The organism is Streptosporangium sp. NPDC049248, assembly GCF_040678965.1.
GTDB classification, from domain to species: Bacteria; Actinomycetota; Actinomycetes; order Streptosporangiales; family Streptosporangiaceae; genus Streptosporangium; species Streptosporangium fukuiense.
Genome location: NZ_JBFAQY010000016.1, coordinates 112417 through 201735 on the forward strand (window position 1 = coordinate 112417; position 89319 = coordinate 201735).

An 89319-nucleotide genomic window follows, 5' to 3' on the forward strand; every position below is an offset into this window, starting at 1 on the left:
ACACTCTTCGGACTCCTCGTCGTAGGCGTCGTGGATGCCGAAGTCGGTGACCTTGTCGATGAGCGTCGGCTGCCCGCCCGAGCCGAGCGGCAGCCGCAGCCGCCACAGGCCGACATCCTCCTGCGCGGCATAGAGAACGCCCGACTTCTGGTCCACCGCGACACCCTCGAACTGCGGCAGTACGCCCGGCTCCGCACACGGGGACCAGGTCGAACCGTCCGGCAGCTTGAAGGTGCTCGGCATCGTCAGCTTCTTGACGCTCGTGTAGCCGAGCCTGCCGTCGACCTCGACGACGCGCGCGGTCGCGAGGGTCGTGGCACCTTCCTGGGTGACGACGGCATACGTCTCACCGCGCTTCGGCTGCCAGACGGCGAGTCCGTACGCCGTGTGCTCCTCGTCGACGGCTTTACGGTCAGGGTTGAACAGGAACCGCTGATCAGCCGCGGTGACCTCGGTCAGCGGCGTACGCGCCGCGGCGCCGGCCGGGTCGATGACGAAGAACCGGAGTTGGTCGTTGTAGCGGTCCGAGACGACCGCGACGTCGACCACGCGGCCGGCGAGCGTGATGTCGTAGGCGATGTCGACGTTGTTGTACCGGCCTTTGGCCGTGTCGGCCCGCGGGGCCTCGGTCGCGGCCAGTGACTGGAGTTCCCGGGATCTCATGTCGTAGACGCGCAGGCCCCCCTCCTTGGCGGTCACGATCACGATCGACCTGTGGGAGTCCTTCGGGTGGACCCAGATGGCGGGGTCGTCACCGGAGGCGTTGCCTCCCTCTTCGTCGTCATAAAGGGCGGGCGTCTCGTTGTCCGTCGTCACGACCGCGGGATCGCCCCGATGCCCAACGGCGGGAAAGGCCGTCGCGGGGGAGGCGGCGAGCAGGGCGGCGGCGACTGTGCCAACCGACAGTGCGGCTTTCAGGATGTGGGTCACGTGTTCGAGCGTGCCCGACGAAGATTGCCGTGGATCTGACCGGCGGATAGCCGCCGGTTGAACTCTGGAACTCGTCATGCGGGGAGGACATCGTCGGCTGCGACCGTGCCGCGGTGCGAGGCGTCGGGGCGGGAGGCTGCCGCTCAGGCTCGCATGGCGAGCAACGCCTTCCGGGCTGCGACGAGTGCTTCCTCCTCGGAGGCCCCGGTGTGCAGAGCGACCAGCGAATCACCCCTGCCGTGCTTGCCGACTTCGGGCACGCGCGCCGCTCGGCCGGCCGACGTTCGGGAGAAGGTTCCGAACGTCGTCAAGATCTCGCTCCTCATCGTCGCTCGTATGCCCGGGACCAGTGCCTGTCGCGTCGCGTCAGGCGCGGAACCCAGGAACGAGGTCAGGATCCGATCCTGAAGAACGGCTTGTCGATCACTGGGATGCCCTCGCCCGCGGGAGTGATCGCTACCGGTCGGGCTCCCGGCTTCCGCCGAGGATCATCGCGGATGGCCGGTCAAAAAGCCTGGTACGCCGGATGGGCGGGCAACTCGAACCAGACGGTCTTTCCGGGCCTCCCCGTGCGCGTGCGGCCGGTGCCCCAGGAACGGGACAGCGTGTCGACGAGGAGCAGCCCGCGGCCGTTCTCGTCGGTGCCGGGTGCCTCGCGTACCTGGAGCGGAGCCGGACTCTCGTCCTCGACCTCGCAGCGCAGCGTGCCTTCCCGGAGGGAAAGGGTGATGATCGGTGCTCCCCGCCCGTGACGCAGGGCATTGGTGAACAGTTCGCTGATGAGCAGTTCGGCGATGTCGCTCTCTCCGTCGTATCCCCAGTCGGTGAGCTGGGCGCGGACGAGACGCCGGGCCATGGGAGTCGACGAGACGTGGGGCGACAGCGTCCACGAGGCCCGCCGGACGCGCGCCGCGCGGACGGCTCGGGCCGCGGGCTCGCCGAGTCCGTGGAGGAGCCGCCGTAGCCGGACCGTGGTGACCGGCCGGCCGGGCCTCACATACTCAGCTGCGGGGCCCCGGCGGCACGCGAGTTCAGGCCGCCTGCGCATAGGACCACCTCTGGGCGGGGACGCTGCGCCCATCGGGCAGCAGCTCGCCGGTGTCGTCGAACAGCACCACGCCGTTGCAGAGCAATCCCCATCCCTGTTCCGGGTGGAACGACACGAGGCGGGCCGCATCGTGATCAAGGGCGTTTGCGGGCGGGCACGGAGGCTGGTGCTGGCACATGACCATTACCTCGATCCTTGACGATCGCAGGAGAGTCTTCGAGGGCCACCGGCTCCGATGTTCCGGTCCGGTGAGCTGCTTTCGCCCTCTACGATGCCGCGTCCGCCGCCCGTTGTCTGCGCTGGCAGCACCCATTCGGGCCCCATGCCAACGACAGTCCCGGCATACCTGCTAACCGCAATGGGGGTAGCCCGGGTACGCCGGAAAGGGGCCTTTCAGTAGGGGAGGAAGATCTGGCGTTCCGTCGCGCTGTCGTCGAAGGACTCCAGCCGGGTCTGTCCTTCGGTGGCCAGGGTGTCCAGCATGGTGTGGAGCAGCGCGGTGCACAGAACCGTGGGACCGGCGTGGGAGTCGAAGGCGAAATCAGAGCTCACCGGCGCGAGCAGGACCTCGTCCGCGAGCTCGGTGAGCCGGCCCACCGGCTGGTCGGTGATGAGGGCGATCTTCAGCCCGACCCGACGCGCCCAGGTGAGTCCCTGTTCCAGCTCGCGCGGGTAGCGCGGCAGCCCGATGGCGAGTACCCATTCGGCTCCGGATTCCGCCGCCCGGCTCAGCCGGTCCTCCGCGATCGAGCCCGCGATGTCCAGTACCCGTACGTCTGGGAGCACCTTCTCCGCGAGATGGCCGAACAGGTGCGCCAGCGGTGCGGAGATCCGCAGTCCCATCACGAGGAGAGGACGCGACCTGGCCAGTTGACCCGCCACCTCGCGAAGCTGACGCAGGTCCCGGAGGTTGTCCCGCAGCCGCTCAAGGTCGCGGATCTCGGAGTTGACCAGTTCCTGGATCTCGTTGAGGTCCTCCGCGGGCGGCGCCGGCTGTACGCCGCCGAACACCGATGAGCGAAGCGCGTCCCGGAACTCGGGGAACCCCCTGAATCCGAGTGCGGCGGCGAAGCGGGTGACCGACGGCTGGCTGACGCCCACCCGCTCGGCGATGTCGGCACTGGTGAAGAAGACGGCCTCCTGCGCGTGTTCAAGCAGGTAGCGCGCGATCCGGCGCTGTGAGGGGGAGAGCCGGTGATCGTCGAAGAGCCCGCGCAGGTTCGCGGCGATCCGCGACGCGTCCGGCACGGCGAGCGGCTGGCCGGTCTCCCTGGCGTGCCCCATTCCTGAACTTCCCTTCCCCGTGGAGTGACGGACCCAGCGATGATTCTCACCGCCCGGCGGGCAAGGTGATCGGGTTTTGGCCGCATGACTTCAAGAGTGTGGGGCGAAAGCGGTACCGGGCGGCCCCCCACAGGGGACCGCCCGGCTTATCGGGGCACGCTCAGTGCTTCGGGCCGTTGCCGTTGAAGCGGGTCTTGCACTCCTGCAGCCGCACATCGACCTGCTCGCCCCTGTCGACGGTGACCTTCACCGTCTCAAGGACCTCACCGTTCGGGCGGGCACAGGTGAGCGTCCAGCTCTCCTGGAGGAAGTTGCCCGGGCCGGTGGCGACGACACCGTTCTCGGTGTAGGCCGGGACCGGCCGCACCGACGGGTTGACGTGCCAGGTGAACTTGCCGTTGGTCGGGGCGATCAGGCTGGACTCCAGGTGGGTGGGGACCGCCTGGGGCGGGTCGAGGACGGTGCTGGACTGCCGGATCGGCGCGGTCCACAGGTCGAAGTCCTTCGTGATCGTCAGCACCGCGCCCTTCGGCGCCTTGCCAGTGATCACGGAGTGTCCCGCCGGGTCCGCCGCGTACTCCAGGGCCACCATGAACGCCTCACGGTTCGACTTGCCCTCGTAGCGACCGGTGCCGAGGTAGTCCTCGATCACCTCGGGGTAGGTGTTGTTGGTCGACTGGGTCTTCATGATCTCGTACGTGAACCCGAGGCCGCGGGTGGCGTAGTACGACCAGTCCGGGGTCTCGCCGGTCGTCTCGTAGTCGAAGCCCGACTTCATGCCCGTGTAGCCGTTCTTGGCCGCCATCGCGTCGGTCAGGGCGGCGTAGACGGCCTCGTCCGGGGTGTCGCCCGCGCGCTTCTCCAGCGGCGGACGGAGGAGGGTGTGCCCGGAGGTGTGGTTCGTGATCAGGACGGTGACCTGGTTGTTCGTGGTCAGGTCCATGATGTTCCGGATCTCGGGCTCGGAGGCCGGCGCCGGGCCGCGGTTCGTCACGTTGGAACCCGCGTTGCTGCCCCAGCCGAAGGGGTAGTTGCGGTTGAGGTCGACTCCGCCGCTGCTGGCGCACGTCGGCGAGATGCCGCAGCTGGTGCGCCGGTTGATGACGAACCCGTCCACGTTGACGACCGGGACGAAGATGACCCGCGCCTGGTCGAGCAGGCGCTTGACCTTCGGGTCCTTTTCGGAGTTGTTCACCAGGTCGTAGGCGAATTCCAGGGTGTGCTCACCCGAGGGCCATTCGTTCCCGTGGTGTATTCCCATCATGAACAGAACGGGCTTGCCATCGGAGGCGTTGACGTCGCGGGTCACCTCGATGCCGTAAACCTCGCGGCCCTGGCGGGTCTTGTGCGGCAGCGTGATGTGCTTGACGAGGTCGGGGTGCTGATTGCTCAGCGCGAGCATCTCGTCGTTGTAGTCGGTGATCGTCCGGTAGGTGGTCCGGCCGCTGGGCAGCGTCGTTGACTGCGCTGCCAGCAACTGGGCGGTTGCTGCGATGTCGGTGGACTCGGCGAAGGTGGTGGTGGCCGCCGGAATGCTGAGACTTCCCAGAAGTCCGACGCTCAACGCGAGCGTCAAAACGCGTTTCTTGGCGCTCCAGGCCGTGGGGGACTGCGAGTCTCTTGAGGACATGCTGAAAAGAACCTTTCTAACCACGGACGAATTGGCATCAGAAACGCATGCTGCTTCCCGCTCTGTTCTTTCGGGAGCGCTCTTGGATAACCGGCCATCGACCGTTGATTGCAAACTTTCAGTTAGTCTTGGTCATGAATGTATGGTTGTCAACCAGTTGTGCCCACGGTATTTCCGCACATGTGTGGGATGTCGGGGGTGAGAGAGGTCCTCGAAACGCGGCCGGAGCGGGCGGGTGAGCCTCGACCCGGATCGGGTGGGGGTGTCGTGCGGATGCTCAGGTGCGGTGGTGGGTCGCCGACTGCCAAGTCAATCGGGACATGGGCCATATGGTGGTTAAGGGTCTGTTACAAAATGGGGCCGACCGGTTCCCCGGGAGGTCGCGGGCAGCGGCTCGACCGGTACGACGGTCAGCGAGAACGCCTGGTCATGACGTCTTACGGGCGAGCACTTCCAGGGGGCTGGCCAGTATCTCGGAGAAGGCGAGTTCGGCCGCGCCGATCAGGGTGACGTCGTTCCCGAGAGCCGAGGTGCGGAGCTGTACCTTCTCCCGGGAGATCAGCAGCCCGTTGGCCGCCACCCGGCGATGGACCTGGGCCGCCGAGCCCCGGTAGATGTCACGCAGCATTCCGCCGAAGATCACCAATCCGGGGTTGAAGAGGTTGATCAGGTTCGCCACCCCGATGCCGAGCCAGTCGCCGATCCGGTCCAGCGCGTTCTGAGCCGCGAGGTCGCCGTGGTCGGCGGCGTCCACCACGGCCCGTATGCCGTCGTGGCCGACCAGCTCGGAGGCCCGGCCGGCGGCGTCGAGCAGGGCCTGCTCGCCGACCTCCGCCTCAAGGCAGCCCCGCGAGCCGCATCCGCAGGGCCGCCCGTTGTACGGGTTCACGATCATGTGTCCGAGCTCGCAGCCGTACCCGCCGTCGCCGTCCAGCAGCTTGCCGCCGACGATGATCCCGCCGCCCACGCCGACATCCCCGTGCAGGTAGACCAGGTTCGCGAAGCCGATGCCCACCCCGCGTTCGTGCTCGGCCAGCGCGCCCAGGTGGGCCTCGTTGCCCACCGAGACCGGCAGTCCGAGCCCCAGCCTGAGGCCGAGCTCGGCACCGAAGGCCTGATCCACCCAGCCCATGTTCGGCCCGAAACGCACCATCCCGTCACCGGGCCGGATCATGCCGCAGTAGGCCGCGCCGACTCCGACACAGACCGAGTCCGGAGCCGCCTCGCGGTGTATCCGGCGGGCCAGCCCGGCGAGCACCTCGACCACGTCGTCGAGGTCGGCCCCGGCGCGGGTCCGGACCGCCTCCCTGCGGTCCAGGATCTTTCCGCCCAGCCCGACCCTGGCGGCGACCAGCCGGTCCACGGCGACGTCGAACGCCAGCACGTACACCCGGTCGGACTCCGGCCGGACCACCAGCGACGGCCGGCCCGCCCGGCGGGTGTCGGTGGGGAGTTCCTCGCGGACCAGGCCCGCCGAGGTGAGCTCCGCGGTCAGCGCCATGATCGTGCTGCGGTTCAGGCCCATCCGGTCGGCCAGCACCGTGCGGGAGATCGGGCCGCCCAGGTGAACATGCCGGAGCAGGGTGCCCAGATTGTGCCGGCGGATCTCCTCCTGGGACGGACCGGCTTTCAGCATCGTGGGGATCCTGACGACTCGGGGCTGTCGCCGTTGTGCCTGACGACAATGGTGATTCTAGATTCTTAGCGCACTCCGCGGAATCGTCAGGCCGTCCAGGAATGCGGTGGCGGGGCACCGTACCGGCGAGCCGGCAACAAAAGGCCGCGGACCTGTCCCGTCGGCTGGACGGGGCAGGTCCGCGACACTCAGGTCAGAAGACCGTCCACTTCTGGTTCGCGCCGCCGACGCAGTCCCACAGCTGGAGGCGGGTGCCGTCGGCGCTGGTGTTACCGGTGACGTCCACGCGCCTGCTCGTCGCTGAGCTTCCCCCCACGGGAGGAATGCCGCAGCTCTTGTGAAAACGACGACCGGATAACGACCGTCTGGCAGACCTGCCGCTCTTCGGGTCTGCGAGCCGACGTGCTGTCCTTCTACCGAGACATCGCGTTCAAGGATGGGGGGACGCCCTCTCCGGAAGATGACGGCGAAGGGGTGTACTGCTTCACCAAGTCCGCCGACGCAAAGGACGTTGAGCTCTCGGTGGGGTTCCTGGACGCGGCGGGAGAGAAGCACGGCGATGACTACGACATGGACGTGAACTCTTCTACGGACGGTGGGGCTGGTGTTGACCTTTTAGAGTTTTGCATGGGTGTATTAGGATTTTCTGACATAGTTGCCCCTGTGTTCCGCGTACTTCTCGTTTTTGTAGCGATGACAGCTCTCCTGCTCGGCACCTCGGCTGCCGAGGCAGACCGGTTCCCGAAAATCCTCGCGGCCCCGGTCGGTCCTTGGCCGGAAGGTGGCCAGTTCTTCGTTCATCTGTGCATCAAGGGCGGCATTTCGGACGCCTGCGGAGGCAAGGAAACGACTCCGGTGCAGAGACGCGCGATCGAAAAGAGACTACGGCAGATGCCGCAGATTTTAGATCTCCGCTATAAGAGTAAACAAGAGGCGCTGGCCAAGATGTTGGCGGACGCTCCCGGTCTGACGGGGGTCATAGAAGAAAACGATGTGCCAGAGGCATTCACTGGAAGACTACATCGGTGGAGTGACGCACCTGCCTTCGACTCGGCGATCAAGGCACTGCCCGGTATCTACATTGCCCGTGTCATACCCACCCCTTTCTGGGAGGGTAAGGCCGATATAGCCGTCATCCTGTGTGACAACAGCAGAAGACCGGGATATTGCGAGGGGCGAGCCAGGGCGACGGCCGGCGAGAGAGAGATGATCGAGGATCTACTGAAGAGAATAAAAGGCGTCAAGCGCATCTATTTCGCGGGTCAGGCGCATAACATGTGGATGTCCAAGAAGTTCGACACCCTGTTGTCGCGCGTGGTGAATCCCGATTCTCGGGGCAAGGACGACGATGCCAAGCCCAAGCCGTTGGATGAGTACTACGAGAGCTACTATGTCAAACTTGACGACCAGGCGCTCGTCCCATCGATCGTGGACAAGGTGAACAGCCTGCCCGGAGTGGCAGGAGGGGGCAAGGTATCTGTTTTTTACGGTTTAGGTTTTTGACCCGCCCGATCGAGAAGTCAGCTCGGGCAGCTTGGATACAAGTCACAGCGATCGTCTGGTGCGGTGACCACGAACCTTTTCCGGGCGTCCGGGACGGTCCTGGCCGAAGTCATCTCTGAGACGGTGTGCTGTCGAACCCGGCGAACGTACGTGGACACCACACCAGGTGCTCGATGAGGGCTCGTGTTGCCGCACGACCGGATGGCGCCGATCATGTGGCGCTCGGTGTCCGGTCAGATGTCTCCGTTACGGATGCCGGTCAGGAAGTTGCTCCAGGCGGCCGGGGTGAAGGTCAGCATGGGGCTGGAGGGGTTCTTGCTGTCGCGTACGGCGATGATGCCGGGAAGGTTGGTCGCCACCTCGACGCAATCATTGTTGGGTCCACTGAGGGTGGACTTGCGGAATGTGGCGCTGGACAGGTCAGGGGAGATCATGTTTGCTCCTCGTCGCGGCGATGAATGCCGCGGACTCTTCGGGGGACAGGCACGCGTCGGTAAGACGCTTGAATGTCAGCACAAGTCGCCGGATCTGCTCGTTGTCCTCAACGTATACCTCGCCCGCTGGGCATTCGGCATAGCCCAGATCTGGATCGTCGTCGCCGAAGGACAGCACCGAGAAGGCTCCCTCCGTGCCGCCATGAACGCCGGCCTTCAATGGGAGGAGCTGGATGGTGATGTTCGGCTGGTCCATAGCGTGCAGGATTTCGCCAAGCTGATGGGCCATGACGTTGGCTGAGCCCACCGGGTAGTAGAGGACACCTTCGCCGATGAGGACGTGCAACATCGGGGCATGGGTGCCGAGCAAGGTGGTCTTGCGCTGCATGCGGGCATCGACGCGGCGCGTCAGTTCGATGTCAGGCCGATCCGGGTGCCCTGCTCTGATGATCTCTCGGGCGTAGTTCTCGGTCTGGAGCAGGCCGGGGATTACCAGTGGTGCCCAGTGGCAGATCGTCTTGGCTGCTGCTTCGAACTCGACGTACGACCCGGTGAACACATCGGAGTAAGCCGTCCACCAGCCGCGTCGGGCGACTTCGCGGGTGAGTTGCACCATGGCTTCGGTGGTTGCCGCTTCCGCGCAGTACAGGTGGCAGATCGCTGTCACATCGGCAGGTGTTGGTGCGCCTTTTCCTGTTTCGAACCGATTTAGCTTGCTCCGCGACCAGCCGAGCTGTTCGGCGGCGGCTTCTGTCGTCATTCCTGTGGTCGCGCGCAATATGCGTAGCTCGCGTGACAGGCGGCGCAGCCGAACGGTGGAGTGCTTCATGCGGATAGTTTTCCGCATTGATCTTCCCGGCGCATGGACTTATCGGTCATTTATTAAATGTGATTGTCTTCGTGGGATTCCCGCGCCATCATAGGAGGCCCAGAGGGCGCAGCCCTGAAAGGGGGGTTGCACATGGCACGTCACGAGATCTCGATCTCTGTCTCATATGCTGCCAGGACATGTGTCTCTCCGTCGTCCACGACCAGGACGGGCACTCCCTCTGCCAGTCGCAGACGTTTCCGCTCGGCCAGAGTCGGGAGGCGCACCCGGATTCGCGCCGGACCCTCGACGTGGACCACGGCCGGCTCTGTCTGCTCACGGACGTAGGAACCCTCGCGGCTCACTGTCCGGATGAGGCCTTCACTTCGGAGTACCGCGAGAGCATCACGCAGCGCGTCAACTCCCACGCCGTACTCATGTGCCAGATCAGGCTCCGACCGGAGCCTCTGGCCAGGGGGCAGGGCACCGCTGGTGATCCGCCAGCGTAGATCGCCGGCGACCTGACGGTACAGGGGTTCATAGGAATCAGGGTCGATGGGCATCACACCATGCCACTAGGCCTGCACCCCAGTTCGCCTGCTGGCCAACAGGCAAGTAGGCCAGCAAAATTATCAACAGAAATCGGGCCCGCCATCGGTATTGCCCACCGACAACGGGCCCTTGAGCAGGAAGTGAGTCCTGATCCGTGAACAACCCTAGTGCTCCGGTTCTCGACCGGGCCACGGCGAGTGGCTGCGGCTGCTTTCTGGATGCGCCGCCGATGCCTATGGGGTGTGCCGCCTGCGGACACGCCCCCTACGCGCACGGCTGCCCCGACCAGCCCGCCGATCACGAGTACGCACAGCCCTCCGGAGATCTGATGGCTACGCGCTTGGAGGCCCGCCGTACTGGGGACCGCTCCCTGCCCTGCTTCGAGTCGCCCGCTTCAGTGGCCCCGGCCAAGGTGGTTCCGCCGGTACCCGTCCAGCGTTGTTCCGAGCAGGCCACGGTTGTCGTGCCCGCCGTATCGGCGCCGTCGCCCAGACAGGAGCTCTGCCGCCTTCGCCCTGCGCGCGTCCACCTCAGAGCGTCCCGGTTCGGCGCCGTACGTCGCCTTGCGCCCCGTCCCCGGCGACCGGCCGTCTGTGTCCTGCACCGTGTAGCGATCACCCCGTCTCCGTACCGGCCACCTGGCCCGTACGGCACACCCCTCCACGCCTTTCCCCACCACATGAAGCGGGCCCGTCCTCCGCTACCAACGAACAGACGGGCCCTTGATCGGATGGAGATCCAATCAATGGACGATGGTAGGTCCGCCACCCCGGAATCCACCACCATTCCCGGCTGGCGGCTGATTCTCAGCGATGCCGGACGGTTGTGGGCCAGTCGGGAGAAGCCCTTCTCCCCGGCCGCGTTCCATGCCGGAGCCGAGCGCACGGTCGACGCCGACAGTCTGGAGGCGCTGCGGGCCGAGACCGACCGGCAGGAGGCCATCGCCCAGCAGGCGCAGGAGCAGGCCAGGCAGGTGATCTCGTGATCCGGCGACGACCCGTTCGCCCTCGCGGACGCCACCGCGACGGCCTGGCCGCCGCTCCCGTACCCCACTACACCTGGGACCACGAGGCCCGTGCCGAGGCCGCGATGCTGGAGATCGCCTGGCCCGGCTGGTCCGTCCTGTACGGCACCGGCAGCCGCCTCTTCCACGCCATCGCCACCTGGACGACCCCCGAGCCGGTGCTCCTGTGTGACCGGACGATCGAAGGGTTGAAGGCGCAGATGCGGGAGGTGGAGACGGCCCTGCCGCACCGCTGGGCGCTGACCTCCAGTTCGGCCGGCATCGGCCACTTCTGAGCGGGCACGGTAGCCCCGGTCCGGGGCCGCCGTGCTGTCGAAGACGTGCCGCACGGGGTGAGGAAACACTCCGTGCGGGTACGTGACGCGGCATGCCCGCGTTTTTCAGGCAGGAGCCCTCAGAGCGGCAAAAGCACGGCGACCCTGGTCCGCCTCGCCGGCCGCGCGATGCCCGGGGCATGACGCCTTAGTCTGATGCGCGAAGGGTGAGGTGAAGAGGAGGGTTGGCTCTCTGTCGTGGAGGCGTCTGTCGAGCAGTTGGTGTACGTCCGGGAGGACGAGTACACGATCGCGCGGATGAGCGCCGAGGGCATGCCCGGCTTCGTCGCCTCCGGCCGGGCGCTGGGCGGGGTCCAGCCGGGGGAGACGCTCCGGCTCATCGGCGGCTGGGGCGAGCATCCGCGTCACGGCAGGCGTTTCGAGGTCACGGCGTGCGAGCGGCTGGTCCCGGCCACGGTCAGGGCCATCCGGATCTATCTGGGCTCCGGTCTGATCCGGGGTATCGGGCCGCGACTCGCCCACGCCATCGTCAGCCATTTCGGCGAGACGACGCTGACCGTGATCGACACCGAGCCCGAACGGCTCACCGAGGTCGTCAACATCGGCCCCGCGCGGCAGGCCCAGATCGCCGACGCGTGGCAGGAGCAGAAGGCGATCGCCGAGCTGATGGTGACCCTGCAGGGGTTCGGGATCAGCCCGCTGCTCGCGGCCAGGATCTACCAGGTGTTCGGCGCCGAGTCGGGCGACATCCTCACCTGTGACCCGTATCGGCTCATCGGCAAGGTCAGGGGCATCGCGTTCGCCACGGCCGACAGGATCGCCCTGCGCTCCGGGGTCTCCGAGAGCAGCCCGCAGCGGATCAAGGCGGCGATCCTGGACAGGCTGGAGACGGCGGCCGGCCGCGACGGGCACTGCTACGTACGGCTGATCGCGCTGGTCACCCAGTCCGCCGAACTGGTCGAGCAGGACCACGACCTCGTCCGCCGGGCGCTCGACGCCCTCGTCGCCGACCGCAGGGTGGTCGTCGAGGTGTCGCCCGACGACCGGGGGCAGGCCGTGGTGTACCTGAAGGAGACGCACAGCCGCGAACTCACCCTGACCGCCCAGCTGACCAGGCTCATCCAGGCCACTTCGACGCTGCCCATGCGCGCCTTCCAAGAGGATCCCGGGCTGGACGAGGATCAGCGAGCGGCGGTGAACATGGCGCTGACCAGCACCGTGTCCATCATCACCGGCGGTCCGGGCTGCGGGAAGAGCCATACCGTCAGGACCATCGCGGCGACCGCGAAGGCGATGGGCGGCTCGGTGACCCTTACCGCGCCGACCGGCAAGGCGGCCAAGCGCCTGTCGGAGCTCACCGGCATGCCCGCGATGACCGTGCACCGGATGCTGGCCCACCAGCCGGACCCCGACAGCGGCGCGCTGTTCGAGCAGACGCCCGCACAGGCCGACCTGATCGTGGTCGACGAGGCCTCCATGCTGGACCTGCACCTGGCCACCCGGCTCACCGCGGTCATCCCGGTGGGCAGCCACCTGCTGATCGTGGGCGACAGTGATCAGCTACCCAGCATCGCCCCCGGCAGCGTGCTGGCCGACCTGCTGCGTGTCGAGGAGATCGCGCGGATCCGGCTGACCCGTGTCTTCCGCCAGGCCGAGGGGAGCGGGATCATCAGGGCCGCTCACCGGATCCGGGCCGGAGAGGTGCCTCCGACCCCCGGGGGCGGGGGCTTCTGGTTCGAGGAGGTCGACGACCCCGAGCAGGTCGCCGAGCGGGTGATGCACCTGGCGACGGTGGCGATCCCGCGCAAGCAGGGGGTGAGTCCGGACCAGGTCCAGGTGCTGTGCCCGATGCGCAGGGGCCTGACCGGGACCGCCGAGATCGGCCGGATGATCCAGGAGCGGCTCAACCCGGCTCGCGAGGGGGTCGCGGAGCACTGGTCGGGCGCCTCGGTCTTCCGGGTCGGCGACCGGGTCATGCCGATCCGCAACAACTACGACAAGGGTGTCTTCAACGGGGACACCGGCACGGTCACCGCCATCACCCCCGAGGAGCGGCTCGTCGAGATCCGCACCGACGACGGGCAGATCGTGAAGTACGGCTTCGGCGAGCTCGACGAGCTGACCCACACGTACGCCATCAGCGTCCACCGCTCCCAGGGCAGCGAGTATCCCTTCGTGGTCGCGCCGCTGGTCACCGAGTCCGGCGGCGTCATGCTCCGCCGCAAGCTGCTCTACACCCTGATCACCCGGGCGCGGTCCTGGGTGGTCGTCGTCGGTGAGCGCAAGGCTCTGGAAACGGCCGTCCAGCGGCTCGGCCACCGCCGCAACACCGGGCTCGCCCGCCGGCTCGCGCTGAGCCTCGGAACCGTTCTGACCGGTGACTGACGAGGGCCTCCGAAGCGGCCCGTCCGCTCCCGCCGAGCGTTTCGGCCCCCCGGAAGCATGCGGGGAATCGCCGAACACGACGACGGGTGAGCGGGAGGGCTCGACCGGCTTCCGTGGAGGGCGAGGATGAGGTGCTAGATCATGGGCACCCACCCCGGGGCAGGCGCCTGCCATGAGATATGGGGATAAAGGCCCGCATATGCAAAGGTATGGTGATTGGTGTGACGACGTTTCGGATCAGTGAGGCCGCCGCGCTGCTGGGGGTGAGCCCCGACACCGTCCGCCGATGGGTGGACGCCGGGCGGCTCGCGGCCCGGCGGGACGAGCACGGTCACCGGATGGTGGCGGGCGCGGATCTGGCGGCGTTCGCGCGTGCCCGGATCGAGTCGGAGAACGGCTCCGGGCTCTCCTCGGCGCGGAACCGTTTCCGCGGGATCGTGACCGAGGTGATCAAGGACGCGGTGATGGCCCAGGTGGAGATCGCCGCGGGCCCCTACCGGGTGGTGTCGCTGATGAGCCGCCAGGCCGCCGACGAGCTGGGCCTGGAGGTGGGGGTGATGGCGGTCGCCGTGATCAAGTCCACCAACGTCGTGGTGGAGATCCCCGACCACGCCCGTACGGCGAGCTGACAGCCAGGTGAGCGGCAGGGCACGTGACGTGACGGGCGCCTCTTCCGGTGGGGTGGCGGGTCGCCTGCCCTGGGTGCTGGTGCTGCCCGCGATGGCCGGCATGGTCTTCCTGACACTGCCGCTGGCCGGGCTGCTGGTACGCGCCCCCTGGTCCACGCTGGTCGAGAGGCTGGGCGAGCCCCACGTGCTGGAGGCGCTGCGCCTGTCGCTGGTGACCGCGACCCTGGCCACGCTGGTGTGCCTGCTGCTCGGCGTGCCACTGGCCTGGCTGCTGGCCCGTGTCGACTTCCCCGGCCGCCGCCTGGTGCGGGCGCTGATCACGGTTCCCCTCGTGCTGCCCCCGGTGGTCGGCGGCGTCGCCCTGCTGCTCGTGCTGGGGCGGCGCGGCCTGATCGGCCAGTGGCTGGACGCCACCTTCGGCGTCACCTTGCCGTTCACCACGGCGGGAGTCGTCGTCGCCGAGGCGTTCGTCGCCATGCCGTTCCTGGTCATCAGCGTCGAGGGCGCGCTGCGCGCGGCCGACCTGCGCTTCGAGGAGGCCGCCGCGACACTGGGAGCGTCCCGCTGGATCATCTTCCGCCGGGTCACCCTGCCCCTGATCGCCCCCGGAATCGTCGCCGGAGCCGTGCTGTGCTGGGCCCGCGCGCTCGGTGAGTTCGGCGCCACCATCACCTTCGCCGGCAACTTCCCCGGCCGGACCCAGACCATGCCGCTGGCCGTCTATCTGGCCCTGGAGACCGAACCCGAGGCCGCGATCGTGCTCAGCCTCGTCCTGCTCGCCGTCTCGGTGATCATCTTGGCCGGTCTGCGCGAGCGGTGGGTGAGTGCCCCGTGACCCTGAGCGCGCATCTGGTCGTCACCAGGTCACACTTCCACCTGGACATCGAGCTGGAGGTCGCCGCGGGACAGGTCGTCGCCCTGCTCGGCCCCAACGGCGCGGGCAAGACCACGGCGCTGCGCGCGCTGGCCGGGCTCACCGCCCTGTCCGGCGGGCGGATCAGCCTGGACGGCGAGGCGCTGCACACCATGGCGGCCGAACGACGCCCGATCGGCGTGGTCTTCCAGGACTACCTGCTCTTCCCGCACCTGTCCGCGCTGGACAACGTCGCCTTCGGGCCCCGCTGCCGTGGCGCCTCCAGGACGGAGGCGCGGCGCGGTGCCGCGGCCTGGCTGGAGCGCGTCGGACTGGCCGGGCACGCCACGATGAGACCCCGGCAGCTCTCCGGCGGTCAGGCCCAGCGCGTCGCCCTGGCCCGCGCCCTGGCCGTGCAGCCTCGCCTGCTGCTGATGGACGAGCCGCTGGCGGCCCTGGACGCCCACACCCGCCTGGAGATCCGCTCCCAGCTCCGCCGCCACCTGGCCGACTTCGGCGGCGCGACGGTCCTGGTCACCCACGATCCGCTGGACGCCATGGTGCTCGCCGACCGCCTGGTCGTCATCGAGAACGGCGCCGTCGTGCAGCACGGCACCCCCGCCGAGGTCGCCCGGCGCCCACGCACCGACTATGTCGCCCGCCTGGTCGGCCTCAACCTCTACCGGGGCACCGCCGCCGGACAGCAGGTCTCCGTCGGAGAGGTGCTCTTCAGCGTCGCCGAGCATCTGGAGGGCCCCGCGTTCGTCGCCTTCCCGCCCAGCGCGGTCGCGCTGTACCGGACCCGCCCCGACGGCAGCCCGCGCAACCTCTGGCAGGCCACGATCGAGGGCGTCGAACGGCACGGCGACAGCGTCCGCATCCACCTGGCCGGGCCGATCGCCGCCGCGGCCGACATCACCCCCGCCGCCGTCGCCGACCTCGACCTCACCCCCGGGCAGCGGATCTGGGCGTCGGTCAAGGCCACCGAGACCCACGTCTACCCGTTCTGAGGCCACCGCCGGTGGAGTGGCCGGCGGTCCGCGTGGCGGCACGGCCGCCGGAACCCCGGTGAGCATAATGACGTGGAGGGGGGATGACCTATGCGCGTTGCCGTGCTCGGGATGGGCATGATGGGGCGGGCGCTGGCCCGGCGGCTGCTGGGGCTCGGTTTCCAGGTCACGGTGTGGAACCGCACGCCAGGCCGGGCGGACGAGCCGGTCAGCCTCGGCGCCGTCGAGGCGGCCTCGCTCGGCCAGGCGGCGCGGGCGGCCGAGGCGGTGCTGCTGTCACTCGCCGACGGCCGGGCGGTCCGCGAGGTGATGGCCCAGCTCGTCCAGGCCGGTCCGATCGAGTCGACCAGGCCGGTCGTGGCCGACCTGAGCACCGTCGCCCCGGCCACGGCCCGCGAGATACGAGACCTGGTGCCGGGAGGCCGATTCGTGGCGGCCCCCGTGCTCGGCGGTCCCTCGGCCGTCGCCGAGGGGAAGGCCACGGTCCTGGTGGGCGGCGAGCGCGACCTCGTCGACGTGCTGAAACCGGTGTGGACGGAGGCCTTCGCCTCCTACTCCTACTGCGGCGCCGACCCCGGTGCCGCGCTCGCTTTCAAGCTGCTGAACAACTACCTGCTCATGTCCGGGATCGCGGTGCTCGCCGAGGTGACGGCCACGAGCCAGGCAGCCGGCCTCGACAACATGCTGCTGCACGACTTCCTCTTCCAGTGGCCCACCGTCGCGCCCGCCCTGCACAACCGGATCGACGACGTCCTGGCCGGCGACCACCGGGGGTGGTTCACGACGAGGCTCGCCGCCAAGGACGTGCGGCTCGCCGCCGAGCTGGCCGAGTCGAGCGGCCTTGAGCTGCCCATCGCCCGGCTGGTCGAGCGGCGTTACGAGGAGGCGGCCGAGCGCGGCTGGGAGGGCGCCGACATCGGCGCGATCGTCGAGCTGCTGCGCGGCGGATCACACTAGGGGTGTCGGCACCTCGGCGGCCACGGCGCGGAACGCGGTCGTCGAGGGTCAGGTGCGGCGTGCGGCCCAGACGGTGCGTTCGGTGCGTACCGAGAGGTCGTCGCGGCGCAGGACGCTGTGGGGGCCGTCCGTGTCGAGCAGCCGGTCGAGCGCGGCGAGGTCTTCGGCCGGGAGCGCTTCGGTGGCGGCGCCGCGGATGCGCCGAAGGGCGTTCAGGGCGTAGTGGCCGATGGCCTCGCTGTGGGCACTGTCGATGTTCACGGTGATGGTGTGCTCGTCGTCGAGGGTGAACCCGGCGGCGGTGAGCATCGGTCCCCAGTCGGCGCCGCGGTAGGGCACGTGTTCGGCGTGGAAGTGGTCGGTCGCGGCGTGGCAGCGCTCTTCCAGGCCGGGCCGGTCCTCGGGGGCGCCTTCCGGCAGGAAACGGGGGAACCCGGCCAGCTCGACGACGGCGAACAGGCCGCCGGACGGGAGCATGTCGTGGACGTTGCGCAGGGCGCGGCCGGGGTCGGCCATGTGGTGCATCGAGGCCGAGGCCCACACCAGGTCCGGCGTGCCGAGATCGGGCCAGTCGGCGGCGTCGAGGTCGGCCTGCACGGTGCGCACCCGGTCGTCCACATCCTGGGCGCATGCCTTCTTCCGCAGGCGGTGCAGGTGTCCGGGTGAGGCGTCGACGGCGATGACGTGGGCCTCGGGGAAACGGTTCAGCAGGGCGAAGGTGCCCGCTCCCGTGCCGCAGCCCAGGTCGACGATCCGGCGCGGGCTGGTTTTCAGGGGCAGCCACGCGGTGATGGCGGCGATGTGCTCGGCGAGGATCTCCGCGTCCAGGTCGAGGATCTCCGCCTGGTCGGCGTCGTCCTGCCAGTGGTGATCGTGCTGCGTGCTGTGCTGCGCGCCGTGGTGGCTGGTGTGCGGGTGTCCATGGGTCATGTCGTCACCGTAAGCCGGGTTTGCTTACCCGGCAGGACGGCTCCCGGAATACGCAAGATGTCAGCGTGTGGCGGTGCCCGACGCGCAAGACGCACCCGTGCCGAGGGCGCGCGTCGCCGTCATTCGCGGATGTCAGGGGTGTCGCGCTGGTGTCCGCGGCGGGCATCGCGGTCGAAGATGCCCAGAACCTCACACGGCCCGCCTTCGGCGCCGATGGCGTGCGGCATCATGGTGGGGAACTCGGCGGCCTGGTTGGTCTCGAGGCGGAAGCGCCGGTGGCCCAGCATGAGGATCGCGGTGCCGGAGAGTACGACCAGCCATTCCCGGCCGGGGTGGGCGCGCATGCGGGCGGGGTTGTCGGGCGGTGGCTCGGTCATGCGCTGGCGTACCACGCTCATGCCGGGGTCGGCCTTCACCGGCCAGCGCATCAGGCCGTGGGCGCCGTCGATCATCGGGCTGGTGACGACGTCGTCGGTGGCGGTCTCGACGAGCTGGTCGAGGGTGGTGTCCAGGGCTCGGGCGAGGGTGACGAGCTGGTCCAGGGCGAGGCGGCGCTGACCGTTCTCGATGCGGCTCAGTGAGGACTGGCTGAGGTTGGCGCGGGTGGCCAGTTCTTCCAGGGACCAGCCCTGCGCGACCCGCAGGGCGCGGATGCGTTTGCGTACGAGGCCGTCCAGCTCTCCATTTTCTTGCGTCATACGCAATATCATATGCCTTTTCCGCAAAGCGCGTTTAACGTCGTGTGCGGAAGGCCCGGAACGGCCGGGGCCACGCACGAGGAGAGGGTGCGACATGTCTGTGCGGACTTCCCGCTACGCGAGCGACGTACTGCCCGGTGAGACCATGGACGTTGTGGTGATCGGCGGCGGCGCCACGGGCTCGAACGGTGCGTCTGTCACGAGCCGCCCGGCGGCCCGATGCGCCCGTACAGCACGAGGGCCCAGGTGAGGCAGCCGAAGGCGGCGACGCACGCCACGGTGCGGGCGAGGTTCCAGCGAACCCACACCGCCTCGAACCGCTCGCGCACCGCCGCGAGGTCGGCGACGCCGTCGGGCTCCCCGGCGGCGTCGAGCGCGTTGTTGAGCGGCACGTTGACCCGCATGGTGATGACGAGCACCACCGCGTACAGGACGAGCGCGGCCACGATCCAGGGCAGCATGGGGCGTCCCTCCCGGTGCAGGTGGAGCAGCGCGGCCAGGACGGTCAGCACCAGCGCGCCGCCGAAGCAGACGGCGAACCAGCCGTTGAGGATCGCCACGTTGATCCGCTGCATGGCGCCGACGAAGGTCCGGTCGTCCGTCCGGCCCAGGCCGGGCATGACGGAGCAGGTGTAGGCGTAGAAGAGGCCCGCCATGAGCCCCACGGTGATCGTCGCCGCGACCAGCGCGACGCCCCGGAACAGCATCAACATCACATCCTCCATGACCGTCGTCGAAATTCCAGCGGGATCGGACACGCTCGCCCCCGCCGGGGGCGGGAACCCGAGCGGGGCGGCGCCCGTGCGCCCCGCCGGCCGCCCCAGACGCCGGTGTCGGTGGCCTCGTGCGTGTAGCCGGTGAAATCCCGGGCTCCCTCATACCGTCAGTGAACCGGGTAACGGTGAGACGGTCCATGGCTGAGAAGCTCGATTCCATGTTTCAGCGTCTAGGGTGAATCCGTGGACGCACTCACCGACCTCCTGGACGGGCCGAGAGCCCGGGGAGCGTTCCTGCTCCGCTCGATCCTGAGCCCGCCCTGGTCCCTCCGCATCCGGGATCGGGCGCCGCTCGCCCTGGCGGCCATGGTGCGGGGCGAGGCGTGGGTGGTCCCCGACGGCGGCGAAGCGGTGCGCCTGGGGCCCGGGGACGTCGCGATCATCCGTGGTCCCGATCCCTACACCGTCGCCGACGACCCGGCCACGCCTCCCCAGGTGGTGATCCACCCCGGGCAGCACTGCACCACCCTCGACGGGCGGGACCTGGCCCAGGCGATGGACCTGGGCGTCCGCACCTGGGGCAACAGCCCCGACGGGTCGGCGGTGATCCTCACCGGCGCCTACCAGATGCGCGGGGAGATCAGCCGGCGTCTGCTGGAGGCGCTGCCCACGCTGCTGGTCCTGCCGGAAGGCGCCTGGAGCTGCCCCATCATCCCGCTGCTCGCCGACGAGATCGTCAAGGACGAGCCGGGTCAGGAGGCCGTTCTGGACCGGCTGCTCGACCTGCTGCTCATCGCCGTCCTGCGGGCCTGGTTCTCCCGTCCCGAGGCCGGGGCCCCCGCCTGGTACCGCGCCCACAGCGATCCCGTGGTGGGCAAGGCCCTGCGCATGCTGCACAACAACCCCGCCCACCCCTGGACCGTGGCCGCCCTGGCAGCCGGGGCCGGCGTCTCCCGCGCGGCCCTGGCCCGTCGCTTCACCGAGCTGGTCGGCGAGTCACCGATGGCCTTCCTCACCGGCTGGCGGCTGGCCATGGCCGCCGACCTGCTGCGCGAGACCGACGCCACGGTCGGCGCGGTGGCCGCTCAGGTCGGGTACGGCAGTTCGTTCGCGCTCAGCACGGCCTTCAAACGGGTACGCGGGGTCAGCCCGCAGGAGTACCGCGCCGGGGCGAGGTAGACGGCTCCCCCGGGAAGTGGACACAGGTCGTGACCTGGGCGTTCATTCTCGCACCGACCGGGAAGGCTAGCCGGTCGAGGGGGACGACATGGAATACAGGGACTTCGTTCACACCGTGGCGGGGTGTGGGGTTTTCCACCATGTTCTGGCACAGCTTCCCGGGGAATTCCAGGAGATGGTGGAGACCACCACCTGACCCGGGGGGCCGGCGGGCGGGGGGCCTGGCGAAGCGGACAGCCCGGTTCCCCGCCGCGGGCCGGAAATCTCGGAACCGGTGGGCGTGACGAGCGGATATGTCCGGCAGGTGACAGCCGTTCCCAGCAGGGCGGCCGAGGAGAGGAAAGGGCTTATGACCGCGAATCCATCGATGAGCGCGCCGCACGGCCCCTCCCCTTTCCCGCCCATCGCCGAGTACGCGTTCCTGTCCGACTGCGAGGTCACCGCGCTGGTCGCGCCGAGCGGGAACGTCGAGTGGCTCTGCCTGCCCAGGATGGACTCCCCCAGCGTCTTCGCCGCCATCCTGGACCGGGGCGCGGGAGGCTTCCGGTTCGGTCCCGCGGACATGAGGGTGCCCGCCGCGCGCCGCTACCTGCCCGGCACCATGATCCTGGAGACGAGCTGGGGCACGCCCACCGGCTGGATCATCGTGCGCGACCTGCTCCTGGTCGGACCCTGGCACCACCACGAGGAGCTCTCCCACACGCATCGGAGGGCGCCGACCGACTACGACGCCTCCCATGTGCTGCTCCGCACGGTGCGCTGCGTCAGCGGGGAGGCACAGGTCACGCTCGGCTGCGAGCCGATGTTCGACTACGGCCGCATCCCCGCCCGCTGGTCGTACACCGACAGGGGCTACCACCAGGGTGTCGCGAGGGCGGCGGGGCAGAGTCTGGAGCTCAAACTCACCACGGACCTGCGGCTGGGGTTCGAGGCCGGGCGGGCGACGGCGCGCACCCTCCTCAAGGAGGGGGACACGCGCTTCTGCGCGCTGTCGTGGACGATGCACGAGCCGCCGTACACCTTCACGGAGGCCTACGAGCGGCTGGTGTGGACCGCCCACCACTGGCAGCACTGGCTCGCCAGGGGAAACTTTCCCGACCACCACTGGCGGAGCTACCTGGAGCGCAGTGCACTCACCCTCAAGGGCCTGACCTTCGCCCCGACGGGCGCGCTCATCGCGGCGGCGACCACCTCCCTGCCCGAGACCCCGGGGGGCAGCCGCAACTGGGACTACCGCTACTCCTGGATCAGGGACTCGACCCTCGCCCTCTGGGGCCTCTACACGCTGGGCTTCGACTGGGAGGCAGACGACTTCTTCTGGTTCATCGCCGACGTCGCGGAACGGGACGAGGAGCTCCAGGTCATGTACGGCGTCGACGGCGAGCGCGAGCTGGAGGAGCACATCCTCGACCATCTTCACGGGTACGAGGGCGCCAGGCCCGTCCGGATCGGCAACGACGCCTACCAGCACCGCCAGAACGACGTCTGGGGCGCCGTCCTCGACTCCTTCTACATCCACACCCGGTCGCGGGACCGCCTGGACGAGCGGATCTGGCCCGTCCTGAAGCGGCAGGTCGAGTCGGCCATCAGACACTGGCAGGAGCCCGACCGGGGCATCTGGGAGGTGCGCGGAGAGCCGCGGCACTTCACCTCCTCGAAGATCATGTGCTGGGTGGCGATCGACAGGGGCACCCGGCTCGCCCTGCTCAGGGAGGAGTTCGAGCTGGCCACGCGCTGGCAGGCGATCGCCGACGAGATCCACGTCGACGTGTGCGCCAACGGCGTCAGCGAGCGAGGCGTGTTCAAGCAGCACTACGACACCGACGCTCTCGACGCGTCACTCCTGCTCGTCTCGCTGGTGCACTTCCTGCCGCCCAGCGACCCCCGGGTCCGCGCCACCGTTCTGGCCATCGCCGACGAGCTGACCGCCGACGACCTGGTCCTGCGCTACAGGACGGAGCACACGGACGACGGCATGTCGGGCGAGGAGGGCACCTTCACGATCTGCTCGTTCTGGCTCGTCTCGGCGCTGGTCGACATCGGGGAGTACACCCGGGCCCGCAGGCTCTGCGAACGGGTCCTCTCCTTCGCCAGTGCCCTCGGACTCTACGCCGAGGAGATCGATCCGGTGACCGGGCGCCACCTCGGCAACTTTCCCCAGGCGTTCACCCACCTGGCACTCATCAACGCGGTGATCCACATCATCCGCGCGGAGCGAGAGCAGTTCATCCCGACCGCCTGGCCGACGTAGCGGCGGTCATGACCGCACGCGGACGTACGAGAGCACCCGAACGGCCTGGCTAGGCTTTCGGGTATGAACCGTCGGGTGATTGCGATAGTCGTGCTCGTCGGCCTGCTCGCGACGAGCGGTCTGTCGGTGGTGCTGGCCTGGGGACTCAGCGGCTGAACACACGGGGCCGCTGAGTGGCCGAGCCGTCGCGCACGCCCCCCGACGCCGCGACCGCTCCCTCCGGGGATGTCGCTAGGCGACCACCATCGAGTTCTGGCCTGCGGGCTGCGCGTTCTGCTGAGGGGTGTACACGGGCTGTTCCGCGACGGGCTGGGGCTGCTGCTCGGCGACCTGCTCGGCAGGGGCCTGCGTGGCAGGGCAACCGCAGTAGCCGTTGGTCAGGATCAGGCGACCCCGCTGCGCCGTGTAGGTGCGAGAGTCGGTGGCGAGGAGAACGCCCGTACATTTGGCGCAGACGACGGATTGATGATCCATGGACCGGCTTCCTTCCTTGAGGGTAGCCGTCGAACGTCTCTCTGTCCGGCCGGCTGGCTGTTCGTGCCCCGCCGGAGAGAGGTGAATCTCCCTATTGGGGTTTCTATCTTACTTCGTAGCGCAGGGCGATCATTGAGCGACCCCAAGTGACAGGTGTGAGACTTGGTGACGCTGCTTCATAACGGTCTCATGTGAAGCGACCCCGTGGGTGGGGAATGTCTCTCTCACCCCCCGGCTGATTCCCGGTACGACCGGGCGGCTCCCGATGGCCTCGGGGCCTTCTCCCTCTCCCGCACCACCGGGCGGAACAGCAGCGCGTTGGCCGCCACCGCGATGCAGACCAGGCCGAGCAGGAAGCCCCAGCTCACGTCGCTCAGGTGGTGCATGCCGCGGTACATGCGCGAGTAGCCGATGCCGAGGGGGACGCCCAGGCCGACCAGCCACCACAGCACGTTCAGGATCTTGTAGCGGTGGGTGTGGACGGTCAGCACCAGGGCGACGCCGCAGTAGAAGGCGACAGCGGCGCTGGTGTGGCCCGAGGGGAAGCTGGAGGTGGGCGGGGCGGGGTCGAGATGCTCGACGGCGGGCCGCTTGCGCTGGGCGAAGACGGTGGCCAGCAGGAAGATCGCCGACTGGGAGAAGACCGCCAGCGCGAGGAAGATCGATTCGTTCCAGCGCCTGAAGACCAGCCGGAAGCCGATGACGAGCAACGCGGTCGCAGTGATGATCACCGGGGTGTCGGACAGGCCCGACATCACATCGGTGATCGAACTCCAGTAGGCGGTGCGGCCCTGGGCCAGCTGCTCGTTGACCCCCTGATCGTTCGCCACGAGGGTCGTCGTCTGCAGGACCTTGGTGATGAGGAGTCCGACACCGATCGTCAGGACGGCCATGATGGCCAGCGGTACCAGGATGAGGCGCGTCACGCCTTTGAAGTCCACCGACATTTTCGACATGGCGCGCCAGCTACCCCGAATGGCCTCACCGGAACGCCTCGGGTTCGATGCCTTCCATGGGCGGTTCGACGGGTTTGCGGCCCTCTCCCCGGCGCCAGGCCTCGAAGCCCACGGCCGTTCCCACCACGACCACCACGCCCAGCGCGACCCCGGCGACGACGTCACTGGTCCAGTGGACGCCGAGCGCCACCCGGCTGTAGGCGACGAACACCACGATGACCGCCGCGACGATCCAGGCGGCGATCCGGGAGGCCGGAGTCCGCAGGAAGGGCAGCAGGATGAGCACGAGGATGCACGCACCCAGCGCGGCGCCCATCGCGTGGCCGGAGGGGAAGGAGGCGCCGGGCGCCGAGGCCACCGGATCGGGCAGGTCGGGCCGGGCGCGGTCGACGATCCCCTTGACCGCGAGGTTCAGCAGGCCGCCGAAGGTGATCGTGGCGACCGCCCAGACGGCCAGCCGCGGCGCGCCCCGGTACCAGAGCCAGGCGGCGGTCAGCAGCACCAGCCCACGCCATGTCCAGGGGCCGAACACCTCGGTCGCCACGTTGAGGAAGGCCGTGTAGCCGGGGTGCTCCAGTGCCTGGGCGTGCAGCTGGAGGGCGATGCCCTCGTCGAAGCTCCTGAGCGGTGAGGAGGAGGTCTTCACAAGTACGAGCAGGACCACGAACGGCACCGTGAAGATCGCCACTGCCACCACCGCCAGCGTCAGGCGTATGCCCAGGCGCAGGTCGGCGGAGTGATCATCGGGATTTCCGTGCGGTGGTGACTCACCTTGGACAGATCGAACCATCGTTCATGGCTACCCGATTTCCGGTGAATATTCTTTTCACCCCGGGTAAAGCCTCAGGCCGCGGGCTTGGATTCGCGCCGGGTGGTCCAGCGCAGGACGTCGCAGTGCCGTCGCTCGGCCTCGGCGAGCGACGCCTCGTCCGTGTAGGCGTCGAGGACGGCCCGCAGCCGCGGCATCTGTGCCGCGACGTCGTCCCACGCCTGGGAGGGGTCGTCGACGCCGAGCTCGATCAGCGCGTCCAGGTGTGCGGCGTAGGCGGTCCACCACTGCCGGCTCAGCTCGGCCAGAAACCCGCCGAGCCCGCCGAACTCCCGCTGGATCTCCTCCTCCCACCAGACAGGGACCGTGACGTCACCGGTTTCCGTGAGGTCGCGGAGCACGGTGTGCGCCAGGGTGCGCCGCCGCCGGGCGATGGCCGAACGTGACAGGGTGTTCATGCGGTCCACCCTGCCGATCTCTGTTTGCCGAACGCTTGACGATGTGTTGACGGCGATATGCGGCCGGGGAAAGGAACCGCTTGGCCGGAGTCATCGGGCAGCACTAGGCTCTGATCCGCAGATCATTCCGCCCTGTGTCCGCGGAGCTACCTCGACGTGGAGGAAGCCCGCCCATGACACAGGTCCTCGAATTCTCCCGGCTCATCGATCGCACCCTCGGTGCGCTGGCCGACGTTCTCGGCGCCGACGGCGCGGCGCTCATGCTGATTGACGACCACGACCGGTTGCGGGCGATCGGCGGTTCCGACGACCACGGCCGGCGCCTGGAGCTGATCCAGGAGCAGATCGGCTCCGGGCCGGCCATCGAGAGCCTGGCCCGGGGGGAGGACGTCACGGTCGACGACCTGAGGGCGGCCAGGCCCCTCGGGTTCCCCGGCGTGGCCGCGCGGGTCTCGGAGGTCCGCGCGGTGCTCTCGGTGCCGTTGCGAACCGAGGAACGGCTGATCGGCACCCTGAATTTCTACGACCGGATGAGCCATGAATGGCAACCCGCGAAAGTCCGGGCCGGGGAACGCCTCGGCGAGCTCATGGTGATGGTTCTCCAGGCGCTGGCCAATAGATCTCCTATTTCTGGGCAGTCGTAGTGTGCATGTCAAGTAACCAGGTCGACGCTGAAAGGCGCCCCGCATATGACTCACATTGATCCGGAAGCGCTGGTCGCGAGCTTGAGAAAGCTCAGGACGACCTCGCCCGCCATAGGCATAGTCCATCAGCTGGAGCGTGCCGTGGACGTGGTGAACTCGCTGTTCGGATATTCGGGTGCGGGGCTGATGTTCGCGGAGGAGGGCAAGGATCTTCGCTATTTGGTCGCCACCGACGACCCGGGGCGGAGTCTTGAGGGCGCGCAGCTCCATCTTGGTCAGGGACCGTGCATTTCCGCGTTTGAAGAGAATTGTGCGGTGACCTCGAGCGACGTGCGTGTCGACCCGCGCTGGCCGAAGCTCGCCGACCGGCTCCACCTGGAGGTGCGGGCGGTGGCAGGGGTGCCCGTCCGGCTCGGCAGCGAGCCGGTGGGTACGTTGAACGTCTACCAGGCCACGGTTTACCAGTGGGATGAGTCGGACATTCAAGCCCTCTACGGCTATGCGGACGTGATCGAGCAACTGCTCGCCGCCGCGATGGCCGCCGAGGAGAAGAGCGCGCTGGCCGAGCAGCTCCAGTACGCCCTCGACTACCGCGTGGTCATCGAGCGGGCGATCGGCTACCTGATGGGAAAGCACGACCTGACCGCCACCCAGGCCTTCACCGGGCTGCGCAAGCAGGCCAGGGACAGCCGTCGCCGGGTCGCCGACCTCGCGGCCGAACTGCTCGGTGAGGGAGCCGGAGAGATGCGGTGATCCTGCTCACGTCTTGGGGCTGAACCCGGCGAATGCCCGCTGATCAGGCACACCGGTGACCTGGTCGGCGCGAGTCGGCACTAACCTGATCGGTGATGTACAGATTCGTCTTCTCGCAGGTCCTCAGCCGCCTCGACGCGGAGGACGCGCACCATCTGACGGTGCGCGCGCTCCGCGCCCTCTCGGTCATGCCCGTGGTCAAGAGGCTGCTCCACCGCAGCCTCGCGCCGCGCGATCCCGCACTGCGCGTGCAGGCCTTCGGCGTGCACTTCCCCGGCCCGTTCGGGCTGGCGGCCGGCTTCGACAAGGACGCCGGCTGTGTGGAGGCCGTGTCCGCGCTCGGCTTCGGCCACGTCGAGGTCGGCACGATCACCGCCCACGCGCAGCCGGGCAACGCCCGGCCCCGGCTGTTCCGCCTTGTGGGAAACCGGGCGATCATCAACAGGATGGGTTTCAACAACGCCGGAGCCTCCGCGGCGGCCCGGCTGCTGAGCAGGCCCAGGGGCGTTCCGGCGATCGTCGGCGTCAACATCGGCAAGACCAAGGTGGTGCCCGAGTCGGGGGCCGTCGACGACTACGTGACCAGCGCCAGAAAGCTCGCTCCGCTGGCCGACTACCTGGTCGTCAACGTCAGCTCGCCCAACACCCCCGGGCTGCGCGACCTCCAGGCCGTGGAACTGCTCGGCCCGCTGCTGCGGGCGGTGAAGGAGGTCGCCGACGCCACCCCCAAGCGCACCCCGCTGCTGGTCAAGATAGCGCCCGACCTGGCGGACGACGATGTGGACGCGGTCGCCGACCTGGCCCTGGAGCTCGGTCTCGACGGCATCATCGCCACCAACACCACGATCGGCAGGCAGGCGCTGACCGGCGCGGAGCGTGACCTGGCCCAGCAGAGCGGCGGCCTGTCCGGCAGGCCGCTGAAGGCCAGGTCCCTGGAAGTGCTGCGCAGGCTGCGCGCGAGGGTGGGCGACCGCCTGGTGCTCGTCTCCGTAGGCGGCGTGGAGGACGTGGACGACGTCTGGGAACGCCTGCTCGCCGGGGCCACGCTCGTTCAGGGCTACAGTGCGCTGATCTACGAGGGGCCCCTCTGGGCGCATCGCGTCAACCGCGAACTCGCCCGCAGGCTCCGCCGTCACGGCGTGGTGGACCTCCGGCAGATAATCGGCCGCACCGCGGCCTGATCCACCCGCCCCGGGAGGCGATATACCCTGGGTAGGTAATCCTGGGGCATTGGAGGCACGATGAGCGTGATCACATATACCGTCACCGGCATGACCTGTGGCCACTGCGTGAGCTCGGTCAAGGAGGAGGTCGGCGAGGTCTCCGGCGTCACCGGTGTCGACGTCGACCTCGCGACCGGCAGGGTCGACGTCTCCGGCGACTCTCCCGACGACGCGGCCATCCGCGCCGCCATCAAGGAGGCTGGCTACCAGGTGGCGGGCTGATCCGCCGCCGGTCCCATCCGGCAGACCAGGGCGGTCGGTGCTCCTCCGCCCCGGTCGGCCGGGGTCAGAGGCTCGGCCGGGTCGAGTCGGCGTCGTGGGTCTTCTCCTCCAGATGCCTCATGGCCTCGTCCGCCCTGACGACCCCCGGCCGGTGCCGCCGATGGCCGGTACCGCCCAGCTGCCAGGGACGCGGGCCGGTCGGCGGCCGGTACTCGACGCCGAGCGCGTCGAGGCGGCCCAGATGCGTCTCCAGCCGGGCGTCGAACCCGGCCCCGGCCGAGCCCGACCAGGTGACCTCGGCCAGCGCGCACCCCCGGGGCCAGGCCCGGTAGTCCACCGCGCGCCCGTCGGGCAGCCGCTCGCTCCACAGCTGGAACTGCGCCCCGAGCACACGCTCCCGCTCCCCGGCCGTCCACTCCTGCGGCGCCGGGGCGAAGGCCGCGACGTCGGAGACGGTGATCGTGTCGCCGATCGCCACCGGCTCCAGCTCGGACGCGGCCTCGGCGTAGTCGAAGTACAGCGGGAAGACCGGAGTCTGTACCACGTCGTGCCCGGCCGCGGCGGCGCGCCTGGCCACCCCGGGGCCGCGCCAGGGCATCACGATCGTGTCGGGCCTGAGCATGCCGCTGACGAACGCCTCGTCCCACACCAAGGCCCGGCTGCCACGCGTCGCCAGCACGTCCGCCAGCCGGCGCAGGAACCAGGCGTGCAGGTCGGTGAGGTTCCCCAGCCCCAGCTCCGCCTGGAAGGCGACGATCTCGGGGGAGGCGGCCCAGTCGTCGAGCACACATTCGTCCCCGCCGATATGGACGTACGGGGTCTCGCCCAGCGCCTCCAGGATCTCGTCGAACACGTCGGTCAGGAAGTCGACGGTGCCGGGCAGCGGGGACAGGATCGCGGGGGAGATGCCCCAGCGCTCCAGCACCCGGAAGGGCTCGGGGCGCCGGCCCCCGGTGGCGCGGGCGTCCAGCTCGGGATGGGCGGCGAGGATCGCCGACGCGTGTCCCGGCACGTCGATCTCCGGCACGACGGTCACGGCGCGGGCCCGCGCGTAGGCGCCGATCTCGGCGAGGTCGTCCAGCGTGTAGTAGCCGCCGTGCGGCACCTCGTCGAAGGTCAGGTCCTCCCGGTAGTAGCTGGTGACCGTGCGCGGGCGGTGCGAGCCCACCTCGTGCAGCCGCGGGTGCCTGTGGCTCTCGACCCGCCAGCCCTGGTCGTCCACCAGGTGCAGGTGGAGGCGGTTCAGCTTGTGCGCCGCCATGAGGTCGACCATCCTGAGCACCTCGCGCTTGGGCATGAAGTGCCGTGCCACGTCCAGGTGCGCCCCGCGCCAGGAGAACCGGGGTGCGTCCCGCACCCGGCCGAGGGGGACGCTCCAGCCCGTCCTCGCCACCGTGCGGAACGCCGCGGCGGGGAGCAGCTGCCTGAGCGTCTGGCCCGCGTAGAAGGCCCCGGCGCGGTCTCCGGCCGCGATCCGCACGCCCTGGGCCGTCACGTCCAGGGTGTACGACTCGGCGCCGAGCGACGCGTCGGGTTCCACCCTGATCACACCCGCCTCGTCCGGACGCGGGTCGAGTACGGCGAGTGCGAGCCGTACCGCGTCGACCAGCTCGGCGGGGCCCCGGACGCCGACTCCGGGGGAGAGCCCGAGGGAGCCGTCCACAGGCGTGTACGCGGCAGGAAGCGGCAGGAGGTCAGTCATGGTTCGCATCATGCCAAACCCATCGGCGGATAAGCCTTTTACTTTGCCGACCCGGATCATGAGCTCAAGAACCACCCAAGTCCGGCGAGGGAGAACCGCGGGGGACCGCCCGGCTGGACATGCTGCTGCTCATGTTCCAGACGTCCCGGCATTCGGCCCGTAAACCGCTGATGACCCTGATGGCGATACTGCTGGTCGCCGGATGCAGCGCCACCGTCGAGCGGCCCGCGGAGCCGCCCTCGCCCACTCCCTCGGCGTCGGCGTCCGCGGTACGGAGCGCCACCGTGATCGAGAACGCCAGGCCGGGCACCCCGGACTGGCGAGTGCGCCACCGCGGTGCCGAGCACGAGATCGAGGGCTTCGCCGACCGGGTGAGCGTGCCGCCGGGAGAGAGCTTCCGGCTGTACGTCTCGACCACCGCCGACCGCTACACCGCCAGGGCCTTCCGGATGGGCTGGTACGGCGGAGCCGGGGCCAGGCAGGTCTGGCGGGCGAGCGGGCTGCCCGGCATGAGGCAGGCCCCGGCCAGGACGATCGCCGCCACCCGCACGGTGACCGCCGCCCACTGGAGGCCGGGCCCCGAGGTGGACACCTCCGGCTGGCCGGAGGGCTCCTACCTGATCAGGCTGGACGCCGCCACCGGAGGCAGTCGCTACGTGCCCCTCACCGTCAGGTCCACCTCCACCAGGGCACGCCTGGTCGTCGTCAACGCGGTCACCACCTGGCAGGCGTACAACGACTGGGGTGGCCGCAGCCTCTACCGCGGGCCCGGCGGTTTCACCGACAGGTCCCGCGCGGTCAGCTTCGACCGCCCCTACGACACATCGGGCGCGCGGCTCTTCCTGGACATGGAACGCGACGCCATCGAGGTCGCCGAGCGCAGCGGTGTCCCGCTCGCCTACGTCACGAGCGCGGATCTCGACCGCGACCCGCACCTCCTCGACGGGGCGAGGGGCCTGGTCTCCCTGGGCCACGACGAGTACTGGTCGGCGCGCATGCGCCGCACCGTCGAGGCGGCCCGCGACCACGGCACCAACCTCGCCTTCCTCGGAGCCAACGCCGTGTACTGGCGGATCCGCTTCGCCGCGACGCCTCTGGGCCACCGCCGCCTGGTCGTCTGCCACAAGGACGCCGCCGAGGACGCCCACACGGTCCTGTGGCGCGCGACCGGCAGGCCGGAGAGCTCGCTGACCGGCCCGATGTACGACTGCTTCCCCTCCGAGTCCGCCTACGTGGTCTGGCGTCCCGGTAACTGGATCTTCAAGGGGACCGGGGTGCGGCGCGGCACCACCTTCCCCGGCATGGTGGGGGTGGAGACCGACCGGGTCGGCGCGGGCGTGCCCCGCCCGATGGAGGTCCTGTCCGTCTCCCCGGTCGACTGCGGCGGACGCTCCACGGTCGCGCACAGCGCCTACTACACGGTGCCGAGCGGCGCCGCCGTGTTCTCCTCGGGCACGATGCGCTGGGTGTGCGCGATGCGGGGGGCCCGCTGCGGCCACGGCGTCACGGAACGGGCCGCCGCCTTCGTCCGCAGGGCCACCGGGAACATCCTGCGGGCCTTCGCGGCCGGTCCGGCCGCGCGCCGCCACCCGGCCGAGGACAACCTCGGGTCCCTGGGCCTGGCCGGTCCGGCGGGAGGCTGAGCGGGCCTCAGTGGGTCAGGTACTGCTGCAGCCCGTTGGCCAGGGAGAGCGCGATCTTCTGCCGGAACGCCGCCTGCTGGAACTTGGCCGCCTCGGTCGGGTTCTTCATGTTGCCGCACTCGACGAAGATCTTGGGAACCGTGGAGAGGTTCAGCCCGCCGAGGTCGCTGCGGTAGTCCAGGGCGGCCTTGCCGATGTAGGTGGAGTACGACAGGTCGGTGCCGCGCTTCAGGGCGTTGCGCACATCGATGCCGAGCTTCTCGGAGTCCTTGACCACCGGGTCGACCGGGCCGCCGATCTTCTTCGGGATGATCACGTGGAAGCCGTGGTTGGCGGGGCCCGACCCGTCGGCGTGAACCGAGATCGCCGCGTTCGCCTTGGCCTTGTTGCCGATCGCGGCCCGCTGGGTGATGCACGGCCCCCAGCCGTTGTTGTTCGCGCGGGTCAGCACCACCTTCGCGCCCCGGCTCTTGAGGATCTTGTCCAGGCGCTGGGAGACGTCCCAGGTGAAGGCGGCCTCGCTGTAGCCGTTCGCGGTGGCGGTGCCGGTGGTGTCGCAGGCCTTCCGCTGGGTCAGCACGTCGACCTGCTTGTTGATCTCCGCGGGGTGACGGTAGTTCTGCCCGTTGTGACCCGGGTCGATGACCACGATCTTGCCGCTCAACGGCTTGCGGGCCGCGGTGGGAGTGGGTGCGGACCCGCTCGCCGCGCCCGCTGCCAGGCCGGTCGCCTCGCCGGTCGTGGGCTGGGCGGCGGTGGCGGCCGCCGCGGGGGCTGGGACGCGATCTCGCCCGGGGTCCGCGCCGCCGGTGGTGCCACCGCAGGCGGCGGCGCTCAGGCCGCACAGGACAAGGGTCGTCGCGAGTGCTCTGCCGGTCACGCTCATCGCCCCCTGGTAGGTCGTCGACCACCCAACCTACGCGGCGCGACGACATGGCTAGCCCATTGTCGCGATATATACCCGGCTGTCACCTTCTGTTACCAGGCGTGCTCGCCGACCTCCTGCTTCTGCAGGAGCGAGGCGAGTTCCCTGGCGTCCTCGGCGTCCAGTCCGAGGACCACGCGCGGACGCCCCCACGGATGGTCGATCGAATGGGCCACGTAACTGGCCACGGACTCGGCTCCGGCATCCCCGCCGCGGCCCCGGGCGGCCCGCCAGTGCGCCCACGCCCGTTCAAGCTCGGCGGCGGCCCGCTGGGCGCATGACACCAGTTCCGGATCACGCATTGTTACCCCCCTCGTCTCGGCCAGAGTCAACACCGGCGGCACACCGGCGTTCGCGATGTTGACCTGATTTTGGGGAGTCGATGAAGCCTGCCTGGGCGTCCTGTCACGCTCCAGGCAGGCGCTTCAGCGCTCGGTGGCACTCGTGCTGTTCCGTACGACCAGCTGCGGCGCGACCTGGCGCAGGCGTGAGGCCTTGCCGGGGTCGCCGATCCGGTCGTTCAGCAGCGCGGCCGCGGAACGGCCCATGGCGCGGCGGGGCTGGTCCACGGTGGTCAGCGAGATCGGCTGGGTCCCGGCACGGTGGATGTTGTCGTATCCGACCACCGACAGGTCCTCGGGAACCCGCAGGCCCAGTTCGGCGGCGGCGGAGAGCACGCCCATGGCCACCAGATCGTTGGCGGCGAAGATCGCTGTGGGCCGGGGGTCGCGGGTGAGCAGGCTGTGCGCGGCACGCGCGCCGCCCTCCTCGCTGGAGGCCCCCTCCTCGACCATGATGTACGGGGCCAGGGAGTGCCTGCGCATCGCGACCAGGTAACCCTCGCACCGGAAGCGCCCGGAGGAGATGCCCGAGGCCTCTATGTGGGCGATTCGGCGGTGGCCGAGCTCCACGAGGTGGTCGACGGCCAGACGGGCGCCGAGTTGGTCGTCGTCGACGACGATGTCCACGCCGCCGAGGTCGATGTCGCGCTCGCCCACCACGACCGTGGGCGTGTAGCCGGTGGCCTCGATGAGCGTCCCGCTGGTGGGCGCGATGCCGAGCAGGACGAGCCCGTCGACGCGCAGTTCGAGGAACGCCTCGACCGCCTCGTCCTCGAAGGCCGGGTCCCACTGGCTGTTGCCGATGAGGAGCCTCAGCCCGTCGCCGTGCAGGCTCTCCTGCAGGCCGTCCAGGAACTCGGCGTAGAACGGGTTGTGCAGGTCGGCGACGAGCGCCCCGACCAGGTGGGTACGGCCCTCGACCAGGCTGCGCGCGACCGCGTTGGGCCGGTAGCCGAGGTCTCTGGCCGCCTGGAGCACGGCCTGCCTGCGATGCTCGCTGACGTGTGGCGATCCGCGCAGGACGAGCGATACCAGTGATTTGGAGACACCGGCGCGTTCGGCCACATTGCGGATCGTGGGTCTCGGGCGTGGTCCGCAGCCGTCGGATAAGACGGGCTCGGCGAACCCGCGGGCTCGGGTGACGGTGGTGTTGACCGGCGGTCCTGACATGGCTCTCCCCCGCGATGGTGGATGGGCACCTGTCACTCAAAACGATCGAGTTCCGAATGGGGTACGGCCTCCGGGGTAGGGAACTCCGATCTTGACCTCAACGCCGTGCGTACCGACTCCGATAGTCTTCACGGTGTGGGTTCGACATCCGGAGCCGCCGAACAGGCCAAACCTGCGGCGGGTGACGCGCGGCCGGCGCGGCGCAGGCTCAGCGTGGACCGGCGTCGTGAGGAGCTCATGGCGGCGGCCCTGGAGTTGTTCAGCAGGCGGGACGCGGAAGACGTGTCGATCGACGACGTGGCCTCCGCGGCCGGCGCGTCGCGGGCTCTGGTCTACCACTACTTCGGCGGCAAGCAGGAGCTCTACGTCGCCGCGCTGAAAAGCGCCGCGGCCCAGTTGGAGGCAAGGCTCAAGCCCCATGAGAACGGCCGTCCGCTGGACGAGCTGGCCGGCGGCCTCACCCGGTACTTCGACTTCGTGGAGGAGCACGCGGCGGGTTTCGCCGCGCTGCTCAGGGGTGGTCCCGCCAACCGCAGCGGTGACATCGGGGAGATCGTCGACTCGGTCAGGAACCGGCTGTTCATACTGATCATGAAGCAGATGCGGGTCGAGGAGCCCGGCCCCGCGCTCCGCATCACGCTGCGTTCCTGGATCGCCTCCGTCGAGACCGCGGGCCTCGACTGGCTGGAGCACCGCGACATCGAGCGGCCGGCCCTGGAGCGCATGCTGGTCGACCACATGGTGGCGCTGCTCGGCGTGGCGGCCAGGCACGATCCGCGGGTCGGCGAGTTGCTGGACAACCTGCTCCGGGACCAGACGAGCTGATCCACGCTCCGGGAAAGCCATCGGGCGTAAGGACATCGGGCATGTGGTTGGGGCGGCGCCGGGCGGGCGACGCCGCTCCCCATAAACCTGTGTGGCCTACGCGCTCACAGGGTGAGCGCGCACCAATCCCCCTAGGTCAGTGACGGCCCCCGTCTTACTCTGAGCGCTGCTGCGGAATCCCCGCGAGCAGCGCGCGAACCTCGGTCTCCCGGTACCGGCGGTGTCCACCCAGGGTGCGGATGGACGTCAACTTGCCCGCCTTCGCCCACCGGGTCACGGTCTTGGGATCGACGCGGAACATGGTTGCGACCTCCGCCGGGGTGAGCAGCGGCTCTGCCTCGGGTGTACGAGCTGACATTTGTGCGGCCTCTCCTCCATGTGGACCGGCGACAGCGATCCTGCGACTTGACGCTTGTCACGGATGTCCGCCTATGGCCATTGCGTGCGGCAGTTTGGGCCATATACGGCATCACCCGATGTGACCATACAGCCACGTAGAGCGATTGGCGAGTCTTTGAGTGACTCATCTCTCTTGTGCACGTGTTGTTGTCACGCTCGGTGATTCTAGCGACACGTTTCGTGGTATCGCAGTGAAAACGGCAAACTACTCAGTTCGTAGGTGCATCCCCGGTCATCGACGGACCTACTTACGCAGGTCGAAGGGATGATTTGCGAGTCAGTTTGCTGATTCGAGAAGTTGTATTGATCGCCAGCGGAGGATGACGCGCTGGTACATGGCGAACGCCAGTTCTTCCTCGCCTTTTTCCAGACCCGTCAGCGCCGCCGCGAGCTCCGCCACGGACTCGTCGGCCTGGAGCGTCTCGTCGTCCATGAGGTTGACGATGCCGCCGTAGTCGAGCTCGACCAGCGAATGCGGGTGGAACTCCTCCAGCCAGCGCGCCACGTCCTCGACCTCGGCGGTGATCGAGACCTCGCCGACCTGTCTCCTGATGATCTGCAGGGCGCGGGCGCTGCGGCGCCTGGCATGGGCCATGGAGGTGACGTAGATCAGATTGCGCGTGGTGGTCGTGCCCCCCTGGCTCCCGTCGCCGTCGATGACCAGCCAGCGCTCGTTGCCGTCGAAGGGGACGAACCACGAGGTCGGAACGTGCCAGGTGGAGCCGCGGATGTGCGTGCGCAGCGCGGCCGAGTCGGTACGGCGCTTGAACCGGTCGAAGTCGTCGGCGGTCTGCGCCGCGACGGCGGGCGGGACGAACCGCTCCATCAGCTTGGGCGGGGTCGTCCCGCGGAAGCGTGAGAAGGCCAGCCACGACCTCAGCCTGCTCTGCCATGGGCAGACGTACAGGACCTCCTCCACGCGCCTCAGATAGGCGTTGGGGCTCTCCTGGGCGGGTGCCGGGGCCGGTGGGATCCCCAGGAGGCGCCGCACCGCCTCGCCGTGCTCGGCGTGCAGGGCACCGGCGCGGCGCGGTCGGTCGGCCGCCTCGGCGTAGGCGGCCCACGAGACGCGCTCCGCGGGGGTGAACGCGACCAGTGGCTCGTAGACGCGGAGGTACGCGGCGTAGGGCAACACGTCCGCATCGTGTCACGAACGGCGGGCCGCTGTCCGTACCGGACCGGCTTTCGTGGCCGCGGCCCCGGCGGCCGGGTGACTCCTCCGCCCCCCGGGGGGGCCGATCGTCTCGAACGCGGGAGCCGCGGCGACCACGGCGAGGCGGCGCGTCCGCCCGGTCGAACGTGATGAGACCTTCGCGTGAGTCGTCCCGCCGCGGGCTTGTGGCTACGCTGAAGGCGATCTCCGCCGCGACGGAGCGGCGGGAACGGACGACTGGGAGTCACCACAGTGACCGACGTCTTCGGGCTGTCCCACAAGGACGCGGGCCCGGTAACCGGCCAGAACAGGCACGAGCAGGTCGTTTTCTGCTCCGATGAGCGCAGTGGCCTGCGGGCCATCATCGCCATCCACAACACGGCCCTGGGCCCAGGCCTGGGCGGCACCAGGTTCTATCCCTACGAGAGCGAGCAGGCCGCGCTGGCGGACGTGCTCAATCTCTCACGGGCGATGGCCTACAAGAACGCCCTGGCGGGACTCGACCTCGGTGGCGGCAAGGCCGTCATCATCGGCGACCCGGCGAAGGACAAGAGCGAGGCGCTGCTGCGCGCCTACGGCCGGTTCGTCCAGTCGCTCGGGGGCCGCTACTACACCGCGTGTGACGTCGGCACCTACAGCGAGGACATGGACGTCGTGGCCCGCGAGAGCTCCTACGTGACCGGCCGTACGCCGGCCAACGGCGGAGCCGGGGACTCGTCGATCCTGACCGCCTACGGCGTTTTCCAGGGCATGCGCGCCGCCGCCGAGTACGCCTACGGCACGCCGACGCTGCGCGGCAGGCGCGTCGGTGTCGAGGGCGTGGGCAAGGTCGGCCACCGCCTGGTCGGCCACCTGGTCGAGGAGGGCGCCGAGGTCGTGATCTGCGACGTGAGCGAGGCGGCCGTGGAGCGGCTGCTGCGGCGCCACCCGCGGGTGGAGGTGGTCGCCGACCGGCTGGAGCTCACCGGGTCCGACATCGACGTCTACGCGCCGTGCTCCCTCGGCGGGGCGCTGGACGACGAGACGGTGGCCCGCCTGCGCGCCACGATCGTCTGCGGCGGGGCCAACAACCAGCTGGCCCACCCCGGCGTGGAGAAGCAGCTCGCCGACCGGGGAATCCTCTACGCGCCCGACTACCTGGTCAACTCCGGCGGGGTGATCCAGGTCGCGGACGAGATCGCCGGATTCAACATGGACCGGGCGCGGGCAAAGGCCACCCAGATCTACGACACGACTCTTAAGATCTTCTCCACCGCGGCGGAGGACGGCATCCCTCCGGCTGTCGCAGCCGATAGGCTGGCTGAGCGAAGAATGTCGGAAGTCGGGCGAATTAGGGGCATTTGGCTGGGCCACTAGCCCCACACGCCCATACGGCGTACCGAGCCGGGCGTAAAACGGGTACGGTTGTAGGCGAACGAGAGCTGGCGCCTCAAGTCAGGTGGCGTCAGTGCGTGGTGCGTTAGCGACGAGGGGTCGGGCACGACCCCACACGAGGGGGTCGAGCCAATGGGGCGCGGCCGAGCAAAGGCCAAGCAGGTCAAGGTTGCTCGCCAGCTGAAGTACAACAGCGGTGGCACTGATCTTGAGCGTCTTCGCGACGAGCTCGGAGTCAGAGACGACTCCAACCACAACGACGACTCCAACGACGCCTACGACGAGCTGGCGGATCGGTACGCCGATTACGCCGATGACTTCGGCTCCAAGGATGACCGCGACGACGGGACATCCGGGCGCCGCTAGGCGGGTTTCGGTTTGACGGTGAGCGGGGCACCCTGCGGTGAGCACAGAGCCGCCGGGTGTCCCTCTCGCTGGGAGTCGACAATATGCGGCGCTCCGGTGGTCCGGGGCGCTTTTCGTGGTACTCGACTCACCCGGGACTTTCCTCGCCCCGGGCCGGGGCGAGGAAAGTCCATCGGGTCATCGGAAGCGTGCCTGGCCGGAGCCCTCGACGATCTCGCCGAGCACCCAGGCCGGAAGGTCGCGCTCGCCGAGCAGCGCCAGGGCGGGCCGCACGGCCTCCGCGGCGACGATCGCGGTCATGCCCACGCCCAGGTTGAACGTGCGGTCCATGTCGGCCTGAGCCACCCGGCCGTGTCCGGCGAGCACCTCGAAGACGGCGGGCGGGGTCCATGACGAGCGGTCGAGCAGCGCGTCCAGCCCGTCGGGCAGCGAACGGGCCAGATTGCTCGCCAGGCCGCCACCCGTGATGTGCGCGTACGCGTGGACGTCGACCGTGCGGGCCAGCTCCAGGCAGTCGAGCGAGTAGATCCTGGTCGGCTCCAGCAACTCCTCGCCCAGCGTCCGGCCCAGCTCGGGAAGCTCGGCCTCCAGCGACAGTCCGGCCCGGTCGATGATGTGCCGGACCAGCGAGTAGCCGTTGGAGTGCACGCCGGAGGAGGCCAGCGCGAGGACCACGTCGCCCTCGCGGACCCTGTCCCGGCCGAGCATCCGGTCGGCCTCCACCACGCCGGTGGCGGCGCCCGCGAGGTCGTACTCGTCGGCGCCCATGGCTCCGGGGTGCTCGGCGGTCTCCCCGCCGATGAGGGCGCAGCCCGCCAGGCGGCAGCCCTCGGCGATGCCGCCCACGATCTCGGCGATCCGTTCGGGAACGACCTTGCCGCAGGCGATGTAGTCGGTCATGAACAGCGGCTCGGCGCCGCAGACCACCAGGTCGTCCACGACCATGCCGACCAGGTCGAGGCCGATCGTGTCGTGCTTGCCCAGTCGCTGGGCCAGCATGACCTTGGTGCCGACGCCGTCGGTCGACGTGGTGAGCAGCGGCCGCCGGTACGACAGCAGGGCCGAGGCGTCGAAGAGGCCGGCGAAGCCGCTGGCGTCGTCCACGACCTCGGGCCGCCGGGACCGCGCGACCTTCGATCTCATCAGCTCGACGGCGCGCTCACCCGCGTCGATGTCCACTCCTGCGGCCGCGTAGCTGGTCATGGGGCCTCTCTCGTCGGCCGGGCGGTCTGACTGCCTGACCTGCTCAATGCTTGGCCTCCAGCACGTATTTGCCCACGTTGTCCTGGTCGATCGGGATCGGGTAGTCACCGTCGAAGCAGGCGCGGCAGAGCCGGTCGGCAGGGATCGTGGTGGCCTTGGTCAGGCCCTCCAGCGAGATGTATCCGAGCGAGTCGGCGCCGAGCGAGGCGCGGATCTCCTCCACGCTGAGCGAACCGGCGATCAGCTCGGCCCGGGTGGCGAAGTCGATGCCGTAGAAGCACGGCCAGCTGACCGGCGGGGAGGAGATCCGGACGTGCACCTCCCTGGCGCCCGCCTCGCGCAGCATCTTGACGATCGCCCGCTGGGTGTTGCCCCGGACGATCGAGTCGTCCACGACGACCAGGCGCTTGCCGGCGACGACCTCCTTCAGCGGGTTGAGCTTCAGGCGGATGCCCAGCTGGCGGATCGTCTGGGACGGCTGGATGAAGGTCCGGCCCACGTAGGAGTTCTTGACCAGGCCCTGGCCGTACGGGATCCCGCTCTCCTCGGCGTAGCCGACGGCGGCGGGGGTGCCCGACTCGGGCGTGGGGATGACCAGGTCGGCCTCGACCGGGTGCTCGCGGGCCAGCATGCGGCCGATCTCGACGCGCGTGGTCTGCACGCCGCGCCCGGCGATCGTGGTGTCCGGACGGGCCAGGTAGACGTACTCGAACAGGCAGCCCTTGGGTTCGGCGAGCGCGAACTTCCGCGAGCGCACGCCGCGCTCGTCGATGGTGATCAGCTCACCCGGTTCGATCTCGCGGACGAACGTGGCGCCCACGATGTCCAGGGCCGCGGTCTCGGAGGCGACCACCCAGCCGCGCTCCAGGCGTCCCAGGACCAGCGGGCGGACGCCCTGGGGGTCACGGGCCGCGTAAAGTGTCCGCTCGTCCATGAAGACGAGCGAGTAGGCGCCCCTGACCTGCGGAAGAAGCTCGGCGGCCGCGTCGTCGATGGACTGGGTGCGATCCTGGGCCAGCAGCGAGGTCAGCACTTCGGTGTCGGTGGTCGCCCGGGTGGAACCCGGGGCCAGACGCCTGGCCAGCACCGGGGTGTTGATCAGGTTTCCGTTGTGGGCGAGCGCGAGCCCGCCGCCCTCGGTCGAGCTCAGCGTCGGCTGCGCGTTCTCCCAGACGCTCGACCCGGTCGTCGAGTAGCGGCAGTGACCGATCGCCAGGTGGCCGCGGAGGGTGCCGAGCACGGACTCGTCGAAGACCTGGGAGACCAGTCCCATGTCCTTGTAGACGAGGATCCTGCTGCCCTCGCTGACCGCGATGCCCGCGGACTCCTGACCGCGGTGCTGTAACGCGTACAGTCCGTAGTAGGTGAGTTTGGAGACTTCCTCCCCAGGAGCCCAGACCCCGAAGACGCCACATGCGTCCTTCGGAGGCCGGTCGTGGGGGTCAAGGTCATGGCTCAGATGGCCGTCGCCCTTCAACACATGCTTCATTCTAGGTCGGCTTCTTCCCTGCTCGCACCTAGGGTCCGTTCCGTGGCATGTCGCACCCTGACCGAACGATCATCGGTGTTTTACCGTGTCAGCCTGTTTCGTCGGCAGGTGACAGGGGAGTGTGAGATATCCGGCATGCCCAAGCGTCGGGAGAATAGACGTGACAACACCTGTGGACCCGAACCAGCCCGATCCGCGGCGGGAGCCGTGGCAGGAGCCGGATCCCGAGTCGCCCGTACCCGGCCCCGGCGAGGCGCCGTCCCCTGTTCCCGAGGAGCCGAGGGTGCCGCCGCATCCGGACACGCCGGTCGCGCCGGAGATCCCCCCGCCTGACCAGGCCGGCGATCCGGACGCTCCGCAGGGGGACGAGACACCGGAGTCCGGTGGGCGGGAGCGGGAAGTGCCCTCGCCGGAGGAACGGCCGCCGCACCCCGTGCCCGGTACCACGCCCGCCGCGTATCCCGGCTGGGAGAGCACCTCGGAGGCCCAGGGCGGTCCTGACCAGCCCGGCCCCGCCCAGCCTTCGCGCTACGAACCGCCTGAGCCCGCCGAGGAGCCCGCGGCCCAGCCCCGCCCCCCCGAGTCCACGGAGCCCGCCCCCGGCACCCCCCAGCCGGGCTATTCGGGCCGGCCCGGCTACGGGGAGCAGCCGAGATACGGGGAGGCTCAGCAGGCCGGGCAGCCCTACGGAGGTCCCGGTCCGCAGCCGCCGTCCGGGGAAGGTCCCTATCAGCCGCCGTCCGGGGAAGGTCCCTATCAGCCGCCGTCCGCGGAAGGTCCCTATCAGCCGCCGTCCGCGGCGGGTCCCTACCAACCCTCTCAGGGCGCGGCGGGCCCCTACCAGCCGCCGTACCCACCGCCTGGCGCGCCCGCCTATCCGGGCGCCGCGCCCTACCCGGGGTATCCGGGTGAGGGCCGCAGGCAGGGCGAGGGGCTCGGCACCGCCGCGCTCGTGCTCGGGATCGTGGCCATCGTGTCGCTCGTCATCTGCGGCTTCGGCGTGCTGGTGGCGATCGTCGGTCTGATCGTCGGGATCGTCGCGCTCGTCAAGAAGTCCGCCCCGGGCAGGGCGTGGGTGGGCATAGTGCTGAGCGCCCTCACTCTGATCATCGCCGCGGTGTTCCTGAGCTGGCTCTACAGCAAGATCGGTGACTGCGCCAACCTGCCACCGGAGCTGCAGCAGCGCTGCATCGAGGACAGGTTCGGCGTTCGGCTCCGCCCCACCCCCTGAGGGGCGGCGAGCCCCCCGGGGAGGCCGGCGCCGGGGAACGGCGAGGGCTATCGCAGCGGCAGGTGCTCCGACAGGTCGGCGCGGGCTCCGCTCGCCGCGACCTTACCGGCGGCCATCGCCGCGGGCCAGGTCAGACGGCCGGTGGCCAGGTCCAGCCAGGTGCGCGCGTCGGTCTCCACCACGTTGGGCGGGGTGCCTCGGGTGTGCCGGGGACCTGCCACGCACTGCACCGCCGCGTAGGGCGGGACCCGGACCTCGACGGTCCGGCCGGGAGCGGCCGTCGCCAGCCTGTCCAGCAGATGCCGTACGGCGAAGCGGGTGATCTCCCGTTCCGGGCGGATCTCGCGCTCGAAGGCTCGCAGCACCACGCTCACGCAGGCGTCCAGCAGCGCCGCGACCCCGGTGGGACCGTCGTAGGGCGGCTCGTCGAGGGAGCTCAGCTGGGTGTCGAGGGCGGCGTGAACCTTGGCGGGGTCGGGCTTGTAAGGCGGCACGCCCTCCATGATGCCCGCCGGAGCGGGCTGTTCCGACGACAGGACGCCGCCGAACCGCCCGCTTCCGGTGACGGCCGGAGAACGGTTCACCGTCCCGGCAAATGTCGTTCACCTCGGGTTCGGCCGGCGCACGTAGCGTCCGGGCGGTAAGACTCCACCCCTTTTTGGAGGCCCCTGTGGCGAACATGTCGCCGCGCCGCCTGCTGCCCCTGCTCACGAGCCCTCACAAGGGTGGCCGCAGTGCGCTCACCTGCCGGTTCCGTTGCGGTGACCAGTGCGCCCACGATGTGACGAACACCAGTGACAACACCTACTTCGGCGACGTGGTCGCCGAGGCGATGACCCGGCGCGGGGTGCTGCGCGCGGGCGCCCTGGGCGCCGTCGTCGCCGGGGTGGGGGTCGGTACGGCGCTCCCGGCCGTCGCCGATCCGGGCCGGGGGGCGAAGGCCCCCGGCCGGAAGGACGGCCCGCGCTTCACCGCCATCGCGCCGAACACCGACGACAGGGTGACGGTCCCCGCGGGCTACCTGTCGGCGGTCGTGGTGGGCTGGGGTGACCCGGTGCTGCCCGGCGCTCCGGCGTTCGACTTCGAGAACCAGACGGCCGCCGCGCAGGCCAAGCAGTTCGGCTACAACTGCGACTACGTGACGCTCTTCCAGCTGGGGCAGCACCGTGGCCTGCTCTGGGTCAACCACGAGTACACCGACGAGAACCTGATGTTCCGCGGTTACACGGACGGCACCGCCGCGACGGAGGAGCAGATCAGGATCGCGATGGCCGCGCACGGCGGCTCGGTGGTCGAGGTCGAGCGGGTGCGTGCCTCCGGCCAGTGGAGGCTGGTCACCAAGGGCTCCCGCCGCTACAACCGTCGCATCACCGTGCAGACCCAGATGAGGTTCACCGGCCCGGCGGCCGGCAGCGACCTGCTGAAGACCGCGGCCGACCCGAAGGGCACCACGCCGGTCGGCATGCTGAACAACTGCGCGGGCGGCACCACGCCGTGGGGCACGGTGCTCAGCGGCGAGGAGAACTTCAACCAGTACTTCGTCAACGGCAACGGCGTGCCCGAGGCGCAGAAGCCCTACCTCACCCGGTACGGGGTGAGCGCCACGACGGGCATCCCGAATGGAAACCGCAGGTTCGACCGGGTCGAGGAACGGTTCGACCTGGCGAAACACCCGAACGAGATCAACCGTACCGGCTGGATCGTGGAGATCGACCCGTTCGATCCGGACTCCACCCCGATCAAGCGCACCGCCCTGGGCAGGCTGGCCCACGAGGGTGCCACCACCTCCCTGGCCGCCGACGGCCGGGTGGTGGCCTACATGGGGGACGACTCCCGGTTCGAGTACGTCTACAAGTTCGTCTCCAGGAAGCGCTACATTCCCGGCTTCGACCGGAACAACCGGGACCTGCTGGACGACGGCACGCTGTACGTGGCCAGATTCACCGGAGACAGCCCCGCCACCGAGATCGACGGCACCGGCGGGCTCCCGGCCGACGGGCAGTTCGACGGCTCGGGCGAGTGGATCCCGCTGGTCACCGGTGACGTCTCGCACGTACCGGGGATGACGGCCGCGGAGGTGCTCGTCCACACCCGGGTGGCGGCCGACAAGGTCGGGGCGACCAAGATGGACCGCCCCGAGGACGTGGAGCGCAACCCTGTCACCGGTGGCGTCTACGTGGCGCTGACCAACAACACCAACCGGACTCCGGCTCAGGTGGACGAGGCCAACCCGCGCCCGGCGAACAAGCACGGCCACATCCTGGAGATCGTCGAGCGGCGGAACGACGCCGGGGCCACGACCTTCGCCTGGTCCCTGCCGCTGGTCTGCGGTGATCCGAACGACCCCGCGACCTACTTCGCCGGGTTCGACAAGACCAAGGTCTCGGCGATCTCCTGCCCGGACAACGTGGCCTTCGACGCCGACGGCAACCTCTGGATCTCCACGGACGGCAGCCAACTGGGTGCCAACGACGGCCTGTTCGTCATGCCGGTCCGCGGTTCCGAGCGCGGCCACCTCAAGCAGTTCCTGAGCGTGCCGGTCGGCGCGGAGACCTGCGGCCCGCTGGTCAGCGCGGACCAGCGCAGCGTCTTCGTGGCCGTGCAACACCCCGGCGAGACCAACGGTGCCACCCCCGAGGCTCCCAGCAGCCACTGGCCGGACGGCGGCACCGCACAGCCCCGCCCGTCCGTCGTGGTCGCCTGGCACGCGAAGGGCGGCAAGATCGGCTCTTGACCCCCGTTCCCGCTTTCCGGTGGCTCAGGTGAGAGCCACCGGGGGCGGCACCCGGTCAGCGGTGGATCGTCAGTCGAAGAACTGCCAGATGCTGAACCTCCGTACGTAGAGCGGCGCGAAGGCCCGGCCGGTCACCCGGATCCGCCTGATCCGGGTCTGCTTGTTCATCGTGACCTTCACGCACTTCAGGCAGGCCCCGTGGGGTCCGGGCAGGGCGAAGTAGGAGATGGACGCGCTGTGGTGGGCCAGCCCCCTGTTGGACACTCCCATCCCCACCTCCCGGTAGCGACGTGTGGATCCCTTCTGAGGGAACGCGGTGGAGCCGACGAGTGCGTGGTTCGACGAGGGAGGGCAGTGCACGAATATCCGGACGTGGCTGGCCTGCCGGGGCCACGGGGGCAGGACGCGGAGCGACGGGACGTTCTTCAGCGCCTTGGGGATACTGTTTCTCCCCCCTATGGGGGGAATTGACACCTTCTGGTGGTTTTTGGTGGTGACGGTGGCAGTGGTGTTGGCTGTGGCGCTGGACGTCATGGTGGCGCTGGGTGTGGGCGTGGGTGTGGCGCTCGGGGTGGGGGTGGGCGTCGCCGTGGCGCTGGGCGTGGGCGTGGGTTTGGGGACGGCATCCGGTTCGATCGGAACGCCCGGACTCATCATGAGAGCGGTGGCCATCCCGATCCGTGTGACGGAACGCATGTGCTCCTCCTGTCGGACACCCGGGTGGCGAGGTGACGCGGGTTTCTGGGGAGGAGACGGGTGTGGGAGGGCGCCCGACGTCCATCCTGACCGGCGGGCCATCCCCATTATGTCGGCCATGTCGTACGAGGGAGGGAGACGCGCTGGTAGGGGGGCATGTCCGAGTATCGAAGCCCGTCGCCGAGCCGCCGATCAGTCGTTCCCGGCCGCCTGAAGGGGGCGGCGAGGATAGGCCAGTGCCGCGGCGACGGCCCCGCACAGGGCGACGGAGAACAGCACCGCGTAGGTCCGCTGGAAGCCGGCCATCAGGTGTTCCACGGCGACGGGGGAGAGGCGCGACAGTGTGCCCGCGTACACCTGTCCGCGCAGCTCGGCGCTGACCGAGCCGGTCAGCACGCTGAGCGCGAGGGCGACCCCCAGCACGATCCCGACATTCATGATCATAAGCCGGAAGCCGTTCACCACCCCCAGGCTTCCCGCCGGCAGGGCGGCCATGACCTGGGTGGTGTTGCCGGTCAGAAAGGTGCCGCTGCCGCAGCCGCACAGGAACAGGCCGACCCCGATGATCCAGTACGGCGTGGCGGGGGCGGTGTTCAGGAGCAGGACGCCCAGCCCGGCCGCGCTCATCAGGGCGCCCCCCACCGACAGCGCGTACGGCCTGACCCGGCGGCCGAGGGCGCCGGTGACCGGGGAGGCCAGGGCCATGCCGATCGGGACGGGGAGCACGCCCAGGGCCGCGGTGACGGCGTCGATGCCCCTGGCGGCCTGGAAGTAGAGGGCGACCAGCAGGATCAGCGCCGAACGCGCCAGCGCGTTGCAGAAGGAGGCGAGATTGGCGGAGGCCAGCATGCGCTCGCCGAACAGGCGCACGTTGAGTACGGGGTGCGACGCCCGGCGCTCCACCAGCAGCAGCACCGGGACCAGTGCCACCGCGATCGCCATGCCGACGGTCACCACGGGGCTGGACAGGCCTCGGGACCCCGCCTCGGACAGTGCGATCAGGGCCGCGGAGAGGGCGGCGAACACGATCAGGTTGCCGAGCGCGTCCACCGGCCTGCGCGCCCCCCGCGGCACCCGGCGCAGCGTGAACGCTCCCCAGACGAGGGCGGTCAGCCCGACCGGTACGTTCACCCAGAAGATCCACTGCCAGCCGGCGGCCTCGGCGATGAGGCCGCCCACGGTGGGGCCGGCGAGCTGGGCGACCGAGAGGGTGCCGATGTAGACGCCCATGCCCTGGCTGAGCCGGTCCGGAGGGAAGGCGTCGGTGATGATCACGGTTCCGTTGGCGAGGACCATCGCGGCTCCGACCGCCTGCACGGTGCGCATCGCGATCAGGAACCAGACGCCGGGGGCGAGCCCGGCCAGCAGCGATCCGACGGTGAACAGGGCGAACCCCGCCAGATAGATCTCCCGCCGGCCGAGCAGGTCGGCCACCCGGCCGAAGAACACCAGCGTCGCGGTGTTGACGAGGAGGAAGGCCAGCAGGACCCAGCCGGCCGCGAACGCGTCCGCGTGAAAGTGCCTGACCACGGTGGGAAGTGCGACGTTCAGCGTGCTGCCGGAGATGCCGATCATGACCATACCGAGGCTGGTGACCGAGCAGACCCGCCACGCGTAGCGGAGTTTGGATAGGTATTCAGGGGATCCGGGCAGGTCCTGGGGGATTGCGACCATGACTCACAGTCTGACGTACGTTGTACGTTGATCTTGATCCAGGCCCGTCACAGAGCACGCCCGCCTCGCTCGCGGCTCGCGTCAGGCCACGCCCGGAGCGGACGGCGCTCGGGTGACGGGGCACGGCACGCCCACCCGGCTCGCGTCCCGAGCCGGACCGGGGACGGTGATCGGCATCGCGGGAGGGGGCGCCCTCAGCGCGCCCGTCTGCGTAGGCCCTCCAAATCGTGGATGATCACACGGCGGCGGCCCGTCTCGATCAGCCCGCGGTCGCGCAGGGAACGCAACGCCTTGCTGACCGCCTCGCGGGAGGCGCCGGTCCAGCCGGCCAGCTCGTCCTGGGAGAGCGGCAACGTCACCCGGACCCCGCCGTTGGTGGGCTCGCCGTACCGCTCGGCCAGCTCGACCAGCCGGGTGGCCACCCGGCCCGCGGTGTCGAACGCGCCGTACTCGATCCGCTTGCGGTCGGAGTCGCGCATCTTGCCGATCACCATCCGCATGAGCAGCACCGCGACTCTCCCGTGCTCCCGCAGGTAGGCGGGAAAGTCGCGGACCGTGACTCCTTCGACGGGTTCGAGGGCGGTGATCGTGGCGGACCTGGGCAGCCCGTCGATCGCCGCGAACTCGCCGAGCAACGCCCCGGGTCCTCGGATCGCCAGGACCACCTCGCTGCCGATCGCGGTGTGCGAGGACACCTTGACCCGGCCGGACGTCAGGACGACCACCCAGTCGCTCGCATCGCCTTCGGTGAACATCGTCGCGCCCCTGTCCCAGCGCCGGGGACGCCCGGCGGCGTACAGGGCCGCTACCTCATCGCTCGTGAGCGATGTGATGAACTCACCCGGTTCGGGAGAAGAAGTCATAACCACCTCATGGTGATCTCGATCGTGTCCGTACGGCTCCCGGGGCTACGAGAGCCCGGACAGCACGTGGGCATGGACGGGTCGTTCTTTGCCCTTGAGGTTGAGCGGGCCCAGGGAACGAGTCCGGGCCCTGGGGCCGATCAGGTCGAGGGTGCTCTGGCCGATCACGACACTGCCGGGGTCGGCGATTCCCTCAAGTCTGGCGGCCACGTTGACGCAGTCGCCCATCGCGTTGAAACCGCGAAGCTCGGGGCTGCCGATGTTCCCGACCAGCGCCTCACCGGTATTGATGCCGATCCTGAAGCGAGGGTAGCCGGGCATCCCCGCCGCGATCTCCTCGGCGGCCTCCTGCATCGCCAGGCCCGCCCGCGCCGCGGCGAGGGCGTGGTCGGACTGCCTGGCGGGGGCGTTGAACAGTGCGAGCAGCGCGTCACCCACGAACTGCACGATCGTGCCGCCGTTGCCGAGCACGATGGGCACGGCCGCGGTGTGGTAACGGTTCAGCATCTCGACGATCTCGCCGGGCGCCACCCGCTCGGAGAAGCCGGTGAAGCCCTTCAGGTCGGCGAAGAGCGCGGTCAGCTCCACCAGCTCGCCGCCGAGCGCCGCGGTCTGCGGGTCGGCCAGCAGCGACTGGGCCACGTCCGGTGACATGTACTGCCGAAAGAGGGTCTCCAGCTCGCTGTAGAGGCGGACGTTCTCCAGGGAGATGGACAGCTGACCGGCCAGCATGGCGGCGAGCGCCTCGTCCTGCGGGGTTCTGCCGATCGGCACCTCAAGCGCCCCGGCGAGCCTGCCCTTCACGGTCAGGGGGTGGACGACCTTCCCCTCCAGCCGGATCGGCCGGTCCTCGGGGAAGTCCTTCGGGCCGTACTCCCTGGAGTTCACGGTGACCCGGCCGTCGTCGACCAGCCTGATCCGGACGTCTCCGTACGCCTGCCGCACGCGGTCGAGGCTCTGCGCCAGCAGTTCGCGCTCCGGCAGGCCCACGCGGACCTGCCGGCCCACCTCGACCAGCGCGGCGAGCCTGTCGGTCAGTTCCCGCTCGTTGGCCAGCGCCTCACCCGCCCGGTCGAGCACCGCCACCTGGGACTCGGTGAGCCCGAACCTGCCCGCCAGCCTGTTCGCGATCGGGACCCTGCTCTCCTGGTTGCGCCGCAGGTGGCCGACGAGTTCCTCCAGGGCGGCCTCGTAGTCGGCTCTGATCCTGCGGACCGTCGCCGACAGCGCCACCGAGTCGAACAGCCCGGCGCTCGTGCCCTCCCGCCGGAACTGCAGGTAGGCGCTGTAGGCGACGAAGAGGAACGCCGTGGTCAGCAGCACGTGCCAGAGCCACCACGACAGGTGCCAGTTGCGGTGGGACAACCCGGCGACCAGGGACTCGGCGAGCAGCGCGTAGGCGGTGATCAGGCTGATCAGCACGACCGCGGGGCGGCTGCGGTGCAGCTGGAACATCATCGCGGCCGCCACCACGTACAGGGCCACCCCGATCCACTCCAGGCCGCCCAGGCCGGTGCCCTCGGGGGGCGAGTCGCTCAGCGGGGTCAGGCCCGGCACCAGGCAGGCGATCCCCCAGCCGATGATCAGGGCGGCCAGACCGCCGCGCAGCCAGATCTGGCGCCGCAGGACGGTCTCGGCCGCTCGGTCCCCCAGGGGCAGCGCCGATGTGAACGCGAACGCCGAGGCGACGAGGAGGCCCACCGGGTGGGACAGGTCGAACCCGTGGCTCGGGGCGCCCAGGACGATTCCCGGGGTGCTCAGTCCGTGCACCAGGAAGAATCCGGCACTGCTCAGGAAGACCAGGGAGACCAGGAGCAGGCGCGCGTCCGCCCGTCTGGCCGATGCCTCGCTGATCATGAGGCCCAGAACCAGGTTGATCCCGGCGACGGCGGCGATCAACCAGAAATGGCCCGGGTTGTCCTGCAGAACAATGTTCAGGTCGGGTTTGGCCAGCAGCAGCCAGAGTCCGAGCATGGGCAGCGCCAGATGCAGCGCCCACACCAGGGCGCGGACCGGATGGGTGGCGGGTGGCAGGTACGGTGCCCGTCCGGCGCGGCCCTCGGCGGCCGCGTCTGTCGGGGTGGTGGTCGGCACGGTGGCCTCCGTGTCTGGAGAACCCGGTTGGTTCCCTGTGTTGTTCGTCCACGCCCAGCGGGCGGGTTCCCCCGAACGGCCCGATTATCCCGCACACGGCTGCTGCCGACAGGCATCCGGACATTTGTGCTTCCGAGATCAAAGCGTGATGTTTCGCGGGTCAACCATTGAAACGGTTGAGCCGTGTACTACGTGTATCTCTCCCATCACACCAGACTCTGGTGTCGCAGAAAGGAAGCCCAGTGGCTATCAAGTTGCCGGGCGGACGCACGCTCGCCGTCGTGACCGTTGGTGTGCTCGCCGGAACGTTGTTCACCGCGAGCGGTAGTGCCGTAGCCTCGTCGGCGGGTGCGGAGATCCACGCGTGTGTCCACAAGCAGACGCGTTACGCCCGTATCGTCAACGTGACGGCCAAGTGCAAGCCCACCGAGATCCGGATCAGGTGGGGGCAGCAGGGCGAGAGCCAGCAGCAGGGCATCGCCAGCGCCGGTCCGCGGGGCGAGCGTGGCCCGCAGGGGCCGCAGGGCCTCAAGGGCGACACCGGCTCGCAGGGTCCGCAGGGGCTGCGTGGTCTCCCCGGCAAGACCGGCGCCACCGGCCCGCAGGGCCCCAAGGGTGACACCGGTGCTCAGGGTCCGAAGGGTGAGGACGGCAAGACCGGCCCGCAGGGTCCGAAGGGTGACACCGGCCCGCAGGGTCCGAAGGGGGTCGACGGCAAGGACGGTCTTCCCGGCAAGCCTGGTACCGACGGCAAGGACGGTGCCAAGGGCGCCCAGGGCCCGGCCGGTCCTGCCGGTCCGGCGGGTCCCGCGGGTCCGGCGGGTAAGGACGGCAAGGACGGCACCGGCGCCAAGCCCACCATCACCACCGTCACCGACTCCTTCAGCTTCGGCGGTCACGGCGGAAGCGAGACCGTGAGCTGCGGTGCGGGCAAGGTCGTCACGGGTGGCGGCTTCAGCAGCAGCCCCGGTGGCGGTGGCGGCAGCTCCTCCGGCCAGATCTACACGAGCGCGCCCAGCGGCTCCTCCAGCTGGACCGTGAGCGGCAAGAACACCAGCGGCACCGTCTACGCGCTCTGCATGGGCTGATCCCCGAGACTGAGCGCGACAGCGCGACAGAGGGCCTCCCGGATGGCTGCCGGGGGGCCTTCTCCCATGTCGGGGGCCTTCTTCCAGATTGGAGACGGACCCGGCCGGGTGCCGTGCGAAGCACCGAAAACAAAAGAGGGGTACGGCTCAGGCGGGCCGTACCCCTCTTTCGTGGTGCGTGAGGATCAGCCGAAGATGCCCGGCAGAGTGGCCGTGTGGGTCTCCCGGAGTTCGGCGATCGGGATGTCCAGAACGCCCTTGACGTTCAGCGAGTCACCACCGGTGGTGCCCAGGCCGTAGCAGGGCACCTCGTGGGTCGCGCACAGCTTCGCGAAGGCGTCGAACGACTCGGGCCTGACGGTCACCAGCGCGCGGGCCGAGGACTCGCTGAACAGCTCGACGAACGCGTCGTCGCCGGTCAGGGAGACCGCGCAGCCGATGCCCTGGGCGAGGCAGGCCTCGGTGAGGGCGATGGCCAGCCCGCCGTCGGACAGGTCGTGGGAACCGGTCAGCAGTCCCTGCGAGGCGGCCGTGGTCAGGACGAGAGCCAGGTCGCGCTCCGAGGCCAGCCGCGCCTTGGGCGGCAGGCCGCCCAGGTGGCCGTGGGCCACGTGCGCCCACTCCGAGCCGCCGAACTCCGCCTCGGTCTCGCCGAGCAGCACGATCCGGTCGCCGTCACCGGTGAAACCGGACCGTACCCGGGTGGCCACGTCGTCGATGACGCCGAGCACGCCGACGACCGGCGTCGGGTGGATCGGGACGGATCCCGTCTGGTTGTAGAACGAGACGTTTCCGCCGGTCACCGGGACGCCGAGGGCCTTGCAGGCGTCGGCCAGGCCGCGCACGGCCTCGGCGAACTGCCACATGACCTCGGGGTCCTCGGGGGAGCCGAAGTTGAGACAGTTGGTCACCGCCAGCGGCGTCGCGCCGGTCACGGCCACGTTCCGGTACGCCTCGGCGAGGGCGAGCTGGGCCCCCGCGTACGGGTCGAGGCGGGCGTAGCGGCCGTTGCCGTCGGTGGCCAGCGCGATTCCGCGCTTCGTCTCCTCGGCACCGGGCATGGCCTCGCTGATGCGCAGCACGCCCGCGTCGGCGGGCTGGGCCAGCACTGTGTTGCCGCGGACGTAGCGGTCGTACTGGGAGGTGACCCACTCCTTGGACGCCAGGTTCGGTGAGCCGAGGAGCTCAAGCAGCGCCGCACGCAGGTCGGCGGGGCGGGCGAGGCGCTTGGGAGTGTCGCTGTTCAGCGCGATCTGGCCAGCCGGCTCCTGGAACGGCCGCTCGTAGACCGGGCCCTCGTCGGCCGCGGTGCCCGGCGGGATGTCGACGATGGTCTCGCCGTGCCAGGTCATCACGAGGCGACCTCCGTCGGTGACCTCGCCGATCACGGTTGCGGGAATGTCCCACTTCGCGCAGATCGCCATGAAGGCATCGATGTCGTCGGGCGTGACGACCGCCATCATGCGCTCCTGCGACTCGCTCATCAGGATCTCCTCGGGCCGCAGCGAGGGATCGCGCAGCGGCACCAGGTCGAGCCTGACGTTCATGCCACCGGTGCCCTTGGCGGCGAGCTCGGTGGTCGCGCAGGAGACACCGGCGGCGCCGAGGTCCTGGATACCGACGACCACGTCCGCCTGGTAGAGCTCCAGGCAGCACTCGATCAGCAGCTTCTCCATGAAGGGATCGCCGACCTGGACGCTGGGGCGCTTGGCGTGCGACTCGTCCTCGAAGGTGGCCGAGGCCAGCACGGACGCGCCGCCGATGCCGTCGGGGCCGGTCAGCGCGCCGAACAGGACCACCTTGTTGCCCGGTCCGGGGGCCACCGCGAGCTTGATCTGGTCCTTGCGGAGCAGGCCCACGCAGAGGGCGTTGACCAACGGGTTGCCGATGTAGCAGGGGTCGAAGACGACCTCGCCGCCGATGTTGGGCAGGCCCAGGCAGTTGCCGTAGTGGCTGATGCCCTCGACCACGCCGGGCAGCACCCGCCGGGTGTCGTGGGCGTCGGCGCCGCCGAAGCGGAGCGCGTCCATCACCGCGACCGGCCGGGCGCCCATCGACATGATGTCGCGGACGATGCCGCCGACGCCGGTCGCCGCGCCCTGGTGGGGCTCGACGTAGGACGGGTGGTTGTGCGATTCGATCTTGAAGGTGGCGGCCCAGCCGTCACCGATGTCCACGACCCCGGCGTTCTCCCCCATGCCGACGAGCAGAGCCGCTGATTTGGGAGCCTTGGTGCCGAACTGGCGCAGGTGCACCTTGGACGACTTGTAGGAGCAGTGCTCGCTCCACATGACGCTGTAGATTGCCAGCTCGGAGCCGGTGGGACGGCGGCCGAGGATCTCGCGGACCCGCTCGTACTCCTCGACCTTCATGCCCAGCTCGGCGTACGGCTGGCGCTCGTCGGGGGTCTCCTCGGCCCGCTTGACGGTGTCGAGACTCATGCGTTCACCAGCTTCTTCAGGATCGAGGAGAAGAAGGCGCGCCCGTCGGTGCTCGGGGCGCCGGTGAGTTCCTCGACGGCGTGCTCGGGGTGCGGCATGAGACCGACGATGTTGCCGGCCTCGTTGCGGATGCCCGCGATGTCGTTCAGGGAGCCGTTGGGGTTGCCGCCCGTGTAGCGGAAGACGACCTGGCCGCCCGCCTCCAGCGCGCCCAGGGTCGCCTCGTCGGCGACGTAGCGGCCCTCCCCGTGCTTGATCGGCAGCACGATCTCCTGGCCCTCGGTGAAGTCGGAGGTCCAGGGGGTGGTGCTGCTCTCGACCCGGATGCCCTGGTCGCGGCAGATGTAGTGCAGTCCGGCGTTGCGCATCAGCGCCCCGGGCAGCAGGTGGGCCTCGCAGAGGATCTGGAAGCCGTTGCAGGTGCCCAGCACGGGGAGTCCGGCCCTGGCGGCGGGGATCAGCTCCTCCATCAGCGGGGCGAACCTGGAGATGGCCCCGCAGCGCAGGTAGTCCCCGTAGGAGAACCCGCCGGGCAGGAAGACCGCGTCCACCCCCCGGAGATCGGGATCCGCGTGCCAGAGCGGCACGGCCTCGCCACCCGCGTGGCGTACGGCGCGGGCCGCGTCCTGATCGTCAAGCGTTCCGGGAAAAGTGACGACGCCCACGCGGGCAGCACTCATGGCAGCGTTCCCCTCCACAAACGGGCGCCGCGCCGGCGTCTCTCACATCGGACGTCGGTCTGCGGCGGTGCTCCCAGGCTATCCGCTCCGGGCAAGCGGTCATACGCGGAGTGTCCGATCACACAACCGGGTGGCCTGCCATCCGTACGGCCCAGCAGAGCGGGAACCGGGACTACACGGCGGCGAGCACCCGGCCGCGGGCGAAGGCGGCGTCGTCGTCCCAGTCCAGGTGCTTGCGCAGGTGCACGACGGTGCCCCGGCCAGGGGTGATGTCGAAGGAGATCTCGTCCACCACCGCCTGCATGATGAGCAGGCCCCTGCCGTGCTCGACATCGGCCGACGGGTAGTGCTCCGGCACTCCGACGAGGCCCTGGCCCCGGTCGATGATGCGGACGTCACAGCGGCCGTGACCGATGGCGGTCTCGACCTCGTAGCGGTTGGCCGGACCTCCGTGCCGCACGGCGTTGGCGCATGCCTCGGTCACCGCGAGCAGGATGTCGGAGACGCAGTCCTCGGTGACGCCGAGTGAGCGCAGGGAGTCGCCGAGCGCCCTGCGGACCATCGGGATGCCGATGGCCTGTCGTGGCAGAGCCAGCGAGAACTCCATGTCCACCGGTTTCCTCCCGGGGTCAGACGTCACCTTGTGAAGGCTTCCCTGCAGAATCCGGGCTAACCGCAAAATAACCGTAATGTTATTGACTGGTGGTCAAGCCGTGGGATTGCTCCGCCCATATTGCCGGATATAGCTGGATCTGGGCGGTTGATCTGCGCGGAGTGACGGCCTAGGACTCGACGGTGACGGTGTAGTCCTCGATCACCGTGTTGGCGAGCAGGGTCTCGGCCATTTTCCGGACGTCCGAAAGTGCCGCCTCGTCGGCGGGCCCGTCGATCTCCACCTCGAATCGCTTGCCCTGCCGTACCGCTGAGACACCGGAGAAGCCGAGCCGCGGCAGCGCGCGGGCGATCGCCTGCCCCTGCGCGTCGAGAATCTCGGGCTTCAGCATGACGTCGACGATGACGCGCGCCACGATGTTCCTCCTGGTTGCGACGGGGACGGTTCGGCGCCTCAAGAGTAACCGGCTCCGGCCGCGCTCAGGCGCGGGGGCCGGACCCGCGCCACGCGGACGAAACAGGCGGGTGAAAAGGAGCGCGCGGGGAACGGGGAGCATATGGACGCCGAGGTAGGTCTTGCGCACACGTATGTGACCTCTGCCACGATGGCCACAAGCGCGTACGAACCACCATCAGACGGGTCGAACGCGCCGCGAATCGGCCGGACAGCGGTGGCGAACCCACCCGGACGGCCCCTAGCACACAGGAGTGGCACGTGACAGCCGACGCCTCTCGTGGTGCGGAAGCACCCCCGGAGCTCATTCAACTGCTGACCCCGGAAGGAGAACGGGTCGAGCACCCCGATTACGACATCGATCTGACCCCCGAGGAGATCCGAGGTCTCTACCGGGACCTGACCCTGGTCCGCCGGGTCGACCTGGAGGCCGTGGCCCTGCAACGCCAGGGCGAACTGGGTCTGTGGGCATCGCTGCTCGGGCAGGAGGCCGCGCAGATCGGCTCCGGCCGGGCGCTGACCGAGGCCGACATGGCATTCCCGACCTATCGCGAGCACGGGGTGGCCTGGTGCAGGGGCGTCGACCCGGTGAACCTGCTCGGCCTGTTCCGCGGCGTCAACCACGGAGGGTGGGACCCCGCGGAGCACAACTTCCACCTCTACACCATCGTGATCGGCAGCCAGACCCTGCACGCGGTCGGCTACGCCATGGGCATCCAGCGCGACGGCGCCGAGGCCGCCTCGATCGTCTACTTCGGCGACGGCGCCACCTCCCAGGGTGATGTGAACGAGGCCTTCATCTGGGCCTCCGTGTTCAACGCGCCGGTGGTGTTCTTCTGCCAGAACAACCAGTGGGCCATCTCGGAACCGCTGGAGAAGCAGACCCGCATCCCCCTGTACCGCAGGGCCAGCGGGTTCGGCTTCCCCGGTGTCCGGGTCGACGGCAACGACGTCTTCGCCTGCCTGGCCGTCACCAGAAAGGCACTGGCCGAGGCCAGGTCGGGGCAGGGGCCCGTGCTGATCGAGGCGTTCACCTACCGGATGGGCGCCCACACCACCTCCGACGACCCGACCCGCTACCGGGTGGCCGCCGAGTTGGAGGGGTGGAAGCTCAAGGACCCGATCGAGCGGGTCAGGGCCTACATGTTCAAGAACCAGATCGCCGACCAGGACTTCTTCGACGCGATCGACGCGGAGGCCGACGAGCTCGGACGGGAGGTCCGCAAGCGTTGCCTCGCGCTGCCCGACCCCGAACCGCTGGCCATCTTCGACCATGTCTACGCCGAGCCGCACTCCCTGATGGACGCCGAGCGCGCGGAGTTCGCCACCTACCTGGAGGGGTTCGAGGCATGACCATTCTCACGCTGGCCAAGGCGCTCAACGAGGGCATGCGCAAGGCCATGGAGGACGATTCCAAGGTTCTCGTCATGGGTGAGGACGTGGGCAAGCTCGGCGGTGTGTTCCGGGTGACCGACGGACTGCAGAAGGACTTCGGCGAGCAGCGGGTCATCGACACCCCGCTGGCCGAGTCGGGCATCATCGGGACGGCCATCGGCCTCGCGCTCCGGGGCTACCGCCCGGTCTGCGAGATCCAGTTCGACGGGTTCGTCTTTCCCGCGGCCGACCAGATCATCACGCAGCTCGCCAAGATGCCGCTGCGCTCGCTGGGCAAGCTGAGATTGCCGGTGGTCGTCCGGATCCCCTGCGGCGGCGGCATCGGCGCGGTGGAACACCACAGCGAGTCGCCCGAGGCGTACTTCACGCACACCGCCGGCCTACGCGTCGTGGCCTGCTCCAACCCGGCCGACGGCTACTCCATGATCCAGCAGGCGATCCGCTGCGAGGACCCCGTCGTCTTCTTCGAGCCCAAGCGGCGCTACTGGGAGAAGGCCGAGGTGGATGTCGACTCCTCGGACTGGACCCCCTTCGACGAGGCCAGGGTGGTACGGCAGGGTACGGACGTCACCCTGCTCGCGTACGGGCCGATGGTGAAGACCTGCCTGGAGGCCGCGAAGGCGGCCGAGGACGACGGCCGGTCCCTGGAGGTCGTGGACCTGCGCTCGCTCAATCCGCTCGACGTCCCGAAGGTCATGGAGTCGGTGCGCAGGACCGGGCGATGCATCGTGGTGCACGAGGCGCCCGTGTACAGCGGCTTCGGCGCGGAGGTCGCCGCCCGCGTCACCGAGGAGTGCTTCTACCACCTGCAGTCCCCGGTCCTGAGGGTCGGAGGGCCCTCCACTCCCTATCCGCCCTCGCGGCTTGAGGACCACTACCTGCCCGATCTGGACAGGGTCCTGCACGCCGTCGACCGCGCGTTCGCGTTCTAGAGGAGGGCTGGAATGAAGGAGTTCAGGCTCCCCGACGTGGGAGAGGGACTGACCGAGGCGGAGATCGTCCGCTGGCACGTGAAGGTCGGAGACCCGGTCAAGATCAACCAGACCATCGTGGAGATCGAGACCGCCAAGGCGGTCGTCGAGTTGCCCTGCCCGTTCGAGGGCGTCGTGGCGGCCCTGATGGCGGACGAGGGCGAGACCGTGGACGTCGGCAGGCCGATCATCTCGGTGGACGACGGTGCCGGCCCCGGGGCTCCCGTCGCGGAGCGGTCGGCGGCCCTGGCCGACGACATGGTGCCCGTGCCACCCGCCGAGACGCGGCAGCCGGTGCTGGTGGGCTACGGCGTCAAGCCGGGCGCGGCCAAGCGCCGCCCCCGCAAACCGGCGCCGTCCGGCATCTCTCCCACCGGCGGTTCCCCCGCCGGTGCGGCCACCGGGTCGCGGTCGCCCGAGGCGGTGCCGTCCGAGGCGGTGTCGTCCGGTGCGCGGGAGGGCGACGCCGGCCCGGCCGCACCGCCCACGAGCGTCGCGGTGCTGGCGAAGCCCCCGGTGCGGAAGCTGGCCAGGGATCTGGGCATCGACCTGGCCGCTCTCACCGGGACCGGCCCGCACGGCTCGATCACCAGGGACGACGTCCAGGCCGCGGTCGGCGCCGCGACGTCCGGGCCGCACTCGGCGGCCGTGACGAGGGAGACGTCCAGGCCGCGGCCGGCGGAGGACGAGGAGCGGATCCCGATCAGGGGGGTGCGCAAGGCGACCGCGCAGGCCATGGTGGCCTCCGCGTTCACGGCGCCGCACGTGACGGAGTTCCTCCAGGTGGACATGACGGAGACCATGGAAGCGGTCCGGCGCCTCCGGGGCCTGCCCGACTTCGCCGAGGTCAAGGTCTCGCCGCTGCTCCTGGTCGCCAAGGCCGTGCTCGTCGCCGCCCGCCGCCACCCGATGATCAACTCTGTCTGGGACGAGGCGCGCCAGGAGATCGTGGTCAAGCACCGCGTCAACCTGGGCATCGCCGCGGCCACCCCGCGCGGCCTGCTCGTTCCCAACGTCAAGGACGCCCACCTGCTGTCGTTGCCCGGTCTGGCCGGTGCCCTCGGCGCTCTCGCCGAGACCGCCAGAGCGGGCCGCACCCAGCCCGCGGACATGGCCGGGGGCACGATCACGATCACCAACGTGGGCGTCTTCGGGGTGGACGCGGGCACCCCGATCCTCAACCCCGGCGAATCGGCGATCCTGGCCTTCGGCCAGGTCAGGGATATGCCGTGGGTGGTGGACGGGCAGGTGGTGCCGCGTAAGGTCTGCACGCTCGCGGTCTCGTTCGACCACCGGGTGGTGGACGGGGAGATCGGCTCGCTGTTCCTTCGCGACGTCGGCGCCATGCTTGAGGACCCGCTCCGGATGCTCGCCTGGGCATGACCCGGTGATTCCGGAGCCGGTTTCATGACGGAGCGGTGATTCACCTGCCGGATAAATCCGGCAGGTGAATCGCTGAACATGTCAATTGGCGTGACGGGAAGTGGCTCCCACGCTCCCCGGGGGAGCGGCTTCTCGCTTTCCTCGGCCGAGGTGGGCGCCGGGCGGGCCCTGCCCGTTTCGAACCCGGAAACCGTATCGAGGAAGCGATTCCCCTGCCGGGTGAACCCGGCGGACCTCCCGTCAAAGCCGACGGGGAGGGCTCCGGAGCCGCCCTGCCGGCCGCCGTCCCGACGACAATCGGGAAACCTCTTTTTGTCCCTTGTGGATCAGGGTTTATGGTGCGCATCCCCAGCTCGGGCAAGGGGCCGGGTCGCCGTGTGAAACTTTTGCCAGGCTTTACTCCCGATACGTTTTCTGGCTTTTCTGAATGGGTTGTTAAAACATCTTTAATGCGCGTCGATATGAGGTGTTTGTCTGGGTATGGGTGCTAGTGTCGTGATTGATAAGACGCGACAGGCTCAGCACGAAGGGGGAAGCCATGACTTTCAAGCAGCTCTTCCCGTCCAGCCGGTACGTGACCTGGGGTGGATGCTGCTGCCGGCGCCGCCGCTGCGGATGCGGTTGTGGCGGCGGGTGGTGGTGGTAGCCAGATCCGGTGCTAGCAGAAACAAGTGAGGGCCGGCGGGTGACCCGCCGGCTCTCATTCTCAGAGTCGCTCTCGCCCGGCGGGGCGAGGGCAGCGGTGCGTCGTCCTCCCACGGCGCCGACGGTCTCCATCCGCAGGACCTTCCGGGAGTTCTGGCCGTACACCCGCGGTATCCGCCGGCTGCTCGTGGCCGGTGGCGTGCTCGCCATCGTCGCGGCCGTCTGCGAGGTCGCCGCGATCGGCCTGTTCGGCTTCATCACCGACGAGGTGCTCAGCAAGCAGAACCTGGGGGCCTTCTGGCTCCCCGCGGCGGCCTGGCTGGGCCTCGCGGCCGTCGCGGGGCTGGTCTCCTTCACGGGGTCCTACCTCACGGCCCTGGGCGGCGAGCGCTTCCTGCTGCGGCTGCGAGACAGGGTGTTCGAGCACATCCAGACGCTCACGCCCGACTTCTTCGACAACCGCCGCCTGGGTGACCTGATGGCCAGGCTCACCGACGACATCGAGGCCATCGAGGAACTCGTCGGTTCCGGCCTGGTCAAGCTCTTCACCACGCTCGCCAGCGTCGTCTTCTTCGCCGGTGCGGCCTTCTACATCCGGTGGGACCTGGCACTGCTGACCTTCCTGCTGGCCCCGGCCTTCCTGCTGGTCTCCAAGGCCTTCGCGGGCAGGTTCAGGACCGTGTCGGCGCGTGAGCGGCTCAGCAACGGGACCATGAACAGCGTCATCGAGGAGAGCCTGTCCAACCAGGCACTCGTCCAGTCCTACAACCGCCAGGGCACCGAGGCCGAGCGACTGCACGCGGAGGGGAGCACCTGGCTGCGGGCCAACGTGGCACAGGCGTGGCTGTCCTCCCTGTACGGGCCCGTCGTGCAGGTGATCGAGACCATCTGCCTGATCGCCATTCTCGGGTTCGGCGCGTGGGAGATCTCCTCGGGGCGTCTCACCATCGGCGGGCTGCTCGCCTTCGCCGCCTACCTCGCCTACCTCTACCCGGCGGTGCAGAGCCTGGGGCAGATCGCCCTCACCGTCTCCGAGGCGGCGGCGGGCTCCGACCGGGTCATCGAGATCCTGCGGGCCCGGCCGGCCGTCGCCGACCGCGACACCCCCGTCCACCTGGGGCGTGGCCGTGGCCGCATCGAGTTCCAGGGCGTCGGCTTCACCTACCCGAACAGGAGGAGACCGACGTTGCGCGAGACGTCCTTCGTCGTCGAGCCCGGGGAACTGGTCGTGTGCACCGGGCCGAGCGGGGTGGGCAAGTCCACGCTGGCGAAGCTCCTGCTCCGCTTCTACGACCCCACCGCCGGGCGCATCCTGCTCGACGGAATCGACATCCGGGAACTGTCGCGCGAGTCGCTCCGTGACAACATCACCATCCTGCAGCAGGAGAACCTGCTCTTCTCGGGGACCGTACGCGACAACATCGCCTACGGCCGCCCCGGCGCGGACCTGGACGACATCGTCCGCGCCGCCGTCATGGCGGACGTCCACGACTTCGTCAACACGCTTCCCCACAGGTACGACACGCCGATCGGGCAGCGTGGGCGACTGATGTCCGGCGGGCAGCGCCAGCGGATCGCCATCGCCAGGGCCATCCTGCGCGACGCCCCGGTGCTCGTCCTCGACGAGCCGATGACGGGGCTCGACGCGCTCACCGCGGAACGGATCATGGAGCCGCTCAAGAGGCTCATGGCCGGCCGCACGACCATCCTGATCACCCACGACCTCCGCTTCATTCCCGAGGCGGCCCAGAAGATCGTGCTCGAAGCCGTGCCGCGGCGTTCCAGCCGGATAAGGATCAGCCACCGTTCCGCACCGCGCCCGGTGTGAGCGCGGGACACCTCTCGACGGCGATCAGGCCCCGGACGGGCCGCGACACCCGCCCGGGGCTCGCCGTCGCACGTCCTCCCGCCCTCGCCCCTGCCCCGCGATCGCGGGGGCGTTGCCGGTTCCGTTGACGCCTGGCCTTACGCTGGCCGGGCACCCAAACGAAGGGAAGATCATGTTCCGGCATGTCGTGCTGTTCACCTGGACGCAAGAGGCCACCGACGAGCAGCGGGCCAGGGTCGCGGCGGAACTCGACAAGCTCCCCGGGGCCATCGCGGAGATCCGCTCCTACATTCTCGGCACGGACGCGGGTGTGAACCCGGGCAACCACCAGTTCGCGGTCGTCGCGGACTTCGACAGCGTCGACGATTACCTGGTCTACCGTGACCACCCGCTGCACCAGGCCGTGATCGCCGAGTACATCAAGCCGATCCTGGCCTCGCGGGCGGCGATCCAGTTCGAGCTCTAGACCTCCGGCGGGTGGTTCTCGCGGTGCATCAGGCGGTCTTCGGACGTGTTCCCGCGCTTTGGGGCCATCACGATGCTCAGCACGACCCCGACGGCACCGACGATCATGAAGATCAGGCCGATCACGTCGATGTGCACGGCCTCGCCGAGCACGGTGGGGTCGATGGCGAAGCGGAGGATGGCGCCGAGCGTGAGAAAGAAGATGCTGACCCCGACGCCCATGAGTTCCTCCGGGTAAGGCTGCCTGCCAGGTAAAGGGAGAGTACGAGAAGGGTCATACCCTTTCGGGCGCGGTCACACCACTGAGAAGGACCTTGTCGGCGGCGGTGGGTCCCCGGGAGCCCAGCCACACCGGGACTCCCAGGGCCCCGGCCACCGCCGCGGGCCAGTCGTCGACACCGTCGGCGTAGTGTGGCCGGGCCGCCGACAGCCGCCCGGTCAGCCTGGCCTGCCCTTCGAGGTCACCCGCCGTGCCCACCGGCAGCTCGCCGATGTCGTACGACACGCACATCCGCGAGACCGGCGCGTCCAGGTGGGTGAGCGCGAGGGCGTCGGCCCCGCCCGCGACCGCCAGCGCGTAGCGGTGGGCCACCGCGTCGAAGTGACCGGTGCGGAAGGGCCCCTGCCAGGGGCCGGTCCCGTTGTGCGTCTCGGGCAGTGTCAGCGCCGGGTCCTCGGTGACCAGTGGTCCCGGGCCGTGCCTGGGCGTGTAGGTCCGCAGCACGCCCAGCCGCACGGCCGGCACCCCGTCGAGCAACTCCAGCGCGTTGGCGAAGGTCGTCGTGCTCCAGGTGGTGTACGGATGGAAGCCGTGCCACTCGTCGAGCAGCACGCCCTGCGCACCCTCGAAGATCACGGGCCGTCTGCGCAGCAGCGCGGTCGTGAAGGAGGAGCCGACCAGGATCACCCGCTCGGCGAACGCCCGGTAGGCGGCGACGCAGTCCTCGACGGGCGGCCCGGTCACCCCGAGCGCCTCGCGGAGCGCGTACAGCCTGCGGGTGAGCCGGGCCGGGTTCTCGCAGTCGCCGACGGTCGGTGCGAGTTCCGGGTGCTCCAGGGCGTAGGCCATGGTCTCGCCGACGCCCATCCCGCACGACCCGTGCCGGTCCTCGCCGCGTGCCAGCTCCCTGGCCCGCCCCGCCGCCACGTGGTACGGCGTGGCGAGCAGGGCGTCCCGGTCCACGGTGAGCAGGCGGAACGGGTCGTCGACGCCCAGCTCGCTCAGGTGGGCGGCCTCCCGGGTCAGCGAGAGCGGGTCGGTGACCATGAACCTGGACAGGTGGGTGGGCACGCCTCTGAGCGTGCCCGACCCGAACTGCGCGAACGTGTGGTGCCGCCCGTCGGGCAGCACGACGTTGTGGGCGGCCTGCCCACCCCCGTTGAACCTGACGACCGCCCCGATGGGTTCGCGGGTGCAGAGCCAGTCGATGATCGTGCCTTTGCCCGCGTCGCCGTAGCCGAGGTCTGTCACGATCAGGTGTTCGCGCATGTGGTCCTCTGTTCGTGGTGGCGGCCTGTCCGGCGGTGGGTTCCCACCGCCGGACAGGGGCCGTTTCCCTTCGTGGTGGCACTCCCCGCCGCTTTCGCGGTGGCCGCCGCACGGCGGGGAGGTCTTCAGAGCCGCGTCACGCCGCTGTCGCCGCCCAGGTCGAGGCCGTCGGCGACCACGAGCGTGCCGCGGTCGAGTTTGGCGAGGGCCCTGCTCACGGCGGTCCCGGCGGTCGAACCGAGCTCGTCGAGGTCGTCCAGCCCCTCCCGCAGATCGATGGCGTCCTCGCCGAGACCGACGGTGAGCGCGATGGTCTCGCAGACGGCGTCGAGGTCGTCCAGCTCCAGCACGTTCTGGCCGAGCAGTTCGCGCCAGGCGGCCAGCACCCGGCCGTCCCTGGCGTGGCTCGTCCCCGCCGGAAGGATGTAGTAGACGTCGTAGACCCTGGTCAGCTCGGCGACGATCTCCCTGGTCGGGATGTCCTGCTGGAGCCGGTCGCCGATGACGCTCTCGACCTCGCGCCGCTTGACCTGGGGGTAGGGAAGCTCGTCGCCGATGATGAACAGGTAGCCTCTGCGGCCCCGCTTCTCGAAGCAGTCGATCGAGGTGTGCCTGGCCATGAAGTACATCGCCAGCTCGTACGACTCGCTCATCTGGCCGCCGCCCCCGCCCTCCAGCAGGACCTTGCCCAGTTGCTCGTCCATCCGGTTGTCGGATTCGAACTGGCCGATCTGCAGTGGGGCCCGGTCGCAGGTGGCGTCGCCGATCGCGCCGAAGAGGATCTGCGGGTCGGTGGCGTAGCCCTTGCGGAGCAGCAGGCCGAGCAGGTCGGGCAGCTTGCTCTGGAGGGTCCGGGGCACCCCGCCCATCGAGCCGGTCACGTCGAACAGCACGGCCACGGCGAGGGAGTCGGGGTGTTCGGCGGAGTCGCGGCTCTCGCGGAGCACCCCGTGCGGGTCGAGGTCGGGGTGTGTGGAGCGGGCGCCGCCGTCGCTGTAGGCGAAGGCGCTTGAGCCCTTGGCCGCGCGGTAGCTCGCGGCGGCGGAGTAGACGTCGGTGGACCAGATTCCGCTTCCCACGGGGGATCTCCTCGGATCAGGGATGGCACGTTCTCAAAGGTGCAGTGGCCGGTACTTCCTCGGCCCGTACAGGTCGTCGAGCAGGTCGTCGAGTTCCCCCAGGAGCCGCCACGCGTCGCCGGGCGGGCTCAGCAGGCTGCCCCGGACGAAGCGTTTGATCGGAGTGGGGGCCCGGTCGCCCATGAGGGCGGCCACGGAGCGGGTGGCGAGGTGGATGTCGGTGGCGGGGGTGGCGGGTTTCCTGGCCAGGACCTCCGGCGGGTAGTCGTCGCGGTGCCTGGTCACCAGGGCGGTGATCGGGGTGCCGAGCGGCACCGACTGGCTCCAGTCGACGAGCACCAGGCCGTGGTCGATCGGGTGGACGAGGACGTGGTGCCCGAACACCGCGCCGTGCACGACCCCCGCCCGGTGGGCCGCGCCGACGGCGACCAGCAGCCGCCGCCAGATCCACGCCGCGTCCCTCGCGTCGAGCACCGGCCGCCGCCGCCTGACCTCGTCCAGGCTCACGAACCCGTCGGGCGCCCGGCTGATCACGTTGGCCAGCCGCTCGACACCGTCACGGCGGTGCCGGAACGAATCCACCAGGCGCGGCACGTACGGCAGGAGCAGCGGGTCGCCGTCTCGCTCGATCGTCGCCAGGGCGTCCGCCTCGCGGCGCATGAGGTCGTTGTCCGCGTGGCTGCGCGGGAGCTTGAGCAGCGTGTCCGGGCCACTCTCGTAGAGCACGGCCGAGGCGCCCCGCCGGAAGACGCCCCCGATCCGGTAGGTCCCCCGCCCGGTGGTGATCACCGTCTCCGCGGCCGGTCCCGGGGTCCCGCCACGGGCCGCCCACAGCTCCGCCAGCCTGGCGAACGCCTCGGCGGCCTCGGCTCCCGGCGCGAGGTCGGGATGGAGCAGCCTCGCCAGCCTCCGGTACGCCCGGTGCGAAGCGTCCCCGCCGAACAGGTCGTCGGGGGTGCGGGCGGCGGTCACCAGCGCGATCGCCTCGGCCGTGGTCATCTGATCTGCTCCTCCCTGGCGGGCCGTAGCAGGGCGGGGTGCAGGAGCCGTGCGTCGCCGGCCCGGTAGAGCTTGGCCCGGGGACCGCCCCTGACCCCGCCGCTCTCGGTGGTCTCGCCGGTGCTCTCCACGAAACCGGGCACCGACAGGATCTTGCGGTGGAAGTTGCCCGCGTGCAGCGGCACGCCCCAGACCGTCTCGTAGACACCGCGCAGCTCGGAGATCGTGAACGTCTCACCGGCGAACGCGGTGGCCAGCGGGGTGTACTCCAGCTTGCCGCGTGCCCGCTCCAGCCCGTGCGCCAGGATGCGATCGTGGTCGAAGGCGAGCTCCGGCAGTTTGTCGACCGGCTGCCAGGCGGCGTCCGCCGCGTCCGTGCCCGCCAGAGGGTCGGGCAGGTCGGGGGCGAACGCCAGGTAGGAGATCGACACGACCCTCATCCGTGGATCACGGTCGGGCGTCCCGTAGCTGGCGAGCTGTTCGATGTGGACGCGGTCCCCGAGGTTCGAGAGCCCCGTCTCCTCGGCCAGCTCCCGCGCCGCGGCCTGGGGCAGGTCCTCTCCCGGCCGGATGAACCCTCCGGGCAGCGCCCACAGCCCCGCATGGGGTTGCTCGCCCCGCCTGATGAGCAGAACGCGCAACCCGCCCCCGCGAATGGTGAGCGCCACCACGTCGACGGTCACCGCGACCGCCGGGTACACCCGCGGGTCGTAACCCGCCAGAAACTCAGACTCATTCATACATGTCCTTCTCAAGCTGAGACAATCTCAGTATGAGAATAACGTTGGTCAGATGTCAACCACTTCGTCCCCGCGAGGGGGCCGTGCTTCCCGGTCGTCGAGTATCACGGTGGTCAGGTGGCCGCCGGCGCGCGCTCCGGGGCGGCGGACGGCACGGTAACCGCACCGGAAGACCGGGTGACAAGCCACGAGGGGCGACCCTGAGACAGGATCGCCCCTCGCCCGCCTGACCCGGGAGCGGGTGGTCTGCTCAGAAGGCCTCTTCCGGCAGCTCCATCAGGTCCTGGCCGGTGGCCTCCAGCGTGCGGCGCTCGGCGGCGATGCGGGGCAGGACGGTCTGGGCGAAGAACGAGGCCGCGGCGACCTTGCCGGTGTAGAAGGCCTGGTCGTCCCGCGCGGTCTCGGTGGAGCCCAGCGCGGCCAGGGCCACCTCGGCCTGACGCAGCAGCAGCCAGCCGATCACCACGTCGCCCAGCGCGAGCAGGAACCGGGTGGTGTTGAGACCGACCTTGTAGACCTCCTTCGGCGCCTCCAGTGAGCCGATGGCCCAGCCCGCCATGGTGTCGGCCATGCTCTTGACCTCGTCGGCGGCCTCGGCGAGAAGCCTGCGCTCCTCCTTCAGCCGCCCGTTGCCGGCCTCGGAGGCGGCGAAGGCCCTCACGTCGTCGTACAGCGAGCCGAGGGTCACGCCCTGGTTGCGCAGGATCTTGCGGAAGAACAGATCCTGCCCCTGGATCGCGGTGGTGCCCTCGTACAGGGAGTCGATCTTGGCGTCCCTGATGTACTGCTCGATCGGGTAGTCCTGCAGGTAGCCCGAGCCGCCCAGGGTCTGCAGGGAGCGGGCGAGCAGCTCGTAGGAGCGCTCGGAACCGACGCCCTTGACCAGCGGGAGCAGCAGGTCGTTCATCGCCTCGGCGCGGCTGTCCCTGCGGCCCTCGTGCTCGGCGATCAGCACGTCGTCCTGGTAGGTGGCGGTGAGCAGGACCAGCGCCCGCATGCCCTCGGCGTACGACTTCTGCAGCATCAGCTCCCGGCGTACGTCCGGGTGGTGGGTGATGGTCACCCGCGGGGCCGACTTGTCGGCCAGCTGGGTCAGGTCGGCGCCCTGCACCCGGGCCTTGGCGTACTCCAGGGCGTTCAGGTAGCCGGTGGAGAGCGTGGCGATCGCCTTGGTGCCGACCATCATCCGGGCGTGCTCGATGATCATGAACATCTGCTTGATGCCCTCGTGGACCTCGCCGATCAGCGTGCCCACGGCCGGGTGCTTGTCGCCGAAGGTGAGCTCGCAGGTCGTGGAGACCTTCAGGCCCATCTTCTTCTCGACGTTGGTGACGTAGACGCCGTTGCGTTCGCCGAGCTCGCCGGTCTCCAGGTCCACGTGGTACTTCGAGACCAGGAACATCGACAGGCCCTTGGTGCCGGGGCCGTGCCCCTCGGGGCGGGCCAGCACCAGGTGGAAGATGTTGTCGCTTAGGTCGTGCTCGGCGCTGGTGATGAAGCGCTTGACGCCCTCGATGTGCCAGGTGCCGTCGTCCTGCCGTACCGCCTTCGCGCGGCCCGCGCCCACGTCGGAGCCGGCGTCCGGCTCGGTGAGCACCATGGTGGCGCCCCACTGGTTCTCGATGGCCAGCTCGGCGTAGCGCTTCTGCTCCTCGGTGCCGATCGTGTGGAGCACGTGGGCGAAGGCCGGGCCGCTGGAGTACATCCAGATGGCCGGGTTCGAGCCGAGGACCATCTCGGCCAGCGCCCAGCTCACGCTGCTGGGCAGGCCGGGGCCGCCGAGCTCGGCGGGGAGGCTGAGGTTGGTCCAGCCGGCGTCGCGGTAGGCGGCGAAGGACTTCTTGAAGCCCTCCGGCATCGTCACCGAGTTGGCGGCGGGATCGAACACCGGCGGCTTGCGGTCACCCTCCTCGAAGGAGTCGGCGAGCACGCCGGTGGCCAGGCGGTTGACCTCGTCGAGGAGGCTCCGCACCACGTCCTCGTCCAGTTCGGCGTAGAGGCCGGTGCCCAGAATGTCCCGGCGCCCGAATACCTCGAAGAGGTTGAACTCCAGGTCACGGACGTTGCTCTTGTAGTGGCCCATGGGGTCTGCTCCTTGAAACCGGGGGAACCGGAACTTTCCATACTCGCCAGTAACGTTACCGGTAATGCTACCCGCGAGTAACCCCTAGAAAACCGTACTGACTGGGACGTTCGTCACGACATGCGAAGACACCCGCCCCGGCGCCGATCGACCGGCCCCCGAAGCTCTTCTAGGCTCGCCACATGGACGAACAGTGGCGGGCCGACCTCGAACGGTGGAGCATTCCCGAGGAGATCGCGGCCAGGGCACCGGCCGACCCCTGGGGTCACTCGTCGGCGCGGTTCGCCGAGCGCACCGACCGCGCGCTCGCGGCCCCCGAGGGGCCGACGCTGGCGCGGATGGCCGAGGCGCTCCCGCCCGGCGGGAGCGTGCTGGACGTCGGCGCCGGAACCGGGGCGGCCTCCCTGCCGCTCGCTCCCGACCTGGGAGAGCTGATCGCGGTCGACGTCTCCGACGCCATGCTCGCCGAGCTGGCCTCCCGGGCTCACGCGCTGGGCGTCCCCACCCGGTTCTTCCGGGGCCGCTGGCCCGACGTGGCGGCCGAGACGCCGGTCGCGGACGTCGCGGTCGCCGCCCACGTCGTCTACAACGTGCCGGGGTTGGCCGGGTTCCTCGCCGAGCTCACCGGTCACGCCCGGAACCGGGTCGTCCTGGAGCTCACCGGACAACACCCGATGAGCTGGCTCAATCCCCTCTGGCAGCACTTCCACGGCATCACCCGCCCCGGCCGCCCCACGGCCCACGACGTGATCGCCGTCGCCGAGGGGCTCGGGTACGAGGTCCACCACGAGTGGCGCCTGGCCCCGCTGCCCCGCTTCACCCGGCTCGAAGACCTCGCCGAGAGCGCCTGCCGGAGGCTCTGTCTCGGCCGGGAGCGGGCCGACGAGGTCATCGCGGCCGTGATCGAGCTGGACATGTGGCCGGTCCCCCGGGACCGGTGGTTCACGCTCTGGTGGGAATCAAAGTGAGACCCCGCCGCGTTCCACCGATCGAACCCTCAGAAGGGGTGTTCCCGGACGAGACGCGCCGTACCCGGTAGGCAAAGACGACGCTCCTGATCAAAGGAGGAGCTGTCATGGCCTGGGTCGTCATCCTCGTCGCCGGTCTGTTCGAGGTCGCGATGGCGTACTCGCTCAAGCTGAGCAATGGATTCTCGGTGCTGCTGCCGAGCGTCGGCTTCGCCGTCTTCGGCCTGCTCAGCTTCGGCCTGCTCGCGATGGGCCTGAAGAGCCTGGAGGTCGGTACGGCCTATGCCGTCTGGACGGGCGTCGGAGCCGTCGGCACCGCCGTGCTGGGCATCGTCGCCCTCGGCGAGAACGCGTCGGTCCTCAAGATCGCCTCGATCCTGCTCATCATCGCGGGCGTCGTCGGACTCAACCTCGCCGCCGGCGGCCACTGACCGTACGCCTGCCCGAGCACGCCGTACGACGTGATCGGGAGGGGCGGGCACGGGCGACCCCGCTTCGAGCAGGGTCGCCCGAAACCGGCTTGACGGTTTTGATGGTGTCGGGTTGGGTGGGCGCATGATTGTTGTTCAATACGTGACCTTCGACTGTGCCCAGCCGTACGAACTGGCGGCCTTCTGGCGTGACGCCACCGGCGGGGAGTTCCATCCGGAGACGAAGAAGGAGGACGACGAGATCCTCCTGCAGGGTGGCGGGGTGGATCTGCTGTTCATCAAGGTTCCCGAGGGCAAGACCGTCAAGAACCGCCTGCACCTGGATCTCGCCGGCTCGGCGGGCACCACCCGCGACGAGGAGGTCGAGCGCCTGCTCGGGATCGGCGCCAAGGTCTTCGCGGACAGGCGCAACCCCGACGGCACCGGCTGGGTGACGATGCTCGACCCCGAGGGCAACGAGTTCTGCGTCTGCCGCGCCGCACACGAGTACGCCTAGCGGAGCGGCTCTGGGCCCGGTCACTCCGGAGAGGCTCGGCCGGGCCGCGAGCCTCGGCGACCGGCGGCGACCGGCGGTGGCCGACACGAGAACCGGCCGCCCATGGGACCCGGCGATCACCCGAGGGTTCAGCGGCCGCCGGGAAGCGAGGTCTGGCCGCGGCCCTTGAGGGTCAGTGCCAGGACAGCCGTGATCAGGTAGACCACGACCCCGCCCTGCAAGGCGTCCAGCGCCGCGCTGAACACGCCCTCGCCGTCGACGATGAGCTGCACCGGATACATGAGCATCGCGGCACCGAGCGAGGGATAGAGGGCGAACCTCCAGGGATGGCGCAGTGCCCAGAGCCGGGCCTGCCGGGTCACCCGGTCCCCGCTGTTGGGCTTGCCGATCGAGCCGATGGCCGCGATGAGCGAGAACAGCCCGATACCGACCACCATCGCCCAGGTCAGGTCCCCGCCACCGGTGAGCACCCCCATCCCGAAGCTGGCGGCGGTCACCGCGCCGCCGGTCACCGCGGCGGTCTTCCAGGGAGCACCGTGCAGCGCCGCTCCGGCGAGGGACATCTCGTCACGTCGAGTCAGTTCGTCGTTCATCAGATACCTCCAGTGTGGAGACCCCCGCCTTCGGGCGGGGGAGGAAGCGCGGCACGGTGCCGTGTTTCCGGGTGGGTGGTGTAGCCGTAGCCGTCTGCTCGTTGGAGCAGGTGGACGTGGCGGTGGCCGATGCCCTGCACGGTGCCGTGCCGGGTGGTGATGTTGAAACTGCCGGTGCTGCGGACCGCGACGCGGCCGAGGTGGACCCCGGCCTTCTTGCCGCTCGGTACGACGGCGCGGACCAGATCGCCGGTGGCGAACCCCTTGACCTGCTTGGTCCGGGGTAGCCGTAGCCGGGGAAAGCCGTAGCGGTCGGTGCGGGTGCGGGCGTAGGTGCCGCGCCCGGTCGCCTTGACCACCAGGACCGTGGACGGCCAGGTGGTGACGGTCTCCAGGTGGCCGACGTGCAGCGCGTCCAGCGTGTGCGATTTGGCGGCACTGGTGCGTGACCGGTTCCACTTCGTGCGGCCACCGGAGGCGGTGTGAACGGACGGGCCGGCTGTTTCCAGGGCCCGCCACAGCGCCCACCGGGTGGCGTTGACCGCTGCCGCGTCGCGCAGCGGAGCCTTCGCCTGCTTGAGGATCCTCGCCAGCAGGGCGGGCTTGCCCTTGAGGAACACCTCTACCGGGGTGGCGTTCTTGGCCTGGTTACACCGGATGCAGGCCAGGGCGAGGTTGCTGACGCGGTCGGAGCCGCCCCGGCTGCGCGGGTGGATGTGGTCGAGGTTGAGCGGTACGCCACTGGCGCCGCAGTACGCGCACGCCCGCCCCCATTTGGTCAGTAGGTATTCGCGGACCTCGTACCCGGCGAGGGTGCCCTGCTGGTAATCCGTTCCTTCGAGCGGCCGTCCGGCCGACAGGGCGTGGGTGTCGAAGGAGACCTTCTCCACGTGCACGGCGGTGACGGGCGCCCACCGGGTCAGCCGCGCCACCCACGACAAGGTGGTGTCGACGCGGTGTTGCAGGGACGGCGCGAGCCACCCCTGGGGTCTGGTGCGGTTGAGGAACCGGGGGGCGCGGTGACGCAGGTTGCGTGACCTGCGGCCCCGGCGTAGCGCGGCCCGCGCGCTGAGCCTGTCGCGGATCGCTGCTCCTCGGTGGTCGAGCCGGATCGCATACCTCCCTGTCCGGCTTCCGCCGTGGTCGGTGAATACCGCCAGGCCGGTGTGCTTGGAGCCGGGGTCGATGCCGACCTGCACGCCTTCGATGGCCGAGGTCGCCGTATCGCGGTCTTTGAGGCGGATGACGAACGGTGTGTGACGCGCCACCACCGCCCGCCCTGCCGCCAGCAGGCGGCGGGCACGGGCGGGGTGACAGGGGTCGAGCGGGTGGCCGTGCCTGTCGAGGACGAACACGACGGGGTGAACCTCACGGTTCGCTCCCTCGGACGCCGAGGCGTCCTCGGGGTGACGCCGGTGCGGCGGTGCGGCCGGACCGGTCTCCCCTCGCCCATGGTGAACACCAGATACCGCCGCGAGGCGGTGTCCGTGAGCCGTTTCGTGCCCACCCTCGGGCGTGTCTGCTCCCACGGATTCGAGAGCTTGGAGCTGAGGAAGCACCCCAAGGTCGGTCTGCGCTCTTGTGTTCAACGTAGCCATCTGGATCACACCTCCAGTTCGTGACGGCTAGGGCTGGTCAACGCGGGGCCTGTAAAGCGCATCGCCGCGCCTCAAGCCCCCTCCCTCAGGAGGGGGTCGTTGACGCCATCAGACTGCCTCCCGAACCCCCTTGCTCACATCGGGGAGCAACCCTGATTGTCCCCGGGGTTGTCGCACCCCCAGGGCCCCGGGTTAACGAGCGAGTCCTTGAAAGATGGAAAGCCACAGGTCCTCCGCCTGTCGGAAACGCATCGGTGTCGTTCGTTCGATGATCAACCCGTCGGCCGCCTTGATTGTGCGCTGGATGGCGAAGCTGCCACCGGCCTGGCCGAACTCGTAGTAGACGTTCCGGCACGAGCATGTGAAGGACCGGATACGGAGGTCGACTGTTGCCCAGTGCGTTGAAGGCCACCAGTCAATCTGCTTGTATCCGGCGAATGGGCGGCCGAGGTGGTGTCCGGTGCATGCGGGCCCCGTCATGGCCTATTCGGAGGAGGGCGTGCGGAGGACCTGGAGGAGGAGGGTCGCCTGGTCACTGGTGAGCATCCAGACGATGTGGTCGTCGGCCTTGGGGTGGAGCCTCGGAGGGATAAGTCCGGAAACCCAGCTCGGACGCTTCCTGGAGACGATTCCCTGCCAGACGTCGCCGAGCTGTCTGGCGGTGGCCTGGGTCCACTCGATCTCTTCGCGCTTGTAGTCGGGCGTTTTCATGGAGCCTCTCCCGTGGGACGGGGTGTTGGTATGCCTAGCCTATGCTTAAGTATGCCTCTCTCGTGAGGCGTCTTCCGTGAGAGAACGCCGAGGTGGCAGGAAAGTTGGAGTCATCACTTGCATGCTTATGCCCGCCTGGCTAGCTTGAAGAGGCATACATCGGCAACACCACTGGAGGACAGGCATGCAACTGGTCCAGCTGCGCGGATGTGAGGGCGACGACTGCCCCAAGGTGTTCAAGACCGATCGGGGAACCTACGTCGTGCAGGGCGAGGTGTTCAACGCGATCACCACGCCGGACGGTGAGATGGCGGTCGAGGTCCCTGCCGAGATACTGCGCGGCCTGTGATCACTGCCAACCTGGGCGAGCTGTTCGCCTCCTCGACCCGCGATGTGTTCCGGTTGGAAGTCCGGCAGGCGTACAAGGTCGTCGGTGAGGAGGCGCGGCTCGCCGCGTGGAGGTCCGGAGCCCTCTGGCCCGACGCGGTCACGCCCTGGCAGGAGCGGCTTAAGCTGCTGATCCCCAGAGGCGTCCGGATGCGGCGCGTCCATGTGGTGGAGCTGCCATTGAGCGAGTACGTCCGGTGGGAGATGGAAAGCTATGCCAGAAACTCGACGTTCGGCGAGGAGATTCGGCTCGTCGAGCACGAGCGGGCGCCCGAAGGCGTTCCGGCCACGGATTTCTGGCTGTTCGACGAGAGCACGGTCGTGCTCATGCACTACAACGATGAGGGCGAGTTGACCGGACGGGAGCTGCACCAGGGCGATGCGCGGGCATATGTCCTCGCTCGTGATCTTGTCTGGCAGGCGGCTCGACCGCTGGCATCATGGCGGGATGGATGATTACCGGTCACGCCAGCTCCGCCAGTTCGGTGGGCGTATGCGCGAGCTTCGCGAGGCCGCAGGCATAAGCGGCAAGCGTCTCGCGGCGACGGCCGGAGTCACACAGCCGACCATCTCCAAGATCGAGACTGGGAAGATGCTGCCCTCGGTCGAGATGGTCACCCGGTTGGCCGAGGCCATCGGGCTGGACTCCGAGACGCGGGAGGATCTGCTCGAAGAGCTGACGCGGATCAGCACCGACATCGCGACATGGCGAAGGTCCGGAGGTCGGGGAGAGGCCAAGCAGACGATGTTGGCTGAGCGGGAGCGGGCCACGGCGTTACGCCGGTCGTTTCATCCGGCGGTGGTTCCCGGCCTGCTCCAGACCGCCGAGTACGCACGGCAGATCTTCGTCAGGAGCATGTTCCTCAGCGAGGAGGAGATGTCGCGGGCGGTGGCGGCTCGGATGGAACGCCAGACCCTGCTCTATTCCTCCGATCACCGGTTCGAGTTCCTCATCACCGAGGCCGCCCTGAGGGTGCGACTCGGTCCTGCGGCGGTGATGCGCGCACAGCTCGATCGGCTGGCGAACCTTTCCACGCTGACCAACGTCCGGCTCGGCATCGTGCCCTGGGCGGCGGAGCTGCCTCGCGTCGCCCTGCACGGCTTCGCGATCTTCGACGAGCAGCGGGTGGCGGTGGAGACCTACACGTCCGAGCTGACCCTGACGGACTCGCGCGACGTGGAGACGTACGTCCGGCTGTTCGAGGATCTGTCCACGGTCGCCCTGTTCGACGACGACGCCCGGACGATTCTTGGGCAGCTCGCAGAGTAGGGGCGGATATCGGCGCGACGTGGTCCGGAAGGTCTTCGGCGCTCTGGTGCCTCGCTGCTCGCGGTTGCCTGCGTCGCCCCACGGGGGTGAAGGCAAGGCCTACGCTGGCGTCCATGGATGGATCACCGGCGCGCCTGGTTCGAGAGTTCCACGAGAAGATCGGGCTTCCCCTTTCCGACGCCCCCGGCCTGCCTCCCGTGGAACTGGCCCGCCTGCGGCAGAAGTTTCTCGACGAGGAGGTTGCCGAGGTGACGCAGGCCGCCGAGGCGGGCGATCTGGCCGGTGTCGCGCACGAGCTGGCCGACGTGGTCTACGTCGCGTACGGCACCGCCCTGACCTACGGGATCGACCTGGACGCCGTCATCGCCGAGGTCCACCGGGCAAACATGACCAAGTCCGGCACCAAGGGTGGCAAGGCCATGAAGGGGCCGGGGTTCGTGCCCCCGGACCTGTCCGGCATCGTGCCCTGAACCCCTGCCAGAACCTTGAACTTCGAAAGGGCCACCGGTCGAGTGACCTCCCGGTGGCCCCGTCGCGTTCAGGCGTCGCCGTCCTTGGTGTCGTCGCCCTCGTCCTTGCCAGAGAAGATCGCCCCGTACCAGTTACCGAGCCGATCCAGGACCTCCAACACCCAGTCGCGCCTCTCCTTGCCGAAGAGGATGGCGACCACGAGAGCCGGGACGAACGCGACGACTACCACCAGCAGTGGCAGCGCCAGCATGGCGGCGAGCAGGACTCGCAACCACAGAGGAAATTTGGACATACCCATCCTTGCCGATCGAGAGGGCCACGGAGCGAGGGGCCGAGGCGCTCAAGTCGTTCGCCGCCTCCACGGGTGTGGCGACGGGTCACGCATTGGCTTGGGTCGGTATGGCTTGGAACGGGTTGGCTATCGGCATCAGGTGCGCCGAGTCGCATAGCAGTCGGCCAACATGCGCCGACCGTTAACGCGAGGCTACTGGTCGAGAGCTTCAGGTGTCCGGGATTCAGACCGACTTGTCCCTCGGCGCGCGGGGCTGGGCCACTTGAGCGGGCTTGGAATACTCTCAGGGAGGGGTGGACGTCTTGGGCAGCTCTGCGGCCTGCTGGAGGCTAGGCGGTTCCGGCCTTCGCCAGCGGGCGGGCACCTTGACGACCCCTTGGAGGACTGCTGCCGCTCCGGCTCCATGCGCCAAGAAGTTCGTGGGCGAGAGCGTCATGGGTGGATCGATCGCCAACCTGGCAGTGCTGATCAAGAGCACGATCCACCCTGCAAGGTGGACAAGCTGACGAACCAGTTTCACCATCTGATCGGTCAGACCGGTGGCAGCCTTAACGATCTTGGAAAGCTTGTCCAGCTTCCGGACGAGTTCCGGCTGTCTTGGCCTGCCCACGGATACACCTCTCTCCAAAGGATCTTTAATCCTTTAGAGGGGCGTTCGCGTCCTCACTTATATCGACATCCGCCGCTACCGTCCAATCACAGTGAGCTACGTTCGGCTTTACCTGCAACTACCTGCAATGAGCCCAGCTTGGAGACGAGTAACACAAACAAACTGTCGTACGGGAAGGGCGCGTCGGCGGGGGCTCTGCGACAAACGCCTTCAGGCACACTCGTTGCGCCGCTCAGGCGGCCAGAACGAACGGTAGGGCTCCCCTGTGACCAACCGAGTAGAATTCCTCGGTAGTCATTGCGTCAGGCCACCACCAGCAGCTCGAACGGGATTCGGAAAGCAGTGGATACAGCAGCCGGCGGAGCGACCCTGATTGTTCCCCTACCCGTCGTCTCCCCCCGGTGATAGGCGAGATCTCCCTCCGGAGGTCTCCGCGAGGGGCGTCCAGGCCGTCATGGAGGAGTACGGCGGTGTTCCGGGATAGGTTGGCCGCCATGCCGGTGAACTTCCGTATCGCCCGTGCCGAGGATGTTCCGCTCATCGTGGCCATGCTCGCCGACGACACCGTCGCGGCCGCCCGCCAGGGAGCCTACGGCGAGGAGCATCGTGCCGCCTTCGAGGTCATCGACGCCGACCCCGCCAACGAGCTGATCGTCGCGGAGCTGGACGGTGAGGTCGTGGGCACCATGCAGCTCACCTACATTCCCGGCATCTCCCGCCGGGGTGCCCTCCGGATGCAGATCGAGGCGGTCAGGATCGCCTCGGAGCTGCGCGGGCGGGGTCTGGGCCGCACGATGATGGAATGGGCCGTCGAGCGCGGACGTGCCCGGGGCTGCGCCCTGGTCCAGCTCACCACGGACAGGACCCGCGTGGACGCCCACCGCTTCTACGACTCCCTCGGCTTCGTCGCGTCCCACGAGGGTTACAAACTCGCGCTGACCTGATCGCCAGGGTCCGGCGTCGAGGTGATCTGTCCGGTCACTCGGCGGCGCGCGGGCCGATCTCGACCAGGTTGTCGTGGTAGACGGCGCCACGGCCCATGTCGGCGTCGCGGGCCTCCACCACGGCGTTCACGGTCGCGCCCCCCGAGCTCAGCTTGCGCCAGTGCCCCTTGGTGGACGCGATCACGCCCGGCCGGACCCGCTCGCTGATCTCGACCACGGCCTCGAACTCGCCTCCGTCGTTGAACACCCGGGCCCGCTGCCCGTCGCTCAGCCCCCTCGGTGCGGCATCGCCGGGGTTCACCAGGACCCGCGGGCCCTTCGAACGCCGCAGCAACTCGGGGTTGTTGCCGAAGATGGTGTTGAGGAAGGTGTGGGAGGCGGGGGTGATGAGCGTCAGCGGGTACGGTCCCGGCGCGGCCGAGGCCGTGCGCGGCGGGACGTAGGCGGGTCCCGCGCCGAACTCCATCCGGCCCGAGGGCGTCGGGAAACCCTCGGTGAACGGCACGAACGGCCGCGGCACGTTGAGGCGGACCCAGCCCTCCTTGCGCAGCCGGTCGAGCGTGACGCCGTCGAGCGACGGATGGCCCGAGGAGAGCAGCTGCTCGGCCAGTTCCAGGTCGGAGTCGTACAGGGACGGCTCGGTGAGGCCCATGTGCCGCGCCAGGCGGCGGAAGGTCTCGGTGGTGGACAGGCACTCGCCCGGCGGCTCGACCGCGGGTGAGTTCCACATCAGGTACATGTGCCCGTAGCCCGCGTGCAGGTCGGCGTGCTCGATCTGCATGGTGGCGGGGAGCACGATGTCGGCGTGGTCGACGGTGTCGGTCGGGAACTGCTCCATCACGACGGTGAACAGGTCCTCGCGCGTCAGCCTCTCGCGGATCCGGTTCTGGTCGGAGGTGGAACTCATCGGGTTGGCCCCGTACACCCACAGGCACTTCACCGAATCGTCCAGCTGATCGGCCAGCCGGGTCATGGTGAGGGTGCGGACCGGCCGGGCGAGCAGGTCCTCGCGGGTGTCGATGTTCAGGTGGATGTGCCCGCTGGTGGAGTACGCGATCCCGCCGCCGGGGTGGCGCCAGTCGCCGGTCACGCCGGGGATGGCGGCGATCGTGCGCATCGCGGTGCCGCCACCGGCGTGCCGCTGCACGCCCATGGTGGCCCGGATGCCGGTGGGCCGGGTACGCGCCAGCCGTACCCCCAGGGCCCGGATGTCGGACTCGGCCAGCCCGGTGATCTCCGCCACACGTGCCGGAGGGTGGCGCAGGATCTCCTCGCGGAGGTTCTCCCAGCCGGTCGTGTGGTTCTCCAGGTAGTCGCGGTCCTCGGCCCCCTCGGCGAGCACGACGTTCATCAGCCCCAGGGCGAGGGCCGCGTCGGTGCCGGGCCTGATCGGCAGGTGCTCGTCGGCCTGCTCGGCGGTGCGGGTCCGGATCGGGTCGATCGCCACCACGTGCGCCCCCGCCGCGCGGGCGTCCTGGATGAACTTCCACAGGTGGTGCCCGCTGGTCAGCGTGTTCGTGCCCCACAGCAGGATGAGCCGGGACAGGGCGAACGTCTCCGGATCCATCCCGCCCGGCGTGCCGTAGATCTGTCGCAGCCCGGAGTTGCCGGCCGCCGAGCAGATGTTCAGAAAGTGCCTCGACGCGCCGAGCGCGTTCCAGAACCGCCGCCCGGCCACCCCCTCGGCCCCCTGGAGGTACCCCAGCGTGCCGGTGCCCAGGTAGGGCCAGATCGCCTCGCCGCCGTGCTCGTCGACGATGCCGCGCAGCCGTACGGAGATCTCCTCCAGGGCCTCGTCCCAGCTGATCCGCTCGAACCTGCCGGACCCCTTGGGGCCGGTCCGGCGCATCGGGTACAGGATGCGGTCGGACGCCCGGGTGTGCTCCAGGTAGCGGTTGACCTTCACGCAGAGCGCGCCGCGGGTGTAGGGATGGTCAGGGTTGCCGCGCATCTTGACGGCCTCGCCGTCCTGGACGGTCACCACCCAGGAGCACGTGTCGGGGCAGTCAAGCGGGCACGCCCCCAGCACTCGAAGTTCGTCTGACGACATGCCCCCGACTGTAGCCGCGCCCAGGGAGCGCGGGTGTCACCGGAGTAGCCCCGGAGGCTCGTGCCGGTGGTCGTGTCCCAGCCCTCCTCCGGCTCTCGGCGCTCCGATTCTCGGTCCTTTGATTCCCGGTCCTCCGGCGGGGCCGGGAGCGACGGGATCGCCGGGGAGATCGCGAGCGTACGCGTAGGCGTGCGCCGCCGCGGCGATCGCGGAGGCGTTCACCTCCAGCGCCCCGTCGTCGACGTTGGCGAGGGTGTCGCAGGCCTGGTGGTAGCACCTGTCGTAGGGTGCCCAGGCTGTGCCGCCGAACTTCTCGGCCTCCTCGGCGGACTTGATGCCCTCGGCGCCGGTGAACAGCCCGCCCGCGGCGATGCCCGCCTTGATGAACGGGCCGTAGTCGGAGCGGCCGGTGAAGTCGGCGTCCTGGTGCGGCTTGCCCACGGCGTCGAAGTACGACTGGAAGAGCTTCTCGATCCGGTCGGAACCGGCAGGTGGACGCGTGTCCAGGCCCGTGTCGGAGTTGTCGCCGTCGTAGATCCCCAGGACGTGGTTCGGCGAGGCGATCATGTCGAAGTTCAGGTACAACTTGATCTTCGCCCGCTCCGCCGCCGAGAGATGGGCCACGTAGTGGGTGGAACCGAGCAGGCCCAGCTCCTCCGCGCCCCAGAAGGCGAAGCGCAGCCTGTTCCTCGTCCGCAGGTCCTTCGCCGCCAGCGCCGTCTCCAGGACGCCCGCGGTCCCGGAGCCGTTGTCGTTGATGCCGGGTCCGGCCATGACACTGTCCAGGTGGGCGCCGAGCATGACCACCCGGTCCGGGTCGCCCTGGCGGCTTTCGGCGATGACGTTGCGTGTCCTGCGGTCGGGGTCGCTCTCGGCGTCCACCGCGAGCGTCGCGATCGTTCCCGGCGCCGACAGCTCCCTGCCGGCCGCGAAGGTGGCCCCGACGATCGGGATCTTGATGCCGGAGGTGTTGACCGAGCCTCGCAGCAGAATCCTGCGGTCGGCGAGGGCCTCGCCCGGCTGCCCCTCGTTGAAGATGACCACCCCGGACGCACCGGCCGCCTGGGCCCGCTCCGCCTTGACCTGGAAGCTGCAGGAGCCACGCTGGATCAGGGCGATGTTCCCCCGGACGAACCCCTTGAAGTCACTCACCTCGCATCCGGAGGTGGAGTTCGGGTTCGGGGCCGGTGGCAGCACCAGGTCCACGCCCTGCACCGGAGCCGTGACCTTCCCCGAGCCGGAGTACGTCATCGTGTGGAAGTCGACGCCGGGCAGGTACCCGCCGGCCACGGGGGACGATCGCGCCAGCACCGGAGCCTTCCGCTCATGGAAGAAGGGGATTTCGAACTCCTGCAGGGTGACCTGGTATCCGGCGGAGCGAAGTCTGTCCGCGACGTAGGCGACCGAGGCCTCGTGGCCGGGGGTGGCCGCGGCCCGGGTACCGCCGTTGGCATTGGCGATCTCCTGGAGCCTTTCCAGGTGCCGCCTGACGGACGCGAGCTTGATCGACCGCCCGAACGCCTTTGCGGCCGGCGACAGGGGGCTCTCCGGAGGCGGTTCCGACGGGCCGTGGGCACCTGTGTCCACCGGCGCGGAGGCGACGAGCCCGGGCGGGGGCGCGGCCCAGGCCGTGTTGACGACGGGCGGGATCGTGACCGAGGCGATGGTGACGGCGGCCAGCACTCTCCCGAAGGCACGTGGACTCACGTCAGGCTCCTCTGACATCGGGGACGGCGTTAGTTGGGAACATCGGTGGCGACGGGGGGACCGCCGGATCCCGGGGCGGAGCCACCGGGCAGGTCGTCGGCTCGGGCGTAGACGAACGCCGCTGTCGCGATCGCGCCGCTGTTCAGCCCCAGGGCGGTGTCGCTGATGTTGACGATCGTGTCGCACCTGAGGTGGTAGCAGGGGTCGTAGGCGACTCCCGCCCGGCCCCCGAAGAGCACGGCCTCCTTGGCGGTCTTGATGTCGACGGTGCCGGTGAACAGCCCGCCCGAGGGGATGCCCGACGCGGCGAAGGGGCCGTACTCGGAGCGGATGGCGGTGTCGACGCTTCTGTACGGCCGGCCTGTCTCCGCGAAGTACGACTCGAAGAGCTTCTCGATCCGGTCCGAGCCGGGAGGCCCCGCGGGGGCGCCTGCCCCGTCGGAGTCGTCTCCGTCGTAGATCCCCAGGACGTAGTTCGGTGAGGCGATCACGTCGAAGTTCAGATAGAGCCTGATGTTCGCCTTCTCCGTGGGAGAGAGCCCGGCCAGGTAGTGCTCGGAACCGCGCAGACCGAACTCGTGGCAGCTCCAGAAGGCGAAGCGCAGCTTGTTCCGTGCCCGCAGGTCCTTCGCCGCCAGCGCCGTCTCCAGGATGCTCGCGACCCCGGAGCCGTTGTCGTTGATGCCGGGGCCGTCCGGGACGCTGTCCAGGTGGGCGCCGAGCATGACGACCCTGTTCGGGTCGCCCCAGTCGCTCTCGGCGATGATGTTGCGCGTCGCGCGACGGGGGTCGCTCTCGGTGTCGGTGACGAGGGTCACGATCGTTCCCCGCGCCGACAGCTCCCTGCCGACCGCGTAGGTGGTGGAGACGACCGGAAGCTTCACGGTTGGGGCGTCGAGGGAACCGTGCAGCAGGCCCCTGCGGTCGTCGGCTCCCTCGCCGGCCTGGCCCTCGTTGAAGATGATCACCCCGGACGCGCCGGCCGCCCTGGCCCGCTCCGCCTTGGTCTGAAAGCTGCAGCCACCACGCTGGATCAACGCGATGCCGCCCCGGACGAACCTCGCGAAGTCCCGCGCCTGGCAACCGGAGGTCGAGCTCGGCTTCGGAGTCGGCGGCAGGGTGAGGTCCACCCCCTGAACCCGTGCCCTGACGTTCCCCGAGCCGGAGTACGTCACGGTCCTGAAATCGGTGTTGTTGATGTACGGCTTGGCGACATTCGAAATGATCCGCCGGAACAGCGGAAACGTGACGTTGCGGAAGAAGGGGAAGGTGAACTCCTGCAGGGTGACCCGGTAGCCGGCGGCGCGGAGCCAGTCGGCGACGTAGGTGACCGAGGCGTTGTGGCCGGGGGTTCCCGAGGCCCGGGTGTCGCCGTTGTCGTCGGCGATCTCCTGGAGCCTTTCCAGATGCCGCTTGGCGCGTACGACCTTGATCGACTGCCCGAACGCCCTGGCCTCCGGGGTTATCGGGGAGTCCGCGGGGGGTGGGGCCGATGATCCGGGAAGGCCTCCCACCGGCCCGCCGGGTGCCGGTGCGGATGTCGCGGGAAAGGATGTTCCCGAAGCCGGTGCCGCGCCGGCCGTCACGGCGGAGACGATGGGCAGGGCCATGGCGGAGGCTGTGGTGATCGCGACCACCATTCCCCTGGAGGCGCGAGTGCTCATGCGAAACCCCTCAACGTGCATGGAGCGCCCGCGCTCCCGGGAAGGCGCTGAGAGGCGACCGCGACGAGGCGTTCCCGCTCCCCGGACGCGGCCCTGCGGGCTGCGGGCGAGGATCGGGACATGACGGTCAGCCTTCCAGTCCCGCACCCGCTAAATCCAGTATTCCCGCAGCTAGAAGGGTCAATTCTCGATCTCGGGCAGGTACGCTGTGCTCGCTCCGCCGTCCTCGCCGCGGAGGGGATTTCGCGCGAGGCGGACGTCCACGATCTCTTCGAGACCACATCCGGCCGGCCCGCTCGCCGGCCGGGGCGCCATACGGTGTCACCGTGTGGCCTCGTTTTCTGATTTCAGCCACCAAGATGGAAGTCGGACTGTCAAGACTGTCGAAAGCCATCGACACGCGTGCGGCTCCGATTGTGGACACTGGGGGAGAAGGTCGGTGACGCAGCTGTAATGCGGAACATGCAGAATCACTGGCGGTGACGGAAATCAAGGAGCTGGACGAGACGCCGTCCGACGACGGCACACGGCCGGCGACGGACGGCGATCTGACCGTGCGCGTCATCGAACCGCTGCTTCCCCAGCGGATCCGTCGCCCCTCGGACCTGCTGCGGTTCCTGGCGACCCTGCTCGGGCTGGTGGCCGTCATCCTGCTCGCCCTCGTCGCGCAGAAGACCCTGAACGGTCTGGAGGGCGACGTCGCCGACGGCACCAGCCGGGCGCCGTTCCTGCTCAGCGGCCTGGCCGGGGTGCTGAGCGCCTCGGCCATGCTCGGCGTGCCCATCGCCTTCGCCATCGAGCGGGTGCTGCACCGCGACGGCCTCCGGGTGGCCGAGGGGCTCTTCGCGGCCATCGCCGGGATGGTGCTCTCCTTCGTGCTCGGCGAGTGGATCGTGCACGCCGGGCCCGAGGACCTGAGGCTCCTGATGACCGGAGGCAGAGCCGGAGTCGAGCCGGTCAACACGCTGCTCACCCCGATCATCGCCTACGTCACCGCGGTGCGCATATCCCGCCGCCCCACCTGGCGGGCGGCCCTGTGGAGCGCGGTCGCGCTCAACGCCGTCGCCCTGTTCGCCGGGCTCGCCGCCACCCTCCTCGGCATCGTCGTCTCCATCCTGGTCGGCCTGGCCGTCGGCTACGCCACCCTGTACGGCGTGGGCAGCCCCAACACCCGCCCTCCGGGCAGTGCGGTCGTCGGCGTGCTTCGCAAGCTGGGTTTCGCCCCGGTCAAGGCACATCGGCTCGACGACGACTATCAGGGCAGCCGCCGCTACGCCGTCGAGCTCAGGAACGGCAACCGCCTCGACGTCACGGTCCTCGACCGGGACCGCCAGGTGGCCGGGGTGCTCTACCGCATCTGGCGGCGCATCCGGCTCAACTCCGAGACCCGCCGCAAGGCCATCCGCTCGCTCCGCGCCGAGCTGGAGCGCGAGGCCCTGATGGCGTACGCCGCGCAGGCGGCGGGAGTGAGCACCCCCCGGCTCGTCGGTACCAGCGAGATCGGTACGGAGGCCGCGCTGCTCGCCTACGAGCACATTCCCACCCGCGCGCTGGACGACATCCCCGACGAGGAGATCGACGACAACCTGCTCGCCCAGATCTGGGAGCAGGTCCTGCTGCTGCAGGTCCAGCGGCTCGCCCACCGGCGGCTGACCGGTGACAGCATCCATGTCGACCGCGAGGGCCGGGTCATCCTCACCGACGCCCGCAGCGGCGAGATCGCCGCCGGTGATCTGCTGCTCCGCCTGGACATCGCCCAGCTGCTCACCTACCTCAGCCTCCGCGTCGGAGCCCGGCGGGCGGTCAACGCCGCCGCGGCCGGAGCCGGGCACGGCCTGCTCGCCGACGCGCTCCCGCTGCTCCAGCGGATCGCGCTGACCCGCGAGACCAGGGCGGCGCTCAGCAAGAACAAGGGGCTGCTCACCGAGATCCGCGAGCGGATCGTCGAGCTCACGCCCAGGGCCGAGGCCGAGGAGGTGCGCCTGGAGCGCTTCCGCCCCAGGACCCTGATCACCATCATCGGCACCGCGTTCGCCGCGTACTTCCTGGTCTACTACCTGACGCAGATCAACCTCAACATGATCACGTCGGCCAAGTGGAGCTGGACCGGCGTGGCACTGGTCGCCGCGATGATGAGCTACGTCGCCGCCGCCTTGATGCTGATGGGCTTCGTACCGGAGAAACTGCCGCTCGGCCGTACCGTGCTCGTCCAGTTCGCCGGGTCGTTCGTCAAGCTCGTCGCGCCCGCCGCGGTGAGCGGGGTCGCGATCAACACCCGCTACCTGCAGAAACGCGGCATCCCTCTGGGGCAGGCGGTGGCCAGCGTGGGTGCCTCCCAGCTCATCGGGCTGGCATTCCACATCGCGCTGCTCCTGCTGTTCGCCTACATCACCGGTTCCAACACCGCCTCGTCGTTCACCCCGTCGCGCACGCTCGTGCTGACGCTGCTGGCGGTGGCCGTGGTGGTGCTGATCATCGTGAGTGTGCCGCGGCTGCGCCGCATGATCACCGCGCGGCTCCGCTCGCTGTTCTCCGGCGTCATCCCGCGCCTGCTCGACGTCCTCCAGTCGCCCCGGAAGATCATCGAGGGCTTCAGCGGCACCCTGATGCTCACCCTGTTCTTCGTGCTCTGCCTGGACGCCTGCGTCCGCGCCTTCGGCGGCTCCCTCAACTTCGCCGCCGTCGCCATCGTCTTCCTCGCGGGCAACGCCATCGGCTCGGCGGCCCCCACCCCCGGCGGCCTCGGCGCCGTCGAGCTGTCCCTGTCGGTCGGCCTGACCCTCTCCGGCCTGCCCGGTGAGGTGGCGACCTCGGCGGTGCTGCTGTTCCGGCTGCTGACCTTCTGGCTGCCGGTCCTGCCCGGCTGGGCCTCGTTCGCGCACCTGCAGCGGCAGGAGGCGCTCTAGCCCTGTCCCGCGTCCCGGAAGGACCGCCGGGTACCCGGCGGTCCTTCTCATGGACGGTCAGGCCTCGCTGGACCTGGCCCAGAGGTTGATGCCCGCCTCGACCGCGTCCTTGTCGATCGCCGCGAGCTCCGCGGCGTCGAACGACGTGTTCTGCACGGCCGCGAGGCTGTCCTCCAGCTGCGCCACGCTGCTCGCGCCGATCAGCACCGACGTGACGCGCCGGTCGCGCAGAGCCCAGGCCAGCGCCATCTGCGCCAGCGACTGGCCGCGACCGGCCGCGATCTCGTTCAGGGCGCGGATGTGCCGCATCGTCTCCTCGGCGAGCATCTCCAGAGCGAGGGAGCGCCCCAGCGAGGCCCGCGACCCCTCGGGGACCCCGTCCAGGTAGCGGTCGGTCAGCATGCCCTGCGCCAGCGGGGAGAACGCGATGCAGCCCACGCCCTCCTCCTCCAGGACGTCCAGCAGCCCGCCCTCGATCCACCGGTTCAGCATCGAGTACGAGGGCTGGTGGATCAGCAGCGGCGTGCCCATCTCCCGCAGCAGCCGCGCGGCCTCCGCGGTGTGCTCGGGCGAGTAGGACGAGATGCCCGCGTACAGCGCCTTGCCGGACCGGACCGCGTGGTCCAGCGCGCCCATCGTCTCCTCCAGCGGGGTGTCCGGGTCGAACCGGTGGCTGTAGAAGATGTCGACGTAGTCGAGCCCCATCCGCTCCAGCGACCGGTCCAGGCTGGACAGCAGGTACTTGCGCGACCCCCACTCGCCGTACGGACCGGGCCACATGTCGTAGCCCGCCTTGGTGGAGATGACCAGCTCGTCCCGGTACGGTGCGAAGTCCTCGCGGAAGTGCCGCCCGAAGTTGGTCTCCGCGGACCCGGGCGGCGGACCGTAGTTGTTGGCCAGGTCGAAGTGGGTCACTCCCAGGTCGAAGGCCCTGCGCAGGATGGCCCGCTGGGTCTCGAAGGGCTTGTCGTCACCGAAGTTGTGCCAGAGCCCAAGCGAGACGGCGGGCAGCTTGAGCCCGCTCTTGCCGACCCTGTTGTACGGCTGGCGTCCGTCGTACCTGTCATCTGCCGCGATGTATGTCACTGGGTCACCTTGGTCGTGTCGAGAATCCAGGAGAGGGTGAAGGCCTCCTCGCGCCAGGAGTCGTACCTGCCGCTGCGGCCGCCGTGCCCGGCGCCCATCTCCGTCTTGAGCAGGAACGGCCCGCCGTCCGCGACGTCGCGGAGCTTCGCGACCCACTTGGCGGGCTCGTGGTAGAAGACCCGGGTGTCGTTGAGACTGGTGATCGCCAGAATCGGCGGGTAGACCCGGCCGTCCACGTTCTCGTACGGCGTGTACGACTTCATGTACGCGTACACCTCGGGATTGTGCAGCGGGTCGCCCCACTCGTCCCACTCGATCACGGTCAGCGGCAGTGAGGGGTCGAGGATCGTGTTCAGCGCGTCCACGAACGGCACCTCCGCCACCACACCCGCGAAGATCTCGGGCGCGAGGTTGGCGACCGCGCCCATCAGCAGCCCGCCCGCCGATCCGCCCCTGGCGACGATCGCGCTCGACCAGCCGGTGGCCGAGAGGTGCTCGGCGGCGGCCACGAAGTCGGTGAAGGTGTTCTTCTTCTTCTGGAACTTGCCGTTCTCGTACCAGTGGCGGCCCATCTCGCCGCCGCCCCTGACGTGCGCCACGGCGAAGACGAAGCCCCGGTCGAGCAGGCTGAGCCTGGCGACGGAGAACGAGGGATCGATCGAGATCTCGTAGCTGCCGTAGCCGTAGAGCACCGTGGGGGCCGGCCGCGGAGTGCCCTTTCTCATCACGATCGAGATCGGGACGCGGGTGCCGTCGGACGCGGTCGCCCACTCGCGGAACTGCTCGTATTCGGTGGGATCGTAGCCGCCGAGCACGACCTTCTGTTTCAGCAGGACCAGCTCGCGCGCCGCCAGGTCGTAGTCGTAGACCGACGGCGGGGTGACCATGCTGGTGTAGCCGAGCCGCAGCCGCCCCGTGACGAACTCCGGGTTGCCCGACGGGGCCACGTCGTAGATCGGCTCGGGGAAGGAGATCTCGTACGCCTCCCCGGCACGGGGCAGGATGCGGATGCCGGTGAGCCCGTCCCGGCGGAAGTGCACGACGGTGTGGCCCTCGAAGGCGTCGACGTCGAGCAGCCGGGTGTCGGCGCGGTGCTCGATCAGCGGAGTCCAGTCGCCGGGGGCGTCCAGCGGCGCGGTGGCCAGCTCGAAGTTCTCCGCGTTCCGGTTGTGCAGGACCAGGAAGTGGTCGCCCGCGTGGTCGACGCCGTACTCGACGCCGGTCTCCCGGGGCCGGACGACGCGGAACTCGCCGGCGGGGTCGTCGGCCTCCAGGACGCGGACCTCGCTGGTGATCTTGCTGCCGGAGGAGAGCACCAGGTAACGCTCGCTCCGGCTGAGCCCGATGCCGACCCAGAACCGCTCGTCGGCCTCCTCGTGGACGAGCGTGTCCTCCTTGGCGGGACTGCCGATCGTGTGCCGGTGCACCTGGTTGGGCCGCCAGGCCTCGTCGACGGTGGTGTAGAAGAACGTCGTGCCGTCGGCGGACCAGGCGCCGCCGTAGAAGATGCCGGGGATCTCGTCGGGGAGGGTCTCGCCGGTGGCGAGGTTCTTCACCTTCAGGGTGAAGCGCTCGTCGCCGGTGAAGTTGGTGGAGTAGGCCAGCAGGGTGCCGTCGGGACTGACCGAGCTGGTGCCGATCGAGAAGAAGTCGGAGTCTCCGGCGAGCTCGTTGCCGTCGAGCAGGATCTCCTCACCGGGAAGCGACTCGCCGGCTTTCAACTCGGGCGGGGTCTCGCCGTCCGCCGCCACCCGGCACTGGATGCCGTACTGCTTGCCCTCCTCGGTCCGCGAGTAGTACCACCAACCGCCCTTGCGGGTGGGGACCGAGAGGTCGGTCTCCAGGGTGCGTCCCTTGATCTCCTGGAAGAGCGTCTCCTGCAGGGGCTTGAGGTGGGCGGTCGCCTCCTGCGTGTAGGCGTTCTCCGCCTCCAGGTAGGCGACCACCTCCGGGTCGTCCTTTACCGTCAGCCACGCGTAGTCATCGACCACGGTGTCCCCGTGGTGCACGCGCTCGCTGGGAACCTTCTTCGCCGTCGGCGGCGTCTGGCTGCTCACTCAGCCGAGTCTATGTTTCCGCCGGTCCCCGTTCGGATCACTCGCCCGGTCGGGTCGATCGGCCTTGATCCACCTCGGCCTGCCTCGACGCGCCGGGGCCCGCGCTGCTCGCGAGCCGGGCTCGGCCCCTCCGGTCGGCCCAAGGTTTCCTCGTACGGGGTTCGCCGTTACGTTCCGAGCGCTCTTGGAGGACTGCTAATCTTTTGGAGTCGGCAGGGTCCGACGCAAACCACTCTAATCACTCCGGTGACTTCCGTATGGCTTGTGTCGTGTCCGCTGACAATCCCTTTGAAACCCAAGGTTCCGGAGATCGGTTCGCAGAGCCGCTCAGGTGCTGGTAAGTTTGAGGGGTTGCTCTGGAAACGGAGCCGCCGAATTCCAGCAAGACCTGCAAGATCAAGTCAATCGATTCAAAACGAGCCGGTTTGACACGAAAAAGCGGGCCTGAAAGAATAACGGCACAACGAAAGAACAGCACGAAAACGAACCGCCCCTGGTTCTCCGGCCAAAACCAGCCGGGACGACGGTGTACGCGTCCGTTTCTTGAGAACTCAACAGTGTGTTAAAAGCCAGTGCATGAAGCACAACCCTGTCCAACCTGCCTCCTTTGCGG

The 89319-nt window shown here is 69.4% G+C and carries 84 protein-coding genes, 1 pseudogene and 1 riboswitch (1 of these 86 only partly in view); of the genes and pseudogenes, 35 read left to right on the forward strand and 50 right to left on the reverse strand.

The features are described from left to right. The 8 genes from AB0K21_RS26765 to AB0K21_RS26800 all read right to left on the reverse strand — a co-directional run. On the reverse strand, window positions 1-930 hold the 5' portion of the coding sequence (locus tag AB0K21_RS26765; protein ID WP_343972626.1) for a phytase. It extends 420 nt beyond the left edge of the window; the window shows 930 of its 1350 coding nt (coding positions 1-930); it begins with the start codon at window positions 928-930; its stop codon lies off the left edge, out of view. A 143-nt stretch (window positions 931-1073) separates the two neighbouring features. Then, complete coding sequence (locus tag AB0K21_RS26770; RefSeq protein WP_364154217.1) at window positions 1074-1241, reverse strand: hypothetical protein; 168 nt, start codon at window positions 1239-1241, stop codon at window positions 1074-1076. Window positions 1242-1435: 194 nt separating this feature from the next. Next, window positions 1436-1786, reverse strand: coding sequence for an ATP-binding protein (locus AB0K21_RS26775; RefSeq protein ID WP_364154220.1), 351 nt, complete (start codon window positions 1784-1786; stop codon window positions 1436-1438). Window positions 1787-1961: 175 nt separating this feature from the next. Beyond that, window positions 1962-2156, reverse strand: coding sequence for a DUF5999 family protein (locus AB0K21_RS26780; protein WP_343972850.1), 195 nt, complete (start codon window positions 2154-2156; stop codon window positions 1962-1964). Window positions 2157-2371: 215 nt separating this feature from the next. Next, complete coding sequence (locus AB0K21_RS26785) at window positions 2372-3262, reverse strand: MurR/RpiR family transcriptional regulator (RefSeq protein WP_364154223.1); 891 nt, start codon at window positions 3260-3262, stop codon at window positions 2372-2374. Window positions 3263-3422: 160 nt separating this feature from the next. Continuing rightward, a complete protein-coding gene (locus AB0K21_RS26790) occupies window positions 3423-4892 on the reverse strand; it encodes a M14 family zinc carboxypeptidase (protein WP_364154226.1) in 1470 nt (489 codons plus the stop codon). A 427-nt stretch (window positions 4893-5319) separates the two neighbouring features. Beyond that, on the reverse strand, window positions 5320-6528 hold the full coding sequence (locus AB0K21_RS26795) for an ROK family transcriptional regulator (protein ID WP_343972639.1): 1209 nt from the start codon (window positions 6526-6528) through the stop codon (window positions 5320-5322). Window positions 6529-6721: 193 nt separating this feature from the next. Beyond that, entirely contained in the window at window positions 6722-6844 is a 123-nt protein-coding gene (locus AB0K21_RS26800; RefSeq protein ID WP_364154230.1) for an RICIN domain-containing protein, read from the reverse strand. Window positions 6845-6930: 86 nt separating this feature from the next. On the opposite strand from AB0K21_RS26800, the gene AB0K21_RS26805 reads away from it, so the two are divergent. Next, window positions 6931-8031, forward strand: a complete 1101-nt coding sequence (locus tag AB0K21_RS26805; protein ID WP_364154233.1) for a permease-like cell division protein FtsX — start codon at window positions 6931-6933, stop codon at window positions 8029-8031. 233 nt (window positions 8032-8264) lie between these two features. Here the strand turns inward: AB0K21_RS26805 and AB0K21_RS26810 are convergent, their stop codons facing one another. The 3 genes from AB0K21_RS26810 to AB0K21_RS26820 form a co-directional block, all read right to left on the reverse strand. Continuing rightward, on the reverse strand, window positions 8265-8465 hold the full coding sequence (locus AB0K21_RS26810; protein ID WP_364154236.1) for a DUF397 domain-containing protein: 201 nt from the start codon (window positions 8463-8465) through the stop codon (window positions 8265-8267). Beyond that, window positions 8452-9294 (reverse strand): helix-turn-helix transcriptional regulator, encoded by an 843-nt coding sequence (locus AB0K21_RS26815; protein WP_364154239.1) that lies wholly within the window; start codon window positions 9292-9294, stop codon window positions 8452-8454. The genes AB0K21_RS26810 and AB0K21_RS26815 overlap by 14 nt, the downstream gene beginning before the upstream one ends. Window positions 9295-9434: 140 nt before the next feature. After that, entirely contained in the window at window positions 9435-9836 is a 402-nt protein-coding gene (locus tag AB0K21_RS26820; protein ID WP_364154242.1) for a winged helix-turn-helix domain-containing protein, read from the reverse strand. Window positions 9837-10570: 734 nt separating this feature from the next. Between AB0K21_RS26820 and AB0K21_RS26825 the strand changes: the two genes are divergently transcribed. From AB0K21_RS26825 to AB0K21_RS26855, 7 genes are all read left to right on the forward strand, one after another. After that, window positions 10571-10810, forward strand: coding sequence for a hypothetical protein (locus tag AB0K21_RS26825; protein ID WP_364154245.1), 240 nt, complete (start codon window positions 10571-10573; stop codon window positions 10808-10810). Then, window positions 10807-11124 carry a hypothetical protein gene (locus tag AB0K21_RS26830; RefSeq protein WP_364154248.1) on the forward strand — a complete coding sequence of 106 codons (318 nt, stop codon included), beginning with the start codon at window positions 10807-10809 and terminating at the stop codon, window positions 11122-11124. The genes AB0K21_RS26825 and AB0K21_RS26830 overlap by 4 nt, the downstream gene beginning before the upstream one ends. Before the next feature lie 237 nt (window positions 11125-11361). After that, window positions 11362-13509 (forward strand): ATP-dependent RecD-like DNA helicase, encoded by a 2148-nt coding sequence (locus tag AB0K21_RS26835; protein WP_364154251.1) that lies wholly within the window; start codon window positions 11362-11364, stop codon window positions 13507-13509. Between the two features lie 221 nt (window positions 13510-13730). Then, the gene (locus tag AB0K21_RS26840; protein ID WP_364154254.1) at window positions 13731-14138 is read left to right on the forward strand and encodes a TOBE domain-containing protein; all 408 of its coding nucleotides are present in this window, start codon (window positions 13731-13733) and stop codon (window positions 14136-14138) included. Window positions 14139-14229: 91 nt separating this feature from the next. Beyond that, window positions 14230-14973 (forward strand): molybdate ABC transporter permease subunit, encoded by a 744-nt coding sequence (gene modB / locus AB0K21_RS26845; RefSeq protein WP_343972853.1) that lies wholly within the window; start codon window positions 14230-14232, stop codon window positions 14971-14973. After that, complete coding sequence (locus AB0K21_RS26850; RefSeq protein WP_343972657.1) at window positions 14970-16001, forward strand: ABC transporter ATP-binding protein; 1032 nt, start codon at window positions 14970-14972, stop codon at window positions 15999-16001. The genes modB and AB0K21_RS26850 overlap by 4 nt, the downstream gene beginning before the upstream one ends. Window positions 16002-16091: 90 nt before the next feature. Continuing rightward, complete coding sequence (locus AB0K21_RS26855) at window positions 16092-16958, forward strand: NAD(P)-dependent oxidoreductase (RefSeq protein ID WP_343972660.1); 867 nt, start codon at window positions 16092-16094, stop codon at window positions 16956-16958. 48 nt (window positions 16959-17006) lie between these two features. On the opposite strand, the gene AB0K21_RS26860 is transcribed toward AB0K21_RS26855, so the two are convergent. The 3 genes from AB0K21_RS26860 to AB0K21_RS26870 form a co-directional block, all read right to left on the reverse strand. Continuing rightward, the gene (locus AB0K21_RS26860) at window positions 17007-17888 is read right to left on the reverse strand and encodes a methyltransferase (RefSeq protein WP_364154259.1); all 882 of its coding nucleotides are present in this window, start codon (window positions 17886-17888) and stop codon (window positions 17007-17009) included. Window positions 17889-18007: 119 nt separating this feature from the next. After that, window positions 18008-18586 (reverse strand): XRE family transcriptional regulator, encoded by a 579-nt coding sequence (locus AB0K21_RS26865; RefSeq protein ID WP_343972666.1) that lies wholly within the window; start codon window positions 18584-18586, stop codon window positions 18008-18010. 197 nt (window positions 18587-18783) lie between these two features. Continuing rightward, window positions 18784-19299 carry an anthrone oxygenase family protein gene (locus AB0K21_RS26870; protein ID WP_343972669.1) on the reverse strand — a complete coding sequence of 172 codons (516 nt, stop codon included), beginning with the start codon at window positions 19297-19299 and terminating at the stop codon, window positions 18784-18786. A gap of 246 nt (window positions 19300-19545) precedes the next feature. Here AB0K21_RS26870 and AB0K21_RS26875 point away from each other — a divergent pair, with 246 nt between their 5' ends. Then, window positions 19546-20481 carry an AraC family transcriptional regulator gene (locus tag AB0K21_RS26875; RefSeq protein WP_343972672.1) on the forward strand — a complete coding sequence of 312 codons (936 nt, stop codon included), beginning with the start codon at window positions 19546-19548 and terminating at the stop codon, window positions 20479-20481. Between the two features lie 349 nt (window positions 20482-20830). Further along, window positions 20831-22732, forward strand: coding sequence for a glycoside hydrolase family 15 protein (locus AB0K21_RS26880; RefSeq protein WP_343972675.1), 1902 nt, complete (start codon window positions 20831-20833; stop codon window positions 22730-22732). A gap of 231 nt (window positions 22733-22963) precedes the next feature. Here AB0K21_RS26880 and AB0K21_RS26885 read toward each other — a convergent pair whose 3' ends face one another. From AB0K21_RS26885 to AB0K21_RS26900, 4 genes are all read right to left on the reverse strand, one after another. Further along, window positions 22964-23206 (reverse strand): hypothetical protein, encoded by a 243-nt coding sequence (locus AB0K21_RS26885; RefSeq protein ID WP_343972678.1) that lies wholly within the window; start codon window positions 23204-23206, stop codon window positions 22964-22966. A gap of 224 nt (window positions 23207-23430) precedes the next feature. After that, the gene (locus tag AB0K21_RS26890) at window positions 23431-24162 is read right to left on the reverse strand and encodes a phosphatase PAP2 family protein (protein WP_343972681.1); all 732 of its coding nucleotides are present in this window, start codon (window positions 24160-24162) and stop codon (window positions 23431-23433) included. Window positions 24163-24187: 25 nt separating this feature from the next. Next, on the reverse strand, window positions 24188-24952 hold the full coding sequence (locus tag AB0K21_RS26895; protein ID WP_343972684.1) for a phosphatase PAP2 family protein: 765 nt from the start codon (window positions 24950-24952) through the stop codon (window positions 24188-24190). Window positions 24953-25005: 53 nt separating this feature from the next. Beyond that, on the reverse strand, window positions 25006-25389 hold the full coding sequence (locus AB0K21_RS26900; protein WP_364154267.1) for a hypothetical protein: 384 nt from the start codon (window positions 25387-25389) through the stop codon (window positions 25006-25008). 173 nt (window positions 25390-25562) lie between these two features. Here AB0K21_RS26900 and AB0K21_RS26905 point away from each other — a divergent pair, with 173 nt between their 5' ends. From AB0K21_RS26905 to AB0K21_RS26920, 4 genes are all read left to right on the forward strand, one after another. After that, window positions 25563-26033: a GAF domain-containing protein gene (locus tag AB0K21_RS26905; RefSeq protein WP_364154270.1), complete on the forward strand. Its 471-nt coding sequence runs from the start codon at window positions 25563-25565 to the stop codon at window positions 26031-26033. A 45-nt stretch (window positions 26034-26078) separates the two neighbouring features. Continuing rightward, on the forward strand, window positions 26079-26786 hold the full coding sequence (locus tag AB0K21_RS26910; RefSeq protein ID WP_343972693.1) for a GAF and ANTAR domain-containing protein: 708 nt from the start codon (window positions 26079-26081) through the stop codon (window positions 26784-26786). Between the two features lie 95 nt (window positions 26787-26881). Then, the gene (locus AB0K21_RS26915; protein WP_343972696.1) at window positions 26882-27967 is read left to right on the forward strand and encodes a quinone-dependent dihydroorotate dehydrogenase; all 1086 of its coding nucleotides are present in this window, start codon (window positions 26882-26884) and stop codon (window positions 27965-27967) included. A gap of 60 nt (window positions 27968-28027) precedes the next feature. Continuing rightward, a complete protein-coding gene (locus AB0K21_RS26920; RefSeq protein WP_343972698.1) occupies window positions 28028-28231 on the forward strand; it encodes a copper ion binding protein in 204 nt (67 codons plus the stop codon). A 64-nt stretch (window positions 28232-28295) separates the two neighbouring features. Here AB0K21_RS26920 and AB0K21_RS26925 read toward each other — a convergent pair whose 3' ends face one another. Then, window positions 28296-29933: a beta-N-acetylhexosaminidase gene (locus tag AB0K21_RS26925; protein WP_343972701.1), complete on the reverse strand. Its 1638-nt coding sequence runs from the start codon at window positions 29931-29933 to the stop codon at window positions 28296-28298. Window positions 29934-30064: 131 nt separating this feature from the next. Here AB0K21_RS26925 and AB0K21_RS26930 point away from each other — a divergent pair, with 131 nt between their 5' ends. Further along, the gene (locus AB0K21_RS26930) at window positions 30065-31576 is read left to right on the forward strand and encodes a N,N-dimethylformamidase beta subunit family domain-containing protein (RefSeq protein ID WP_364154276.1); all 1512 of its coding nucleotides are present in this window, start codon (window positions 30065-30067) and stop codon (window positions 31574-31576) included. A 7-nt stretch (window positions 31577-31583) separates the two neighbouring features. Here AB0K21_RS26930 and AB0K21_RS26935 read toward each other — a convergent pair whose 3' ends face one another. From AB0K21_RS26935 to AB0K21_RS26945, 3 genes are all read right to left on the reverse strand, one after another. Next, entirely contained in the window at window positions 31584-32462 is an 879-nt protein-coding gene (locus tag AB0K21_RS26935) for an N-acetylmuramoyl-L-alanine amidase (protein ID WP_343972707.1), read from the reverse strand. 92 nt (window positions 32463-32554) lie between these two features. Next, window positions 32555-32803, reverse strand: coding sequence for a hypothetical protein (locus tag AB0K21_RS26940; RefSeq protein ID WP_343972710.1), 249 nt, complete (start codon window positions 32801-32803; stop codon window positions 32555-32557). Window positions 32804-32926: 123 nt separating this feature from the next. Continuing rightward, complete coding sequence (locus AB0K21_RS26945; protein WP_343972713.1) at window positions 32927-33907, reverse strand: LacI family DNA-binding transcriptional regulator; 981 nt, start codon at window positions 33905-33907, stop codon at window positions 32927-32929. Between the two features lie 342 nt (window positions 33908-34249). Here AB0K21_RS26945 and AB0K21_RS26950 point away from each other — a divergent pair. After that, window positions 34250-34372: pseudogene (locus AB0K21_RS26950) on the forward strand (helix-turn-helix domain-containing protein); the annotation flags it as partial. 619 nt (window positions 34373-34991) lie between these two features. Here AB0K21_RS26950 and bldC read toward each other — a convergent pair. Together bldC and AB0K21_RS26960 are read right to left on the reverse strand one after the other, a co-directional pair. After that, window positions 34992-35195: a developmental transcriptional regulator BldC gene (bldC, locus tag AB0K21_RS26955; protein ID WP_013133571.1), complete on the reverse strand. Its 204-nt coding sequence runs from the start codon at window positions 35193-35195 to the stop codon at window positions 34992-34994. A gap of 318 nt (window positions 35196-35513) precedes the next feature. Further along, window positions 35514-36371: a hypothetical protein gene (locus AB0K21_RS26960; RefSeq protein WP_343972719.1), complete on the reverse strand. Its 858-nt coding sequence runs from the start codon at window positions 36369-36371 to the stop codon at window positions 35514-35516. A gap of 270 nt (window positions 36372-36641) precedes the next feature. On the opposite strand from AB0K21_RS26960, the gene AB0K21_RS26965 reads away from it, so the two are divergent. Together AB0K21_RS26965 and AB0K21_RS26970 are read left to right on the forward strand one after the other, a co-directional pair. Continuing rightward, a complete protein-coding gene (locus AB0K21_RS26965; RefSeq protein ID WP_343972722.1) occupies window positions 36642-37745 on the forward strand; it encodes a Glu/Leu/Phe/Val dehydrogenase dimerization domain-containing protein in 1104 nt (367 codons plus the stop codon). A 150-nt stretch (window positions 37746-37895) separates the two neighbouring features. Next, window positions 37896-38129, forward strand: a complete 234-nt coding sequence (locus tag AB0K21_RS26970) for a DUF3073 domain-containing protein (protein WP_030917477.1) — start codon at window positions 37896-37898, stop codon at window positions 38127-38129. Window positions 38130-38306: 177 nt separating this feature from the next. Here AB0K21_RS26970 and purM read toward each other — a convergent pair whose 3' ends face one another. Then, window positions 38307-39332: a phosphoribosylformylglycinamidine cyclo-ligase gene (gene purM, locus AB0K21_RS26975; protein ID WP_364154283.1), complete on the reverse strand. Its 1026-nt coding sequence runs from the start codon at window positions 39330-39332 to the stop codon at window positions 38307-38309. A gap of 43 nt (window positions 39333-39375) precedes the next feature. Then, the gene (gene purF / locus AB0K21_RS26980; protein WP_343972731.1) at window positions 39376-40821 is read right to left on the reverse strand and encodes an amidophosphoribosyltransferase; all 1446 of its coding nucleotides are present in this window, start codon (window positions 40819-40821) and stop codon (window positions 39376-39378) included. 160 nt (window positions 40822-40981) lie between these two features. On the opposite strand from purF, the gene AB0K21_RS26985 reads away from it, so the two are divergent. Next, window positions 40982-42052: a hypothetical protein gene (locus AB0K21_RS26985; RefSeq protein ID WP_364154286.1), complete on the forward strand. Its 1071-nt coding sequence runs from the start codon at window positions 40982-40984 to the stop codon at window positions 42050-42052. Between the two features lie 47 nt (window positions 42053-42099). Here AB0K21_RS26985 and AB0K21_RS26990 read toward each other — a convergent pair whose 3' ends face one another. Beyond that, window positions 42100-42555: a sterol carrier family protein gene (locus tag AB0K21_RS26990; protein WP_343972856.1), complete on the reverse strand. Its 456-nt coding sequence runs from the start codon at window positions 42553-42555 to the stop codon at window positions 42100-42102. A gap of 176 nt (window positions 42556-42731) precedes the next feature. Between AB0K21_RS26990 and AB0K21_RS26995 the strand changes: the two genes are divergently transcribed. Next, window positions 42732-44786 (forward strand): PhoX family phosphatase, encoded by a 2055-nt coding sequence (locus tag AB0K21_RS26995; RefSeq protein ID WP_364154332.1) that lies wholly within the window; start codon window positions 42732-42734, stop codon window positions 44784-44786. A 69-nt stretch (window positions 44787-44855) separates the two neighbouring features. Here AB0K21_RS26995 and AB0K21_RS27000 read toward each other — a convergent pair whose 3' ends face one another. From AB0K21_RS27000 to AB0K21_RS27015, 4 genes are all read right to left on the reverse strand, one after another. After that, window positions 44856-45482: a hypothetical protein gene (locus AB0K21_RS27000; RefSeq protein ID WP_364154288.1), complete on the reverse strand. Its 627-nt coding sequence runs from the start codon at window positions 45480-45482 to the stop codon at window positions 44856-44858. Window positions 45483-45674: 192 nt separating this feature from the next. Continuing rightward, window positions 45675-47156 (reverse strand): MFS transporter, encoded by a 1482-nt coding sequence (locus tag AB0K21_RS27005; protein WP_364154291.1) that lies wholly within the window; start codon window positions 47154-47156, stop codon window positions 45675-45677. A gap of 194 nt (window positions 47157-47350) precedes the next feature. Then, window positions 47351-48019, reverse strand: coding sequence for a Crp/Fnr family transcriptional regulator (locus tag AB0K21_RS27010; protein WP_343972743.1), 669 nt, complete (start codon window positions 48017-48019; stop codon window positions 47351-47353). Window positions 48020-48064: 45 nt separating this feature from the next. Further along, window positions 48065-50113: an adenylate/guanylate cyclase domain-containing protein gene (locus tag AB0K21_RS27015; protein ID WP_343972746.1), complete on the reverse strand. Its 2049-nt coding sequence runs from the start codon at window positions 50111-50113 to the stop codon at window positions 48065-48067. A 242-nt stretch (window positions 50114-50355) separates the two neighbouring features. Here AB0K21_RS27015 and AB0K21_RS27020 point away from each other — a divergent pair, with 242 nt between their 5' ends. After that, on the forward strand, window positions 50356-51201 hold the full coding sequence (locus AB0K21_RS27020; RefSeq protein ID WP_364154295.1) for a hypothetical protein: 846 nt from the start codon (window positions 50356-50358) through the stop codon (window positions 51199-51201). 185 nt (window positions 51202-51386) lie between these two features. Here AB0K21_RS27020 and purL read toward each other — a convergent pair whose 3' ends face one another. The 4 genes from purL to purS all read right to left on the reverse strand — a co-directional run bounded on the left by purL (window position 51387) and on the right by purS (window position 55350). After that, a complete protein-coding gene (purL, locus tag AB0K21_RS27025) occupies window positions 51387-53642 on the reverse strand; it encodes a phosphoribosylformylglycinamidine synthase subunit PurL (RefSeq protein ID WP_343972752.1) in 2256 nt (751 codons plus the stop codon). After that, complete coding sequence (gene purQ / locus AB0K21_RS27030) at window positions 53639-54322, reverse strand: phosphoribosylformylglycinamidine synthase subunit PurQ (RefSeq protein WP_343972755.1); 684 nt, start codon at window positions 54320-54322, stop codon at window positions 53639-53641. The genes purL and purQ overlap by 4 nt, the downstream gene beginning before the upstream one ends. 172 nt (window positions 54323-54494) lie before the next feature. Beyond that, window positions 54495-54962 carry an ATP-binding protein gene (locus tag AB0K21_RS27035; RefSeq protein ID WP_343972758.1) on the reverse strand — a complete coding sequence of 156 codons (468 nt, stop codon included), beginning with the start codon at window positions 54960-54962 and terminating at the stop codon, window positions 54495-54497. A gap of 142 nt (window positions 54963-55104) precedes the next feature. Further along, entirely contained in the window at window positions 55105-55350 is a 246-nt protein-coding gene (purS, locus tag AB0K21_RS27040; protein ID WP_364154300.1) for a phosphoribosylformylglycinamidine synthase subunit PurS, read from the reverse strand. Window positions 55351-55649: 299 nt separating this feature from the next. On the opposite strand from purS, the gene pdhA reads away from it, so the two are divergent. From pdhA to AB0K21_RS27065, 5 genes are all read left to right on the forward strand, one after another. Continuing rightward, window positions 55650-56741, forward strand: a complete 1092-nt coding sequence (gene pdhA / locus AB0K21_RS27045) for a pyruvate dehydrogenase (acetyl-transferring) E1 component subunit alpha (protein WP_343972764.1) — start codon at window positions 55650-55652, stop codon at window positions 56739-56741. Then, window positions 56738-57715 carry an alpha-ketoacid dehydrogenase subunit beta gene (locus AB0K21_RS27050; RefSeq protein ID WP_343972767.1) on the forward strand — a complete coding sequence of 326 codons (978 nt, stop codon included), beginning with the start codon at window positions 56738-56740 and terminating at the stop codon, window positions 57713-57715. The genes pdhA and AB0K21_RS27050 overlap by 4 nt, the downstream gene beginning before the upstream one ends. Before the next feature lie 12 nt (window positions 57716-57727). Next, window positions 57728-59137 (forward strand): dihydrolipoamide acetyltransferase family protein, encoded by a 1410-nt coding sequence (locus tag AB0K21_RS27055; RefSeq protein WP_364154304.1) that lies wholly within the window; start codon window positions 57728-57730, stop codon window positions 59135-59137. 742 nt (window positions 59138-59879) lie between these two features. Beyond that, window positions 59880-61610, forward strand: coding sequence for an ABC transporter ATP-binding protein (locus AB0K21_RS27060; protein ID WP_343972773.1), 1731 nt, complete (start codon window positions 59880-59882; stop codon window positions 61608-61610). A 172-nt stretch (window positions 61611-61782) separates the two neighbouring features. Then, window positions 61783-62076, forward strand: a complete 294-nt coding sequence (locus tag AB0K21_RS27065; RefSeq protein ID WP_343972776.1) for a Dabb family protein — start codon at window positions 61783-61785, stop codon at window positions 62074-62076. On the opposite strand, the gene AB0K21_RS27070 is transcribed toward AB0K21_RS27065, so the two are convergent. The 6 genes from AB0K21_RS27070 to AB0K21_RS27095 form a co-directional block, all read right to left on the reverse strand. After that, window positions 62073-62297: a DUF6458 family protein gene (locus AB0K21_RS27070; protein ID WP_030917415.1), complete on the reverse strand. Its 225-nt coding sequence runs from the start codon at window positions 62295-62297 to the stop codon at window positions 62073-62075. The genes AB0K21_RS27065 and AB0K21_RS27070 overlap by 4 nt on opposite strands. Window positions 62298-62349: 52 nt before the next feature. Beyond that, a complete protein-coding gene (locus AB0K21_RS27075) occupies window positions 62350-63564 on the reverse strand; it encodes an adenylosuccinate synthetase (protein WP_343972780.1) in 1215 nt (404 codons plus the stop codon). Between the two features lie 125 nt (window positions 63565-63689). Beyond that, entirely contained in the window at window positions 63690-64643 is a 954-nt protein-coding gene (locus AB0K21_RS27080) for a hypothetical protein (RefSeq protein ID WP_343972784.1), read from the reverse strand. Window positions 64644-64676: 33 nt separating this feature from the next. Further along, entirely contained in the window at window positions 64677-65642 is a 966-nt protein-coding gene (locus tag AB0K21_RS27085; RefSeq protein WP_343972787.1) for a lipopolysaccharide kinase InaA family protein, read from the reverse strand. Further along, window positions 65639-66382, reverse strand: coding sequence for an NUDIX domain-containing protein (locus tag AB0K21_RS27090; RefSeq protein ID WP_343972790.1), 744 nt, complete (start codon window positions 66380-66382; stop codon window positions 65639-65641). Before AB0K21_RS27090 ends, AB0K21_RS27085 begins: the two co-directional genes overlap by 4 nt. A 250-nt stretch (window positions 66383-66632) precedes the next feature. Next, complete coding sequence (locus AB0K21_RS27095; RefSeq protein ID WP_343972793.1) at window positions 66633-68465, reverse strand: acyl-CoA dehydrogenase; 1833 nt, start codon at window positions 68463-68465, stop codon at window positions 66633-66635. Window positions 68466-68647: 182 nt separating this feature from the next. On the opposite strand from AB0K21_RS27095, the gene AB0K21_RS27100 reads away from it, so the two are divergent. The 3 genes from AB0K21_RS27100 (at window position 68648) to AB0K21_RS27110 (ending at window position 70360) form a co-directional block, all read left to right on the forward strand. Next, window positions 68648-69433 carry a class I SAM-dependent methyltransferase gene (locus AB0K21_RS27100; RefSeq protein WP_343972796.1) on the forward strand — a complete coding sequence of 262 codons (786 nt, stop codon included), beginning with the start codon at window positions 68648-68650 and terminating at the stop codon, window positions 69431-69433. 20 nt (window positions 69434-69453) lie between these two features. Next, window positions 69454-69520, forward strand: a riboswitch (guanidine-III (ykkC-III) riboswitch). A gap of 20 nt (window positions 69521-69540) precedes the next feature. Further along, entirely contained in the window at window positions 69541-69864 is a 324-nt protein-coding gene (locus AB0K21_RS27105; RefSeq protein ID WP_343972798.1) for a multidrug efflux SMR transporter, read from the forward strand. 124 nt (window positions 69865-69988) lie between these two features. Beyond that, window positions 69989-70360 (forward strand): VOC family protein, encoded by a 372-nt coding sequence (locus AB0K21_RS27110; RefSeq protein WP_343972801.1) that lies wholly within the window; start codon window positions 69989-69991, stop codon window positions 70358-70360. A 128-nt stretch (window positions 70361-70488) separates the two neighbouring features. Here AB0K21_RS27110 and AB0K21_RS27115 read toward each other — a convergent pair whose 3' ends face one another. The 3 genes from AB0K21_RS27115 to AB0K21_RS27125 form a co-directional block, all read right to left on the reverse strand. Then, entirely contained in the window at window positions 70489-70953 is a 465-nt protein-coding gene (locus AB0K21_RS27115; protein WP_343972804.1) for a hypothetical protein, read from the reverse strand. Then, a complete protein-coding gene (gene iscB / locus AB0K21_RS27120; RefSeq protein ID WP_364154311.1) occupies window positions 70953-72308 on the reverse strand; it encodes an RNA-guided endonuclease IscB in 1356 nt (451 codons plus the stop codon). Before iscB ends, AB0K21_RS27115 begins: the two co-directional genes overlap by 1 nt. A 726-nt stretch (window positions 72309-73034) precedes the next feature. Further along, window positions 73035-73262: a hypothetical protein gene (locus AB0K21_RS27125; protein ID WP_343972810.1), complete on the reverse strand. Its 228-nt coding sequence runs from the start codon at window positions 73260-73262 to the stop codon at window positions 73035-73037. Window positions 73263-73446: 184 nt separating this feature from the next. Between AB0K21_RS27125 and AB0K21_RS27130 the strand changes: the two genes are divergently transcribed. The 4 genes from AB0K21_RS27130 (at window position 73447) to AB0K21_RS27145 (ending at window position 75389) form a co-directional block, all read left to right on the forward strand. Next, window positions 73447-73611 carry a hypothetical protein gene (locus AB0K21_RS27130; RefSeq protein ID WP_343972813.1) on the forward strand — a complete coding sequence of 55 codons (165 nt, stop codon included), beginning with the start codon at window positions 73447-73449 and terminating at the stop codon, window positions 73609-73611. Beyond that, window positions 73608-74105, forward strand: a complete 498-nt coding sequence (locus tag AB0K21_RS27135; protein ID WP_343972816.1) for a DUF6879 family protein — start codon at window positions 73608-73610, stop codon at window positions 74103-74105. The genes AB0K21_RS27130 and AB0K21_RS27135 overlap by 4 nt, the downstream gene beginning before the upstream one ends. Continuing rightward, the gene (locus tag AB0K21_RS27140; RefSeq protein WP_343972819.1) at window positions 74098-74919 is read left to right on the forward strand and encodes a helix-turn-helix transcriptional regulator; all 822 of its coding nucleotides are present in this window, start codon (window positions 74098-74100) and stop codon (window positions 74917-74919) included. Before AB0K21_RS27135 ends, AB0K21_RS27140 begins: the two co-directional genes overlap by 8 nt. A 113-nt stretch (window positions 74920-75032) precedes the next feature. Next, window positions 75033-75389: a MazG nucleotide pyrophosphohydrolase domain-containing protein gene (locus AB0K21_RS27145; RefSeq protein WP_343972822.1), complete on the forward strand. Its 357-nt coding sequence runs from the start codon at window positions 75033-75035 to the stop codon at window positions 75387-75389. Window positions 75390-75457: 68 nt separating this feature from the next. Here the strand turns inward: AB0K21_RS27145 and AB0K21_RS27150 are convergent, their stop codons facing one another. After that, window positions 75458-75682, reverse strand: a complete 225-nt coding sequence (locus AB0K21_RS27150) for a hypothetical protein (RefSeq protein ID WP_343972825.1) — start codon at window positions 75680-75682, stop codon at window positions 75458-75460. 1104 nt (window positions 75683-76786) lie between these two features. Between AB0K21_RS27150 and AB0K21_RS27155 the strand changes: the two genes are divergently transcribed. Beyond that, complete coding sequence (locus tag AB0K21_RS27155; RefSeq protein ID WP_343972863.1) at window positions 76787-77236, forward strand: GNAT family N-acetyltransferase; 450 nt, start codon at window positions 76787-76789, stop codon at window positions 77234-77236. 34 nt (window positions 77237-77270) lie between these two features. Here the strand turns inward: AB0K21_RS27155 and AB0K21_RS27160 are convergent, their stop codons facing one another. From AB0K21_RS27160 to AB0K21_RS27170, 3 genes are read right to left on the reverse strand one after another with little or no spacing between them, the layout of a single operon-like run. After that, window positions 77271-79286: a molybdopterin oxidoreductase family protein gene (locus tag AB0K21_RS27160; protein ID WP_364154317.1), complete on the reverse strand. Its 2016-nt coding sequence runs from the start codon at window positions 79284-79286 to the stop codon at window positions 77271-77273. A 36-nt stretch (window positions 79287-79322) separates the two neighbouring features. After that, window positions 79323-80993 carry a M28 family metallopeptidase gene (locus tag AB0K21_RS27165; RefSeq protein ID WP_364154320.1) on the reverse strand — a complete coding sequence of 557 codons (1671 nt, stop codon included), beginning with the start codon at window positions 80991-80993 and terminating at the stop codon, window positions 79323-79325. A 29-nt stretch (window positions 80994-81022) separates the two neighbouring features. Then, the gene (locus tag AB0K21_RS27170) at window positions 81023-82657 is read right to left on the reverse strand and encodes a M28 family peptidase (RefSeq protein WP_364154323.1); all 1635 of its coding nucleotides are present in this window, start codon (window positions 82655-82657) and stop codon (window positions 81023-81025) included. A 479-nt stretch (window positions 82658-83136) separates the two neighbouring features. Here AB0K21_RS27170 and AB0K21_RS27175 point away from each other — a divergent pair, with 479 nt between their 5' ends. Beyond that, window positions 83137-85563, forward strand: a complete 2427-nt coding sequence (locus AB0K21_RS27175; RefSeq protein ID WP_343972837.1) for a lysylphosphatidylglycerol synthase transmembrane domain-containing protein — start codon at window positions 83137-83139, stop codon at window positions 85561-85563. Between the two features lie 57 nt (window positions 85564-85620). Here the strand turns inward: AB0K21_RS27175 and mgrA are convergent, their stop codons facing one another. Both mgrA and AB0K21_RS27185 read right to left on the reverse strand, forming a co-directional pair. Next, complete coding sequence (mgrA, locus tag AB0K21_RS27180; protein WP_343972840.1) at window positions 85621-86649, reverse strand: L-glyceraldehyde 3-phosphate reductase; 1029 nt, start codon at window positions 86647-86649, stop codon at window positions 85621-85623. After that, window positions 86646-88706, reverse strand: a complete 2061-nt coding sequence (locus AB0K21_RS27185; RefSeq protein WP_343972844.1) for a S9 family peptidase — start codon at window positions 88704-88706, stop codon at window positions 86646-86648. Before AB0K21_RS27185 ends, mgrA begins: the two co-directional genes overlap by 4 nt. Window positions 88707-89319: the final 613 nt, after the last annotated feature.

Bases quoted from the DNA above. Each gene is read 5' to 3' on its own strand.
- AB0K21_RS26970 (WP_030917477.1), top strand. From the start codon at position 37,896: ATGGGGCGCGGCCGAGCAAAGGCCAAGCAGGTCAAGGTTGCTCGCCAG.
- AB0K21_RS26920 (WP_343972698.1), top strand. From the start codon at position 28,028: ATGAGCGTGATCACATATACCGTCACCGGCATGACCTGTGGCCACTGC.
- AB0K21_RS27130 (WP_343972813.1), top strand. From the start codon at position 73,447: ATGCAACTGGTCCAGCTGCGCGGATGTGAGGGCGACGACTGCCCCAAG.
- AB0K21_RS27095 (WP_343972793.1), bottom strand. From the start codon at position 68,465: ATGGGCCACTACAAGAGCAACGTCCGTGACCTGGAGTTCAACCTCTTC.
- modB (WP_343972853.1), top strand. From the start codon at position 14,230: ATGGCCGGCATGGTCTTCCTGACACTGCCGCTGGCCGGGCTGCTGGTA.
- AB0K21_RS27085 (WP_343972787.1), bottom strand. From the start codon at position 65,642: ATGACCACGGCCGAGGCGATCGCGCTGGTGACCGCCGCCCGCACCCCC.
- AB0K21_RS27170 (WP_364154323.1), bottom strand. From the start codon at position 82,657: ATGAGCACTCGCGCCTCCAGGGGAATGGTGGTCGCGATCACCACAGCC.
- AB0K21_RS26890 (WP_343972681.1), bottom strand. From the start codon at position 24,162: ATGTCGAAAATGTCGGTGGACTTCAAAGGCGTGACGCGCCTCATCCTG.
- AB0K21_RS26870 (WP_343972669.1), bottom strand. From the start codon at position 19,299: ATGTTGATGCTGTTCCGGGGCGTCGCGCTGGTCGCGGCGACGATCACC.
- AB0K21_RS26860 (WP_364154259.1), bottom strand. From the start codon at position 17,888: ATGACCCATGGACACCCGCACACCAGCCACCACGGCGCGCAGCACAGC.
- AB0K21_RS26825 (WP_364154245.1), top strand. From the start codon at position 10,571: ATGGACGATGGTAGGTCCGCCACCCCGGAATCCACCACCATTCCCGGC.
- AB0K21_RS26995 (WP_364154332.1), top strand. From the start codon at position 42,732: ATGTCGCCGCGCCGCCTGCTGCCCCTGCTCACGAGCCCTCACAAGGGT.
- AB0K21_RS27075 (WP_343972780.1), bottom strand. From the start codon at position 63,564: ATGCGCGAACACCTGATCGTGACAGACCTCGGCTACGGCGACGCGGGC.
- AB0K21_RS27145 (WP_343972822.1), top strand. From the start codon at position 75,033: ATGGATGGATCACCGGCGCGCCTGGTTCGAGAGTTCCACGAGAAGATC.
- AB0K21_RS26865 (WP_343972666.1), bottom strand. From the start codon at position 18,586: ATGACGCAAGAAAATGGAGAGCTGGACGGCCTCGTACGCAAACGCATC.
- AB0K21_RS27150 (WP_343972825.1), bottom strand. From the start codon at position 75,682: ATGTCCAAATTTCCTCTGTGGTTGCGAGTCCTGCTCGCCGCCATGCTG.
- AB0K21_RS26990 (WP_343972856.1), bottom strand. From the start codon at position 42,555: ATGGAGGGCGTGCCGCCTTACAAGCCCGACCCCGCCAAGGTTCACGCC.
- AB0K21_RS27155 (WP_343972863.1), top strand. From the start codon at position 76,787: ATGCCGGTGAACTTCCGTATCGCCCGTGCCGAGGATGTTCCGCTCATC.
- AB0K21_RS26900 (WP_364154267.1), bottom strand. From the start codon at position 25,389: ATGAACACCCTGTCACGTTCGGCCATCGCCCGGCGGCGGCGCACCCTG.
- AB0K21_RS27050 (WP_343972767.1), top strand. From the start codon at position 56,738: ATGACCATTCTCACGCTGGCCAAGGCGCTCAACGAGGGCATGCGCAAG.
- AB0K21_RS26775 (WP_364154220.1), bottom strand. From the start codon at position 1,786: ATGGCCCGGCGTCTCGTCCGCGCCCAGCTCACCGACTGGGGATACGAC.
- AB0K21_RS27090 (WP_343972790.1), bottom strand. From the start codon at position 66,382: ATGAATGAGTCTGAGTTTCTGGCGGGTTACGACCCGCGGGTGTACCCG.
- AB0K21_RS26910 (WP_343972693.1), top strand. From the start codon at position 26,079: ATGACTCACATTGATCCGGAAGCGCTGGTCGCGAGCTTGAGAAAGCTC.
- purL (WP_343972752.1), bottom strand. From the start codon at position 53,642: ATGAGTCTCGACACCGTCAAGCGGGCCGAGGAGACCCCCGACGAGCGC.
- AB0K21_RS26885 (WP_343972678.1), bottom strand. From the start codon at position 23,206: ATGGATCATCAATCCGTCGTCTGCGCCAAATGTACGGGCGTTCTCCTC.
- AB0K21_RS27100 (WP_343972796.1), top strand. From the start codon at position 68,648: ATGGACGAACAGTGGCGGGCCGACCTCGAACGGTGGAGCATTCCCGAG.
- AB0K21_RS26820 (WP_364154242.1), bottom strand. From the start codon at position 9,836: ATGCCCATCGACCCTGATTCCTATGAACCCCTGTACCGTCAGGTCGCC.
- AB0K21_RS26855 (WP_343972660.1), top strand. From the start codon at position 16,092: ATGCGCGTTGCCGTGCTCGGGATGGGCATGATGGGGCGGGCGCTGGCC.
- AB0K21_RS26940 (WP_343972710.1), bottom strand. From the start codon at position 32,803: ATGCGTGATCCGGAACTGGTGTCATGCGCCCAGCGGGCCGCCGCCGAG.
- AB0K21_RS27105 (WP_343972798.1), top strand. From the start codon at position 69,541: ATGGCCTGGGTCGTCATCCTCGTCGCCGGTCTGTTCGAGGTCGCGATG.
- AB0K21_RS26780 (WP_343972850.1), bottom strand. From the start codon at position 2,156: ATGTGCCAGCACCAGCCTCCGTGCCCGCCCGCAAACGCCCTTGATCAC.
- AB0K21_RS27055 (WP_364154304.1), top strand. From the start codon at position 57,728: ATGAAGGAGTTCAGGCTCCCCGACGTGGGAGAGGGACTGACCGAGGCG.
- purF (WP_343972731.1), bottom strand. From the start codon at position 40,821: ATGAAGCATGTGTTGAAGGGCGACGGCCATCTGAGCCATGACCTTGAC.
- AB0K21_RS27000 (WP_364154288.1), bottom strand. From the start codon at position 45,482: ATGCGTTCCGTCACACGGATCGGGATGGCCACCGCTCTCATGATGAGT.
- AB0K21_RS27140 (WP_343972819.1), top strand. From the start codon at position 74,098: ATGGATGATTACCGGTCACGCCAGCTCCGCCAGTTCGGTGGGCGTATG.
- AB0K21_RS26925 (WP_343972701.1), bottom strand. From the start codon at position 29,933: ATGACTGACCTCCTGCCGCTTCCTGCCGCGTACACGCCTGTGGACGGC.
- AB0K21_RS26810 (WP_364154236.1), bottom strand. From the start codon at position 8,465: ATGATCTCCCCTGACCTGTCCAGCGCCACATTCCGCAAGTCCACCCTC.
- AB0K21_RS26935 (WP_343972707.1), bottom strand. From the start codon at position 32,462: ATGAGCGTGACCGGCAGAGCACTCGCGACGACCCTTGTCCTGTGCGGC.
- AB0K21_RS27005 (WP_364154291.1), bottom strand. From the start codon at position 47,156: ATGGTCGCAATCCCCCAGGACCTGCCCGGATCCCCTGAATACCTATCC.
- AB0K21_RS26795 (WP_343972639.1), bottom strand. From the start codon at position 6,528: ATGCTGAAAGCCGGTCCGTCCCAGGAGGAGATCCGCCGGCACAATCTG.
- AB0K21_RS26905 (WP_364154270.1), top strand. From the start codon at position 25,563: ATGACACAGGTCCTCGAATTCTCCCGGCTCATCGATCGCACCCTCGGT.
- AB0K21_RS27125 (WP_343972810.1), bottom strand. From the start codon at position 73,262: ATGAAAACGCCCGACTACAAGCGCGAAGAGATCGAGTGGACCCAGGCC.
- bldC (WP_013133571.1), bottom strand. From the start codon at position 35,195: ATGTCAGCTCGTACACCCGAGGCAGAGCCGCTGCTCACCCCGGCGGAG.
- AB0K21_RS26790 (WP_364154226.1), bottom strand. From the start codon at position 4,892: ATGTCCTCAAGAGACTCGCAGTCCCCCACGGCCTGGAGCGCCAAGAAA.
- AB0K21_RS27115 (WP_343972804.1), bottom strand. From the start codon at position 70,953: ATGAACGACGAACTGACTCGACGTGACGAGATGTCCCTCGCCGGAGCG.
- AB0K21_RS27110 (WP_343972801.1), top strand. From the start codon at position 69,989: ATGATTGTTGTTCAATACGTGACCTTCGACTGTGCCCAGCCGTACGAA.
- AB0K21_RS27010 (WP_343972743.1), bottom strand. From the start codon at position 48,019: ATGACTTCTTCTCCCGAACCGGGTGAGTTCATCACATCGCTCACGAGC.
- AB0K21_RS27160 (WP_364154317.1), bottom strand. From the start codon at position 79,286: ATGTCGTCAGACGAACTTCGAGTGCTGGGGGCGTGCCCGCTTGACTGC.
- purQ (WP_343972755.1), bottom strand. From the start codon at position 54,322: ATGAGTGCTGCCCGCGTGGGCGTCGTCACTTTTCCCGGAACGCTTGAC.
- AB0K21_RS27065 (WP_343972776.1), top strand. From the start codon at position 61,783: ATGTTCCGGCATGTCGTGCTGTTCACCTGGACGCAAGAGGCCACCGAC.
- AB0K21_RS26895 (WP_343972684.1), bottom strand. From the start codon at position 24,952: ATGGTTCGATCTGTCCAAGGTGAGTCACCACCGCACGGAAATCCCGAT.
- AB0K21_RS26880 (WP_343972675.1), top strand. From the start codon at position 20,831: ATGACCGCGAATCCATCGATGAGCGCGCCGCACGGCCCCTCCCCTTTC.
- AB0K21_RS26915 (WP_343972696.1), top strand. From the start codon at position 26,882: ATGTACAGATTCGTCTTCTCGCAGGTCCTCAGCCGCCTCGACGCGGAG.
- AB0K21_RS27070 (WP_030917415.1), bottom strand. From the start codon at position 62,297: ATGGGCGTCGGGGTCAGCATCTTCTTTCTCACGCTCGGCGCCATCCTC.
- AB0K21_RS26815 (WP_364154239.1), bottom strand. From the start codon at position 9,294: ATGAAGCACTCCACCGTTCGGCTGCGCCGCCTGTCACGCGAGCTACGC.
- purM (WP_364154283.1), bottom strand. From the start codon at position 39,332: ATGACCAGCTACGCGGCCGCAGGAGTGGACATCGACGCGGGTGAGCGC.
- AB0K21_RS26785 (WP_364154223.1), bottom strand. From the start codon at position 3,262: ATGGGGCACGCCAGGGAGACCGGCCAGCCGCTCGCCGTGCCGGACGCG.
- AB0K21_RS26930 (WP_364154276.1), top strand. From the start codon at position 30,065: ATGTTCCAGACGTCCCGGCATTCGGCCCGTAAACCGCTGATGACCCTG.